The 112,931-nt window shown below is 74.6% G+C and carries 109 protein-coding genes and 2 rRNA genes (1 of these 111 running past the window's edge); 45 read left to right on the top strand and 66 right to left on the bottom strand.

Annotation, left to right across the window (positions count from 1 at the left end):
- The 8 genes from BLT39_RS21000 to BLT39_RS20970 all read right to left on the bottom strand — a co-directional run.
- On the bottom strand, positions 1–891 hold the 5' portion of the coding sequence (locus BLT39_RS21000) for a branched-chain amino acid ABC transporter permease (protein ID WP_207508285.1). 291 nt of this gene lie to the left of the window's left edge; only the first 891 of its 1,182 coding nucleotides appear in the window; it begins with the start codon at positions 889–891; its stop codon lies beyond the left edge, outside the window.
- Complete coding sequence (locus tag BLT39_RS20995; protein WP_091068939.1) at positions 888–1,775, bottom strand: branched-chain amino acid ABC transporter permease; 888 nt, start codon at positions 1,773–1,775, stop codon at positions 888–890. The genes BLT39_RS21000 and BLT39_RS20995 overlap by 4 nt, the downstream gene beginning before the upstream one ends.
- A complete protein-coding gene (locus tag BLT39_RS20990; RefSeq protein WP_091068936.1) occupies positions 1,772–3,643 on the bottom strand; it encodes an AMP-dependent synthetase/ligase in 1,872 nt (623 codons plus the stop codon). Before BLT39_RS20990 ends, BLT39_RS20995 begins: the two co-directional genes overlap by 4 nt.
- Entirely contained in the window at positions 3,640–4,473 is an 834-nt protein-coding gene (locus BLT39_RS21910) for an ABC transporter ATP-binding protein (RefSeq protein WP_207508283.1), read from the bottom strand. Before BLT39_RS21910 ends, BLT39_RS20990 begins: the two co-directional genes overlap by 4 nt.
- Positions 4,470–5,252 (bottom strand): ABC transporter ATP-binding protein, encoded by a 783-nt coding sequence (locus tag BLT39_RS21905; protein WP_109502202.1) that lies wholly within the window; start codon positions 5,250–5,252, stop codon positions 4,470–4,472. Before BLT39_RS21905 ends, BLT39_RS21910 begins: the two co-directional genes overlap by 4 nt.
- Positions 5,253–5,430: 178 nt before the next feature.
- A complete protein-coding gene (locus BLT39_RS20980; protein ID WP_165640353.1) occupies positions 5,431–6,345 on the bottom strand; it encodes an alpha/beta hydrolase fold domain-containing protein in 915 nt (304 codons plus the stop codon).
- Positions 6,346–6,363: 18 nt separating this feature from the next.
- Complete coding sequence (locus tag BLT39_RS20975) at positions 6,364–6,687, bottom strand: STAS domain-containing protein (RefSeq protein WP_091068931.1); 324 nt, start codon at positions 6,685–6,687, stop codon at positions 6,364–6,366.
- A gap of 105 nt (positions 6,688–6,792) precedes the next feature.
- Entirely contained in the window at positions 6,793–7,920 is a 1,128-nt protein-coding gene (locus tag BLT39_RS20970; protein ID WP_091068928.1) for a 5-methyltetrahydropteroyltriglutamate--homocysteine S-methyltransferase, read from the bottom strand.
- 57 nt (positions 7,921–7,977) lie between these two features.
- Between BLT39_RS20970 and BLT39_RS20965 the strand changes: the two genes are divergently transcribed.
- From BLT39_RS20965 to BLT39_RS20950, 4 genes are all read left to right on the top strand, one after another.
- Complete coding sequence (locus BLT39_RS20965; RefSeq protein WP_091068924.1) at positions 7,978–8,274, top strand: hypothetical protein; 297 nt, start codon at positions 7,978–7,980, stop codon at positions 8,272–8,274.
- A gap of 139 nt (positions 8,275–8,413) precedes the next feature.
- Positions 8,414–8,776 (top strand): hypothetical protein, encoded by a 363-nt coding sequence (locus tag BLT39_RS20960; RefSeq protein WP_091068922.1) that lies wholly within the window; start codon positions 8,414–8,416, stop codon positions 8,774–8,776.
- A 145-nt stretch (positions 8,777–8,921) separates the two neighbouring features.
- Positions 8,922–10,427, top strand: coding sequence for an aldehyde dehydrogenase family protein (locus tag BLT39_RS20955; protein ID WP_091068917.1), 1,506 nt, complete (start codon positions 8,922–8,924; stop codon positions 10,425–10,427).
- Positions 10,424–12,022 carry a GMC family oxidoreductase gene (locus BLT39_RS20950; protein WP_091068914.1) on the top strand — a complete coding sequence of 533 codons (1,599 nt, stop codon included), beginning with the start codon at positions 10,424–10,426 and terminating at the stop codon, positions 12,020–12,022. Before BLT39_RS20955 ends, BLT39_RS20950 begins: the two co-directional genes overlap by 4 nt.
- Here BLT39_RS20950 and BLT39_RS20945 read toward each other — a convergent pair.
- Positions 12,019–12,816 carry an enoyl-CoA hydratase/isomerase family protein gene (locus BLT39_RS20945; RefSeq protein ID WP_207508282.1) on the bottom strand — a complete coding sequence of 266 codons (798 nt, stop codon included), beginning with the start codon at positions 12,814–12,816 and terminating at the stop codon, positions 12,019–12,021. The two genes, BLT39_RS20950 and BLT39_RS20945, sit on opposite strands and share 4 nt — an antisense overlap.
- 145 nt (positions 12,817–12,961) lie before the next feature.
- Between BLT39_RS20945 and BLT39_RS20940 the strand changes: the two genes are divergently transcribed.
- From BLT39_RS20940 to BLT39_RS20920, 5 genes are read left to right on the top strand one after another with little or no spacing between them, the layout of a single operon-like run.
- A complete protein-coding gene (locus tag BLT39_RS20940) occupies positions 12,962–13,738 on the top strand; it encodes an enoyl-CoA hydratase/isomerase family protein (protein ID WP_091068907.1) in 777 nt (258 codons plus the stop codon).
- Positions 13,735–14,229, top strand: a complete 495-nt coding sequence (locus tag BLT39_RS20935; RefSeq protein WP_091068904.1) for a nuclear transport factor 2 family protein — start codon at positions 13,735–13,737, stop codon at positions 14,227–14,229. Before BLT39_RS20940 ends, BLT39_RS20935 begins: the two co-directional genes overlap by 4 nt.
- Positions 14,226–15,788 carry a class I adenylate-forming enzyme family protein gene (locus tag BLT39_RS20930; protein WP_091068898.1) on the top strand — a complete coding sequence of 521 codons (1,563 nt, stop codon included), beginning with the start codon at positions 14,226–14,228 and terminating at the stop codon, positions 15,786–15,788. The genes BLT39_RS20935 and BLT39_RS20930 overlap by 4 nt, the downstream gene beginning before the upstream one ends.
- Entirely contained in the window at positions 15,785–16,939 is a 1,155-nt protein-coding gene (locus BLT39_RS20925; protein WP_165640352.1) for a TetR/AcrR family transcriptional regulator, read from the top strand. The genes BLT39_RS20930 and BLT39_RS20925 overlap by 4 nt, the downstream gene beginning before the upstream one ends.
- Positions 16,936–17,799 (top strand): SDR family NAD(P)-dependent oxidoreductase, encoded by an 864-nt coding sequence (locus BLT39_RS20920; RefSeq protein WP_165640351.1) that lies wholly within the window; start codon positions 16,936–16,938, stop codon positions 17,797–17,799. Before BLT39_RS20925 ends, BLT39_RS20920 begins: the two co-directional genes overlap by 4 nt.
- Here BLT39_RS20920 and BLT39_RS20915 read toward each other — a convergent pair whose 3' ends face one another.
- Positions 17,800–18,639: a LysR family transcriptional regulator gene (locus BLT39_RS20915; RefSeq protein ID WP_091068892.1), complete on the bottom strand. Its 840-nt coding sequence runs from the start codon at positions 18,637–18,639 to the stop codon at positions 17,800–17,802.
- Between the two features lie 65 nt (positions 18,640–18,704).
- On the opposite strand from BLT39_RS20915, the gene BLT39_RS20910 reads away from it, so the two are divergent.
- Positions 18,705–19,454, top strand: a complete 750-nt coding sequence (locus BLT39_RS20910) for an SDR family oxidoreductase (RefSeq protein ID WP_242658594.1) — start codon at positions 18,705–18,707, stop codon at positions 19,452–19,454.
- Between the two features lie 66 nt (positions 19,455–19,520).
- A complete protein-coding gene (locus tag BLT39_RS20905; RefSeq protein WP_091068885.1) occupies positions 19,521–19,733 on the top strand; it encodes a hypothetical protein in 213 nt (70 codons plus the stop codon).
- Between the two features lies 1 nt (position 19,734).
- Here BLT39_RS20905 and BLT39_RS20900 read toward each other — a convergent pair whose 3' ends face one another.
- Positions 19,735–21,045, bottom strand: a complete 1,311-nt coding sequence (locus BLT39_RS20900) for an MFS transporter (RefSeq protein WP_242658593.1) — start codon at positions 21,043–21,045, stop codon at positions 19,735–19,737.
- A 71-nt stretch (positions 21,046–21,116) separates the two neighbouring features.
- Here BLT39_RS20900 and BLT39_RS20895 point away from each other — a divergent pair, with 71 nt between their 5' ends.
- Positions 21,117–22,085, top strand: coding sequence for a GlxA family transcriptional regulator (locus BLT39_RS20895; RefSeq protein WP_091068879.1), 969 nt, complete (start codon positions 21,117–21,119; stop codon positions 22,083–22,085).
- Here BLT39_RS20895 and BLT39_RS20890 read toward each other — a convergent pair whose 3' ends face one another.
- Positions 22,086–23,582 carry an MFS transporter gene (locus tag BLT39_RS20890; RefSeq protein ID WP_091068875.1) on the bottom strand — a complete coding sequence of 499 codons (1,497 nt, stop codon included), beginning with the start codon at positions 23,580–23,582 and terminating at the stop codon, positions 22,086–22,088.
- Between the two features lie 276 nt (positions 23,583–23,858).
- Between BLT39_RS20890 and BLT39_RS23440 the strand changes: the two genes are divergently transcribed.
- From BLT39_RS23440 to BLT39_RS20835, 11 genes are all read left to right on the top strand, one after another.
- On the top strand, positions 23,859–25,601 hold the full coding sequence (locus BLT39_RS23440; RefSeq protein WP_278247026.1) for a DEAD/DEAH box helicase: 1,743 nt from the start codon (positions 23,859–23,861) through the stop codon (positions 25,599–25,601).
- 98 nt (positions 25,602–25,699) lie between these two features.
- Entirely contained in the window at positions 25,700–26,137 is a 438-nt protein-coding gene (locus BLT39_RS20880; RefSeq protein WP_091068872.1) for a hypothetical protein, read from the top strand.
- 156 nt (positions 26,138–26,293) lie between these two features.
- Positions 26,294–27,730 (top strand): NAD(P)/FAD-dependent oxidoreductase, encoded by a 1,437-nt coding sequence (locus BLT39_RS20875; RefSeq protein ID WP_242658592.1) that lies wholly within the window; start codon positions 26,294–26,296, stop codon positions 27,728–27,730.
- 4 nt (positions 27,731–27,734) lie between these two features.
- On the top strand, positions 27,735–28,607 hold the full coding sequence (locus BLT39_RS20870) for a beta-keto acid cleavage family enzyme (protein ID WP_091068864.1): 873 nt from the start codon (positions 27,735–27,737) through the stop codon (positions 28,605–28,607).
- Positions 28,604–29,083, top strand: coding sequence for an SRPBCC family protein (locus BLT39_RS20865; RefSeq protein ID WP_091068861.1), 480 nt, complete (start codon positions 28,604–28,606; stop codon positions 29,081–29,083). The genes BLT39_RS20870 and BLT39_RS20865 overlap by 4 nt, the downstream gene beginning before the upstream one ends.
- A 77-nt stretch (positions 29,084–29,160) precedes the next feature.
- Positions 29,161–29,481: a putative quinol monooxygenase gene (locus BLT39_RS20860; RefSeq protein ID WP_091068857.1), complete on the top strand. Its 321-nt coding sequence runs from the start codon at positions 29,161–29,163 to the stop codon at positions 29,479–29,481.
- Positions 29,481–29,894, top strand: a complete 414-nt coding sequence (locus BLT39_RS20855; protein ID WP_091068852.1) for a cupin domain-containing protein — start codon at positions 29,481–29,483, stop codon at positions 29,892–29,894. Before BLT39_RS20860 ends, BLT39_RS20855 begins: the two co-directional genes overlap by 1 nt.
- A gap of 80 nt (positions 29,895–29,974) precedes the next feature.
- Entirely contained in the window at positions 29,975–30,589 is a 615-nt protein-coding gene (locus tag BLT39_RS20850) for a DUF2975 domain-containing protein (RefSeq protein ID WP_091068848.1), read from the top strand.
- Complete coding sequence (locus BLT39_RS20845; RefSeq protein ID WP_091068844.1) at positions 30,586–30,819, top strand: helix-turn-helix domain-containing protein; 234 nt, start codon at positions 30,586–30,588, stop codon at positions 30,817–30,819. Before BLT39_RS20850 ends, BLT39_RS20845 begins: the two co-directional genes overlap by 4 nt.
- 30 nt (positions 30,820–30,849) lie before the next feature.
- Entirely contained in the window at positions 30,850–31,614 is a 765-nt protein-coding gene (locus BLT39_RS20840) for an SDR family NAD(P)-dependent oxidoreductase (RefSeq protein ID WP_207508280.1), read from the top strand.
- Positions 31,615–31,739: 125 nt separating this feature from the next.
- Complete coding sequence (locus BLT39_RS20835; protein WP_091068838.1) at positions 31,740–32,522, top strand: SDR family NAD(P)-dependent oxidoreductase; 783 nt, start codon at positions 31,740–31,742, stop codon at positions 32,520–32,522.
- A gap of 6 nt (positions 32,523–32,528) precedes the next feature.
- Here the strand turns inward: BLT39_RS20835 and BLT39_RS20830 are convergent, their stop codons facing one another.
- Both BLT39_RS20830 and BLT39_RS20825 read right to left on the bottom strand, forming a co-directional pair.
- On the bottom strand, positions 32,529–33,248 hold the full coding sequence (locus tag BLT39_RS20830; RefSeq protein ID WP_091068834.1) for a mycothiol-dependent nitroreductase Rv2466c family protein: 720 nt from the start codon (positions 33,246–33,248) through the stop codon (positions 32,529–32,531).
- A gap of 16 nt (positions 33,249–33,264) precedes the next feature.
- Entirely contained in the window at positions 33,265–33,972 is a 708-nt protein-coding gene (locus BLT39_RS20825; protein ID WP_131801531.1) for a hypothetical protein, read from the bottom strand.
- A gap of 179 nt (positions 33,973–34,151) precedes the next feature.
- On the opposite strand from BLT39_RS20825, the gene BLT39_RS20820 reads away from it, so the two are divergent.
- Positions 34,152–36,818, top strand: a complete 2,667-nt coding sequence (locus BLT39_RS20820; RefSeq protein ID WP_091068826.1) for a putative bifunctional diguanylate cyclase/phosphodiesterase — start codon at positions 34,152–34,154, stop codon at positions 36,816–36,818.
- Here the strand turns inward: BLT39_RS20820 and BLT39_RS20815 are convergent.
- The 7 genes from BLT39_RS20815 to BLT39_RS20785 all read right to left on the bottom strand — a co-directional run bounded on the left by BLT39_RS20815 (position 36,795) and on the right by BLT39_RS20785 (position 43,119).
- Positions 36,795–38,138: an NAD(P)/FAD-dependent oxidoreductase gene (locus BLT39_RS20815; protein ID WP_091068822.1), complete on the bottom strand. Its 1,344-nt coding sequence runs from the start codon at positions 38,136–38,138 to the stop codon at positions 36,795–36,797. The genes BLT39_RS20820 and BLT39_RS20815 overlap by 24 nt on opposite strands.
- A 77-nt stretch (positions 38,139–38,215) precedes the next feature.
- Positions 38,216–39,253, bottom strand: a complete 1,038-nt coding sequence (gene mgrA, locus BLT39_RS20810) for an L-glyceraldehyde 3-phosphate reductase (RefSeq protein WP_091068819.1) — start codon at positions 39,251–39,253, stop codon at positions 38,216–38,218.
- A gap of 25 nt (positions 39,254–39,278) precedes the next feature.
- Positions 39,279–39,809: a hypothetical protein gene (locus tag BLT39_RS20805; RefSeq protein WP_091068815.1), complete on the bottom strand. Its 531-nt coding sequence runs from the start codon at positions 39,807–39,809 to the stop codon at positions 39,279–39,281.
- Positions 39,810–39,827: 18 nt separating this feature from the next.
- Positions 39,828–40,046: a hypothetical protein gene (locus BLT39_RS20800; RefSeq protein WP_091068812.1), complete on the bottom strand. Its 219-nt coding sequence runs from the start codon at positions 40,044–40,046 to the stop codon at positions 39,828–39,830.
- A 152-nt stretch (positions 40,047–40,198) separates the two neighbouring features.
- Complete coding sequence (locus BLT39_RS20795) at positions 40,199–41,404, bottom strand: MFS transporter (protein ID WP_091068808.1); 1,206 nt, start codon at positions 41,402–41,404, stop codon at positions 40,199–40,201.
- A gap of 12 nt (positions 41,405–41,416) precedes the next feature.
- Positions 41,417–41,899 (bottom strand): GNAT family N-acetyltransferase, encoded by a 483-nt coding sequence (locus BLT39_RS20790; protein ID WP_091068805.1) that lies wholly within the window; start codon positions 41,897–41,899, stop codon positions 41,417–41,419.
- Positions 41,896–43,119, bottom strand: a complete 1,224-nt coding sequence (locus BLT39_RS20785) for a saccharopine dehydrogenase family protein (protein ID WP_091068802.1) — start codon at positions 43,117–43,119, stop codon at positions 41,896–41,898. Before BLT39_RS20785 ends, BLT39_RS20790 begins: the two co-directional genes overlap by 4 nt.
- A gap of 33 nt (positions 43,120–43,152) precedes the next feature.
- Here BLT39_RS20785 and BLT39_RS20780 point away from each other — a divergent pair, with 33 nt between their 5' ends.
- The gene (locus BLT39_RS20780; protein ID WP_091068799.1) at positions 43,153–43,716 is read left to right on the top strand and encodes an adenylyltransferase/cytidyltransferase family protein; all 564 of its coding nucleotides are present in this window, start codon (positions 43,153–43,155) and stop codon (positions 43,714–43,716) included.
- Positions 43,713–44,546, top strand: coding sequence for a deoxycytidylate deaminase (locus BLT39_RS20775; protein WP_091068795.1), 834 nt, complete (start codon positions 43,713–43,715; stop codon positions 44,544–44,546). The genes BLT39_RS20780 and BLT39_RS20775 overlap by 4 nt, the downstream gene beginning before the upstream one ends.
- Here the strand turns inward: BLT39_RS20775 and BLT39_RS20770 are convergent.
- From BLT39_RS20770 to BLT39_RS20725, 10 genes are all read right to left on the bottom strand, one after another.
- The gene (locus tag BLT39_RS20770) at positions 44,530–44,961 is read right to left on the bottom strand and encodes an HIT family protein (RefSeq protein WP_207508278.1); all 432 of its coding nucleotides are present in this window, start codon (positions 44,959–44,961) and stop codon (positions 44,530–44,532) included. The two genes, BLT39_RS20775 and BLT39_RS20770, sit on opposite strands and share 17 nt — an antisense overlap.
- Positions 44,954–45,493 (bottom strand): dihydrofolate reductase, encoded by a 540-nt coding sequence (locus BLT39_RS20765; RefSeq protein ID WP_091068792.1) that lies wholly within the window; start codon positions 45,491–45,493, stop codon positions 44,954–44,956. Before BLT39_RS20765 ends, BLT39_RS20770 begins: the two co-directional genes overlap by 8 nt.
- The gene (gene thyA, locus BLT39_RS20760) at positions 45,490–46,398 is read right to left on the bottom strand and encodes a thymidylate synthase (RefSeq protein ID WP_207508276.1); all 909 of its coding nucleotides are present in this window, start codon (positions 46,396–46,398) and stop codon (positions 45,490–45,492) included. Before thyA ends, BLT39_RS20765 begins: the two co-directional genes overlap by 4 nt.
- A gap of 12 nt (positions 46,399–46,410) precedes the next feature.
- On the bottom strand, positions 46,411–48,168 hold the full coding sequence (locus BLT39_RS20755; RefSeq protein ID WP_091068788.1) for a SpoIIE family protein phosphatase: 1,758 nt from the start codon (positions 48,166–48,168) through the stop codon (positions 46,411–46,413).
- Positions 48,169–48,183: 15 nt separating this feature from the next.
- Positions 48,184–49,188: a helix-turn-helix domain-containing protein gene (locus tag BLT39_RS20750; protein ID WP_091068785.1), complete on the bottom strand. Its 1,005-nt coding sequence runs from the start codon at positions 49,186–49,188 to the stop codon at positions 48,184–48,186.
- A gap of 47 nt (positions 49,189–49,235) precedes the next feature.
- Positions 49,236–50,210: an alpha/beta hydrolase gene (locus BLT39_RS20745; protein WP_242658591.1), complete on the bottom strand. Its 975-nt coding sequence runs from the start codon at positions 50,208–50,210 to the stop codon at positions 49,236–49,238.
- Between the two features lie 279 nt (positions 50,211–50,489).
- A complete protein-coding gene (locus BLT39_RS20740; RefSeq protein ID WP_165640350.1) occupies positions 50,490–51,932 on the bottom strand; it encodes a serine/threonine-protein kinase in 1,443 nt (480 codons plus the stop codon).
- Positions 51,933–52,059: 127 nt separating this feature from the next.
- Positions 52,060–54,921 (bottom strand): vitamin B12-dependent ribonucleotide reductase, encoded by a 2,862-nt coding sequence (locus BLT39_RS20735; RefSeq protein WP_091068776.1) that lies wholly within the window; start codon positions 54,919–54,921, stop codon positions 52,060–52,062.
- Between the two features lie 191 nt (positions 54,922–55,112).
- Entirely contained in the window at positions 55,113–55,667 is a 555-nt protein-coding gene (gene nrdR / locus BLT39_RS20730; protein ID WP_091068771.1) for a transcriptional regulator NrdR, read from the bottom strand.
- A 296-nt stretch (positions 55,668–55,963) separates the two neighbouring features.
- Positions 55,964–56,629 (bottom strand): LysM peptidoglycan-binding domain-containing protein, encoded by a 666-nt coding sequence (locus BLT39_RS20725; protein WP_091068766.1) that lies wholly within the window; start codon positions 56,627–56,629, stop codon positions 55,964–55,966.
- Between the two features lie 257 nt (positions 56,630–56,886).
- Here BLT39_RS20725 and lexA point away from each other — a divergent pair, with 257 nt between their 5' ends.
- Entirely contained in the window at positions 56,887–57,702 is an 816-nt protein-coding gene (gene lexA, locus BLT39_RS20720) for a transcriptional repressor LexA (RefSeq protein ID WP_091068762.1), read from the top strand.
- Positions 57,703–57,720: 18 nt separating this feature from the next.
- On the opposite strand, the gene BLT39_RS20715 is transcribed toward lexA, so the two are convergent.
- From BLT39_RS20715 to BLT39_RS20700, 4 genes are all read right to left on the bottom strand, one after another.
- Positions 57,721–58,839 carry an SdiA-regulated/phytase-like domain-containing protein gene (locus tag BLT39_RS20715; protein WP_242658590.1) on the bottom strand — a complete coding sequence of 373 codons (1,119 nt, stop codon included), beginning with the start codon at positions 58,837–58,839 and terminating at the stop codon, positions 57,721–57,723.
- Positions 58,811–59,527: a phosphatase PAP2 family protein gene (locus tag BLT39_RS20710; protein ID WP_091068758.1), complete on the bottom strand. Its 717-nt coding sequence runs from the start codon at positions 59,525–59,527 to the stop codon at positions 58,811–58,813. The genes BLT39_RS20715 and BLT39_RS20710 overlap by 29 nt, the downstream gene beginning before the upstream one ends.
- A 39-nt stretch (positions 59,528–59,566) precedes the next feature.
- Entirely contained in the window at positions 59,567–61,066 is a 1,500-nt protein-coding gene (gene hflX / locus BLT39_RS20705; protein ID WP_091068756.1) for a GTPase HflX, read from the bottom strand.
- A 74-nt stretch (positions 61,067–61,140) separates the two neighbouring features.
- Positions 61,141–61,656: an ArsR/SmtB family transcription factor gene (locus BLT39_RS20700; protein ID WP_091068753.1), complete on the bottom strand. Its 516-nt coding sequence runs from the start codon at positions 61,654–61,656 to the stop codon at positions 61,141–61,143.
- A 57-nt stretch (positions 61,657–61,713) separates the two neighbouring features.
- Here BLT39_RS20700 and BLT39_RS20695 point away from each other — a divergent pair, with 57 nt between their 5' ends.
- A complete protein-coding gene (locus tag BLT39_RS20695) occupies positions 61,714–62,991 on the top strand; it encodes an MFS transporter (protein ID WP_091068750.1) in 1,278 nt (425 codons plus the stop codon).
- Here BLT39_RS20695 and dapF read toward each other — a convergent pair.
- Genes dapF through BLT39_RS20680 form a run of 3 tightly spaced genes read right to left on the bottom strand, consistent with a single transcriptional unit; the run spans position 62,969 to position 65,498 of the window.
- Positions 62,969–63,862 (bottom strand): diaminopimelate epimerase, encoded by an 894-nt coding sequence (dapF, locus tag BLT39_RS20690; protein ID WP_091068746.1) that lies wholly within the window; start codon positions 63,860–63,862, stop codon positions 62,969–62,971. The genes BLT39_RS20695 and dapF overlap by 23 nt on opposite strands.
- Complete coding sequence (gene miaA / locus BLT39_RS20685) at positions 63,859–64,764, bottom strand: tRNA (adenosine(37)-N6)-dimethylallyltransferase MiaA (protein WP_091068743.1); 906 nt, start codon at positions 64,762–64,764, stop codon at positions 63,859–63,861. Before miaA ends, dapF begins: the two co-directional genes overlap by 4 nt.
- A complete protein-coding gene (locus BLT39_RS20680; protein ID WP_091068740.1) occupies positions 64,761–65,498 on the bottom strand; it encodes a class III extradiol ring-cleavage dioxygenase family protein in 738 nt (245 codons plus the stop codon). The genes miaA and BLT39_RS20680 overlap by 4 nt, the downstream gene beginning before the upstream one ends.
- A gap of 41 nt (positions 65,499–65,539) precedes the next feature.
- Between BLT39_RS20680 and BLT39_RS23435 the strand changes: the two genes are divergently transcribed.
- Positions 65,540–67,342, top strand: coding sequence for a DUF349 domain-containing protein (locus BLT39_RS23435; RefSeq protein WP_091068737.1), 1,803 nt, complete (start codon positions 65,540–65,542; stop codon positions 67,340–67,342).
- A 50-nt stretch (positions 67,343–67,392) separates the two neighbouring features.
- On the opposite strand, the gene BLT39_RS20670 is transcribed toward BLT39_RS23435, so the two are convergent.
- Together BLT39_RS20670 and miaB are read right to left on the bottom strand one after the other, a co-directional pair.
- On the bottom strand, positions 67,393–68,559 hold the full coding sequence (locus tag BLT39_RS20670) for a DUF4192 domain-containing protein (RefSeq protein ID WP_091068734.1): 1,167 nt from the start codon (positions 68,557–68,559) through the stop codon (positions 67,393–67,395).
- A gap of 81 nt (positions 68,560–68,640) precedes the next feature.
- The gene (miaB, locus tag BLT39_RS20665) at positions 68,641–70,122 is read right to left on the bottom strand and encodes a tRNA (N6-isopentenyl adenosine(37)-C2)-methylthiotransferase MiaB (RefSeq protein WP_091068731.1); all 1,482 of its coding nucleotides are present in this window, start codon (positions 70,120–70,122) and stop codon (positions 68,641–68,643) included.
- Between the two features lie 139 nt (positions 70,123–70,261).
- Here miaB and BLT39_RS20660 point away from each other — a divergent pair, with 139 nt between their 5' ends.
- The 5 genes from BLT39_RS20660 (at position 70,262) to BLT39_RS20640 (ending at position 74,075) form a co-directional block, all read left to right on the top strand.
- The gene (locus BLT39_RS20660) at positions 70,262–71,017 is read left to right on the top strand and encodes an amino acid ABC transporter ATP-binding protein (protein ID WP_242658589.1); all 756 of its coding nucleotides are present in this window, start codon (positions 70,262–70,264) and stop codon (positions 71,015–71,017) included.
- Between the two features lie 30 nt (positions 71,018–71,047).
- Complete coding sequence (locus tag BLT39_RS20655) at positions 71,048–71,941, top strand: glutamate ABC transporter substrate-binding protein (protein WP_091068726.1); 894 nt, start codon at positions 71,048–71,050, stop codon at positions 71,939–71,941.
- Positions 71,942–72,028: 87 nt separating this feature from the next.
- Positions 72,029–72,679 carry an amino acid ABC transporter permease gene (locus BLT39_RS20650; protein ID WP_091068723.1) on the top strand — a complete coding sequence of 217 codons (651 nt, stop codon included), beginning with the start codon at positions 72,029–72,031 and terminating at the stop codon, positions 72,677–72,679.
- Positions 72,676–73,572 (top strand): amino acid ABC transporter permease, encoded by an 897-nt coding sequence (locus BLT39_RS20645; protein ID WP_091068720.1) that lies wholly within the window; start codon positions 72,676–72,678, stop codon positions 73,570–73,572. The genes BLT39_RS20650 and BLT39_RS20645 overlap by 4 nt, the downstream gene beginning before the upstream one ends.
- A gap of 68 nt (positions 73,573–73,640) precedes the next feature.
- Positions 73,641–74,075 carry a hypothetical protein gene (locus tag BLT39_RS20640; protein ID WP_091068717.1) on the top strand — a complete coding sequence of 145 codons (435 nt, stop codon included), beginning with the start codon at positions 73,641–73,643 and terminating at the stop codon, positions 74,073–74,075.
- 101 nt (positions 74,076–74,176) lie between these two features.
- Here the strand turns inward: BLT39_RS20640 and BLT39_RS20635 are convergent, their stop codons facing one another.
- The 3 genes from BLT39_RS20635 to BLT39_RS20625 all read right to left on the bottom strand — a co-directional run bounded on the left by BLT39_RS20635 (position 74,177) and on the right by BLT39_RS20625 (position 77,255).
- Positions 74,177–75,616: a regulatory protein RecX gene (locus BLT39_RS20635; RefSeq protein ID WP_091068714.1), complete on the bottom strand. Its 1,440-nt coding sequence runs from the start codon at positions 75,614–75,616 to the stop codon at positions 74,177–74,179.
- A gap of 11 nt (positions 75,617–75,627) precedes the next feature.
- Positions 75,628–76,662 carry a recombinase RecA gene (gene recA, locus BLT39_RS20630; RefSeq protein ID WP_091069006.1) on the bottom strand — a complete coding sequence of 345 codons (1,035 nt, stop codon included), beginning with the start codon at positions 76,660–76,662 and terminating at the stop codon, positions 75,628–75,630.
- A gap of 185 nt (positions 76,663–76,847) precedes the next feature.
- A complete protein-coding gene (locus BLT39_RS20625; RefSeq protein WP_242658588.1) occupies positions 76,848–77,255 on the bottom strand; it encodes a winged helix-turn-helix transcriptional regulator in 408 nt (135 codons plus the stop codon).
- 63 nt (positions 77,256–77,318) lie between these two features.
- Here BLT39_RS20625 and BLT39_RS20620 point away from each other — a divergent pair, with 63 nt between their 5' ends.
- The gene (locus tag BLT39_RS20620) at positions 77,319–78,176 is read left to right on the top strand and encodes an NAD(P)H-binding protein (protein WP_091068707.1); all 858 of its coding nucleotides are present in this window, start codon (positions 77,319–77,321) and stop codon (positions 78,174–78,176) included.
- A 19-nt stretch (positions 78,177–78,195) separates the two neighbouring features.
- Here the strand turns inward: BLT39_RS20620 and BLT39_RS20615 are convergent, their stop codons facing one another.
- Entirely contained in the window at positions 78,196–78,390 is a 195-nt protein-coding gene (locus tag BLT39_RS20615) for a DUF3046 domain-containing protein (protein WP_091068703.1), read from the bottom strand.
- Positions 78,391–78,423: 33 nt separating this feature from the next.
- On the opposite strand from BLT39_RS20615, the gene BLT39_RS22135 reads away from it, so the two are divergent.
- Positions 78,424–78,525, top strand: coding sequence for an LPXTG cell wall anchor domain-containing protein (locus BLT39_RS22135; protein ID WP_131801530.1), 102 nt, complete (start codon positions 78,424–78,426; stop codon positions 78,523–78,525).
- On the opposite strand, the gene BLT39_RS20610 is transcribed toward BLT39_RS22135, so the two are convergent.
- Entirely contained in the window at positions 78,506–79,189 is a 684-nt protein-coding gene (locus BLT39_RS20610) for a maleylpyruvate isomerase family mycothiol-dependent enzyme (RefSeq protein ID WP_207508274.1), read from the bottom strand. The genes BLT39_RS22135 and BLT39_RS20610 overlap by 20 nt on opposite strands.
- 28 nt (positions 79,190–79,217) lie before the next feature.
- A complete protein-coding gene (locus tag BLT39_RS20605) occupies positions 79,218–80,363 on the bottom strand; it encodes an acyl-CoA dehydrogenase family protein (protein ID WP_091068999.1) in 1,146 nt (381 codons plus the stop codon).
- Between the two features lie 87 nt (positions 80,364–80,450).
- Between BLT39_RS20605 and BLT39_RS20600 the strand changes: the two genes are divergently transcribed.
- A complete protein-coding gene (locus tag BLT39_RS20600) occupies positions 80,451–85,103 on the top strand; it encodes an ATP-dependent helicase (protein ID WP_207508272.1) in 4,653 nt (1,550 codons plus the stop codon).
- 37 nt (positions 85,104–85,140) lie between these two features.
- Here BLT39_RS20600 and BLT39_RS20595 read toward each other — a convergent pair whose 3' ends face one another.
- Together BLT39_RS20595 and BLT39_RS20590 are read right to left on the bottom strand one after the other, a co-directional pair.
- Positions 85,141–85,701, bottom strand: coding sequence for an antibiotic biosynthesis monooxygenase (locus BLT39_RS20595; RefSeq protein WP_091068694.1), 561 nt, complete (start codon positions 85,699–85,701; stop codon positions 85,141–85,143).
- Positions 85,702–85,740: 39 nt separating this feature from the next.
- Complete coding sequence (locus tag BLT39_RS20590; RefSeq protein ID WP_091068690.1) at positions 85,741–86,310, bottom strand: antibiotic biosynthesis monooxygenase; 570 nt, start codon at positions 86,308–86,310, stop codon at positions 85,741–85,743.
- Between the two features lie 96 nt (positions 86,311–86,406).
- On the opposite strand from BLT39_RS20590, the gene BLT39_RS20585 reads away from it, so the two are divergent.
- A complete protein-coding gene (locus BLT39_RS20585) occupies positions 86,407–87,258 on the top strand; it encodes a DNA-formamidopyrimidine glycosylase family protein (protein WP_091068996.1) in 852 nt (283 codons plus the stop codon).
- A gap of 53 nt (positions 87,259–87,311) precedes the next feature.
- Here BLT39_RS20585 and BLT39_RS20580 read toward each other — a convergent pair whose 3' ends face one another.
- Positions 87,312–88,160 (bottom strand): PspA/IM30 family protein, encoded by an 849-nt coding sequence (locus tag BLT39_RS20580; protein WP_091068687.1) that lies wholly within the window; start codon positions 88,158–88,160, stop codon positions 87,312–87,314.
- Between the two features lie 130 nt (positions 88,161–88,290).
- Here BLT39_RS20580 and BLT39_RS20575 point away from each other — a divergent pair, with 130 nt between their 5' ends.
- A complete protein-coding gene (locus BLT39_RS20575) occupies positions 88,291–89,271 on the top strand; it encodes a carbohydrate kinase family protein (protein ID WP_091068684.1) in 981 nt (326 codons plus the stop codon).
- On the opposite strand, the gene BLT39_RS20570 is transcribed toward BLT39_RS20575, so the two are convergent.
- The 11 genes from BLT39_RS20570 to BLT39_RS20520 form a co-directional block, all read right to left on the bottom strand.
- Entirely contained in the window at positions 89,272–90,858 is a 1,587-nt protein-coding gene (locus tag BLT39_RS20570; RefSeq protein ID WP_091068680.1) for a glycoside hydrolase family 13 protein, read from the bottom strand.
- A 16-nt stretch (positions 90,859–90,874) separates the two neighbouring features.
- Positions 90,875–92,140, bottom strand: a complete 1,266-nt coding sequence (locus BLT39_RS20565; protein WP_091068678.1) for an ABC transporter ATP-binding protein — start codon at positions 92,138–92,140, stop codon at positions 90,875–90,877.
- Between the two features lie 40 nt (positions 92,141–92,180).
- A complete protein-coding gene (locus BLT39_RS20560; RefSeq protein ID WP_091068674.1) occupies positions 92,181–93,014 on the bottom strand; it encodes a carbohydrate ABC transporter permease in 834 nt (277 codons plus the stop codon).
- Positions 93,015–93,977, bottom strand: a complete 963-nt coding sequence (locus tag BLT39_RS20555) for a carbohydrate ABC transporter permease (RefSeq protein WP_091068671.1) — start codon at positions 93,975–93,977, stop codon at positions 93,015–93,017. It lies immediately after the preceding gene.
- Complete coding sequence (locus BLT39_RS20550) at positions 93,974–95,242, bottom strand: extracellular solute-binding protein (protein WP_091068668.1); 1,269 nt, start codon at positions 95,240–95,242, stop codon at positions 93,974–93,976. The genes BLT39_RS20555 and BLT39_RS20550 overlap by 4 nt, the downstream gene beginning before the upstream one ends.
- Before the next feature lie 191 nt (positions 95,243–95,433).
- The gene (locus tag BLT39_RS20545) at positions 95,434–96,675 is read right to left on the bottom strand and encodes a DUF4032 domain-containing protein (RefSeq protein ID WP_091068664.1); all 1,242 of its coding nucleotides are present in this window, start codon (positions 96,673–96,675) and stop codon (positions 95,434–95,436) included.
- Positions 96,676–96,684: 9 nt separating this feature from the next.
- Entirely contained in the window at positions 96,685–97,359 is a 675-nt protein-coding gene (locus BLT39_RS20540) for a TetR/AcrR family transcriptional regulator (RefSeq protein ID WP_242658587.1), read from the bottom strand.
- A 96-nt stretch (positions 97,360–97,455) separates the two neighbouring features.
- Positions 97,456–97,815, bottom strand: a complete 360-nt coding sequence (locus BLT39_RS23430) for a helix-turn-helix domain-containing protein (RefSeq protein ID WP_091068660.1) — start codon at positions 97,813–97,815, stop codon at positions 97,456–97,458.
- Positions 97,816–97,942: 127 nt separating this feature from the next.
- Positions 97,943–98,617: a CDP-diacylglycerol--glycerol-3-phosphate 3-phosphatidyltransferase gene (gene pgsA / locus BLT39_RS20530; protein WP_091068656.1), complete on the bottom strand. Its 675-nt coding sequence runs from the start codon at positions 98,615–98,617 to the stop codon at positions 97,943–97,945.
- On the bottom strand, positions 98,614–100,080 hold the full coding sequence (gene rimO, locus BLT39_RS20525; RefSeq protein ID WP_242658586.1) for a 30S ribosomal protein S12 methylthiotransferase RimO: 1,467 nt from the start codon (positions 100,078–100,080) through the stop codon (positions 98,614–98,616). The genes pgsA and rimO overlap by 4 nt, the downstream gene beginning before the upstream one ends.
- A gap of 22 nt (positions 100,081–100,102) precedes the next feature.
- Complete coding sequence (locus tag BLT39_RS20520) at positions 100,103–102,667, bottom strand: DNA translocase FtsK (RefSeq protein WP_091068653.1); 2,565 nt, start codon at positions 102,665–102,667, stop codon at positions 100,103–100,105.
- 81 nt (positions 102,668–102,748) lie between these two features.
- Between BLT39_RS20520 and BLT39_RS20515 the strand changes: the two genes are divergently transcribed.
- Complete coding sequence (locus tag BLT39_RS20515; RefSeq protein WP_091068649.1) at positions 102,749–104,689, top strand: S9 family peptidase; 1,941 nt, start codon at positions 102,749–102,751, stop codon at positions 104,687–104,689.
- A gap of 118 nt (positions 104,690–104,807) precedes the next feature.
- On the opposite strand, the gene BLT39_RS20510 is transcribed toward BLT39_RS20515, so the two are convergent.
- Genes BLT39_RS20510 through thyX form a run of 3 tightly spaced genes read right to left on the bottom strand, consistent with a single transcriptional unit; the run spans position 104,808 to position 108,195 of the window.
- Positions 104,808–106,487: a ribonuclease J gene (locus BLT39_RS20510; protein ID WP_091068646.1), complete on the bottom strand. Its 1,680-nt coding sequence runs from the start codon at positions 106,485–106,487 to the stop codon at positions 104,808–104,810.
- Entirely contained in the window at positions 106,484–107,392 is a 909-nt protein-coding gene (gene dapA, locus BLT39_RS20505) for a 4-hydroxy-tetrahydrodipicolinate synthase (protein ID WP_091068642.1), read from the bottom strand. The genes BLT39_RS20510 and dapA overlap by 4 nt, the downstream gene beginning before the upstream one ends.
- 50 nt (positions 107,393–107,442) lie before the next feature.
- On the bottom strand, positions 107,443–108,195 hold the full coding sequence (gene thyX / locus BLT39_RS20500; protein WP_207508264.1) for an FAD-dependent thymidylate synthase: 753 nt from the start codon (positions 108,193–108,195) through the stop codon (positions 107,443–107,445).
- Between the two features lie 77 nt (positions 108,196–108,272).
- Here thyX and BLT39_RS23425 point away from each other — a divergent pair, with 77 nt between their 5' ends.
- The 3 genes from BLT39_RS23425 to BLT39_RS20490 are packed head-to-tail and all read left to right on the top strand — an operon-like array spanning position 108,273 to position 109,744.
- Positions 108,273–108,407: a hypothetical protein gene (locus BLT39_RS23425; RefSeq protein ID WP_278247025.1), complete on the top strand. Its 135-nt coding sequence runs from the start codon at positions 108,273–108,275 to the stop codon at positions 108,405–108,407.
- Positions 108,408–108,423: 16 nt separating this feature from the next.
- Positions 108,424–108,906 (top strand): toxin-antitoxin system HicB family antitoxin, encoded by a 483-nt coding sequence (locus tag BLT39_RS20495; RefSeq protein WP_091068635.1) that lies wholly within the window; start codon positions 108,424–108,426, stop codon positions 108,904–108,906.
- 16 nt (positions 108,907–108,922) lie between these two features.
- Complete coding sequence (locus BLT39_RS20490) at positions 108,923–109,744, top strand: DUF4097 family beta strand repeat-containing protein (RefSeq protein WP_091068631.1); 822 nt, start codon at positions 108,923–108,925, stop codon at positions 109,742–109,744.
- On the opposite strand, the gene BLT39_RS20485 is transcribed toward BLT39_RS20490, so the two are convergent.
- Positions 109,745–110,959, bottom strand: a complete 1,215-nt coding sequence (locus BLT39_RS20485; protein ID WP_242658585.1) for a winged helix-turn-helix domain-containing protein — start codon at positions 110,957–110,959, stop codon at positions 109,745–109,747. It lies immediately after the preceding gene.
- Between the two features lie 59 nt (positions 110,960–111,018).
- Here BLT39_RS20485 and BLT39_RS20480 point away from each other — a divergent pair, with 59 nt between their 5' ends.
- Positions 111,019–111,591 (top strand): GNAT family N-acetyltransferase, encoded by a 573-nt coding sequence (locus tag BLT39_RS20480; RefSeq protein ID WP_091068627.1) that lies wholly within the window; start codon positions 111,019–111,021, stop codon positions 111,589–111,591.
- A complete protein-coding gene (locus BLT39_RS20475) occupies positions 111,588–112,253 on the top strand; it encodes a DUF2461 domain-containing protein (RefSeq protein WP_091068625.1) in 666 nt (221 codons plus the stop codon). The genes BLT39_RS20480 and BLT39_RS20475 overlap by 4 nt, the downstream gene beginning before the upstream one ends.
- Positions 112,254–112,349: 96 nt before the next feature.
- Here the strand turns inward: BLT39_RS20475 and rrf are convergent.
- A 5S ribosomal RNA gene (gene rrf / locus BLT39_RS20470) occupies positions 112,350–112,466 on the bottom strand.
- A gap of 128 nt (positions 112,467–112,594) precedes the next feature.
- A 23S ribosomal RNA gene (locus BLT39_RS20465) occupies positions 112,595–112,931 on the bottom strand; the annotation flags it as partial.

The following is a 112,931-nucleotide window of genomic DNA, read 5'->3' as shown; positions in this document are numbered from 1 at the left end:
CAGCCCGAAGCTCGACGGGTCGAGGTAGCCGGTGATGGAGAACAGCAGCGCCCCGGCGCACCCGGCGTAGAACCCGCTGATGACGAACGCCCGGCGCTTGACCTTGCGGACGTCGACGCCGGTCACCTCCGCGGCGATGTCGCGGTCGCGGACGGCGGCGAAGCTGCGGCCCATCGCCGAGCGCGCGATGTTGCGGCCCAGCAGCGCGAACACGCACAGCAGCACGAACATCAGCAGGTACAGCTGCTGGTCGGCGCTGAAGGACTCGGTCCGCCGGGACAGGTCGACCCCGAACAGCACCGGGTCGGCGGCCGGGCGGCCGACGCCGACGCCGCCGGTGACGGCGTCCCACTCGTTCCAGACGTGGGTGCCCAGGAAGACCAGGCCCAGGGTCACGATCGCCAGGTACAGCCCGCGCAGCCGGCTGGCCAGCGGAGCCACCACCAGGCCGACCAGTGCGGCCATCAGGCCCCCGGCCAGCAGCCACACCGGCAGGAACGTGATGCCCAGGCCGTAGAGCCGGTCGTCCTCGGGGTCACCGGAGACCACCGCGGCGGTGTAGGCGCCGATGCCGATGAAGAACGCGTGCCCCAGGCTGACCTGCCCGGCGTAGCCGGTGACCAGGTTCAGCCCGATCGCCCCGATCGCGAGCACGCAGCCGGTGGCCAGCAGCCGCAGCAGGTCGTCCTCGAGCAGGAACGGCAGCAGCAGGGCCACCACGAGCAGGACGCCGACGGCGACCTTCTTGGCGCCGGTGTTGAGCAGCGCCATGTCCTGGCCGTAGGCCGTGTAGAGCAGCGGCCGGCCCAGCGGCCGCCGTCCCTTCGCCTCCGCGGGCGCCGGGGCCGCCGCCGGGGTCTGCGACTTCGACGGTTCTCGGACGGCGGTCACACGCGTTCCACCTCTCGGGTGCCGAACAGCCCGTAGGGCCGCACGAGCAGGACGACCAGCAGCAGCACGTACGGGGAGACCAGCGAGAAGTTCTGGCCGAGGAAGGGCAGGTACTCGCCCTGGTAGGTGGCGAAGAAGCTCTCCACCAGGCCGACCAGCAGGCCGCCCACGACGGCGCCGCCGATGGAGTCCAGGCCGCCGATGATGATGGCGGGCAGGGCCTTGAGCGCGATGACCCAGGTGGACTGGTCCACGCCGCCGCCGGCGCCGACGAAGGCCCCCGCGACCGCGGCGATGCCCGCGGCCATCGCCCAGGCCAGCGCGGTCATCGACCCGACCGGGACGCCCTGCACCAGCGCGGTCTCCTGGTCCAGCGAGGAGGCCCGCATCGCCAGGCCGTACCGGCTGTACCGGAAGAAGGCGAACAGGCCCGCCCCCACCACCAGCAGGACGACGGCCATGGCGATGTAGCGCTCCTGCACCGGTAGGCCCAGCACGTCGACGGTCGACAGACCCCACGGGTCGCCGACGTTGCGCACGTCCGGGCCGATGAAGACGTTGACCACGACCCGGATGGCGATGTCCAGGCCCAGGGTGATGATCGCGACGACGAACACCGGCCGGCCGATCATCGGCCGGATGGTGGTGCGCTCCAGCCCCCAGCCGAGCATCCCGATGGCCACCGCGGCCAGCGGGACGGCGAGGTAGAACCCGACCGGGCCGGCCAGGTAGCTGACCAGCACCGCCCCGGCCAGCATGAGCGCCGGCTGGGCGAAGCTGACGACCTTGGACGACTTGTAGATGATCACGAAGCTGACGGCCAGCAGCGCGTAGACCGAGCCGAAGCCCAGCCCCCGCACCACGGTCAGCAGGACGTCCCTCACGAGCGGGCTCCCTTGCTGTACATGGACTCGACGAGGGGCGTGTAGCGCTCGGCCAGCGCGGACCGGCGGACCTTCTGGGTGGCGGTGAGCTCGCCGTCCTCGTGGTCGAGGAGCTTGGGCAGCAGCCGGAACGTCTTGATCTGCTCGACCGGGTTCAGGCCGGCGTTGACGCCGTCGACGATGCCCTGCACCAGCTCGCGCACCTCGACGCGCTCGGTGAGGTCCCGGTAGGTGGTGAAGGCGATCCGCTGCTTCTGCGCCCAGTCCCCGACCGTGTCGGGCTCGATGCCGATCAGCGCGGTCAGGTACGGACGGCGGTCGCCGATGACCACGCACTCCTTGATCAGCGGCGACACCTTGACGGCGTTCTCGATCTCCGACGGCGCGACGTTCTTGCCGCCGGCGGTGATCATGATGTCCTTCATCCGGTCGGTGATCCGCAGCCGGCCGTCCTCGAGCACCCCGACGTCGCCGGTGTGCAGCCAGCCGTCGGCGTCGATGGCCTCGGCGGTCGCGTCGGGCCGGTTCCAGTAGCCGGCGAAGGTCGCCGCACCGCGGGTCAGGACCTCGCCGGTGGTCTCGTCGATGCGCAGCTCGACCGAGTCGTGCGGCTCCCCCACCGTGCCCAGCCGGATCCGGCCGGGCCGGTTGGCGGTGGCCGAGGCGGTGTTCTCGGTCATCCCGTACACCTCGTGCACCGGGACGCCGAGACCCATGAAGAACCGCAGGACGTCGACCGACACCGGCGCCGCGCCGCAGCCGGCCCAGCGCACCCGGCGCAGGCCGAGCCGGTCGCGCAGCGCGCGGACCACCAGCACCCACGCGATGCCGTGCAGCACCCGGCTGCCGGCCGTGTGCCTGCCACCGTTGGCCTCCATCGCCGCGGCGACCTTCGCCGACAGCCGCAGGCCGAGGTTGCCGACGTTGCGCTTGAGCGTGCTGGCCGCGGACTGCTTGACCTGCACGGTGGCCAGCAGCTTCTCCCAGATCCGCGGGACGGCGAAGAAGAAGGTCGGCTGGATCTCGCGCAGGTTCTCCGGCACCGTGTCGATGGACTCGGCGAAGTTGACCTGGATGCCCGTGGCGGCGTTGTTCCAGGTGGTGAAGATCCGCTCCGCGACGTGGCACAGCGGCAGGTAGGACAGCGACAGGTCCTTCGGGCCGGCGGGCGGGTCGAGCAGCCCGGCCGGGCCGGTGAGCGCGGTGACGGTGGCCTCGACGTTGCCGACGGTGAGCATCGCGCCCTTGGGCGCCCCCGTCGTCCCCGAGGTGTAGATCAGGGTCATCAGGTCGCCGGACGACGTCCGGGCCATCTCCTGCTCGACGGCACCCGGGTGGGCGGCGCGGTGCGCGCGGCCGCGCTCGAGCAGGTCCTCCCAGAACAGCAGCCGGGCGTCGGTGTAGCGGCCGCGGATGCCGCGGGGCTCCAGGTAGAGCAGGTGCTCCAGCGCCGGCAGCTCCGCCGAGACCTCCAGCGCCTTGTCCAGCTGCTCCTGGTCCTCGGCGACGAGCAGCCGGGCGCCGGAGTCGCGCAGCACGTGCACCACCTCGGCCGGCGGGTTGGTCGGGTACAGCCCGACGGTCACCGCCCCGACGGCGACGGCGGCGAGGTCGGCGACCAGCCACTCGCGGCGGTTCTCCGACTGGATGGCCACCCGGTCACCCCGCACGACGCCCAGGTCCAGGTAGGCGTGCGCCACGTCCAGGACGTCGTCCCAGTACTGCGACCAGCTGGTCTCCCGCCACAGGCCGCGCTCCTTGGACCGCATCGCCACCCCGGTGGGGGTCTCGCGGGCGCGGTCGCGGACCCGGGTGACGACCGTGGTGGTCGCGGTGCCCCGGGTGCTCGGCTCGGTCGTGGTGGTCATGCCGGCGTCCCCTCGTCGACGGTCTTCTTCTTGCGCCGGCCGCCGGTGTCGTGGTCCTCGCCCAGGTAGGCCTTGATCACGTTAGGGTCGCGCTGGACCTCGGCCGGGGTGCCGGTGGTGATGGGGACGCCGAAGTCGACGGCCATGATCCGGTCGGCCAGGTCCATGACCAGGCCCATGTCGTGCTCGACCATGAGGATCGACAGGCCCAGCTCGTCGCGGATGTCGACGATGAACCGGGCCATGTCCTCGGTCTCCTCGAGGTTCATCCCGGCCACCGGCTCGTCCAGCAGCAGCAGCTTGGGCTCCATCGCCAGCGCGCGGCCGAGCTCCACCCGCTTCTGCACGCCGTAGGGCAGCAGGCCGACGGGGAAGCGCCGGTAGGACTCCAGCTCCAGGAAGTCGACGATCTCCTCGACCGCGGCGCGGTCGGCCAGCTCGCTCCTCCGGGCCGGACCGAGCCAGGCCATCGCGGCGAACATGCCGTACCGCACCCGGTGGGCGCGGCCGAGCATGAGGTTGTCGACGACGGTCAGGTTCTCGAACAGCTCGATGTTCTGGAACGTGCGGGCCATGCCCTTGGCCGCGATCCGGTTGGGACGCTGGCCGAGGATCTCCTCGCCGAGGAAGCGGACGGAGCCCTCCTGCGGCCGGTACACACCCGACAGCACGTTGAACACCGAGGTCTTGCCGGCGCCGTTGGGGCCGATGATGGCGAACAGCTCGCGCTCGCCGACGGTGAAGGTCGCCCCGTTGATCGCGGTGACGCCCTTGAACCGCAGGGTGACCCCCTCGACCTCGAGCACGGGGGACGGGGACGCGTGGGTCACGACAGCCACCTCTTCCGGCGCTTGTAGTGCTTGACGTCGCGGAAGCTGCGCTCGCCCTCGGCGCCCAGGCCCAGGTAGAACTCCTGGATGTCGGAGTCGTCGAGCAGCTCCTGCGCGGGCTTGTCCATGACGACCCGGCCGGTCTCCAGCACGTAGCCGTGGTCGGAGATGGACAGCGCCATCGAGGCGTTCTGCTCCACCAGCAGGACCGTCGTCCCGCCCTCGTTGATCTGGCTGATCAGGTCGCGGATGCTGCCGACCAGCTGCGGGGCCAGCCCCAGGCTGGGCTCGTCGAGCAGCAGGTAGCGCGGGGAGCTCATCATCGCCCGGCCCATCGCCAGCATCTGCTGCTCGCCGCCGGACAGGTAGCCCGCGGCCTGGGTCCGCCGCTCCAGCAGCCGCGGGAACAGGTCGTAGACCCGCTCCAGGTTCGCGGCCCGCTCCTTCGGGCGGGTGTGCGCCCCGACGCGGAGGTTCTCCTCGACGGAGAACTCGCCGAACACCCGGCGGCCCTCCAGCACCTGGCTGATGCCGCGGGCGACGACCTGCTGGGGGTCCAGGTGGTCGATCCGCTCGCCGTCGAGGGTGATCTGGCCGCGGGTGACCGCGCCGTGGTGGATGTCCAGGAGGCCGGACAGCGCCCGGAGCAGGGTCGTCTTGCCGGCGCCGTTGGCGCCCAGGAGGCCCACGATCTTCCCGTCGGGGACCTCGAGGCTCACCCCCCGGAGCACCAGCACGACGTCGTCGTAGACGACCTCGAGGTTGCTGACTGCGAGCACGTGCCGCCCTTCGACGCTGGAGGTTGCACCGGTCAACGTCCGTGACCCACGTCACGGACATCGCGTGATCGGCGACACTAGGTGCCAGCTGTGAGGCAGGGGAAGAGACGCGGCCCGTTCCGGCATCCGGAGGGGTGTTTCGTTATGCGCCCGTGATCGACGGGCCGCTGCGTCCGGCTCAGCCGAACGCCGGCAGCCTCCGCGCCGCCGCCAGCACCCGGTCGAGGGCGACGGCGCACCCGTCGTGCAGCGCGACCAGGTGGGCGAAGCCGTGCGGCACCCCGGGCAGGTCGAGCGCGGTGACCGGCACCCCGGCGCCGGCGAGCGCCGCGGCGTAGGCCCGGCCGGGGTCGCGCAGGGCGTCGAGCTCGGCGGTGGCCACCAGCGCGGCGGGGAGCCCGGCCAGGTCCGGCGCCTCCAGCGGACTGATCCGGGGGTCGGTGAGCGGCACCCCGCGCGGCACGTAGCTGCGCGTGTAGAAGCCCATGTCCGACAGGGTCAAGAACGGGCTGGCGCCGTACGCCTCGACCGAGGGCCAGTCCGCGCCGGCCGACACCGAGGGGTAGAGCAGCAGCTGGGCGGCCGGCTGCGGGCCCCCGGCGTCCCGCAGCTCCCGGCAGGCGACCGCCGCCAGGTTGCCGCCGCCGCTGTCGCCGGCGACCACCACCCGCGCGGGGTCCCCCGCGTGCGCCAGCGCCCAGCGCACCGCGGCCACGGCGTCCTCGACCGCGGCGGGGAACGGGTGCTCGGGCGCGCGGCGGAACTCGACCGCGAGGACGACGGCCGACAGCCCCGCGGCCAACCGTGCGGCCAGCCCCCCGTAGCCGGCCGCCGTCCCGACGGTCCAGCCGCCCCCGTGCAGGAGGACGACGGTGGCCCCACCGGCGCCGGGCGGGTCGTACCGGTCGGCAGTCAGCCCGTCCCCGAGGTCGACCCGGGAGACGGGGACGTCGGGGGCACCGGCCAGGCCGCGGGCGAGCAGCCGGTCGAACCGCTCGCGGGCGGCGTCCAGCCCCACCTCGCGGGCGGGCGGGGTCAGCAGCGGGCCGAGCTCGTCGGCCAGCGCGGTCAGGTCCGGGGGCAGCGTCGCCACCCTGCCCATCCTGCCGGGTCAGGCGCGCAGGCCCGCCCGGTGCAGCAGCCGGTCCACCCCGCCGTGCGGGCCGGCCAGCACGCTCATCGAGCGGCCGGACCCGGCCGCGGTCGCCTGCGCCTCGAGCAGCGGGTGCAGCCCGGGGACGGCGAGGAAGGGCACCGCGGTGAGGTCGACGACCAGCCCGCGCACCCCGGTGCCGGCCAGCACGGCGGTCAGCGCGACGCGCAGCTCGTCGGCACTGGCGGTGTCGACCTCGCCGACGACGCCGACCGGCACGACGCCGTCGACGGGCTCCCCGACGACGATGCGCAGGGCGGGGCTGGACAGGGCTGCCGACATGGGCACTCGTCTCGGGGGACGGCGGGTGGGCCGGCGCCCGTGGTCTCGATCGCCGAGGTAGAACTTATGGCACGGTCACGTTCCGCGTCCAGCCCCGGCGTCCCGTCAGCCCCAGACGTCCCGGGCCACCGCCACGACCAGCTCCAGCTTGGCGACCTGGTCGTCCAGGGTGAGCGCGTTGCCCTCGACGGTGGAGGAGAACCCGCACTGCGGCGAGAGCGCCAGCTGCTCCAGCGGCACGTACCGGGCGGCCTCGTCGATGCGCCGCTTGAGGTCGTCGGCGTTCTCCAGCTCCGGCCGCTTGGTGGTCACCAGGCCCAGGACGACGCGCTTGCCCGGCGGGACGAACCGCAGCGGCTCGAACCCGCCGGAGCGCTCGTCGTCGAACTCCAGGAAGAACCCATCGACCTCCAGCCCGCCGAACAGCGCCTCGGCCACGAAGTCGTAGCTGCCCTCGGCCGCCCAGGAGGACCGGAAGTTCCCCCGGCACAGGTGGGTGGTCACCGTGAGCCCCTCGGGCCGGCCGGCCAGCGCCGCGTTGATCTGCCGGATGTAGCGCTCGTGCTGGTGCTCGGCGTCCCGGCCCTGCGCCGAGAGCTGGGCCCGCTGGGCGGGGTCGTTGAGGTAGGCCAGCGAGGTGTCGTCGAGCTGCAGGTAGCGGCAGCCCTGCGCGGCGATGCCCTGCACCTGCTGCCGGTAGGCCGCCGACAGCGCGTCCCAGAACGCGTCCTCGTCCGGGTAGACCGCCGGGTCCACGGCCGCCGCGCCGCCGCGGTAGTGGACCATCGACGGCGAGGGGATGGTCAGCTTGGCGGTCTGGCCCGGCTGCACCGCGCCCTGCAGGTAGGCGAAGTCGTCGGCGAAGACCGGCTCGTCGATGGACAGCGGTCCGGTGACCCGCAGCCCGGCCGGGGTGAAGTCGAGCGAGCCGTCGGCGTTGCGGAAGTGGACGGTGATGTTCTCCTCCACCTTCTCGATCCCGCCGATCGAGTGGATGAAGTCCATGTGCCAGGACGCCCGCCGGAACTCCCCGTCGGTGGCGGTGTGCAGCCCGACGTCGGCCTGCAGGCGGACCACCTCGTCCACCGCCGCGTCCTCCACCGCGCGCAGGCCCTCGGCGTCCAGCTCGCCGGCGGCGAACCGGCCGCGGGCCTCCAGCAGGTGCGGCGGGCGGAGCAGGCTGCCGACGTGGTCGGCGCGGAACGGCGGGCCGTCCGGGGTGGGGGTGCTCATCCCCCGATCCTGGCCCAGCCCACCCCCGGCCGCGAGACCGCGCGGATACTCGCAGCCATGAGCAAGCGCGTGCAGGTCGGGGCCCTGGTCTGGGTGCTGGCGACCGTCGGGGCGTTCTTCCTGGACCCGATCCTGGGCAGCGCGGTGCTGCTGTTCGGCGGGGTGCTGGTGGTGGTCGGCCACCTGGCCAGCCACTGGGGCGAGGGCACCACGTTCGAGGAGCGGGAGATGGCCCGCGCCCGGCGCCGACGGACCCGGTACGAGGCCAACGCCGGCAAGCGCGCCAAGGACCGCGAGCGCTGGGAGGCCGGCAAGGCCCGCAAGGCCGCCCGGGAGGCCCGGAAAACCGGGTGACGGACGGCGGCGACCGCCCTAGCGTCGCCGCCATGGGTTCCCTGCTGCTGTTCGGCTGACGTCCGCCGAACCCCTCGCCCGACCGACCGACCGGGCAGCAGCACGCCCCTGCCCGGACCACCCCCGTCCGGAGGTCCCCATGACCCATCCCCCCGCTGCCGACTCCCCCGCCGGCACCGCCCGCGCCACCCTGCCCGAGGACGAGCGCGAGGGCTTCGACCGCCTCGCGCACGCCGTGGCCGCCGCCCGCGGGAAGGCGCTCGGCGCCGTCCTGCGCGGCCAGCTGCCCGGCGTCGAGGGCGTCCGCTGGCTCCGGTCGGAGGGCCTGCCCCCGACCGCCCGCGCGGCCGACCTCACCCCCGGCCAGTGGTTGTCGCTGCACGCCACCTGGCTGCGGCTCGAGGACACCCCGCACGCCGGCGTGCCCCGGCGCGGAGGGGGCAAGGCCGACAGCAAGCACGGCCACGCCCCCGGCGCGCAGGCCGCCCCCCGCTGGTTCTGACCCCGCCGGGGCGAGGGAGCCCACACCCCCCGGATCCGCTCCCTCCGTGGGGGAAGGGATCCCTCGCCCCGGCGGGTCAGGAGGGAGTGGGGTGTGTGTCACCTGCGGTCACACACACCCCCTACCGGCGGGTAGCATCCGCCGCATGTCTCTCGTCGAGGACCGGGGCACCGCCGCCCCTGCGGACACCTTCCGCTCCACCGACCCCGCCAACGGTGCGCTCGTCGCCGAGTTGCCGGTGCACACCCCCGACGACGTGGCCGCCGCCGTGGCCCGCGCCCGGGACGCCGCCGCGACCTGGGCCGCCCTGGGCTTCGCCGGCCGGCGCACCCGGCTGGCCGCCTACCGCGGCTACCTTGCCCGCCGGATGCACGAGCTGGCCGACCTGGTGCACCGGGAGAACGGCAAGCCGCACGCCGACGCGCTGCTGGAGATCACCCTCGCCGTCGACCACCTGGCCTGGGCCGGCGCGCACGCCAAGAAGACCCTCGGCCCGCGCAACGTCAACCCGGGGCTGCTCGCGGCCAACCACCAGGCGGTGCTGGAGTACCAGCCCCTCGGCGTGGTCGGCGTCATCGGCCCGTGGAACTACCCCGTCTTCACGCCGATGGGCTCCATCGCCTACGCGCTGGCCGCCGGCAACGCCGTGGTGTTCAAGCCCAGCGAGTTCACCCCCGCCGTCGGCGTGTGGCTGGCCGAGGCGTGGGCCGCCGCCGTCCCCGACGTGCCCGACGCCCTGCAGGTCGTCACCGGTCTCGGCGAGACCGGGGCCGCGCTGTGCCGCGCCGGCGTCGGCAAGGTCGCCTTCACCGGCTCCGCGGCGACCGGCCGGAAGGTGATGGCCACCTGCGCCGAGACCCTCACCCCGGTGCTCATGGAGTGCGGCGGCAAGGACGCGATGATCGTCGACGACGACGCCGACGTGGCCGCCGCGGCCGACGCCGCCGTGTGGGGGGCGATGAGCAACGCCGGGCAGACCTGCATCGGCATCGAGCGGGTGTACGCCACGGCCGCCGTGCACGACGCGTTCGTCGCCGCCGTCACCGAGCGGGTCGCCGGGCTGCGCCCGGGCTCGGACGAGGCCGCCTCCTACGGCCCGATGACCATGCCGGCCCAGACCGAGGTCGTCCGCCGGCACCTGGACGACGCCACCGCCTCCGGTGGCCGCGCCGCGACCGGCGGCACCATCGCCGACGGCTACGTCGCCCCCACCGTGCTGCTCGACGTCCCGGAGTCCTCGGTGGCCGTGCAGGAGGAGACGTTCGGCCCCACCCTCACGATCACGCAGGTCGCCGATGCCGAGCAGGCCCTCCGGCTCGCCAACGCGACCACGCTCGGCCTGGGCGGTTCGGTGTTCACCGGGTCGGCCAAGCGCGGCATGGACCTGGCCCGCCGGATGCGCAGCGGCATGACCAGCATCAACTCGGTGATCGCCTTCGCCAGCGTTCCCGCGCTCCCGTTCGGCGGCGTGGGCGACAGCGGCTTCGGCCGCATCCACGGCGAGGACGGGCTCCGCGAGTTCACCCGCGCCAAGGCCATCACCCGGCAGCGGTTCGCCCTGCCGGTGCCGCTGATGAGCTTCGCCCGGCCCGAGAAGGCCGCCGACGCCCTCGCCCGCGTCATGGGTGTCGTGCACGGGCGCCACCGGTGAGCGACGCGTTCGACGTCGTCGTCGTCGGTGCGGGGTCGGCCGGGTGCGCGCTGGCCGCCCGGCTGACCGAGGACCCCGCGCTGCGCGTGCTGCTGCTGGAGGCCGGCGGCTCCGACCACGTCCTCGAGGTGCAGATCCCCGCGGCGCTGTACAAGACCTTCCGCACCCGCCGGGACTGGAACTACAGCACCGAGCCGCAGCCGGCCGCCTCGCAGCGGCGGGTGTTCTGGCCGCGCGGCAAGATGCTCGGCGGCTGCAGCTCGAACAACGCGATGATCTACATCCGCGGTGCGGCCGCCGACTACGACGAGTGGGCGCAGCTCACCGGCGACCCGGGCTGGTCCTACGACGCCGTCCTCCCGCTGTTCAAGCGGATGGAGGACAACGCGCGCGGCGCCGACGCCTTCCACGGCACCGGCGGCCCGCTGCGGGTGGAGGACCTGCGGTCCCCGCACCCGTGGAGCCGCGCGGTCGTGGAGTCCGCGGTCGCCGCCGGGTACCCGCGCAACGACGACTTCAACGGCGCGCAGCAGGAGGGCGCCGGGCTGTACCAGGTCACCCAGCGCCGCGGCCGGCGCTGGTCGGCCGCCGACGCCTACCTGCACCCGGCCGAGGGCCGGCCCAACCTCACGGTGCGCACCGGCTCCCACGTCACCCGGGTGCTGCTGGACGGCGACCGCGCCACCGGCATCGAGTACGTGGCCGACGGGCAGCTGGCGCAGGTGCACGCCGACCAGGTGGTGCTCGCCGCCGGCGCGATCGGCAGCCCGCAGATCCTGCAGCTGTCGGGCATCGGCCCGGCCGACCACCTGCGCTCGGTCGGCGTCGACGTGCACCACGACCTGCCCGGGGTCGGCGAGGGCCTGCAGGACCACCCGCTGGTGCCCACCATCTGGCACGTCCGCAGCGGCCGGTCGCTGTTCCGCGGCGAGTCGCCCTCGGGCTACGCCCAGTGGTTCGGCGCCCGCCGGGGCCCGCTGACCTCGAACCTGGCCGAGGCCGGGCTGTTCACCCGCTCCGACGACGCGCTCGCCGAGCCCGACCTGCAGTTCCACTTCCTGCCGGTCAAGTACTGGCAGCAGGCCCGGGTCGACCCCGACGTCGACGCGTTCACCGCCTGCGCCGTGCTGGTCCGGGTGGAGTCGCGCGGGTCGGTGCGGCTGCGCTCGGCCGACCCCACCTGGGCGCCGGCCATCGACGCGGGCTACCTGACCGACGACCGCGACCTCGAGGCGCTGGTGACCGGGGTGGAGAAGGCCCGGGACATCGCCGCGGTCGGCCCGCTGGCGGGGGTGCTGGCCGAGGAGTGGTCGCCGGGCGGCACCGTGTCCACCCGGGAGGGCCTGCGGCAGGCGGTGCGCGACACCCTGGAGTCGCTGTACCACCCGGTGTCCTCGTGCCGGATGGGCACGGACGACCTCGCCGTGGTCGACCCCCAGCTGCGGGTGCACGGCATCGAGGGCCTGCGGGTGGTCGACGCCTCGGTCATGCCGACGCTGGTGCGCGGCAACACCAACGCGCCCACGATGATGATCGCCGAGCGCGCGTCCGACCTCGTCCGGGCCGAGCTGGGCGCCGCCGTCGCGATGGCCTAGGGCCGGCGGGCCAGGCGCTCGGTGGCCCGGCTGGTGCCGGCGCGCAGCCGCTGCAGACCCTCGGCGACCCGGGTGGTGAACAGCCCGCGCTGCACCAGGTCGTGGGTGACCCGCAGCTCGTAGGCGGTGGCCGCCACGTGGTCCATCGGGCCCGCCCGCAGCGCCACCTCCTTGAGCACGGTGGTGAGCTCGGCGCCGTGCTCGGCGATCTGGCCGGCCAGCCGCAGTGCGCTCTCCCGCAGCTGCCCGACCGGCACCACCTCGTCGACCAGGCCCGAGCGCAGGGCCTCCTGCGCGTCGACCGGGTCGCCGGTGAAGAACATCCGGCGCGCCCGCTGCGGTCCGACCCGGCTCTGCAGGGCGTGGTAGAAGCCGTTCATCGCGTACTTGACCTGCGTCGACCCGAACACGGCGCTCTCCGACGCGATGGTGATGTCGCACATCGTGGCCAGGTCCATGCCGTAGCCCGGGGCGACGCCGGCGACCGCGGCCACGGTGGGCTTGCGGTAGTCGTAGAGGGCCACCATCAGCCGCATCGCCAGGTCGGTGAACCGGGTGCGGTCGACACCGGTGGTGCCCTCCAGGACGTCGAGGGCCCAGCCGGCGCAGAAGCACTCCTCGTCGCCGATGAGCAGCACGCAGGCGACGTCGTCGTCCCACGCCCAGTCCTCCAGCGCCGCGACCAGCTCCTCGTGCAGCTCCCAGCCCAGTGCGTTGCGCTTGGCCGGGTGGTCCAGCTGCAGCACGCCCACGCCGCCCTCGACGCTGGTCCGCAGGTACCGGTGCTCGGCCACGGCCGCTCCCTGGTCGTCCGACCGGCGGCCTGCCCGCCGTTCACATGGCGGCATGCAAGCCCGACGAGCGTCCCGGGTCAAGGCCTAGTCACCGTTCACTTGCTGCGCTAGCGTCCGCCGCGACCACCGACCAGGGGAGCCGCTCGTGGACGACCACTCGTCCGCCGTCACCGCCGTCACCGCCTCGGTGTCCGGCGGGGTCGGCACGATCACCTTCGACCGCCCCGAGCGGCGCAACGCGCTCAGCCTGGAGCTCTTCGGCGCCCTCGGTGACCACCTCGACGCCTGGCGCACCGACGACGACGTCGCCGCCGTGGTGCTGACCGGTGGGGAGGAGATGTTCTGCGCCGGGCTGGACCTGGACCTGCAGTCCGGGTTCACCCAGGAGACCCGCGCCGCCTACGCAGCGGCCTGCCTGCGGGTGTACGGCGGGCTGCTGGACTACCCCAAGCCCACCGTCGCGGCCTGCGCCGGCCCCACCCTCGGCGGCGGCTGCGACATCGCGGTGTTCTGCGACATCCGGGTCGGTGCGGAGAACGCCGTCCTCGGCTTCCCGCAGGTCAAGTTCGGCCTCACCCCCTACTTCTCCCCGCTGTGGAAGATCGTCGGGCTGAGCCAGGCCAAGCTGCTCACGCTCACCGGCGACCGAATCGACGCCGCCGAGGCACTGCGCATCGGCCTGCTCGACCGGCTGGTGCCCACCGGCACCGTGGTCGCGGCGGCCACCGCCGTCGCCGCCTCGATCGCGGCGACCAGCACCAAGTCGGCGATGTTCAACAAGGAGATGGTCCTGCGCTCACCGGCGATGGACCCAATCTCGGCGCTGTCCTTCGAGACCATGGCCTACCGGGAGATCATCTGGCACCCCGACGTCGTGGAGCGCATCACCGACGCGTTCGGCGCGATCCGGTCCACGCCGTGACCGGGGTCGACGCGGGCTTCCTGCGCACCTTCGCCGACGCGTGGATCGACGCCTGGAACTCCCGCGACACCGACACCGTGCTGGCGCTGCTGCACCCCGACGTCGCGTGGGAGGAGCGGGTGTTCTGGCCCGAGCCGCTGCACGGGCGGGAGGCCGTGCGGGCCTACGTCGACGCGATCTGGCGGGCGATGCCGGACTACCGCGTCGAGGAGGTGCAGCTGTTCACCGCCGTGGACGACGGCCGCGCGCTGGTGCTCTTCGAGCAATCGGGCCGGGCACCCGCCGCCCTGGGCACGGACGCCACCTTCCGGGTGCAGGGCTGCGACGTGTTCCTCGGCTTCACCGACGGCCTGCTGTCCCGGTACACCGCCGCCTTCGAGATCGTCGACATGCTCCGCCAGCTCGGCGCGCTGCCGCCCCGGGAGGGCCGCCGGGGCGGGGCGTACCTGCTCGGCCTGCTCACCCCGCCCGCAGAGAGGACCTCGGCATGACGACGACGTCGCCGGACCGGTACGACCCCCGCATCGGCCACCTGCTCGCCGGGCAGGCCGCCCGCACCCCCGACCGGGAGCTGTTCGCGTTCGGGGACCGGCGGGTGACCTACGGCGAGTTCGACGCCTGGGTGACCACCGTGGCCGCCGACCTGGTCCGCCGCGGCGTGCAGCGGGGCGACCGGGTCATGGTGCAGCTGCCGAACTGCCTGGAGGCCCTCGCGCTGCAGGTCGCCGCGTTCCGGATCGGCGCGGTGGACATGCCGGTCATCCCGATCTACCGCGAGCACGAGATGCGCCAGATCCTCGACGACGCGCGGCCCGCGGTGGTCGCCGTCGCCGACACGCTGGGCGCCCGCCGGCCGGCCGAGGAGACCGACGCCATCTTGGCCGACCTGGGCCACACCCCCGTCGCCCGGTACCTGGTCGGCGGCACCCGCGCGGGCTGGACGGCGCTGCCGGCGACCGGGGAGGTGCCGACCACCGAGCTGCCCGAGCCGCTGGACCCCGACGAGCCCACGCTGCTGCTCTACACCTCCGGCACCACGTCGGCCCCGAAGGGCGCCCTGCTCTCCAGCGCGGCGCTGCTGGCCCACCTGCGCGCCTTCCAGGTGGCGCTGGACGTCGACGAGGACTGCGTCGTCCTGTGCGCGACCCCGCTGTCGCACCTGGGCGGGTTCGTCGCCGGTGTGGTGTTCCCGGCCTTCCTGGGCGCCCGGTCGGTGATCATGCCGGCCTGGCAACCGGACGAGGCGGTGGCCGTCATCGAGCGGGAGCGGGCCTCGCTGGCGATGGGCGCGACGCTGTTCCTCGCCGACCTCGTGCAGCGCTACGAGGCCGGCGCGGGGGCCGGGCACCGGTTGGACCTCTACGCCTGCGCGGGCGCGGCGATCCCGCCGGTGGTGGTCCAGCGCGCCGAGGCCGTCGGGGTGCGCGCCATGCGCTGCTACGGCATGACCGAGACCGCCGGTGTCTGCGCCGCGGCCCCCGAGGACGCCCCGGTCGAGCGCAGGTCGCTGTGGGACGGCCGGGTGCTCCCGGGGATGGAGATCCAGGCCGTCGGTCCCGACCGTGCGCCGCTGCCCCCGGGCACGGAGGGCGAGCTGCGCATCCGCGGCCCCCAGCTGCTCACCTGCTACACCGACCCGCAGCGCACCGCCGAGCAGATCGACACCGAGGGCTGGTTCTACCCGGGCGACGTCGGCGTCGTCGACGAGGAGGGGTGGGTGCGGATGTCCGGGCGGCTCAAGGACATCGTCGTCCGGGGCGGGGAGAAGTTCTCCACCCTGGACATCGAGTCCGCCATCGCCGCCCACCCGGACGTCGCGGCGGTCGCGGTGACCGCGGTGCCCGACGAACGGATGGGCGAGGCCGTCGGGGCGTGGCTGGTCCTCGCCCCGGGTGCGGAGTGGACCGGGCCGGAGGGCATCATCGGCCACCTCGAGGAGGTGCGCATGGCCCGGGCCAAGTTCCCCACCCACTGGACCGTCGTCCCTGCGCTGCCGGCCACCGCGAGCGGCAAGATCCAGAAGCACCGGCTGCTCGAGCCGGACCGGTGACCCGGCCGCTCCCGCGCACCCGGCTCCCCACCGCGCAGCGGCGGGCCCAGCTGGCCGACACCGCCGGCCGGTTGTTCCGGCTGCACGGCTTCCACCAGGTCTCGATGACCGACGTCGCCGGCTCGGTGGGGATCACCGCGCCGGCGCTGTACCGGCACTTCCGCGACAAGCAGGAGCTGCTGGCCGCCGCCGTCGACCGCGCGCTGGACGTCGTGGAGGAGGCACTGGCCCGGGCGCCGGGCACCCCGCTGCCGGCCTTCCTCGCCGTCGTGGCCGAGGCCGCGGTCGCCGAGCACGACCTGTGGGTGCTGCTGCAGCGCGAGCTCCGACACGTCGACGCCGTCCGCCGGGCGCCGCTGGACCGCCGTTTCGCCGCGCTCGCCCGCCGCTTCGCCGCGGCCGTCTCGGCCGACCGACCGGACCTGTCCCCCGCCGCGGTCCGGTTCGCCACCACCGCGGCGCTGGCCGTGCTGGGCAGCCCGTCAGCGCGGCGCCGGGAGCCCGACCCGGTGCGGCACGGCGTCCTGCTGGCCGCCGCCGCGTTGTCCGCCGCCCGGACCCGGGAGGCGGCCGGGCCGTCCGACCGCCCCGCACCGGTGCGGCCGGAGCCCGTGGGGCGCAGCGCGCAGCTGCTGGACACCGCCGTCCGGCTGTTCGCGCAGCGCGGCTACCCGGCGGTCAGCCTCGACGACATCGGCGCGGAGCTGGGCATGGCCGGGCCGAGCATCTACCACTGGTACGCCACCAAGGCCGACCTGCTGGTGGCCGCGTTCAGCGCGGCCAGCGCCCGGCTCACCGCCCGGCACGCCGGCCGTCCCGGCCTCGCCGAGCTGGTCACCGGCTACGTCGAGCTCGGCATGGCCGAGCGGGCACTGTTCGCGGTGTACGTGCTGGAGGCCAAGAACCTGCCCCCGGAGGCGGCCCGCCGGGTGCGGCACGCCCTGGCCGCCGACGTCGCCGCCTGGGTGGACGCGCTGACCGTCGCCCGGCCGGCCCTGGCCGAGGACCAGGCCACGGTCCTGGTGCATGCCGCCCGCGCGGTGGTCCACGACGTCGTCCGGCTGGGCCGCTGGCACTCCCAGCGCGGCACCGCGGCAGCCCTGCGGGCCACCGTCCACGCCGTGCTGGCCACCCCCGTGGTGGGCGGGTGAACGGGGCCGGACCGGTCGACCTCGCCGGGCTCCCCGTGGTCGTCACCGGGTCGACCCGGGGCCTCGGCCGGGCCTTCGCGCACGCGCTGGCCGCGGCCGGCGCCCGGGTCGTGGTGAACGGCACCGACCCCGACCGCACCGCGGCCGTGGTCGAGGAGATCACCACCGAGGGCGGCACCGCGGTGGGGCACGCCGTCTCCGTCACCGCGGCCGGCGCGGGCGACGCCCTGGTCGGTGCGTGCGCCGCGGCCTTCGGGTCGGTCGGCATGGTGGTGACCAACGCCGGCACCACCCGGGACCGGTCGCTGGCCCGGATGACGGACGCCGAGTTCGACGAGGTGGTCGCGGTCCACCTGCGCGGCACGTGGGACTGCAGCCGGGCCGCCGTCCGGGCGATGCGGGGCACCGGCGGCGCCGTGCTGCACGTGACGTCGGGTTCCGGGCTGTTCGGCACGGCCGGCCAGACCAACTACGCGGCCGCCAAGGCCGGCGTGGTCGGGCTGACCCGGGCGATGGACCTCGAGCTGCACCGGCACGGCATCCGGGTCAACGCCCTGGCCCCCGTCGCCGCCACCGGCATGACGGAGGTGTTCGCGACCGGCGCGGTGGCGCACGCGCTGACCTTCCCGCCGCCGGAGGCCGTGGCGCCGGTGGTGGTCTTCCTGGCGTCGGCGCAGGCGGCCCACCTGCACGGCCAGGTGCTGTCCTTCGACGGGACGCAGCTGTCGGTGTGGACCCACCCGGCGCCGGCGACGACCGAGGAGAGGACCGGCTGGTCGGCCGCCGACTTCGCCGCGGTGCTCACCGACGACGTGCAGCAGCCCCGGCACCCCGACCGCTGGGGCACCGGGATCCGCTGATCAGAGCCGCAGCGCGGTGGCCACCAGGTCGGCGACCGGGCGGGAGCGGCTGTGCGGCGGCCAGGCGATCACCGTCGTCACCCGCGCCGCGTCGCGGACCGGCACGGTCACCACGCCCTCGGGCAGCTGGGAGCGGACCGACTCCGGCAGCACGGTGTACGTGCGGCCGAGCTGCACGAGCTGCAGCAGCTGGGCGTGGTCGCGCACCTCGGGCCCGGGCCCGGCCGGGCGGCCACCGGGGCCGCTCCAGCGCGGGGGCGGCAGGCCGGGCAGGTCGTCGAGGTCGGCCAGGGACACCTCGGTCCGCCCGGTCAGCGCGTGCCCGGCGGGCAGGACGGCGACCTGGCCCTCGGTGCCCAGCTCCTCGGTGTCCAGGCCCGCGGTGGTGTCGAAGGGCAGGTGCAGCAGCGCGACGTCGGCCCGGCCGTCGCGCAGCGCCGGGCCCTGCTCGCCGACCGCGCACAGCAGCACCTCCACCGGCACCGCACCGGGCTCGGCGGCGTAGGCGTCCAGCAGCTTGGCCAGCAGCTCCGCCGACGCGCCGGCCTTGACCGCCAGCACCACGCCCGGCCGGTCGGCCGCGCCGGCCCGGCGGGTGCGGCGCTCGGCGGCCTCGACCGCGGCCAGCGCCGCCCGGCCCTCGGCCAGCAGCACCTCCCCCGCCGGGGTCAGCGCGACCGACCGGCTGGACCGGGTCAGCAGCGGGGCGCCCAGCCGCCGCTCGAGCTGGGCCACGGCCCGGGACAGCGGGGGCTGCGCCATGCCCAGCCGCTGCGCCGCGCGGCCGAAGTGCAGCTCCTCGGCGACCGCCACGAAGTAGCGCAGCTCCCGGGTCTCCACGCCGACCGACGCTACGCCGAGGTCGATACCCGCCGGGTATCGCCGGGTACCCGATCGGTGCTGGCGTGGCACCGCCGACCGGGACGACGCTGACGGGCATGACGACGACGGCGCTGGTGACGGGCGCGAACAAGGGCATCGGGTACGAGATCGCGGCCGGGCTGGGCCGGCTGGGCTGGGCGGTGGGCGTGGGCGCCCGCGACGACGCCCGGCGGGAGGACGCCGTGGCCCGGCTGCGGGCCGACGGGGTGGACGCCTTCGAGGTGCCGCTGGACGTCACCGACGACGCCAGCGTCGCCGCCGCCGCGGCCCTGCTCGAGGAGCGGGGCGGGTTGGACGTGCTGGTCAACAACGCCGGGGTGACCGGGGGCGGCGAGCAGCTGCCGAGCACGGTCGACATGGACGCCGTCCGCGCCGCGGTGGAGGTCAACGTGTGGGGCGTGATCCGGCTGACCAACGCGGTGCTGCCGCTGCTGCGCCGCTCGCCGTCCCCGCGCATCGTGAACGTCTCCAGCGGGGTGGGGTCGTTGACCCGGCAGGCCGCGGACGACGGCAGCACCGGCCCGCTCTCGGCGGCGTACTCGCCCTCCAAGACCTACCTCAACGCGGTCACCCTGCAGTACGCCAAGGAGCTGAAGGACACCCCGATCCTGGTCAACATGATGTGCCCGGGGTTCGTGGCCACCGACCTCAACGGCCACCGCGGCACCCGCACCCCCGCCGAGGGCGCGCAGAGCGCGATCCGGCTGGCGACGCTGCCCGACGACGGGCCCACCGGCACCTACTCCGACGACGACGGCCCCGTGCCCTGGTGACGTCCACCGCGCGGGGCGGGGCGGGGGGCGGGAGCATGGACGGTCCCCGACCCCTGGAGGCTCTCCGTGTGGCTGTTCCTGACCCGTCGCCTGCGCATGTGGCTGCTGCTGAGCGTCGGCGCGCCGCTGCTGGCCAAGCTGCTCCAGCGGGTCGGTGACTCCCTCGAGCGGCGCACCGGCCAGACCACCCTGACCAAGGCCCTGCGGCAGGGCGGGCAGTTCATCGACTCCCGCCGCCGCGGCGCCCGCCGGGAGGCCCGCCGCTCCGGCCGGCGCTGACCTACCCCCGCACGACCGCGTCCGCCGCGGCCGCCCCCTCCTCGGCGGGGGCGGTCGCCGGGCGGGCGCGCCGGATCGAGATCGACAGCCCGGCGGCCACCAGGCACAGCAGCGCGGCGCCGTACCAGGCGCTGTCGTAGCTGCCCGTCACGTCGCGGACCACGCCGGCCGAGTAGGCCGCCGCCGCCGAGCCGAGCTGGTGGCTGGCGAAGACCCAGCCGAACACCACCGGTGCCCGGGCCCCGAAGTGCTGCCGGCACAGCGCCAAGGTGGGGGGCACCGTGGCCACCCAGTCCAGGCCGTAGAACACGATGAACGCGATCATCGACGCCTGCAGGTCGCTGCCGAACAGCGGCGGCAGCAGGAACAGCGACAACCCGCGCAGCGAGTAGTAGGCCAGCAGCAGCAGCCGGGGGTCGACCCGGTCGGTCAGCCACCCCGACGCGATCGTGCCGGCGATGTCGAACAGCCCGACCAGCGCCAGCAGCGAGGCCGCGGTCGTCACGGGCATGCCGTGGTCGTGCGCGGCCGGGATGAAGTGCGGCTGCACCAGCCCGTTGGTGGTCGCCCCGCAGATGGCGAACCCGGCGGCCAGCAGCCAGAACACCCGGGTGCGGGCAGCCAGCGCCAGGCCGGCCAGCGCCGTGCGCGCCGCGTTGCCGGTGGTGCGCGGCGGCTCGTCGGCCGCCGTCCCCCCGTAGGGCACCGCGCCGACGTCGCTGGGCCGGTCGCGCAGCCACCAGGCCACCAGCGGGACGACGGCCAGCGCGGCCGCCGTCGTGCCCAGCGCGGCCGGGCGCCAGCCGTGCGCGGCCGAGATGGTCGCGACCACCGGCAGGAAGACCAGCTGCCCGGCGGCCCCGCCGGCGGTGAGCACCCCGGACACCAGGCCGCGGCGGGCGACGAACCACCGGCCGGTCACCGTGGCCACCAGCGACATCGCCATCGACCCGGTGCCCAGCCCGACCAGCAGGCCCCAGCACAGGATCAACTGCCAGGGCGCGGTCATGAACACCGTGAGCCCCGAGCCGACGGCGACCACCAGCAGCGCAGCCACGACCACCCGGCGGATGCCGAAGCGCTCCATCAGCGCGGCGGCGAAGGGGGCGGTGAGGCCGTAGAGCGCCATGTTCAGCCCGACCGCGGCCGAGATGGTCGAGGTGGACCAGCCGAACTCGGCCTGCAGCGGCTCGATGAGCACCCCGGGCACGGCCCGGAACGCCGCGGCGCCGACGAGGGCCAGGAAGGTCACCCCCGCGACCCACCAGGCGGGGTGGACGCTGCGTCCGGTGGCGGTGGCTGCGGTGGTCACGGCGGAGAGCATTCCTCGCGGGCGCACCCAGCACCAGTGGCCGGGCAGCCACGGTGTGCAAGGATCCGGCCATGCCCGGTCCTGCGCCGCACGAGGTGGCCGTCCTGGCCCTGGACGGCGTCGTGGGGCTGGAGCTGGGCCTGCCCCACCGGCTGCTCGGCATCGCCGAGGACGCCGACGGGCACCCGCTCTACCGGGTCCGCACCGCCACCGTCGACGGCGCCCCGGTGCGCGCGGCCGACGGCTGGTCGGTGCTGGTCGACCACGACCTCTCCCTGCTCGACGAGGCGGCGACGGTGGTCGTCCCCGGCACGGAGCACGCCGAGGTGCTGCGCACCGGTCAGGTCGACCCCCGGCTGGCCGCGGCGCTCCGCACGGCGGCCGGGCACGCCCGGCTGGTGTCGCTGTGCACCGGGGCATCGGTGCTGGCCGCCGCCGGGCTGCTCGACGGCCGGCCCGCGGCCACCCACTGGCGCGACACCGAGCGCTTCCGCGAGCTGTTCCCGCAGGTGCACCTGGACCCCGACGTCCTGTTCGTCGACGACGGCGACGTGCTCAGCTCGGCCGGCGTCGCGGCCGGGGTCGACCTGCTGCTGCACCTGGTGCGGCGCGACCACGGCAGCGACGTCGCCACCGCCGTCGCCCGGCGCAACGTCGTCGCCCCCTGGCGGGAGGGCGGGCAGACCCAGTTCGTCGCGGCCCCGCTGCCCCCGGCGACCGGCTCGGGGACGGCGGCCACCCGGGCGTGGGCGATGGACCGGCTGGCGCAGCCGCTGACCCTGGAGCAGCTGGCCGGGCACGCCGCGACCAGCGTGCGCACCTTCACCCGCCGCTTCCGCGCCGAGACCGGGCTCAGCCCGCAGCGCTGGCTGGTGCAGCAGCGCGTGCAGCGCGCCCGCCACCTGCTGGAGTCCACCGACCTGCCCGTCGACCAGGTGGCCGAGCAGGCCGGGTTCGGCACGGCGACCTCGCTGCGCCAGCACCTGCACGCCGCGATCGGGGTCGCGCCGCTGGCCTACCGCCGCACGTTCCGGGGCTGATCAGTCCAGCGCGGCGTGCCCGTGGTGCTCGGCGGGCTCCCGGTCGGCGCGGTCGGCCTTCCGGTCCCGCAGCCAGTCCGGCACCGCGATGACCAGCGCGCCGAGCGCCCCGAGCACCGCGACGCCCAGCGCGACCCCGGCCGCGGTGGCGTAGTCCTGCCCCGTGGCGCCGAGCACGACGTAGAACAGCCCGGGCAGGACGGCGGAGCCCAGCGCGGCACCGAAGCGCTGCGTGGTCTGCAGCCCACCGCCGGCGGCACCGGCCATCCGCACCGGCACGTCGCGCAGGGTCAGCGTGATGTTGGGGCTGATCACGAACCCGCCGCCCAGGCCCGCGACGAACAGCGCGGGCAGCACGGCCCAGGTCAGGGTGTCCGGGTCCAGCGTGGCCACCAGGAAGGCGGTCACCAGCAGGCCGACCGAGACGACCGACAGGCCGATCACGGTGAGCAGGCGGCCGAACCGGCTGACCAGCCGCCCGGCGACCGCGGCCGACCCCGCGGCGCCGATGGCGAAGGGCACCACCGACAGGCCCGAGTGCAGGGGCGTCCAGCCCAGCCCGGTCTGGAAGTACAGCGCGAAGACCAGCCAGATGCCGCTGAACCCGATGAAGTAGACGGTGCCGACCGCGACGCCGGCGGCGTACCCCCGGGTCTGGGTGAGCAGCCGGACGTCGAAGACCGGTTCCCGGCCGCGGGAGACCACCCGGCGCTCCCACCGCACGAACGCCGCGATCGCGGCCGCGCCGAGCAGGAACAGCCACCACAGCCGGCGCAGCCCGCCGGACTCGGCCTGCACCAGCGGCAGCAGCACCAGCACCGCGCCCAGCCCGAGCAGCAGGGTGCCGACGACGTCGATGTCGGTGTTGGTGCCCGACGGCCGGCCCGTGGGCAGCAGCCGCGCGGCGAGCACCAGGGCGACGACGCCGATGGGCACGTTGACGAAGAAGATGGTCCGCCAGCCCAGGTCCTCCCCGAACAGGCCGATGAGCAGCCCGCCGACCACCGGGCCGGTCGCGGTGGACAGGCCCACCGTGGCGCCGAAGAGGCCGAACGCCTTGCCGCGCTCGGCGCCGCGGAACAGCTGCTGGATCAGCGCGGAGTTCTGCGGGGCGAGGAAGCCGGCCGCGACGCCCTGCAGCAGCCGCGCGGCGATCAGCAGCTCGACGGTCGGTGCCGCGCCGGCCAGGGCGCTGGTGAGCACGAAGGCGGCCAGCGCGACCAGGAAGATCCGCCGCCGGCCGAACGCGTCGCCCAGCCGGCCGGCCGGCACCAGGACCAGGCCGAAGGTGAGCGCGTAGCCCGAGACCACCCACTGCACGCCGGCCGCGGTGGTGCCCAGCGCCTCGCGCATCGACGGCAGCGCGACCGAGACGATGCTGACGTCGAGCAGGGTCATGAACCCGGCGACCAGCGTCACCGACAGGGCCCGCCAGCGGCGCGGGTCGGGCTCGTGGTCGTCCTGGGTCGACGCAGGTCGGCGGTCGGTCGCGGTCACGAGGGACCGTCCTACCCGGGGGCGCCCCCCTCACTCCCCCGGCCACCTGTGTGACCACCGACTCCCCGCGCCGTGGCCGGTGGCCGACCCCGGCGTGGCAGAGTGGGCCCAACCGGCGCCGCCCCCCGCTCGTCCTGGAGCGGGTGGAGCCGACGTCGGCGCAGAGGCAGCGCCACCTTGGCGCGCCGGCGACCCGACGTCCGACCGGACGGTGCGGCTCGAGGACGAGCCCCGCCCTGGCGATCGACGGTGGCCACCTTCCCGGTGAGGACACCCGTGACCCCGAACTCCCCCGACACCACCCCCGACGCGCACGGCGCGCGCCCCCGCCGCCGCGCCACCAGCCCCGCCGGCCCCGGCGGCGAGCGGCAGGCCCCCGCCTTCCGCCCCGCGGGCACCCCGCAGGCCACCGCCCGTCCCGAGACGCGGCACGAGGCCCGGCCCGGGTCCGCCCGCCCGGAGGCCGGCCCCTCCGACGGCGGGACCGGCGAGGGCCGCCGGCGTCGCCGCGGCGGCCGCGGCCGGGGCAACGGCCCCCGCCCGGAGCAGTCCGGCGCCCCCGTCGCCGGGACCGCGCCCGCGCCGGCCCCCGTCGTCCCGCAGCAGGCGCCCGCCACCGTGCTGCCGACCGACACCACCTTCGCCGAGCTCGGCGTCCCCGCCCCGCTGGTCGAGGCCCTGACCGCCTCCGGCATCACCGCGCCGTTCCCGATCCAGGTCGCGACGCTGCCCGACACGCTGGCCGGCACCGACGTCCTCGGCCGCGGCCGCACCGGCTCGGGCAAGACGCTGGCCTTCTCCCTCCCCCTGGTCGCCCGGCTGGCCGGCTCCACCACGAAGCGGCAGCCGCGCAAGCCGCGCAGCCTGGTGCTGGTGCCGACCCGCGAGCTGGCCAACCAGGTCGCCGCCGTCGTCACCCCGCTGGCCACGGCGGTCGGGCTCAAGGTCACCGTCGTGTTCGGCGGGGTGGGCCAGAACCCGCAGGTGCAGGCGCTGGCCGCCGGCGTCGACGTCCTCATCGCCTGCCCCGGCCGGCTGGAGGACCTCATCGGCCAGGGCCACTGCGACCTGTCCGCGGTCGAGATCACCATCCTCGACGAGGCCGACCACATGGCCGACCTGGGCTTCCTGCCCGGGGTGAAGCGGCTGATGGACCGCACCCCGAAGGTCGGCCAGCGCCTGCTGTTCTCCGCCACGCTGGACAACGGGGTCGACGTCCTGGTGCAGCGCTACCTGGACCGGCCCACCACGCACTCGGTCGACCCGGCCGTCGCCCCGGTGGCCACGATGACCCACCACGTCTTCCGGGTCGAGGCCGCCGACAAGCCGCAGGTGGTCAAGGAGCTGGCCTCCGGGCTGGACCGGGTGGTGCTGTTCACCCGCACCAAGCATCAGGCCAAGAAGCTGGCCAAGCAGCTCACCGCCGCCGGCGTCCCCGCCGTCGACCTGCACGGCAACCTCAGCCAGAACGCCCGCGAGCGCAACCTCGAGGCCTTCACCACCGGGTCCACCCGGGTGCTGTGCGCCACCGACATCGCCGCCCGCGGCATCCACGTCGACGACGTCGCCATCGTGGTGCACGTCGACCCGCCGGCCGAGCACAAGGCCTACCTGCACCGCTCGGGCCGCACCGCCCGCGCCGGGGCCGGGGGCACCGTGGTCACCGTCGCCACCCCCGACCAGGCCAGCGAGGTCCGCCTGCTGGCCCGCCAGGCCGGCATCACCCCGGAGGTCACCGCGGTGCGCCCCGGCGCCCCGCAGATCACCGCGCTGACCGGACCGCCGGCCCCCTACGTGGAGCCCGCCCCGGTCGCCCCGCCGCAGCCGCAGGGCACCGGCGGCGGTCGCCGTCGGAGCGGCGGGGGTGCCGGCGGTCGTGGCGGTGGCGCCCCGGCCGGCGGTCGCGGCCAGGCCTCCGGTGGTTCCGGACGGTCCGCCGGGCCGGCCCGCACCCGCGCCGAGCTCGCCGCCCGGGCCGGCCAGCAGCCCGCCCGGCCGCGCCGCAGCACCGGCCGCTGACCGCACCCGCCCGCCCGGGAGCCCGCAGGGGCGCCCGGGCGGGCGGCCGCGGTCTGGGGGAGGATCAGGTCCCCCACCCGCACGACGATCGAGGTCCCATGCGCCTGCCCATCACCCCCGCCGAGATCGCGCCGCGCCTGGCCACCGGGGCGTTCATCCTGAACTCCGGGCTGGGCAAGCGGCACGCCGACGAGGCCACCGCCGCCGGCCTGCACGGGTTCGCCTCCGGCGCGTACCCCTTCCTGCAGAAGACCACCCCGGCGTCGTTCGCCAAGACCCTCTCCACCGCCGAGATCGCCATCGGCGTGGCGCTGCTGACGCCGTTCGTGCCCACCGCGGTGGCCGGCGCCGCGCTCACCGGCTTCGCCGGCGGGCTGCTCGGGCTCTACCTGCGCACCCCGGGTCTGACCAAGCCCGGCAAGTCCGTGGCCCCCACCCAGGACGGCCTGCCGGTGTCCAAGGACGTGTGGATGCTCGGCATCGGGCTGGGCCTGCTCACCCAGGCCGCCGCCGCCCGTCGCGCCCGCCGCGGCTGACCTCCCGCCACCCAGGGCTGGCGCGCCCCGCCGCCCTGGGTGGAGGCTGTGCTCGACGTCGCACCGGCGCACCGGCGGGAGCCGGTGGCCGGCCCGGCTGGAGGACGGCGTCCGTGGGACGATGAAGACATCATGACGACATCCGGAGCTGCTGCTGTGACCACGAACCCGACCGCCGGCCGCCGTCCGCGGGTGGTCATCATCGGCTCCGGCTTCGGTGGCCTGTTCGCCGCCCAGCGGCTGCGCAAGGCCGACGTCGACATCACCCTCATCGCCAAGACCGGGCAGCACCTGTTCCAGCCGCTGCTGTACCAGGTGGCCACCGGGATCATCAGCGAGGGCGAGATCGCCCCGCCGACCCGCGACATCCTGAAGAAGCAGAAGAACGTCACGGTGATCCTGGGCGAGGTCGTCGACATCGACCTGGCCGACCACACCGTCACCTCGTGGTTGCTGGGCCGGGAGTCCACGTTCTCCTACGACCACCTGATCGTGGCCGCGGGCGCCGGGCAGTCCTACTTCGGCAACAGCCAGTTCTCCCAGTTCGCGCCGGGCATGAAGACCGTCGACGACGCCCTGGAGCTGCGCGGGCGCATCCTGGGCGCCTTCGAGATGGCCGAGGCCGCCACCGACCCGGCCGAGATCGACCGGCTGCTGACCTTCGTCGTCGTCGGCGCCGGCCCGACCGGGGTGGAGATGGCCGGCCAGATCGCCGAGCTGGCCCGCCGCACGCTGAAGAACAACTTCCGCAACATCGACCCGAAGTCCGCCCGGGTCATCCTGCTCGACGCCGCCCCCGTGGTGCTGCCGCCCTTCGCCCCCAAGCTGCAGGACAACGCCGCCAAGCAGCTGCGCGACATCGGCGTGGAGATCCAGCTCGGGGCCATGGTCACCGGCCTGGACGCCAACGGCCTGGACGTCAAGGAGGGCGACACCACCCGCCGGATCACCGCGGCCACCAAGATCTGGGCCGCCGGCGTGCAGGCCAGCCCGCTGGGCGCACTGCTGGCCCAGCAGTGCGACGTCACCGTCGACCGCGCCGGCCGGGTCGAGGTGCAGCCCGACCTGACCCTGCCCGGGCACCCCGAGGTCTTCGTGGTCGGGGACATGATGAGCCTGGACAAGCTGCCCGGCGTGGCCCAGGTGGCCATCCAGGGCGGCCGGTTCGCCGCCGACCGCATCGCCGCCACCGTCGAGGGCCGCCGGCACAAGGAGAAGTTCGAATACTTCGACAAGGGCTCGATGGCCACCATCAGCCGCTACAAGGCCGTCGCCGACCTCGGCAAGATCAAGGTCACCGGCTTCCTGGCCTGGGCCATGTGGCTGCTGGTCCACCTGGTCTACATCGTCGGCTTCAAGAGCCGCTTCACCACCACCTTCAGCTGGATCGTCTCCTTCCTCGGCAAGGGCCGCGCCCAGCGGGTGGCCACCCAGCAGCAGGTCTACGGCCGGCTGGCGCTGGAGAAGCTCGGCCCCGACTTCGAGGTCGCGCAGACCGGCGGCCTGCACGGCTCGGCCGCCGACCCGGTCGACACCGGCGACCCGGTGACCGAGCACCCCGCGCAGCGCACCGCCGACCGCACCGTCGCCTGACCCGGTGAGCGCGGCCCCCGTCTGGGTGGAGGTCGCGCTCAACGGCACCTGGGGCACCGCGCGGCAGCCGCTCGCCCCGGTCACCACCGAGCAGCTGGTGGCCGAGGCGGTCGCCTGCATCGACGCCGGCGCCGCCGTGGTGCACCTGCACTCGTTCGACGACGCGGGCCGGCCGCGCGAGGCCTACGAGCTGTACGCCCCGGTGCTGGAGGCGGTCCGGTCCGCCCGCGACGCCGTCTGCTACCCCACCGTGCCGATGGGCCCGGTCCCGGCCGCCGACGCCGCGGCCGGGCGGGAGCGCTACGCGGTGGTCGACCGGCTGGCCGCCGCGGGGTTGGCCGAGTGGGCCGTCGTCGACCCCGGCTCGCTGGTCGTGGCCACCGCCGAGGAGCTCGCGGCCGGCGGCGACGGGTTCCTGTACGCGAACGGGGCCGCCGACGTCCGCGCCGGGCTGGAGGTCTGCGCCCGGCACGGGCTGGTGCCGGCCTTCGCGGTCTACGAGCCCGGCTTCACCCGGCTCGGCGCGCTGCTCCGCCGCCCCGACGCACCGCGGCCGGTGCACCGGTTCATGTTCAGCGACACCTTCGGCTTCGGCTTCCCGCCGGCGGAGTGGGCGCTGGACGCCCACCTGCGGCTGCTGGAGCTGTGCGACCCCGGCGCCCCGTGGATGGTGGCCGGGCTCGGGGTCGAGCTGGGCGAGCTGGCCGACGTCGCGGTCGAGCGCGGCGGGCACGTGCGCGTGGGTCTGGAGGACGCCCCGCTGGGCTGCCGGCGGACCAACGTGGAGCTCGTCACGGCCGCCGTCGCCCGCATCGGGGCAGCCGGGCGGAGGGTGGCCACGCCGGCCGAGGTCCGGGCCGCCACACTCGGGGCATGACCAGCCTGACGCTGTCCGACTCGATCGTCGTCGCCGCCTCGCCCGAGGAGGTCTACGACCTGGTCTCCGACGTCACCCGCACCGGCGAGTGGAGCCCGCAGTGCCGCGCGTGCTGGTGGGAGCCGGGCGCCACCGGTGCGGTCGGGGACCACTTCGGCGGCCGCCAGGAGACCCCCGAGCGCACCTGGGAGACCCGGTCGCGGGTGGAGGAGGCGCAGCGGCCGCAGGCGTTCGCGTGGAGCGTGAACGAGCGCAAGGTGCTGTGGCGCTACGACCTGGAGCCGGTCGAGGGCGGCACCCGGCTGACCGAGTCGTGGGAGTTCCTCGACGCCGGGCAGCAGTTCATGGCCGAGAAGTACGGCCCCGACGCCCAGCGGGAGATCGACACCCGGCAGCAGGCCGCCCGCTCCGGCATCCCCGCCACGCTCGCGGCGATCAAGCAGATCGCCGAGCAGGGCACCGTGTCGCAGAACTGAGACACCCGTCCGGTTGTGCACGTCCGGGCGGGGCGGTGAGGTGGTGCCGACCACACCGCCGAGCACTGGAGCCCGCGATGCCCACCCCCACCGACGACCGCCGTGACCTCCTCACCGTGATCGCCTACATGAAGGCCGCCCCCGGCAAGGCCGACGAGCTCCGGGCCGGCCTGCAGGACCTGATCGAGCCGACGAGCAAGGAGGAGGGGTACGTCAACTACGACCTGCACGAGGCCGTCGAGGAGCCGGGCACCTTCTTCTTCTACGAGAACTGGGAGACCCCGGCGCACCTGGACGCGCACCTGGCCACTCCGCACCTGGTCGAGTTCGCCGGCCGCATCGAGGAGCTGCTGGACGAGAACGGTCTGACCATCACCCGGCTCAAGCGGATCGCCTGATGGCCCTGGACGTCCGGGTCATCGGGCCCGAGGAGCGCGACACCCGCACCGCGCAGACCCCGGGCCTGCAGCGGTTCGCCGCGGTCTGCGCGGACAAGACCGGGTCGTCGGAGCTGTGGATGGGCTACGCCGTGCTGGAGCCGGGCGGCAAGACCGGCGTGCACCACCACGGTGAGTCCGAGACCGCGATCTTCGTGATCAGCGGGGTGACCCGCTGGTGGGTCGGCGAGGAGCTCGACGACGTCCGGGAGGCCCGGGCCGGGGACTTCGTGTTCATCCCGCCGGGCATCGTGCACTGGGAGCAGAACGCCAGCGACACCGAGCCGGTGGAGATGATCGTCGCCCGCAGCACGCAGGAGGCGATCGTCGTGGCCGTCGAGGGCCACCCGCACCGCCCCGCGCACGCCAGCTGAGCCGGTGGGGCCGGGACTCCCCCGGCCCCACCGGCAGCACAACGCTTGTCGTTGGTATCGACTGTCGTTACGGTGCCCGCATGACCCGCCCCCTGCTGGGACCGCGCACCTCCCGCACCCTCTCGCTCGCGCTCGTCGGCGGGGCCGTCCTGGCGGTGGCGGGCACGGTCCACCTGGTGGGGCAGACCGTCGCCACGGGGTCGGTGACCGCATCGGCTGCCCTGTCCGACCGCGTGCGGCTGCAGCTCGACGAGTCCCTGGCGCTCCCCGACGGGCTGGGCCTCGCCGGGTACCGGATCCCGGTGTCGGTGAACACCGACGACCTGCCCCTCGGCGTCCGGCTGCTGGTGGTCCTGGGCACCGTGCTGCCGTGGGTCTGCGCGGCGCTGGCCGCGCTCGCCCTCGCCCGCGTCTCCTGGAGCCTCGGGTCGGCCGACCCGTTCCGTCCGGGGAACGCGAGGGCGCTGGCCTCCGTCGCCGCGCTGTGGGTGGTCGGCAGCTACCTCGCCCCGTGGGTGGTGCACCTCGCGTCGGTCCGGGTGCTCGCCGCGGCGGGTGCCCCGGCCGGCCTGGACCCCGCCGACAGCACGGCGTCGCTGGTGGTCACCTGGTTCGGCCTGCTGCTCGTGCTGGCCGTCGCGGAGGTGTTCCGGCGCGGCGCCCGGCAGGCCCACGACGTCGCCGGGCTCGTGTGAGCGCGGCCGACGACGACCGCCCGCACCGGGTGACCTGCCACCTGGACCGGTTGCTGGGTGCCCGGGGCATGACCCTCGTGGAGCTGTCCGCGCGCACCGGCGTCTCCACCGTCAACCTGTCGGTGCTGAAGAACGACCGCGCCCGGGCGGTGCGGTTCAGCACGCTGACCGCGGTCTGCGACGCCCTGGGCTGCCAGCCCGGCGACCTGTTCACCGTGCACCCCGGCTGACCCCCGCCGGCCCGCGGCTACGGTGCGGTGGTGACGACCCGCACCCGTTCCCTGGTCACCGGTTCCTCCCGCGGCATCGGCGCCGCGATCGCGCACACGCTGGCCGCCCGGGGCGACGCCGTCGCCGTGCACGCCGGGCGCAACGTCGAGGCCGCCCGCGAGGTGCTCGCCGCCCTGCCCGGCGAGGGCCACGTGCTCGTCACCGGGGACCTCGCCGACCCGGCCGCCGTCGCCGCCCTGGTCGCCGATGCCGTCGCCGGCCTGGGCGGGGTGGACGTGCTGGTCAACAACGCCGCCGCGCACGACCCGCTGGTCATCGAGGAGTCGACCTACGAGCAGTGGCAGGCGTCCTGGCAGCGGATCCTGTCGGTCAACGTGGTCGGCACCGCGAACGTCAGCTGGCAGGTCGTGCGGCACCTGCTCGACCGACCCGAGGGACCGGACGGCGGCCGGGTCGTCACCGTCGGGTCGCGCGGGGCCTACCGCGGCGAGCCGCAGGCGATGGCCTACGGCGCGTCCAAGGCCGCGGTGCACTCCCTCACCCAGTCCCTCGCCCTGGCGCTGGGCGGGCACGGGATCGCGGTCAGCGCGGTGGCGCCGGGCTTCGTGGCCACCGACATGGCGACGTCGCTGCTGGCCGGCCCGGTGGGCGACGGCATCCGCGCGCAGAGCCCCTTCGGCCGGGTCGGCGAACCGCCGGAGGTCGCCGCCGCCGTCGCGTTCCTCACCGGCCCCGACGCCCTGTGGTGCAGCGGCGCCGTCCTCGACGTGAACGGCGCCTCCTACCTGCGCTGACCGGGTGGCCGGACATCCCTGACGGTGGCCGCACCGGGCAACGGCCGGCCACCGTGCACGACGTCCGGCCACCCCGCGGGCCAGGCCTGGCCCGGGAGGGCCAACCGGGCGGGTAGGTCGGGGGCATGACGACACCACCGCGCCCCCTCGCCCTGGTCACCGGTGCCTCCAGCGGCATCGGCCGGGAGATCGCCGACCGGCTCGCCCGGGAGGGGTTCGACCTCGTCCTGGCCGCCGAGGACGAGGTGGGGCTGGCCGCGGCTGCCCGGCGCACCGGCGGCCGCGGCGTGGACGTCGTGCAGGTGGTGGGCGACCTGCGCACCGGCTCGGCGGTCGAGGAGCTCGCCGCCGCCGTCGAGGACCGGCCGCTGGACGTGCTGGTGCTCGACGCCGGGGTCGGCGTCGGCGGTCCGTTCGTCGAGCAGGACGTCGCCGACGTGCTGTCGGTGGTCGACCTCGACGTGCGGTCCACCGTGCACCTGGCCCGGCTGCTCCTGCCCGGCATGGTCGAGCGGGCCCGCGGGCGGGTGCTGGTGCTGTCCTCGATCGCGGCGACCATGCCCGGCCCGCACCAGGCGGTCTACAACGCCTCGAAGTCCTTCGTGCAGAGCTGGGCCGAGGCGCTGCAGCGGGAGCTGTCGGGCACCGGCGTCACCGTGACCTCGCTGATGCCCGGCCCGGTGGACACCGCCTTCTTCGCCCGCGCCGGCCTGCTGGGCAGCCTCATGGGCAAGGGGCCCAAGGACGACCCGGCCGACGTCGCCCGCGAGGGCGTCGAGGCGCTGCTGGCCGGCAAGCGGAAGGTCTACGCCGCCTCGCCGCTGGTCAAGGTCGTGGGCGGGGTGAACGCCGTGCTGCCCGACGGGGTCAAGGCCGTGCTGCACGAGCAGGTGGCCAAGCTGCGCTGAGGCCGGTCAGCGCTTCTGCCGGCGGCTGCCGCCGTGCCAGTCCTCGGTCTCCCCCACCTCGCCCGGGGCGACGCCGAAGCTGCGCAGCTGGGGCCGCTCGCGCAGCGACCGCTTCAGCTCGGTGAACCCGGGGAAGGAGGCCAGGCCGATGACGTGGTCCCACAGGGCGACGGCGTCCTCGGGCGCGGGCAGCCGGCTGATGACCGGGCCGAAGAAGGCCAGCCCGTCCGGCGGGGCGAACTGCAGGACGGGGGTGCCGACGTCCTTGCCGGCCAGGGCCAGCGCCTCGTCGGTCTCGGCCTGCACGACGGCGTCCCGGGTGTCGTCGTCCAGGGCGTCGGCGAGGTCGGCCGACCAGCCGAGGTCGGCCAGCACCGGCTCGAGGAACTCCCGGGTGCCGCGGCGGTCGTGGCCGGGGGTGCCGCCGGTGGGCTCGGCGTCGTGGATGCCGTGCCCCACCGCGGTGTAGAACCGGCCGACGCCGTCGTCGCCGTGCTCGTCGCGGACCCGGGCGGCCACCCGCAGCAGCCGCAGGCCCGCGGTGTGCCCGGCCTCGTACTCGGGCGGGAAGTGGCTGGCGTAGTCGACGTGGGCGTTGAGCAGCCGCAGCGAGATGAAGCGCCACTCCACGCCGTACGCACGCTGCCGGGCCACCTCCTCGACCCACCGGCTGGTCAGCCAGGCGAAGGGGCAGACCGGGTCGAACCAGAAGCGGAGGTCGGTCACCGCCCCAGTCTGGCGGTCAGGGCAGGGGCACGCAGACCGCGTCGGCGTCGTCCGGGCACAGCGCGCCGACGGTCGGCGTCCCCGGGGTGTAGGGCACGTCGCCCCCGGAGTGCACCCGCAGGTGGTCGATGCGGATGTCGAGGGTGCCGAACACGTCGGCCCGGCCCTGCGGGGTCGCCGGGGTGACGGCGTCCTGCAGCACGACGTAGGCGGTGACCCGGTTGTCGCTCTGGTGCGACCAGAACGTGTCGACCGGCTGGAACGGCGGGTCGTCCTGGCAGTACGGCTGCGCCGCCCCGTCGAAGAACACCCCGATCGGGCCGACGTCGGCGGGGGTGGCGGCGGTGGTCGACACCGTCAGGTGCCCGGCCAGCTCGTCGCGCCCGTACCCCAGCGTGACCGGGACGTACTGCAGCGCGGCGTAGTCGACGCGGCAGCTCTCGGGCCAGTTCGGCATCGGCGGGACCAGACCGGTCTGCACCGGCCCGACGGTCACGGTGAGCTGGTCGGACCCGGCGCGTCCGCCGAGCGGGAGGGCGGCGACCTGCACCGGTCCGCGTGCCGCGGTCGGGGGCGCGGGCGAGGTCGCCGCGGCCACCGTGCCGGGGTCGGCCGCGGCCGACGTGGTGGCCGGTGCCTGGCCGAGCGCCGCACCCAGGCCGCAGCCCGCCGTCGTCGCCAGCACGGCCACCGCCACGACCGCCGTCCGCACCGCTCGTGCCACCGCTCCCCCGTCCGTCCCGGCGCAGGGTGCCACGCCGCCGGGCCCACCGGAAGCCGCCCGGCAGCTCACCCACAGGGGTGGCACAGCGGCTCCTGGGCTGCAGCGGGAGCAGGGGTGGTCGATGGACCAGCAGACCTCGAGCCAACGGGTCCCGTCCCCCCCGTTGCCTCGGAGGTCCGGTGCCCGGTCGCCGCACGTCCCCGTCCCGCCGTCGTCCCTCCCGGGGCGCACCCCTGTGGTCCTACCTGACCGCCCTGGTCGGCGTCCCGCTGATCGGGGTGGTGGTGCTGAGCTCGGTCATCGTCGACACCCGGCGCACCGAGGCGGCCAGCGCCGCCCGCGCCGAGCACGCCGTCCAGGTGACCGCCCTGCTCGACGAGGCCCGCCGCACCACCGAGAACGAGGCGGTGTGGGCGCTGTTGCTGTGGGCGGTGGACGACCCGGTCACGCTCACCACCACCGGGTTGCCGGTCGACCAGGTCGCCGCGCAGCGCCCGGTGCTCCTCGGCATCCAGGCCACCTACCGGGCGGCCACCGACGAGGCGCTCACCGGGCTCGCCTCCCGCCGGCCCGGCCTCGCCGGGTCCGTGCGGGAGGACCTGGCCGAGCTGCGCCGGGCCGGCGAGCAGCGCACGACCGGCCTGCACGGCCTCTACCTGCAGTACGTGTCGCTGTCGGACCGGCTGATGGCCGTCGAGCGCCGCACCGCCACCGACGCCGGTGCCGGCGGCACCCCGGCGGCCACCCGGGCGGCGATCGCCGACGCGCAGCTGCTGGCGGGCTACGCGCAGGCGGCCAGCCGGCAGATGCCGCTGTACCTGGGCTCGATGATCGACCAGGAGGCCGGCTCGCTGATCGGGACACGGCTGGGCTGGGAGACCGGCTGGCTGACCTACACCGACGCCCGCGCCCAGCTCGACGACCTCTCCGACCCCGCCACCGCGGCCCGGTGGCGGGCGTTCGCGGCCACGCCCGCCGTGGTCGGCCTGGACGCCGCCCTGGACCCGGCGGCCACCCCGCCGGGCGCGGTGCCGTCCGTCTCACAGATCGTGTCGCTGGCGCTGCAGCGCAGCGCCCGGGACACCGGCACCGCGGAGCTGACCGGCGCGGCGTTCCGGCGTGCCCAGCTGCTCGCCGAGGAGGACGCCGACGCCGCGACCGACCGGTCGACGTCCACCCTGGTGCTGGCCGGTGTGCTCGTCGCCGTGGCCGGGCTCGGCGCCGTGCTGCTGGCCCGCACCGTCGGGCGCTCGCTGGGCCGGCTGGCCGCGCAGGCCTCCGAGGTGAGCGAGGGCTCCCTGGTCGAGGTCGGCACCCGCGGGCCCCGCGAGGTGCGCACCGTCGGTGCGGCCCTCGGGACGGCGGTCGGCAGCCTGCGGCGGATCCAGGACCAGGCGCAGGCGGTGGCCGAGGGCGACCTGACCAACGTGCTGCTCGAGGAGCCGCTGCCCGGGCCGCTGGGCGCGGTGGTGCACGCCTCGGTGCAGCAGATCGTGGCCTCGGTGCGCCAGCGCGAGGAGCTGCAGTCGGCGCTGGCCCACCAGGCCGCGCACGACCCGCTCACCGACCTGCCCAACCGCGCGCAGGCGCTGGCGCTGACCGCGGCCGCGCTGAACCGGGCGCGCCGGTCCGGGGAGATGGTCGGCCTGCTGTTCGTGGACCTGGACGGGTTCAAGGCGGTCAACGACGGCTACGGCCACGCCTGCGGCGACGAGGTGCTCCGCGAGGTCGCCCGCCGGCTGCGCGGTCAGCTGCGCGGCGGGGACGTCGTCTGCCGGCTCGGCGGGGACGAGTTCGTCGTCCTGGTGGAGCCGGTCGACGCCGAGGCCGACCTGGTCGAGCTCGCCGAGCGGCTCATCGCCACCGTCGCGCGGCCGATCACCGCGCAGGGCCACCGGCTGACGGTCGGGGCGAGCGTCGGGGTGGCGGTCAGCCGCGACGCGGGCACCGACGCCGACGCGCTGTTCGCCGAGGCCGACACCGCCGCCTACCGGGCCAAGGCCCACGGCCGCGGCCGCGCGGAGGTGTTCGACGACGCGCTGCGCGCTCAGCTGACCGAGCGGTCGGAGCTGGAGCGGGCGATCGCCGACGGGCTGCGGGCCGGTGAGTTCGAGGTGCACTACCAGCCCGTGGTGGACGTCGGCACGTCCACGGTGGCCGGCTACGAGGCGCTGGTGCGGTGGAACCGCCCCGGCCACGGCGTCGTCCCGCCCGACGAGTTCATCCCGGTCGCCGAGTCCAGCCGGCTGGTCTGCGACCTGGACCGCTGGGTGCTCGGGCAGGCCACCGCGCAGCTGGCCGCCTGGCGGGCCGCGGCCGCCGGCGCGGCCGACCACGTCCGGATCGCGGTCAACCTGTCCGGCCGCAACCTCACCGACCGGCGGGTGGTCGACGACGTCGCCGCGGCCCTGGAGCGCTCCGGGCTGCCCGCCGACCGGCTGGTCCTGGAGGTCACCGAGACCGTCCTGGTCGACGACCCGGTCGCCACCGAGCACCTCGCCGCGCTGCGCCGGCTGGGGGCCTCGATCGCCATCGACGACTTCGGCACCGGCTACACCTCGATCGGCCAGCTGCGCGACCTGCCGGTGGACACCCTGAAGATCGACCGCAGCTTCGTCGGCTCGGCCGAGCCCGGGCACGACCAGCTGGTGGCGCTGATGATCCGGGCCGCGCACACCTTCGGCCTGGTCGTCGTCGCCGAGGGCGTGGAGGACGTCGACCAGCTGGGCCGGCTGCAGGTCGAGCGGTGCGACCTCGCCCAGGGCTGGTGGTTCGGCCGCGCCCTCCCGGCCGACCAGGCCGGGGAGCTGCTGCAGGGGACCTCAGCCGCGCAGGTGCGCCTGTGACTGCTGGGCGGTGCTGACCAGCGCCTGGTCGGGCCTGATGCGGGTCACCTCCACCGACTGCGCGGGCAGCAGCGCGGCCAGCAACCAGTCGGTGCCCACCCGGACCCGGTTGGCCATGGAGGGCAGCGCGTAGAGGTGGTAGCCGCGCGCGACCAGCTTGGCCAGCGGCCCGTGCAGCTTGATGCCCAGCGGCTTGGCGATCGCGTCGGTCCCGCCGAGGTCGGCGACCAGGCCGAGGTCGTGGTGCCGGTAGTCCTTCGCGGTGCCGAGGCCCAGGCTCGCGGCCACGTTGCGGCCCAGCGCGGCGCCCTGCCGCTGCGCGTGCTGCGCGGTCGGCGGGGTGAGCGGGGTGCCCTCCTGGGTGAGGTCGGGGACGGCGGCGGCGTCGCCACCGGCGAAGACGCCCTCGGCGCCGGGGACCGTGAGGTCGGGCCGGACGACGAGGCGCCCCTTCTCCAGCGGCAGGTCGAGGGTCTGCACGAGCGGGCTGGCCGCCACCCCCGCGCCCCAGACGAGCGTGCGGCTGGGGATGACCGAGCCGTCGGTCAGCTCCGTCTCGCCGTCGCGGGCCTCCTTCACCGTCACGCCGAGCCGCACGTCGATGCCGCGGCGGCGCAGTGCACCCAGCGCCTTCTCCCCCAGCTCGGGGCCGAGCTCGGGCAACACGCTCTTGGCCAGGTCGACGAGCACCCAGCGGATGTCCTCGGGCCGCACGGTCGACCAGCGGGCGGCGATGGTGCCCAGCCAGTACTGCAGCTGGGCGACGATCTCGGTACCGGTGTACCCGGCGCCGACCGCGACGACGGTCATCCGGGCCCGGCGCTCGGCGTCGTGCTCGGGGCCGGCCGGCAGCGCGTCGGCGCGGTCGAGCTGGCGGAGCAGGTGGTCGCGCAGGAACTGGGCCTCGACCAGGGTCTTCACCCCGTGCGCCCGCTCGGCGACCCCGGGGATGTCGAACTGGCGGGTGATCGACCCGGGCACCAGCACCAGCCGGTCGTAGGACAGCGTGACGACGTCCTCGGTGGCGCCGCCGTCGTCCGTCGTCCGGACCGTCACGGTCTGCGCCCCGTGGTCGACCGCGGTGGCGCTGCCCAGCACGACCCGGGTGCGGCGCAGTCGCTGGCGCAGGCTGATCGCGATGTGCCGGGGCTCGACGACGCCGGCGCTGACGTCGGGCAGCAGCGGGCTGTAGAGCAGGTAGTCGCTGGGGTTGACCAGGACCAGCTCGGCGGCGTCGGCCGGCAGGGTCTTCTCCAGGGTGCGCAGCGCGTGGAAACCGGCGAACCCGCCTCCGACGACGACGATCCGGGGGCGGTCCATGGCGGTCTCCTCGAGCAGCGGGTGCGGGGCTGGTCTGCACCTGCCCCGCACCCACCGGGTCGAACCCGTCTCGTGTGTCACCCCGCGGCGGTGCGGGGGGCCTCCCAGAGGTCGATGCCGGAGTCGACGGCGTGCCGGTCGATGGTGGCGAGCTCGTCGTCGGTGAAGGCCAGGTTCGTCAGGGCGCCCACGTTGTCCTCGAGCTGGCGGACACTGCTGGCCCCGACCAGCACCGTGGTGACCCGCTCGTCGCGCAGCGCCCACGCGAGCGCGAGCTGGGCCAGGGTCTGCCCCCGGCCCTCGGCGATCCCGTTCAGCGCGCGGACGTGGTCCAGCGCCTCGTCGGTGAGCAGGTCGCGCGACAGCGACTTGTCCTGGCTGGCCCGCGAGCCCTCCGGGATGCCGTCCAGGTACTTGGAGGTGAGCATGCCCTGGGCCAGCGGGGAGAACGCGATGCAGCCGGCGCCCACCTCGGCGAGGACGTCGAGCAGGCCCTCGGTCTCGATCCAGCGGTTGAGCATCGAGTAGCTGGGCTGGTGGATGAACAGCGGCGTGCCCAGGTCGGCCAGGATCGCCGCGGCCCGCCGGGTGTCCTCGGGGCCGTAGGAGGAGATGCCCGCGTAGAGGGCCTTGCCGCTGGTGACGGCGGTGTGCAGCGCACCCATCGTCTCCTCCAGCGGCGTGGTCGGGTCGGGACGGTGGCTGTAGAAGACGTCCACGTACTCCAGGCCCATCCGCTGCAGCGACTGGTCCAGGCTGGCCAGCACGTACTTGCGCCCGCCGCCGCCCTGGCCGTAGGGGCCGGGCCACATGTCGTAGCCGGCCTTGCTGGAGATGACCAGCTCGTCGCGGTGGGGGCGGAAGTCGTCGCGCAGGTGCCGGCCGAAGTTGGTCTCGGCCGAGCCGTAGGGCGGGCCGTAGTTGTTCGCCAGGTCGAAGTGGGTGATGCCCAGGTCGAAGGCGCGGCGCAGCACGTCGCGCTGCCGGTCGAAGGGCACGTCGTCGCCGAAGTTGTGCCACAGCCCCAGGCTGATCGCGGGCAGGTCGGTGCCGCTGCGTCCGGTGCGGCGGTAGGTCATGTCGTCGTAGCGGTTCTGCGCCGCCTCGTAGGCCATGCCCCCGATCCTGCCCGGCGCGGGTTCAGCCGGCTGCGGCGCCGTCCGCCGCAGCCCACGCCGCCCAGCGCTCGTCCGTCCCCGCCCGCCACCGCAGCGCCTCGCGCGCGGATGTCGTCGTCGCCCAGCCCCAGGCGAGTGCGTTGACGCTCAGCACGACCCCCACGGCGTACTTGTCCGCCGTGACCCCCCGGATGGACCAGATGGCTGTGCCGACGACGACGAACACGACCGCCGCGGGCAGGGCGAAGCGCGCCAACCGGGTGCGCAGCAGGTCCGCGGCCGCCGTGTCGACGACGGCCAGGGACATCCCCTCGGGCACGCTGCCGGTGCGCAGGGCCCGGGCGGCGCACGCCTCGGTGACGGACGGGCCCCTGGTGGTCACGAGGGCCAGGAGGATGACCAGCCCGATGGCGTAGGCCACCACGGTCGCGAGCACCGGGCCGTCCACCATGTTCACCAGCCCGACGGACACCCAGGTCAGCGGCGCGACCGAGCAGGCGATGCGCCCCCGGGCACGCCAGACCCACGACCTGGGGACGGCGGGCGGGGCCACGGGGTGAGGGTAGGGCGATCAGCCGCCGCAGGCGGGGCAGGCATCAGCGGCGGACGGGTCCCACGGTGCGCTGCCGACCGCCACGACCGCGCCGCACACCGCCAGCTCCGGCCCGCCGTCCAGCTCGTCGGCGCCGCGGTGGGTCTCCACGGCGTGCACGTGGGTGCAGCCGGCCTGCCAGCGGGCCGGGGCGGTGGCGGGGCAGATGCCGGCGAGGAGGGAGGTCGTCGTGGTCACGGACCGATCCTGCGGCCGGGCGCGCGCGGGCGGGGACGCCCTTGACGCCGTCCTGACGGTCGGCACCCCGATCCTGACGGCCCGGCGCCGCGGACCGCGGAGTCCCCGCCCTCTCCGACGTCCGCGAGGGGGCGGGAACCCCGCGACCGGCGTCAGGACGGGGTGTCGACGGCGAGCCGGGCCGGGAGGAGCTCGCGGGCGGTGGCGAGACCGGCGACCGCGAGGACGGCAGCGGCGCCCCAGAACACCGCGGGCAGGCCGGCACCGGCGGCCACGACGCCACCCAGCGCAGCACCGACCGGGGCGATCCCCCACGTCGCGAACCGGTAGGCGCTGCTCACCCGGCCCTGCAGCAGGTCGGGGACGACGGACTGCCGGTAGCTCGACGACACCACGTTGAACGCGAAGGCCGCGACCCCGACGACACCCAGCAGCAGACCGGCCACCACCGCGCTGCGGGTGAGCGCCAGGCCGACGTCGGCCAGCACGGTCAGCGCGACGGTGACCACGATCAGCGGGCCGGTCCCCATCCAGCGCTCCGCCCGGGGCGCGGCCGCCGCGCCGAGCACGCCGCCGACGGCGACGCCGGTGAGCAGCAGGCCGTACGCCGACGGCGGCACCTGCAGCCGCTCCAGCGCGTAGAGCACCAGGACGCCGAGGACCGCCGTCTCGGTCAGGTTCCAGACGGTCAGCAGCACCACCAGCGACCGCAGCCGCCGGTGCCGCCACAGCCAGCGGACACCGTCGCCGATCTCCCGGGTGAGGCCGGTACCGCTGCTCTCCGGTGCCCGGAACCGGCTGCGGATCGCGAACACCAGCGCCGCCGAGCCCACGAAGGACACCGCGTCCACCGCGAACGGGACGGCGGGGTGCGCGACGAACAACCAGCTGCCCACGGGAGGGCCGACGAACAGCCCGGCCAGGACCGTGCCCGTGTAGAGCCGGCTGTTGGCGGCCGGTAGCTGGTCCCGGGCGACCAGCGAGGGCAGCGCGGCCTGGCCGGCGCTGTCGAACAGGGTGCTGATCGAGGCCGCCGCGAAGGCCGCCGCGCACAGCACCCACAGCGACGCCGCGCCCACCAGCACGCCCAGGGCCAGCCCGGCCATGACCAGCGCGCTGGCCAGGTCGCACAGCCACATCGTGCGGCGGCGGTCCCACCGGTCGGCCAGCGCGCCGGTGTGCAGGGCCAGCAGCAACCAGGGCAGCCCGGCGAAGACGCTGACCAGGGCCACCTGGCGGGGGTCGCGGGTGAGGGAGGCGGCCAGCAGCGGCAGACCGGCGCTGGCCACGCCGCCGCCCAGCCGCGACACCACGGCGGCCGACCACAGCCGCCAGAAGTCCGCGCCGAGCCGCCCCATGACCTGCGGACCCTAGCCGGGCAGGCGGCGGACCAGCACCGCCCGGCGGCCGTGCCGGTCCAGGCCCAGCTGCTGCTCGTGCGCCCGCAGCGCGGCCAGTGCAGGCGGCGGGTCCGGGTCCTCCACGAACCCGTGCCGGGCGTAGAACGGCCCGTTCCACGGCACGTCGGCGTAGGTGCACAGCGTCACCCGGTCCGCCCCGGCGGCCCGGGCCTCCTCGACGGCGGCCTCGACCAGCGCGCCGCCCAGCCCGCGGCGGCCGTGCGCGGGGTGCACCGACAGCTGCTCCAGGTGGACGGCGCCGTCCAGCTGCTCGAGGACGGCGAACCCCACCACCGGCCGGCCGGTCGCCAGCACCCGCCACGACCGGGCCCGGTCGGCGGCGGTGGCCGGCGGCGGCAGGTCGGTGATGCCGAGCGGGGCGAACAGCTGGTCGGCCGCCGCCTCCACCTCCGGCAGCTGCGCCAGGTCCTCGGCGGTGGCGCGGCGGATCACGTCAGCTCGGTGACCTCGTAGGTGTGCCCGGCCGCGCGCAACCGGTCGGCCAGGACCGTGCCGAACGCCGTCGCCGGGGTCAGCGAGCCGGCCCGGTCGGGCAGGTCGTCCAGGGCCAGCGAGAGCCCCGCCTCCCCCAGCATGACCGCGGTGGCCGCGTAGCCCGGGTCACCCGCACCGGCGGCCACCGACCGGTAGCGCCGGCCCGACTCCGTCGTCCCCGTGGTGACCATGCGGAAGAAGCCGCGGGCCCGGGCGGCGGCGTCGGGGCCCTCGCCCGGCTTGGGCAGCACCCGGTCCAGCAGCGCCGCCGTCGGGCGGAAGGCCATCGCCGACACCCCGGCCAGCAGACCCCCGGTGACCGCCCCGGCGGCCACCGCGCCGCCGATGCCCTTCCCGGTGGCCATGACCTCCCCGTAGGAGAACCCGCGGCCGTAGGCCCAGTCCTGCAGCGCGTTGCTGCGCCGCACGACGCGGGTGTTGAACGACGCCATCACGAACGGCGCGGACCACCGGCCGTCGGCCGTGCGGGTGGGCAGCGAGCCGTCGCGGGGCTGGCGGGTGGCGGGCTCGGCGGACCGGTCGGGGCTGAGCGTGAACGGGTGCCCGACCACCCGGCGCAGCTCGGGCCGCTCCTGCAGCGCGCCGACCTGGGCCCGCATGGAGTCGATCGTGCCGCCGGAGAAGCCGCCCCTGGCGGTGGCCACGGTCTGCACGTCGGTCAGCCCGCCGGCGCCGTCGGCGGCGGCCCGCCGGGCCAGCTCGGCCACGGCGAGGTCGGAGGGGATGGAGTCGTAGCCGCAGGCGTGCACGATCCGCGCGCCGGTCGAGCGGGCCAGCTCGTCGGTGGCGTCGATGGCGTCGCGGACGAAGAGCACCTCACCGGTCAGGTCGGCGTAGTGCGTGCCGGCCCGGGCGCAGGCCTCGACCAACGGCAGGCCGTAGCGGGCGTAGGGGCCGACGGTGGTGACCACGACGCGGGCGCTGCCGGCGAGCTCGTCCAGCGCGGCGCGGTCGGCGGAGTCGGCCACCAGCACCGGCCAGCTGCGGCCCCGCTGCGGCAGGTCGGCGCGGACCATCTCGACCTTGGCGCGGGTGCGGCCGGCGAGGGCGATCCGGGCGCCGTCGGGGGCGTGCTCGGCGAGGTGGGCGGCGACCAGGCGGCCGACGAACCCGCTGGCACCGAACAGGACGACGTCGAACGGGCGCTCGCTGCTCATCGGCCCATCCTCGCTGACCGGTAACCTCCCCGCGTGACCGGGAACCCGGAGCCGGGCCGGCTCTACAGCGACCTGTTCCAGGACGCGTCGCACTTCGAGGAACGCTTCGTCGACGACCTCGACCGGCTGGCCGCGATGAGCTCGGCGCTGAAGACCCTGGGGCTGCGGGTGGTGCTCACCAGCGGGTCCTTCGACATGATCCACGAGGGGCACAGCCGCTACCTGGAGAAGGCCCGCTCGATGGGCGGCTTCCTCATCGTCGGCGTGGACAGCGACGAGAAGGTCCGCCGCCGCAAGGGCCCCTCCCGCCCCGCAGTGCCGGAGATGGAGCGGCTGCGGATGGTCACCCACCAGCGCGGGGTGGGCATCGTGACCCTCAAGCACGTCGAGCACGAGCAGTGGGCGCTGATCAAGGCGGTGCGCCCCAGCGTGCTGGTGGCCACCGCGGAGACCTACACCGCCGACGAGGTGGCCCGGCTCGAGGCCGAGTACTGCGACCGGGTGGTGGTGCTGGACCGCATGTCGACGGTGAGCACGTCGGCGCGGCTGCGGCTCATCCACCTCGCCGACGCCGCCGGGCGCGACCCCGAGTCGTGACCCAGCTGCTGCTGCACGCGCCGGTCTACCACGCCGGGCACCGCCGGCTGCTCGCCGCGCACCCGGAGATCGACCGGGTGCTGCTGCTCGGCGACGGGTTCGCCGAGCGGTTCCCGGCGATGCGCAAGGAGATCCGCGGCCTGGACGCCGCCGTCGTCGGGCGCGTGCTGGCGGCCGAGCACGGGGTCGACGTCCGGGTCGTGCAGCCGGCGGACCTCCCGGCCGCGCTGGACGACGTGGTGCTCGCCGCCGACGAGTCGGTCACCCGCGAGCTGGCCGCCGACTGCCCCGGCACCCGGTTCGAGTTCGTCCCGGTGTTCCTGCGCTGGGACCGGCAGTGGGCGCTGGAGGAGCGGCCCGCCGGGGCCAGCGCGGGGACGACGACCGACCCGGTGCACGTGGCGCTCATGCAGCAGGCGGTCGCGGCGGGCGAGAGGTCCTCGGACTGGTGGCGCCAGGTCGGTGCGCTCGCCGCCCGCGACGGGCAGGTGCTGGCCACCAGCCACAACCGGCACCAGCCCACCGAGCACGCGCCCTACGTCGACGGCGACCCCCGCAACGAGTTCTCGCGCGGACTGCGTGCCGACCTGTCCACCGCGATCCACGCGGAGGCCTCGCTGGTCGGGCAGGCCGCGGCGGGCGCCTTCGACACCGCGGGCGCGGACCTCTACGTCTCGGCGTTCCCGTGCCCGGCGTGCGCCTACCTGGTCGCCGAGGCCCGGTTCGCCCGCTGCTTCTTCCGCGGGTCGTACTCCCTGCTCGACGCCGAGGCGATCCTGGCCGGTGCCGGGGTGGAGCTGGTCTGGGTGGACCTCAGCGCGCCGAGCTGAACCGCATCCGCAGCGGCTGCTCGCCGTCGGGCACCAGCACGTGCAGGTGCACGTGGGCGATGGTGCCGCCGGTGCCCTCGCAGGGACCGTTGCGCATGCCCAGCCCGTACGGGCCGCGGTCCTCCCCGCGGACGGCGCGCAGCACGGTCCACAGGTCGGCGCGGGCGGCGTCGTCGAGGTCCAGCACGTCGGTGACGTGCGCGCGCGGCACCAGCAGCAGGTGCCGGGCCGCACCCCGGTAGGGGAAGTCGTTGTGCAGCGCCCGCCAGTGCGCGGTCTCGGTGACGACGTCGCCGCCGCCGACCTCGGTGCCGGCGTCGGCGCAGAACAGGCAGACACCGCGCGCCTCCAGGTCGGCCATCCGGGCCACCTGCTCGGGGGTGCGGGCGTTGGCCGGGCAGTAGAGGTCAGCCACGGGTGAGCGTCTCGAACGTGACGCCGGTGCCCGACGCCGTCGTCAGGTCGCGGCTGTCGGCGACGGTGAACCCGTCCAGCCAGCCCTCGGGCATCCGGGTGTCGCCGCCGGGGGTCAGGTGCACCCGGGTGAGGTGCACCGTGGCGACCTGCGGCAGCGCCTGCCGGTAGATCTGGGCGCCGCCCATGACGACGACGTCCGGGTGCGGCGCGTCGGCGGCCAGCCGGCCGGCCAGCCCCAGCGCGGCGTCCAGGTCGGGCACGACGGTGGCCGCGCCCGGCGTCCACACCTGCGGCCCGTCCGGCGGGGTGCTGCCGCTGACCACGACGGTGTGCCGGCCGGGCAGCGGCCGGCCCAGCCGCGCGGTCACCGACTCGTGGGTGAGCCGGCCGGCGACGACGACGTGGCCGGTGGTCAGCTCGCGGAAGCGGCGCAGGTCCTCGCTGATGTGCCAGGGCAGCCCGTTGCGGTCACCGATCACGCCGTCGTCGGCGACCGCGACCACCAGCGACAGCGTCACGGGGCCGGTCACGAGGCGACCGGGATGCCGCGGATGGCCGGGTGCGGCTCGTAGTCCGACAGCTGGAAGTGGGTGGCCCGGAAGTCGTGGATGTCGGTGACCGCCCGGCCCTCCTCGGTGAGGGTCAGCGTGGGCAACCGCCGCGGCTCGCGGGTGATCATCTCGTGCACGGCGTCGAGCTGGTCGACGTAGACGTGGGCGTCGCTGATGGTGTGGTGGAAGGTGCCCGGCCGGGTGCCGGTCAGCTGGGCCAGCATGAGCAGCAGCGCGGCGTACTGCGCCATGTTCGACGGCACGCCGACGGGCACGTCGCCGGAGCGCTGGAACATGTGCAGGTGCAGCGTGCCGCCCAGCACGCGCACGTGCACCCAGCCGTGGCAGGGCGCGATCGTCGTCCCGGGGGTCTTGCCCTCGCCCCGCACCTGGTACTGCGGGATCCACGGCGAGACGAAGTGGGTGCGCAGCTCGGGCAGCTCGGTGATCTGCTCGACGAGGTGGGCGAACTGGTCCATCGGCTCGCGCCCGGGCGGGGCCGGGAAGTCGTGGAAGGCGCCGCCGTAGGAGCCCGGGCCCAGCGAGCCGTCGGGCAGGCCGCGCTTGCGGGTCTTCTCCGGGGTCGCCCAGGCGTCCCACCAGTCGCAGCCGAACGCGGCGAACTCCTCGACGGTGGTGGCGCCGTTGATGAAGGCGCACAGCTCGCCGACCGCCTTGGGCCAGAAGCCCTTGATGGACCGCTCGGTGATCAGCGGGAACCCGTTGCGCAGCGGGTAGCGGGTGGTCTGCTGCATGAGGGTCAGCGCCTCGACGCCCTGCCGGGTCGGCGTCCGCTCCCCCTCGGTGACGATCGCCCGCAGGACCGCGGCGTACTGGCCGTCGGGGGTGCGCTCGGCGAACGGCAGGTACAGGTCGTCGGTCACCGGGACAGGTTCTCAGCCCAGCTGGACGACCAGGACGGCGGTGTCGTCCAGCCGGCCGGTCACCAGCTCGACCGCGGCGTCCACCACCTCGGCCGGCGGCGCACCGACCGGCAGGCCCTGCACCGTGGCCACCAGCCGGGCGATGCCGAGGTCCAGGTCGCGGGCCCGGTCGCCCGGGTGGTGGGGCTGCTCGACCAGCCCGTCGGTGTAGAGGACCAGCTGAGACCCGGCGGGCAGCGCACGCTCCTGCGTGCGGCGGCGGGCACCGGGGGCCGCACCCAGCAGCAGGTCGTGCGCGCCGCCGAGCGGTTCGACGTCCCCGCCCGGCAGCCGGAGGAGCACCGGCGGGTGGCCGGCGTTGGTGTGCCGCACGGTCCAGGGGCCGCTGTCCGTGGTCGGGCGGCTGGCCTGCACGACGGCGGCGGTGGCCAGGCCGGGCACGTGCAGCACGTCCATCAGCCGGTCCACGGCGGTGAGGACGGCGGCCGGGTCCGGCGGCGGGTCGTCCCAGCTGCGGGAGCGGATGAGGTCGCGCAGGGTGCCCATGGTGGCCGCGGCGTCGATGTCGTGGCCGGCGACGTCGGCGACCACCGCACCGACCGACCCGCCGGGCAGGTCGAGCAGGTCGTAGAGGTCACCGCCCACCGCCGCGCCCAGGACCGCGCTGCGGTAGGCCGCCGCGGCCGTCACGCCGGGCAGGTCGGGCAGGCCGGGCAGCAGGGCGCGCTGCAGGCTCTCGGCGACGGTGGCCTCGCGGACGTAGCGGCGGGCGTTGGCCAGCGCCTGCCCGGCTCGCCGGCCGAGGTCCTCGGCCACCTCGAGGTCACCCTGCGGGAAGGGCTGCGGGGTGGCGCGCACGAGCACCATCGCGCCCCACGTGCTGTCGGGGGCGGCGAGGGGGACGGCGGCCAGCGCGCCGGTGCCGAGCTCGCCGAAGACGGCGGCGGACAGCCCGCGGCCGTAGGGGGCCAACCCGTCGGGGGTGAGGTGGGCGACGGTGACGGGGGACCCGGTGGCGACCGCCTGCGCGGCGGGGGCGGCGGGCGGGAGGGGGCGCCCCTCGTAGGCACGGCGCACCTGGTCCAGCGCGGCCTCGTGGCCCTCGGGGGCGTGGTGGCGGGTGGTCACCCGCACGACCGTGCCGGTCTCGTCGGTCTCGGCGACGAACAGCCAGTCCGCCAGCGGCGGGACGCAGAGGTCGGCCAGCTGGGCGACGATCGCGTCGGGGTCCAGGGACGCCGACAGCGTGGTGGTGGCCGCCGACATCAGCTGCAGCCGGCGGTGCGCGGACTGCAGCGAGATGCGGGCGGCGGTCTCCCGGGCGAGGGCTGCCTCGGTGGCGGCGCGGGCGGCGTCGCGCTCGGCACCGGCCACCACCTCGGCGGTGACGTCGGACTGCACGCCCACGTAGGCCACGACGCGCTCGCCCTCGAGCACCGGGTCGATGCTCAGCCGGTTCCAGAACTCCTGGCCGTCGGCGCGGTGGTTGAGGAGGGTGACGGTGACCGAGCGCTGCTCGCGGATGGCCCGCCGGATCGCGGCGACGGCGTCGGGGTCGGTGTCCTCGCCCTGCAGGAAGCTGCAGTTGCGGCCGACGGCGTCCTCGGCCGCGTAGCCGGTGGTCGCGGTGAAGGCGGGGTTGACCCAGACCAGCGGGTTCCCGGGCAGTTCGGGGTCGGAGATGGTGACGCTGACCTCGGTGGCCTGCAGGGCGAGCAGGGTCAGGGCGTCGAGGCCGAGCGGTACCTCCTGCCCTCCCGACAGCTCCACGTCGGGGAACTGTAGTCAGCCGACCGTGTTGCGCCCCACTGACTGGCCTGCGCGGGAGCGGGCGGCGCGGCGCAGGTGCAGGGCCAGCTGCAGGCGCAGCCGACCGGCCGGGTCCCGCAGGTCCCACCCCAGCAGCTGCTCGGCGTGCTGCAGCCGGTCCTGCAGCGTCGAGTGGTGCAGGTGCAGCGCCCGGGCGGCGTCGCGCTGGCTGCCGGTGGTGGCGACGGCGTCGAGGGTCGTCAGCACCCACGGACCGGCGGCGGCGGCCGCGTCCAGCGCCTGCACGTCGGGCAGCGGCGGGGCGTCGTCTGCGGCCTCGACCAGCAGCAGCACGGTGCCGACCTCGTCGGCGTGCACCACCCGGGGGCCGGGGTCCTCGGGCGTGCCCTCGGCGGTGAGCCGGAGGGCCAGGGCGGCCAGCGCGGCCGAGCGCGGCAGCTCGTCGACCAGGACGGCGGGGCCGGTGCCGCAGCGCACCCCGACCGGCGAGGACTCCCCCGCCCCGGTGACCGCCCAGCGTCCGTCGGCCAGGGCGACCGCCCGCGCGGGGCCGGCCAGCCCCAGCCGGCGGGCCGCGGCCGACCGGTCCGCCGGCGCAGCGGCGGGGTCGAGCACCACCTCGACGGAGGCCGGGTCGGCGCCGGGCCGGCCGCGCCGGGTGCGGTCCAGCACCGTGCCCACCGCGGCCGCGGCCCGCTCGAGGACCACGGCGTCGCGGGTGCCGGCCGGGCCGGGTCGCTCCAGCAGCAGGGTCCCGCCCGTGCCCTCCACGGCCACGGACGGCCACGCCGGGTCCGGGTCGGGCCCGGCCTCCAGCACGCCGTCCGGGCGGGACCGGACGACGAGGCCGCGGTCGGGGTCGGCCCAGCGGACCGGGCAGCCGGCGAGGCCTGCCGCCCCCCGGACCACGTCCTGCAGACCGGCACGGGCGGCGAGCAGCGCGTCGAAGTGGCCCACCGCCCGCAGTGCCGCGGCCATCTCGGGGTCCAGCGCGGCCAACCGCATCGCCAGGTCGTTCACCGCGTCATCGTGGCCCCGCGCAGGTGCGGGGCACCAGACCCCACGGGTCAGGCGCCCAGCAGGCGGCGCAGCCAGGCGATCCGGGCCGCTCGCGCCGCCTGCGAGATGGCGGCGTCGGGGACGAACATGTCGAACCCGTGGCAGCCACCGGGCCACACGTGCAGCTCGGCGACGCCCCCGGCGGCCCAGATCCGGGAGGCGTAGGCGATGTCCTCGTCGCGGAAGGTCTCGGCCGACGCCACGTCGATGAACGCCGGCGGCAGGCCGGAGAGGTCGGTGGCACGGGCGGGCGCGGCGTAGGCCGGGACGTCGGGCCCGCCGACCGCGTCGCCGAGCAGCGCCGTCCAGCCGGTCGCGTTGGAGGTCCGGTCCCAGACCCCGACGCCGGCCATCTGCTGCGCCGAGCCGGAGTCGTTGCGGTCGTCGAGCATCGGGTAGATCAGCACCTGGCCGGCGAGGGCGATCTCCCCGCGGTCCCGGGCCATGAGGGCCAGTGCGGCGGCGAGGCCTCCCCCGGCGCTGGCCCCGGCGACCAGCACGCGCTCGGGGTCGACTCCGAGCTCGGCGGCCTCCCGGACGGTCCACAGCAGGGCGGCGTAGCAGTCCTCCACCGGTCCGGGGTGCGGGGTCTCCGGGGCGAGCCGGTACTCCACGGAGACCACGACCAGGCCGAGCTCGGCAGCCCACCCGGCGACCTCGAGCAGCCCGGTGCGGGCGTCGCCGATGATCATGCCGCCGCCGTGGGTGTGCAGGACGGCCGGCACCGGGCCGGCCGCCGCCGTCGGCTGCAGCACGATGACCTCGACCTCGCCGTCGGGACCGGGCACCGTGCGGGTGCTGACCCGCAGGGCGCCGCCGAGGGACAGCTCCTCGTCGGTGGGCGGCGGCACCAGCGGGTTGGGCTGGCGCAGCAGCGGGATCATCTCCGGCGTCAGCGAGGACGGCAGCGCCTCGCCCACCGCGTCCAGCGCGGCGGCGACCTCGGGGTCGAAGGGCGGGCGCGGCAGCGACGTCGTCGTCACGGGGTCTCCTCGGACCGGGGCGGTCCGGGTGACCGCCGTCACCATCCTGGCCCCGGGCGGCCGTGCACCCCAGCGCCACCCGGCGGAGCCTGCCCGCCAGATGGCGGGGGCGACCCGCCAGGTGGAGGACACACCTGACATTGCTCGCTTCCGGTCTACCCAGTCAACGGACAAATGCGTCCGCCCCATCAAGCCTCATACACATTCCAACGTAAGCCGTGTCCAACCACTCGTAGAGGCGGTCACGCCTTTGCCCTGAACAACACTGGGGACATAGCCCTACTGGCGCCATGTTCCTTGCGGTTGACCTTCGGGCATGGAGGCTGGCCGGGAAAGACGTCCCTGCACCCCGGCGCCGAACCATCCAACCCACCGGTCGACGAATTCATCCAAGTCGCCTGGAAGGAGTTCGGTGAAGGGCCAAGCAACCTGAGCGTCGGCCATGCCCCTCGATAAGGCTGCACCGGAGATCTCGTTCGGCGGCAGCGAATAAGGATCCTGCCCGCCCTCCATGCGCATTCGCATCAGTGGCGTGTCCATGAACGCGGTCTCGTACCACGCATACCTACCCTCGTCTACGGCGTCACAGAAGAAGAGGGAATGGCTCCGACCTTCATAGCTTCGAGACGATCCCGGAATCCTAATCGTGATTATTGCATACGAGATTACGTCTATCGCGGGCTTTCTGTCGCGCCAATCGGATTGCTCATAGGATCTCGCGCCCGAGAAACCAATTTGCACGTTACCCAACTCGCCAATCCAACCGTCCGGCCGACGTGCGACCGCTGTCGTTGGAGCTAGGTCGATGACCGTATCTAAAAGTGTCTCGGAAATTCTATTGAGCGACCGAGACGCGTCCGCAGCCAACAGCTCACGACGCTCCTTCTCGGAACGAGCACGCGACGCTGCAATCTCTTCGCTTCGCCGCTGCTCAGTTATTTGCTGATAGGCGCCCGCAAGCATCGCGGCACCTGGTGTTGATTTGGCGTCGACTACTCGTTGGAGTCGCACCAGCAGGTTAGCCGGTGCCGGACGCGCTTGAGGGGACTTGAACAAGCATTCTTCAATGAGGGACGCCAGACGCGGTGCCACGTCAGGAAGAGCAGGCGGATCTTGGTGAAGGTGCTGGTCACGAAAGTCCGGCCCCTCGAACGGTAACCTCCCAGCGAGGAGCTCGTACGCAATGACACCCAGTGCATAAACATCAACGGCGGCCGTCGCGGACTCCATGCGCCACCGTTCGGGGGCCAAGTACTGTGGCGTTCCGGACCATTTATGTGTTTGGGTAGCCGTCGCAGCTTCAACGTATCGAGAAATGCCAAAATCTGCCAGATTCCAGTGCCCGGCAATCGACAGAACATTCTCCGGCTTGATATCGCGGTGAACGACTCGACCATCCAAGTCAGCCAGGGCGGCGGCGATATCAGTAAGGACATGCAGCACGTCCCGCAACGACAATGCCGGACCGTCCGACTGCATACGATCGCGTAACGAACTCACCGCGAGCGGCATCACGATCCAGTAGGAGGTTTCGGTCTCACCTGAATCAATTACGGGAGCGACGTTGCGAACTTGACCATCGGGACCCGTCAGATCAGCAAACAGAAGTTCTCTCGATGCGCCTGGATTCTTCGGAATCACCTTCGCAGCGGCCTCGGTGCCATCTTCACTGACTGCTAGAAAGACCGCACCATAACCACCGCGACCGAGCGACCGGCCCAACTGCCAACGCTGACCGAGTTGGATATAGGTCGGCGGCATCAGATCCCCAGTCGACGAGGTATGGGTAGAGGCGGGGGTGCTGCTGGGACGCTGACCAAGGTTCTTCAACGTCCCAGCAGCTAGCCAATCAGCTGCAGCCGCTGGTGGAGCCGCAGCCCTCGCAGACGTAGCAGCTGCCGGCGGGGCGCATCTTCGTGCCGCAGGTCATGCACAGCGGCGCGTCGGTGGCGGTGCCGGTCACCAGCTCCAGCAGCTCGGCCGAGGAGTGGGCCTCCTTGACCGACTTCGGGCCGGCGGGGGTCACCTCCTCCTTGGCGGGCGCCTCGGTGGGGGCCGAGCCGCGCAGCGCCTCGAGGTCCACGTCCTCCTCGACGACCGCGGTGGAGGCCGAGCCGTAGGACCCGGCGACCTGCGCGGCGCGCTCCTCGGCGGTGAAGATGCCGAGGTTGGCCCGCTTCTCCACCGGCAGGTGGTCCAGCGCCAGGCGACGGAAGATGTAGTCCATCACCGACTGGGCGATCCGGATGTCCGGGTCGTCGGTCATGCCGGCCGGCTCGAAGCGCATGTTGGTGAACTTGGAGATGTAAGTCTCCAGCGGCACACCGTGCTGCAGCGCCAGCGAGATCCCGATCGAGAAGGCGTCCATGACACCGGCCAGGGTCGAGCCCTGCTTGCCCAGCTTGAGGAAGACCTCGCCGAGGCTGCCGTCCTCGTACATGCCGGCGGTCATGTAGCCCTCGGCACCGGCCACCGAGAAGGAGGTGGTCATGCTGGTGCGCTTCTTGGGCAGCCGCTTGCGGACCGGGTGGGCCAGGGTGGCGGCGACGGGGGCCGGCGCGGCCTCCTCGACCTTGTCCTTCTTCTTGCCGCCGTCGGACAGCGGCTGGCCGACCTTGCAGTTGTCGCGGTAGATCGCCAGGGCCTTGATGCCCATCTTCCAGCCCTGGAAGTAGATGTTCTCGACCTCCTCGACGGTCGCCGTCTCCGGCATGTTGACCGTCTTGGAGATGGCGCCGGAGATGAAGGGCTGCACCGCGGCCATCATCCGGACGTGGCCCATCGGGGAGATGGCCCGCTCGCCCATGGCGCAGTCGAAGACCTCGTAGTGCTCCGGGCGCAGGCTCGGGGCGTCGACCACGTGGCCGTGCTCGGCGATGAACTCGACGATGGCCTCGACCTGCTCGTCCTGGTAGCCCAGGCTCTTCAGCGCCCGCGGGACCGTCTGGTTGACGATCTGCATGGAGCCGCCGCCGACCAGCTTCTTGAACTTGACCAGCGAGAAGTCCGGCTCGATGCCGGTCGTGTCGCAGTCCATCATGAAGCCGATGGTGCCGGTGGGGGCCAGCACCGAGGCCTGCGCGTTGCGCCAGCCGTTGGTCGCGCCGACGGCCAGGCACTCCTGCCACTGGGCGGTGGCGGCCTTGAGCACGTCGGCGTCGTCGGCGCCGACGGGGCGGATGGCGTCGTTGGCGGCGGCGTGCTTGCGCATGACCCGGGCGTGGGCCGAGGCGTTGCGGGCGTAGCCGTCGTAGGCGCCGACGACGCCGGCCAGCTCGGCCGAGCGGCGGTAGGCGGTGCCGGTCATCAGCGAGGTGATGGCCGCAGCCAGGGTCTGCCCGCCCCGGGAGTCGTAGGCGTGGCCGGTGGCCATGAGCAGCGCACCGAGGTTGGCGTAGCCGATGCCCAGCTGACGGTAGGCGCGAGTGGTGTCGCCGATCGGCTCGGTCGGGAAGTCGGCGAAGCAGATGGAGATGTCCATCGCGGTGATGATCAGCTCGACGGCGCGGGTGAACAAGGTCGCGTCGAAGGTGCCGTCGGCCCGCAGGAACTTCATGAGGTTCAGCGAGGCCAGGTTGCACGAGCTGTTGTCCAGGCTCATGTACTCCGAGCAGGGGTTGGACGCGTTGATCCGGCCCGTCTCGGGGTTGGTGTGCCAGTCGTTGATCGTGTCGTCGTACTGGATGCCGGGGTCGGCGCACTCCCACGCGGCCTGGGTGACCTTGCGGAACAGGTCCTTGGCGTCGACGGTCTCGATGACCGAGCCGTCGGTGCGCGAGCGCAGGCCGAAGCCGGTGCCCTCCTCGACGGCGCGCATGAACTCGTCGTTGACGCGGACGGAGTTGTTGGCGTTCTGGTACTGGACGCTGGTGATGTCCTTGCCACCGAGGTCCATGTCGTAGCCGGCGTCGCGCAGCGCGCGGATCTTGTCCTCCTCGCGCGCCTTGGTCTCGACGAACTCCTCGATGTCGGGGTGGTCGATGTCCAGCACGACCATCTTCGCGGCCCGGCGGGTCGCGCCGCCGGACTTGATGGTCCCGGCCGAGGCGTCGGCGCCGCGCATGAAGGAGACCGGGCCCGAGGCGGTGCCGCCGGAGGACAGCAGCTCCTTGGAGGAGCGGATGCGGGAGAGGTTCAGGCCGGCACCGGAGCCGCCCTTGAAGATCAGGCCCTCCTCGCGGTACCAGTTCAGGATCGAGTCCATCGTGTCGTCGACGGCGAGGATGAAGCAGGCGCTGACCTGCTGCGGCGACGCGGTGCCGACGTTGAACCAGACCGGGGAGTTGAAGCTGAAGTACTGGTGCAGCAGCATCCAGGTCAGCTCGTGCTCGAACAGCTCGGCGTCGCCCTCGGTGGCGAAGTAGCCGTGGTCGCGGCCGGCCTGGGTGTAGGTGAGCACCACGCGGTCGATGAGCTGGCGCAGGCTGGTCTCGCGGGCGGGGGTGCCCACCGCGCCGCGGAAGTACTTGGTCGTGACGATGTTGGTGGCGTTGATCGACCACTCCGACGGGAACTCCACGCCCCGCTGCTCGAAGTTGATCGACCCGTCGCGCCAGTTTACCATGACGACGTCCCGGCGCTCCCAGGTCACCTCGTCGTAGGGGTGCACGCCGGCGGTGGTGAACACGCGCTGGACGGTGATGCCCTTGCGCTCGGCGGACTTGCCGGCGCGCTTGCGCCCGTTCGAGATGCGGTCGGTGGTCTCGGTCAAGACTCCCCCTGGGATTCGGTGTGGCTGCGCCGGCCGGTGGGTCGGAGCGGGTGGCGTCGACGTGACGCCGGTGCTGCTGGGTGTGCCGTGGTGCAGGGCGTGGTGCGTGGGTGGTGCGGGCGGCCGCGGCGACGGTGCCGGGCGGGCCCCGGCGGCGGGGAAGTCCGCGGAGGGCGTGCGATCGGCTGCGGTCAGCCGATCGGGTCGGTGGCGCCCGGGGGCGCGTCGGCGGAGACGCTGCCGCCCGCGCGCGGGATCACCGGCGGCGGCAGGTCGGCGGAGGCGATCTCGGCCACGGACGCGCGCTTGGCGCGCATCTCGGCGATCTCCTTCTCGAAGTCCGCCGCGGAGCTGAAGGAGCGGTAGACGCTGGCGAACCGGAGGTAGGCCACCTCGTCGAGGTCGCGCAGCGGTCGCAGGATGGCCAGCCCGACCTCGTGGCTGGGCACCTCGGCCGACCCGGTGCAGCGCACGGCGTCCTCGACCTGGGCCGCGAGCACGGCGAGTTGGTCCTCGTCGACGGGACGTCCCTGGCAGGCGCGGCGCACACCGGCGATGACCTTGGACCGGTTGAACGGCTCGGTCACCCCGCTGCGCTTGACGACGGCCAGCACCGCCTCCTCGACGGTGGTGAACCGCCGGCCGCAGCCGGGGCAGGACCGACGGCGGCGGGTGGTCGCCCCCTCGTCGGTCTCCCGCGAGTCGACGACGCGGCTGTCGGGGTTGTGGCAGAACGGGCAGCGCACCGGATCGTCTCCTCCCGGGAACGGGACGGTTCCCTGTGGACCCCGCGGGGGACATCCGGTGGACGACCTCGGGGAAAGCTGGGGAACAGCCTGTGGATGGAACAACATCTCTGTAACTACTAGATGTTGTGGTGACCCTAGCTCTGCACCCCTACTGGTACGCAACCCGAAACCGGCGTGTCGTCTTCCAGATGTCGACGACGGCGGCGGCAGCCGCTGGGCACGTCTGCACCCCAGCCGTCCCACCCGTCGCTGACGCGCCCTGGACCAGCACGGGCACCGCCCGAGAGGCCGGCTCAGGGCAGCAGCAGCACCTGGCCGGGCACCAGGTCGGCGCCCTGGATGCCGTTGACGTCCTGCAGGGCGTCGACCACCTCGCGCGGGTCGGACCCGGGTGCGACGGCGCGCGCGATGGACCACAGGGTGTCGCCGCTGTGCACGGTCACCGTCGCGCGGCCCGCGAGCTCCAGCTCCGGGCCCGCCGAGGACCCGGAGAGCGCCGGACCCACGAGAGCGGCCACGGCGACGGCGGTGACCACGCCCAGCCCGCCCAGCACCAGGCGGCCGCGCCGGGTCAGCCGCACGGGGACCGGCGGGCGCTGATCGACGCGCAGTCGTACCGGCCCACCCACCCCCGCCGGCGAGACGTCCCCGGACGCGACCCCGACGGGGACCACCGGGGCGGGGGCCGCCGCGCGCAGGCCGCGGACGGGGGCCGGCACCGGCGGCCGGTCCTGGGGACGCAGCGGCACGACGACCGCACCCACGCCGGCGGACCGCGCCGGACGCTTCGGCAGCGGCAGCACCGCCGCCGCCTCCCGCGTCACCGGCTCCACGGCGGCCAGCCGGCGGCCGGCGGGGTGGTGCGCGCGCGACGCGGCCCGGCCGGCGTCCCGGCTGGTGGCGACGGGCTGGAGGGTGCGGATGGAGGTGGTGGGCAGGGGGGTCGCGGTGCCGGCCATGGTGGTCGCTCCTCATCCTTCGGCGGACCCTCGGCGGGCCCTCTCGGCTCGAACGGTTGTTCGATCGAACGTCTGTGCGATGTCTACCGCACGGGTCCGACAAAATCGAGGGGACGCGGCGCGGTCTTCGAACACGTGTTTGAACAATCGGCTCCGGGGCGTTACTGTCCGTGTCGATCACCCGGACGGCAGGCGACCCCGCCCGCCGTCCCACCCGGACCGGACGGCCGCCGCACGGCGGCCGGCGAGGAGGACACGTGGCCAGCGCGGGAGACACCCCCGGCGGGACGACCGGGAGCGGCGGGCGGCGCAGCCGGGCCAAGGCGGCCACGGGCACCACCACGTCCACCCCGTCCACCACCGGTGCGTCGGTGCGGGAGTTCCCCGAGCGCGGCGAGGCCGGCGACGGGCTCACCCAGCGGCAGCGCCGGGTCCTGGAGGTCATCCGCGACTCCGTCGAGCGGCGCGGCTACCCGCCGAGCGTCCGGGAGATCGGCGAGGCGGTCGGGCTGTCCTCGGCGTCGTCGGTGGCCCACCAGCTGTCGGTGCTGCAGAAGAAGGGCTGGCTGCGCCGCGACCCCAACCGGCCGCGGGCCCTCGACGTCCGGATGCCCGGCGAGCTCCCCGAGGCCGACACCTCGGCCGCCGGCCTGGCCGCGGCCGGTGCCGCCAGCGGCACCGACGACCCCCGGGTGCCGGCACCCACCTACGTGCCGCTGGTCGGCCGGATCGCCGCCGGTGGTCCGGTGCTGGCCGAGCAGGCCGTCGAGGAGGTGTTCCCGCTGCCCCGCGAGCTGGTCGGCGAGGGCACACTGTTCATGCTCAAGGTCACCGGTGAGTCGATGGTCGACGCCGCCATCTGCGACGGCGACTGGGTGGTGGTCCGCCAGCAGGCCACGGCCGAGAACGGCGAGATCGTCGCCGCGATGATCGACGGCGAGGCCACCGTGAAGACCTACAAGCGGCGGGACGGGCACGTCTGGCTGCTGCCGCACAACCCGGCCTTCGAGCCCATACCCGGCGACGACGCCACCGTGCTCGGCCGGGTGGTCACGGTCCTGCGGCGGGTCTGAGCCCCGCCCGGCCCGGGGTCAGCGACGGCGGATGCGGCTGACCCCGGCCACCAGGACGGCCGCGGCGATGGCAGCGATGGCACCGGCGCTCCACGGCGACAGGGGCGACCCGTCCGCCGCGGCCGGGGCGCCCGCACCGTCGGCGGGTTCGGTGGCCGCGGCCGGTGCGAGGGCGCCGACGGCGGGGAGCACGGTGACCGCGGCCGGCAGGCCCTCACCGGTCACCACCAGGCTGCGGGCGTCGGCGGCGAAGGCGATCGCCTCCCCCTGCGGGGAGGCCGGCAGCGGCACGACCGTCGGCGGACCGGCCAGGGCGGCCGGGACGTCGGAGCCGGCCAGCGGCCACACGTAGGCGTCGGTGTAGGTGCGCAGCACCAGCGCCGCGCCGTCGGGGCTGACGGCACCGCCGGTCACCATGAGCTGACCGGCTCGGCCGACCGGACCGCCCTCGGTGCCGGTGAGGGTGAAGGCCAGGTCCGCGACCCGGGTCAGGGGCACGGTGGACGCCGCGTCGAGGGCCTGCGCGGGCCGGTAGACCTCGCTGTGCCCGAGCACGTCCTTGGTGACGACGTAGGGCGTGCCGTCCGGGGCCAGCAGCAGCGCCTCGGCGTCGCGGGGCCCGTCCGGGTAGCTGAGCCGGTACACCGGGGCGCTGCCGTCGGGTGCCAGCGCGATGAGCGCCACGGTGGACCGGCTCAGCCGGTTGTCGCCGGTGTCGGCCAGCCACACGGTCCCGTCGGCGGCCAGGGCCATGTCCTCGGGGTCGTAGGGGTCCACGGGCGCCGTCCGGACGCCGGTGACCGCGCAGCCGGCGTCCAGCTCGTAGACGGTCACGGCGTCCCCGCCGTCGTTCATGACCAGCGTCGTGCTGCCAGCGACGGCCAGGCCGGAGATCTCGGGCAGCCGGGTGTCGGTCACCGAGCAGGGCTGCTGCGGGTCGCCGTACAGCGCGGCCGCGCCCTCCTGCGCGGCGGCGGTGTCCACGCCGCGCTGCGGCACGCCGCCGGAGAGGAAGGCGCCCGGCAGGAACGGCCCGGCCAGCACCGCGGTGCACAGCACGGCGGCGACGGGCAGCCGGCTGAGGGCCCGGGACCGTGGGGTCCGGGCCTCAGGCAGCCGTTCGCCGTCCTCGAGCACGCACCGAGCGTGACAGGACAGTTGCGTCGAGTGCGTGCACCACGCCCAGCAGGACCACCCCCACGGCCCCTCCCACGAGTGCATCCGTGACCCAGTGGAAGTCCAGCGCCACCATGGCCACACCCGTCACGACCGGACCGACCACCGAGAGCGCCCAGAACACCCGCTGGGCCCGTGCCGGGAGGCCGTACTGCACGGCCTGCCACCGGGCGACGCCCCACATCAGGACGGCGTTGGCCACGTGCCCGGAGGGGTAGGACGCACCGTCGCGGTGGAAGAACGACCCGGGGTAGGCCGGCGCGGTGCGTCCGGTGCCGTACTTGAAGGCGTAGACGACCGCGGTGAGCAGCGCGAGGGCGACGACCACCCGCACCAGGGGCAGCAGCGTGCGGCGCCGCCAGGCGATCGCCCCCACCAGCCCGGCGAGGACCACGAGGATGGTCACGCGGCCACCGGCCTGGGTCAGCACCCAGACCGGCCAGTACGCCGCGGAGTCCCGCAGGCCCCAGTCGCTGACGACCTCGGAGACGCTGAGGTCCATCCGCTCGAGCGCACCGCGGGAGAGCAGGTTGACCGTCACCAGGACGGTCAGCACCACCCCGAGCGCCACCGCCCACCACGGCGGCCGGCCGGTCCCGATCACTGCGGGCCCGCGCGGGGCGGGCGCCGCGGCGCTCGGGGTGCTCATCCGGTCACGGTACCGGTCCGGCCGTGACCTCCCCGTGACTCAGGACCCGGGTGCGGTGAACGGGTCCAGCGCCGCGGCCAGCGCGCCGTCGACCCGGGCGTGCAGCCGGGTGCCGTCGGCGCAGAACTCCTCGCTGAGCACCTCGCCGTCGGCGTGCACCCGCGACACCAGGTCACCCCGGTCGAAGGGCACGAGCACGTCCACGTCGACGTCCGGGTGCGGCAGCCGGGCGGCGATGACCGCCCGGAGCTCCTCGATCCCCTCCCCCGTCGCCGCCGACACCCACTGGGCGCCGGGCAGCGCCTGGCGCAGCGCCAGCACGTCGTCGTGGGCCATGGCGTCGACCTTGTTCACCACGACCAGCTCGGGGACGGCGGCCGCGTCGATGTCCCGGAGGACGACGTGGACGGCGTCGATCTGGCCCAGCGGGTCGGGATCGGAGCCGTCGACGACGTGCACGAGCAGGTCGGCCGCGGCCACCTCCTCCAGCGTGGAGCGGAAGGCGTCGACGAGCTGGTGCGGCAGGTGCCGGACGAAGCCGACGGTGTCGGTGAGGGTGTAGTCGGCCCCGTCGGGGGTCTGCGCACGCCGCACGGTCGGGTCCAGGGTGGCGAACAGGGCGTCCTGGACCAGCACACCGGCGTCGGTGAGCCGGTTGAGCAGGCTGGACTTGCCGGCGTTGGTGTAGCCGGCGATCGCCACCGAGGGCACCTTGTTGCGGTCGCGGCCCGAGCGCTGCGTGGCCCGTGCGGTCGCCATGCCGGCGATCTCGCGGCGCAGCTTGCTCACCCGCGCCCGGATGCGCCGCCGGTCGGTCTCGATCTTCGTCTCACCCGGACCACGGGTACCGATGCCGCCACCGCCGGCGACGCGGCCACCGGCCTGCCGGGACAGCGACTCACCCCACCCGCGCAGGCGCGGCAGCATGTACTGCATCTGGGCCAGCTCGACCTGCGCCTTGCCCTCCCGGGAGGAGGCGTGCTGGGCGAAGATGTCCAGGATCAGCGCGGTCCGGTCGACCACCTTGACCTTGAGGATCTTCTCCAGCTGGTTGAGCTGGCCGGGGGTCAGCTCACCGTCGCAGATCACGGTGTCGGCGCCGGTCCCGGCGACGATCTCCCGGATCTCGGCGGCCTTGCCCGACCCCACGTAGGTGCCGGCGTCGGGCTTGTCGCGGCGCTGGCTGACGGCCTCGAGCACCTGCGACCCCGCCGTCTCGGCGAGGGCGGCCAGCTCGGCCAGCGAACGGTCGGCGTCGGCCGCCGTCCCCTCGGTCCAGACCCCGACCAGCACGACGCGCTCCAGGCGCAGCTGGCGGTACTCGACCTCGGTGACGTCGGCGAGCTCGGTCGACAGCCCCGCGACCCGGCGTAGCGCACCGCGCTCCTCGAGGACGAAGCTGCCGGTGGTGTCGTCCGGGGTGTCCCACTGCCCGCGCGGGGCGGGGCGGGGATCGGTCGGGACGGCGGTGGGCACGGCGGCCTTGGCGGCGCGTGCTGCGGCGTCCTCGAGAACGGCCCGGTTCTGTGCTGTGGTCATCGTCTCCCAGCGTGACACGCTCCCCCGTGGGGGAGCACCTGATTACCTCTGTGCAACGGCCGGGGGCCCGCCGGTCATTCCTCCGGGTGCAGTCCGAGGAACAGCGACCAGCGCTCGCCGTCGGCGTCGGGGGTCCGCTGCGCCCACCGGTCGAGCAGCTGGTGCAGCTCCTCCTCGAACTGCTCGCGGTGCGCCGGGGTCAGGCGCAGCGCGAGCCGGGTGCTCTGCAGCCGCTGCTCCCCCGCCGCGGCCACCTCGGCGAGGAACGCCGCCAGGACCGGGTTGCGGGCCGGCTGCGGGTGGCCGGAGAAGTCCAACTCCCACGACCGCCCGGTGGACCGGTAGGGCACCTCGCGGGCACCACGGGTGCCGCGCCGCGCGGGCTCGGGGACCAGGAAGCCGGTGTCGACCAGCGTGCGCACGTGGTGCAGCACGGACGCCGGGTTGCGGTCCAGCCGGGTGGCGATCTCCCGGTTGGTCAGCGGCCGGTCCAGGCACAGCCGCAGGATCTGCAGCCGGACGGCGGAGGCCAGCGCCCGCGCCTCGGCATCGGTGGCCGGCCGGCGCCCCTCCCACCCCTCACGCGACACGCCTGCAGCCTAGCGACTGATTGACATCTCCCAATCAGTGCGTCCAGGCTGCCCCGCATGACCAGCCTGCTGCGCCACCACGACTTCCGGCAGCTGTGGATCGCCGAGACCGCCAGCCACGTCGGCACCCAGGTCGTCGGGGTCGCGCTGCCGGTGGTCGCCGTGGCGGTGCTGGCGGCGACCCCGCTGGAGATGGGCGTGCTGACCGCCCTGGAGACCGCCGCCTTCCTGCTCATCGCGCTGCCGGCCGGGGCGTGGGTGGACCGCTGGCGCCGGCAGCGGGTGCTGGTGCGCGCGGACACCGTGCGGGCGCTGGCACTGGCCACGATCCCGGTCGCCTACCTGCTGGACGCACTGACGCTGGGTCAGCTCTACGTCGTCGCGGCGGTCGTGGGCACCGCGACGGTGTTCTTCGACGTGGCCTACCAGAGCTACCTGCCCACCATCGTGGACCGCGGTCAGCTCACCGACGGCAACGGCAAGCTGGAGATCAGCCGGGCCGTGGCCCAGGTGGCGGGGCCGGGGCTGACCGGTGTGCTGCTCCGCGTGCTGGCCGCGCCGGTCCTGCTGGTGGTCACCGCCCTGGGCTACCTGCTGTCGGCGTTGTTCGTCAGCCGGATCCGGCACGTGGACGTGGTCCCCGACCGGTCCACCCGCCGGCGGCTGCGCGAGGAGATCGCCGAGGGGCTGGGGTTCGTCGTCCGGCACCGGCTGCTGCGGCGCATCGTGGCCTGCACCGGCACCGCCAACCTGTTCGGCGCGATCACCGGCACCCTGCTGGCCCTCTACGTGCTGCGCACCCTCGGCCTGTCGGAGTCCACCCTGGGCCTGGTGCTGTCGGCAGGCGCCGCCGGCGGGCTGGCCGGGGCGTTCACCGCGGCACCGCTGGGCCGGCTCATCGGCGACGGCCGGGCCATCCCGCTCTCGGCCGTGGCGTTCGGAGCCTTCGCCGCGCTGACCCCGCTGGCGGTCCTGGTCGACGGCCCGGCCCGCATCGTGGCGCTGGTGGCCGGCGGGATCGGGGCCAGCTGGGCGGTCGTGGTCTACAACGTGCTGCAGGTCAGCTTCCGGCAGCGGCTGTGCCCGCCGCACCTGCTGGGCCGGATGAACGCCTCGGTGCGGTTCATCGTGTTCGGCACCATGCCGCTGGGCGGTCTGCTGGGCGGCGTCCTCGGGACGGCGATCGGGGTGGTGCCCGCGCTGTGGGTGGCGGTGGCCGGTCAGCTGCTCGCCGCGGTGCCGGTGGTCATCAGCCCGCTGGTCGGGATGCGCGACCTGCCCCTCGAGCTCGACGAGACCGCGCGGCCCGAGGTCAGCCCAGCCACTCCGGGGTGAACGAGCCGGCGCTGACCACGACGGCCGGCCCGGTGAGCACGGTGGTCTGCTCGCCGACCTCGACCGACAACCGCCCGCCGGGGACGTCGACGGTCACCGTGCCGGCGTGCCGGCCCCCCGCGTCCAGCGCCGCCCAGGCCGCGGCGCAGGCGCCGGTGCCGCAGGAGCGGGTCTCGCCCACCCCGCGCTCGGACACCCGCAGCCGCACGTGCGCGGTGGTGCCGGCCGGGCCCTCCTCGGCGGACAGCACGTTGACCAGCTCGACGTTGACGCCCTCGGGGAACAGCGCCGGGTCGACGGCCGGGGCGCGGGTGAGGTCGAAGGACTCCACCGCTTCGTCGGTCAGGCAGACCAGGTGCGGGTTCCCCATCGACACCCCGGTGCCGGGGTAGCTGCGGCCCTCCACCTGCGCCTCGCCACGACCCAGGGGCCGGGCCGGGCCCATGTCCACCCAGTAGCCGTCGGCGGCGGCACCGACCCGGCGGGGTCCGCCGCGGGTGCCGACCAGCACGCCCGCACGGGCCTCCTCCGCGCTCAGCAGGCCCTCGGCGAGCAGCACGTGCAGGTAGAGCCGGATGCCGTTGCCGCACATCTCGGCGTAGGAGCCGTCGGCGTTGCGGTGGTCCATGAACCAGGTGCAGGCGTCCAGGTGCTCGCCCAGCACGCCCGGGGCGTCGGGGACCAGCGCACTGGGCACGACGCGGAGCACGCCGTCGGCGCCCAGGCCCTCCCGCCGGTCGCACAGCCGGCGGACCAGCGCCGCGTCGAGGCGTCCCTCGGGCCACACGCTCCCGTCGGGGTCGGGCAGCACCACGAAGTCGTTCTCGGTGCCGTGCCCCTTGAGGACCCGTGGCCCGCTCGCGTCGATCACGTCCCGATCGTAGAGAGCGCCCGCTCCAGCAGGCCGGGGTCGGCGGCGTCCAGCCAGGTCACCGCGGCGTCTCGGCGGAACCAGGAGCGCTGGCGGCGGACGAACCGGCGGGTGGTGCGCACCGTCTCCTCCCGCGCCTGCGCGTCGGTCAGCGCGCCGTCGAGCCGCTGCAGCACCTGGGCGTAGCCCAGCGCCCGGGACGCCGTGGGCCCCTCGCGCAGCCCGTCGGCGGCCAGCGCGACGACCTCGTCGACGAAGCCGTCGTCCCACATCCGGTCCACCCGCAGCGCCACGCGCTCGTCGAGCTCGGCGGGGTCGCGGTCCAGGCCGAGCACGACCGCGGGGTAGTGCGGGCGGGGCTCGGGCAGCGAGGCGGCGAAGGGCCGGCCGGTCAGCTGCACGACCTCCAGCGCCCGGACCACCCGCCGGCCGTTGCTCGGCAGGATCGCCGCCGCGGCGGCCGGGTCGACCGAGGCCAGGCGTGCGTGCAGCGCGGCCGGACCGAGGTCGGCGAGCTCGGCGGACAGCTGCGCGCGCAGATCCGGGTCGGTCCCGGGGAACTCCAGCTCGTCGAGCACGGCACGCACGTACAGGCCGGACCCGCCCACCAGCAGGGGGACGACGCCCGCCGCGCGCAACCGGTCGACCTCCGCCCGGGCGCGCTGGCGGTACTCCGCGACGCTGGCCGGCTCGCGGACGTGCCACAGGTCCATGAGGTGGTGCGGCACTCCCCCGCGCTCGGCAGCGGTCGGCTTGGCGGTGCCGATGTCCATGCCGCGGTAGAGCTGCATGGAGTCGGCGTTGACCACCTCGCCGCCCAACCGGTGCGCCAGCTCGACCGCGAGGCCGGTCTTGCCGGTCGCGGTCGGGCCGACCACCGCCACGACGGGCGGAGCGCTCACCGCTGCAGCCACCCGGGCACGCCGTCGGGGACCTCGGCGAGCACCCAGTCCGCGACCAGGTAGCCGACGCCGTGGGGTGCGCTGTCGAGCAGGAGCCGGGCGGTGACGGCCCGCCCGGCGAGGGCGGCGCCCACCGCTGCCCAGGTCGTGGTCCCGGCCGCCAGGAGCCGTTCCCCCTCGGCGAGGTCGGTGCCGGCCAGCGCCACCGGGTCGCCGTCGCGCAGGGCAGCGGCGACGGCGGCGTCGAAGCCGGCCGCCGCGGGGTCGAGGGCACCGGGGGCCTTGGGCGTCCGGCGGGCCGACCCGTCGCCCATCGCGAGGATCCCCACCGGCCCGGGCAGACCGGTGAGCGCCTGAGCCAGGTCACCGGGCGCCACGCCCAGCCGGAGGCCGTCGTACCCGGCCTGGTCCAGCAGCCACGCGCCCACGGCGTGCGGCAGGGGCAGCGGGTGACCGCCGGGCCGCACCCGCCCGGCGAAGGGCACCCGCCCGGTGGCGCCGTACGCCGCGAGGTCCAGGGCGTCACCCGCTCCGTAGCGCACCCCGGCCGGCCCCTCGCCCACCACCAGGACGACGTCGGGACGCAGGCCGAGCACGGTCTGCACCGCCTCCCCGCACGCCACCCGCAGCTGGTCGGTCTCCACGCCCGGCGCCCCCTCCACCGGCGGCAGCAGGAGGGGCGGGTGCGGGCAGAACGCGACGGCGACCAGGGTCGAGGTGGGGTCCGGGCTCACGGGGGGAGTGTCGCCGATCGCACCGTGGAAGACTCTGCTGCGTGTCGAGCACGGAGAACACCGCAGACGTGACCCCGCAGCCGGAGCAGACCGACCAGGTCGCCGGTTCGGACGCCGTCACCCCCGAGGCCGGTACGCCCGCCTCCCCCCAGCCCGAGGACGCCGCCCTGGCCGACCCCACCGCGGAGGCCGCCCCGGCGGACCCCACCGGTGAGGCCCCGCCGGCGCAGGACGGCGCACCGCCCGCCGCGCCCACCGACGGCGAGGGCGGCACCGAGGAGGTGCCCGGCACCGCGGAGGTGGTCGCCGCCGCCGACGTGCCGGCCGCCGGGGACGTGCTCGACGTGTCGGAGACCCCGGCCACCACCGACGCCGTGGGTGCCTCCGACGAGGACGGCGCCGGCGCCGCCGCGGGTGGACCGGGTCCCGTGACCGTGCCCGACGAGGCCGCCGTGGCCGAGGCCGCCGACACCCCGGTCCGGGCCGACGACACCGTCGCCGGCGCCGACCCGGCCGAGACCACCGTGACCACCGGGACCACCCCTGCCGACGGCGCCCCGGCCGCCGAGGCCACCCCGGCGGCCCCGGCCGCCACCCCCGCGGCCCCGGCCGCTCCTGCGGCGCCCGCGTCCGACCCCACCCAGTGGGGGCGGGTCGACGAGGAGGGCACCGTCTACGTGCGCACCGCCGACGGCGGGGAGCGCAAGGTCGGTTCGTGGCAGGCCGGTGAGCCCGCCGAGGGCCTGGCGCACTACGGGCGTCGCTACGACGACCTGGCCACCGAGGTCGGCCTGCTGGAGGCCCGGCTGCGGGCGCACACCGGCAACCCCGCCGAGATCCGCGCCAAGGCGCAGGCGCTGGCCGAGCAGGTGCCCACCGCCGACGTGGTCGGCGACCTGCCTGCGCTGGCCTCGCGGCTGGGCACGATCATCGACGCCTCCGAGGCCGCCGCCGCCGTCTCCCGGGCGGAGAAGGCCAAGGCCCGCGCTGAGCAGGTCGCGCGCAAGGAGGCCCTCATCGCCGAGGCCGAGACCATCGGCGCGGAGTCCACGCAGTGGAAGGCCGCGGGCGACCGGCTCAAGGCGATCGTCGAGGAGTGGAAGACGATCAAGGGCATCGACCGGAAGACCGACGAGGCGCTGTGGACCCGGTTCGCCGCGGCCCGCGACGCGTTCGGTCGCCGCCGGGGCTCGCACTTCGCCGCCCTCGACGTGCAGCGCGGGGAGTCCCGCGCCGCCAAGCAGGAGCTCATCGCCGAGGCCGAGAAGCTGTCCACCTCCACCGAGTGGGGCCCGACCTCGGCGGCCATGCGCAGCCTGATGGACCGTTGGAAGGCCGTCCCCCGCACCGGCCGGGACACCGACGACGACCTGTGGAAGAAGTTCCGCGCCGCGCAGGACGTGTTCTTCAACGCCCGCTCGGAGTCGGACAAGGCCCGCAACTCCGAGCAGAAGGCGAACCAGGAGAAGAAGGAGGCCCTGCTCGCCGAGGCGGAGAAGATCGACCCGACCCGCGACCTGCGGGGCGCGCAGAACGCGCTGCGCAGGATCCAGGAGCGCTACGACGCGATCGGCCATGTGCCGCGCGAGGTGATGCGCTCCCTGGAGGACCGGATGCAGGCCGTGGAGGAGAAGGTCCGCGGTGCGGCCGACTCCTCCCGCCCCCGCGCGGTGGCCGAGAACCCGATGCTGACCTCGCTGCGCGCCGCGGCGGAGAAGGCCGCCGACCAGCTCGCCAAGGCGAAGGCGGCCGGCGACCCCAAGCGGATCAGCGAGGCGGAGGCCAACCTGGCCAGCCGGCAGGAGTTCCTGGCCGCCGCCGAGAAGGCCGGCTCCCGCCGCTGACGGTGCCCTGACCCGGTGCCCTCCCGACGCCGCGTGCCCCCTGCCCGGGGTCACGCGGCGTCGGCGTCCGCGGGCCCGAGCATCGCGGCCCGGAGGACGGCGGGCTCGGCGCCGCCCCGGACGGCCTGCAGCAGCAGCTCGCCCATCGTGGTGGGCTCGCACGCCATCGAGCGCTCGAGCGCCGCCACCGCGAGGACCCCGGCACCCCGGACCCACGCCGTGAACCCCAGCAGCAGCGCCGGGACCGCGGCCAGCTCGTCGGGCAGGCGGGCGTTGAGGTCGGCGCCCAGTGCCTCGACGGCGGCGGTCAGGTCGTCGTCCTCCCCGGAGGCCAGCGTCAGCACGCGGTCGCGCACGGGCACCAGGGTGAGCGAGACGGCGACGCGGGCGACCTCGTCGTCGGGCAGCGCGGACCGGCTGCCCGGGAGGTGGGCGTCGACGGCCGCCCGCACGGCCGCCCACTCCTCGTCGACCACGTCGGGCAGCGACGCCCCCCGGAGCAGCCGGACCTCCAGCTGCGCGTCGGCCCGGGTGCAGGCGTGCACCAGCTCGGCCGAGGGCGGTCGGCTGGGCCAGGCCCGGGCGACCACGGCGTCGCGGTCGGCGTCGACCACCTCGCCGCGGAGCGCGGCGAGGCCGGCCAGCCGGGAGCCCCCCGGGTCCAGCGGGGTGCCGGGCCCGGCCCCGGTCGCCGGGTCGACGTCGGCGTAGCTCCACCACCGGCCGTCCCGGACCAGGACGGCGTCCACCGTCGGGACCCCCAGCGCGGTCAGCTCGTCGACCACGGCGCGCACGAGCGCGCGGCGGGGCAGGTCGGGCACCGTGGGCCGGGCCCCGGCGTCGGAGCGGGGCGCCCCCGGGCCCAGCGGGTCGGGCGGGCCCGCCGCGACCTGGTCGTCGGGGTCGGCGGTCACCACGAACAGCAGCACGCCCGCCGGCCGCACCCTGCCCAGCGGGGCCACCACCTGCGGGGCGACCTCGGCGTCGACCTCGGCGGGCAGCAGGTCCACCCGCAGGTTCAGCCCCAGCCGGCGGTCGGGACGGTCCCCGCCGCCGAGGCACAGGAGGACGAGGGACTCGGTGGGCGGGAAGCCGAGCAGGTCAGGCAGCGCGGCGGCGAACTCACCGGGCCCGGCGCGCAGGGTCGAGGTCGGACCGCGCCGGAGGGGCTGCGGTCGCCGGGGCTGCGGACGCCGGGGACGGCGGGATCGGGGCATGCCGGCAGCCTGCGGCCGGCCCGCGCCCGCCGACAGGCCCCTGCGGGATCTGTGGACAGCCGCCCCGGGTGTGGACGGCGGTCAGCCGCAGGCGGGCGCCAGTGGTAGGGGCGCGGGCACCCCGATCGACGGCATGCCGAGCCCCACACCGCGGGTGGTCGGGCGGACCCCGGCCTCGCTGGCGTCCCCCGCCCGGGTGCGGCGGTGCGACAGCAGCGGCCCGTCGGCGACCAGGAAGTGCGGCTTGGCGTCGGTGATGACGGTCTCGACGACGTCCCCGGGCCGCAAGCCCGGGACCGCGGCGACGTGCACGAGCCGGCCGTCGCGGGCCCGCCCGGACATCCGGCCGCGGTCGGCGTCCTTGCTGCCCTCCCCCGCGGCCATCAGCAGCTCGACGGTGCGGCCGACCAGCGCGCGGTTCACCGCCCAGCTGATCTCCTCCTGCAGCGCGGTCAGCCGCAGGTAGCGCTCCTGGACGACCTCCTTGGGCAGCTGGCCGTCCATCTCGGCGGCCGGGGTGCCGGGGCGCTTCGAGTACTGGAAGGTGAAGGCGCTGGAGAAGCGGGCCTGCGCGACCACGTCGAGGGTGTCGGCGAAGTCCTGCTCGGTCTCCCCCGGGAACCCCACGATGATGTCGGTGGTGATCGCGGCGTCGGGCATGGCGGCCCGGACGCGGTCGATGATGCCGAGGTAGCGGTCCCGTCGGTAGGAGCGGCGCATCCGGCGCAGGACGTCGTCCGACCCGCTCTGCAGCGGCATGTGCAGCTGGTGGCAGACCGCCGGGGTCTCGGCCATCGCGGCGATGACGTCGTCGGTGAAGTCGCGGGGGTGCGGGCTGGTGAACCGCACGCGCTCCAGGCCCTCGACCGCGCCGGTGGCGCGCAGCAGGTCCGCGAACGCGCCGCGCTCCCCCAGGTCGGCGCCGTAGGCGTTGACGTTCTGGCCGAGCAGGGTCACCTCGAGCACGCCCTGGTCGACCAGGGCCTGCACCTCGGCGAGCACGTCACCGGGACGGCGGTCGGCCTCCTTGCCGCGCAGCGACGGCACGATGCAGAACGTGCAGGTGTTGTTGCACCCGACGCTGATGGACACCCAGCCGGAGTAGGCGCTGTCGCGGCGGGCGGGCAGCGAGCTCGGGAAGACCTCGAGGGCCTCCTTGATCTCGACCTGGGCCTCGGCGTTGTGCCGGGCGCGCTCGAGCAGGGCCGGCAGCGAGCCGACGTTGTGGGTGCCGAAGACCACGTCGACCCAGGGCGCGCGGGCCACGATCGAGGCGCGGTCCTTCTGGGCCAGGCAGCCGCCGACGGCGATCTGCATGCCCGGGTGGGCGTCCTTGACCGGGCGCAGGTGGCCGAGGTTGCCGTAGAGCTTGTTGTCCGCGTTCTCGCGCACCGCGCAGGTGTTGAGCACCACGACGTCGGCGTCGGAGCCCTCGGGGGCGGCGGAGTACCCGGCGTCCTCCAGCAGGCCGGCCAGCCGCTCGGAGTCGTGCACGTTCATCTGGCACCCGTAGGTCCGGACCCGGTAGGTGCGGTTCGCGGTGCTCGTCGTTGCGCTCGTCATGACGTCAGCGAGGGTACGGCGCCCGCCGCGGGCCGATCGTGACCAAGTCGTGGCCTGGTGCGGGAACTCATGGTCGTCACACAGGTTCGTTACAGCTTCGTGATCGCCGGCGCCCAGGCGGACCCTAGGGTCGATGTCCGTGACCAGCGCTGCGACCGGAGAACCACTCGTCGAGCTGTCGGGTGTCAACAAGTGGTTCGGCGAACTGCACGTCCTGCAGGACGTCGACCTGACCATCGCCCGCGGCGAGGTCGTCGTGGTGATCGGGCCCTCCGGGTCGGGCAAGTCGACGCTGTGCCGGACGATCAACCGGCTGGAGTCGATCGACCAGGGCCGGATCACCATCGACGGCACACCGCTGCCCGAGGAGGGCAAGGCGCTCGCCGCGCTGCGCAGCGACGTCGGCATGGTGTTCCAGAGCTTCAACCTCTTCGCGCACAAGACGATCCTCGAGAACGTCACCCTGGGGCCGGTCAAGGTCCGCGGGAAGAGCAAGGCCGAGGCCGAGGCGCGCGCCCGGGAACTGCTGGACCGGGTCGGCGTCGGCCACCAGGCCGACAAGGTGCCCGCCCAGCTGTCCGGCGGTCAGCAGCAGCGCGTGGCCATCGCCCGGGCCCTGGCCATGGACCCCAAGGTCATGCTCTTCGACGAGCCGACCTCCGCGCTGGACCCGGAGATGATCAACGAGGTCCTCGAGGTGATGACCTCGCTGGCCCGGGACGGCATGACGATGGTCGTGGTCACCCACGAGATGGGCTTCGCCCGCCGCGCCGCCAACCGCGTCGTGTTCATGGACGCCGGCCGCGTCGTGGAGTCCAGCGACCCCGAGACGTTCTTCACCGCCCCGTCCAGCGACCGGGCCAAGGACTTCCTCTCCAAGATCCTCAACCACTGACCGACCGCACCACCGACAGGAAGAGGACCCATGCGTCTGACCAAGTACGCGGCCGCCGCAGCGGCGTTCGGCGTCGTGCTCACCGGCTGCTCCAGCGAGGCCGGCCAGCAGGCCGCCGAGCAGGAGGCCGACAGCAGCGCGTCGGTGAACACCGAGGCCAGCTTCGAGGCGGGCACGACGATGGCCGAGCTCAACGAGGCCGGCACGATCACCATCGGCACCAAGTACGACCAGCCCGGGTTCGGTCTGCTCAACCCGGACGGCGTCCCCGAGGGCTTCGACGTCGAGATCGCCAAGATCGTCGCCGGCGAGCTGGGCATCGCCGCCGAGGACATCACCTGGACCGAGACCGTCTCGGCCAACCGGGAGCCGTTCATCCAGAACGGGCAGGTCGACCTGGTCGTGGCCACGTACACGATCAACGACACCCGCAAGCAGTCGGTCGACTTCGCCGGGCCGTACTACGTGGCGGGCCAGGACATCATGGTGGCCGCCGGCAACCCCGAGGGCATCGAGGGCCCCGACGACCTGGCCGGGAAGACGGTCTGCTCGGTCGAGGGCTCGACCCCGGCGCAGAACATCCGGGACAACTACCCGCAGGCCAACCTGATCACCTACGACGTGTACTCCAAGTGCGCCGACGACCTGACCAACGGCAACGTGCAGGCCGTCACCACCGACAACGTCATCCTGACCGGGCTCGTCGCCGGCAACCCCGAGGGCTTCGAGCTCGTCGGCAACCCGTTCACCGAGGAGCCCTACGGCATCGGGCTGGCGCTGGGTGACCAGGAGTTCCGCGACTTCGTGAACGACGTCCTCGAGGAGAGCTTCGAGGACGGCCGCTGGGCCGAGGCGTGGGACCGCACCGCGGGCGCCATCACCGGCGAGTCGGCCCCCGAGCCGCCGACGATCGACCGGTACTGACCGGCTGCGGGGCGGTGGTGCCCACCGGCACCACCGCCCCGCTCCCCCTCCCACGACACAGACACAGACGAGGACGGCGCGGGCCCGGTGCAGTTCATCTCCGACAACTCCGACCTGCTGTGGAGCGCGTTCCTCACGACGCTCTCCCTGGCGGTCCTGAGCGGCCTGGTGGCCCTGGTGCTCGGCACCGTGCTGGCCGCCATGCGGGTCAGCCCCATGCTGCCGCTGCGCGGCCTGGCGACGTTCTTCGTCGAGACCTTCCGCAACACCCCGCTGACGGTGGTCTTCTTCTTCCTCGTCTTCGGGATCGTGCAGCTGGACCTGCAGTTCCCGTCCCGCTTCACCGCCGCCGTGGCCGCGCTCGGGCTCTACACCTCGGCGTTCGTCTGCGAGGCCGTCCGGTCGGGCATCAACGCCGTGCCCCCGGGCCAGGCCGAGGCAGCGCGCGCGCTGGGTCTGGGCTTCGGGCAGACGCTGACCACCGTGGTGCTCCCGCAGGCCTTCCGCACCGTGGTGCCGCCGCTGGGCAATGTGTGGATCGCGCTGGCCAAGAACACCTCGATCGCCGCCGGCTTCGCGACGACCGAGCTGACCGCCGCGCTGCAGCGGCTGACCAACGTCAACGGCAACCAGATCCTGCTGGTCTTCGCCGTGATCATCGCGGCCTACCTGGTGATCACGCTGCCGTCCGCCTGGGCCATCCGGGTCATCGAGCGGAAGGTGGCGATCGTCCGATGAGTGCCCAGGCCGTGCTGTTCGACCTGCCGGGCCCGCAGGCCCGCCGCCGTCAGCGCATCGGCACCGTGGTCGGTGCCGTACTCGTCCTCGGCCTGGTCGGCCTGGGGCTGTGGCGGCTGGCCAGCAACGGCCAGCTGGACCCGGCGCGCTGGGCGGTGCTGTTCGACCCGGCCGCCGGCGTGCCGCAGGCACTGGGCGAGGCCCTGCTGAACACGCTGGCCGCCGCAGCCGTGGGCATGGTGGCCGCAACCGTGCTCGGTGCGCTGCTGGCCGTGGGCCGGCTGTCCGACCACGTGTGGGTGCGCGTCCCCGTCGGCGTCGTCGTCGAGTTCTTCCGCGCCGTCCCGCTGCTGATCCTCATCCTGTTCTGCCTGCTGTACCTACCGACCGTCGGCATCCCGATGAACCCGTTCCGAGCACTGGTGCTGGGCCTGACGCTCTACAACATGGCCGTGCTCGCGGAGATCTTCCGGGCCGGGATCCTGTCGGTGGACAAGGGGCAGCGCGAGGCCGCGATGGCCCTGGGCATGCGCAAGACGCAGGTGATGACGCTGGTGCTGCTGCCCCAGGCCGTCCGCCGCATGCTGCCGGTGCTCGTCGCGCAGCTCGTCGTCCTGCTCAAGGACTCGTCGCTGGGCTTCATCGTCGGGTACGTGGAACTGCTGCGGCAGGCGCGCAGCCTGGTCGAGTTCTTCAACTTCCAGTTCGGCAACCTGTACACGTTCCAGCTCTACGTCGCGGCCGCCGTGATCTACATCGTGGTGAACGTGACCCTGTCCCAGGTCGCGAAGGTCGTGGAGCGGCGCACCCGATCGAACGCGAAGACCGCAGCGGTGACCGCACCCACCGACCCCACGTCCACCATCACCCCCGGAGCCGGCGCGCCGGTGTGATCACGCGTAAATAACACGGCGTGCCGCTGCACGCACGGTGGGTTGTGACAGATGAGACTGACGGGACCATGGACACCGCCGCCGCCTTCGCCGCCCAGCCCGACGACGCCTCGGGCACCCCTGCGCTGCACCTCGTGGGCACCGACCCCGAGCAGCTGTTCGTGACCCGTCTGCGGTCCTCGGCGAACCACTTCGCCGCCGCCGCGGGCGCCACGTCCGCGGTGGTCCGGGAGGCCGTGCCGCCGGCCCGCCACCGGCGCTCCCGCTGCCGGGTGGTGCTGCGCTGGGAGGACGGCGCGGAGTCCGACGTGACCTTCCTGGGCCCGGCGCGCCGCGGGGGCCTCGCCGGCCCGGCCGCCCTGGCGACGAGCACCTCGGGCTTCGACGTGGCCATCCAGCAGTGGCTGACCGAGGGCCGGCCGGAGTCGCCGCTGTGGCTGGTGCCCGACGAGGACTCCCCCGCCGGCACCGCCGTCGACGTCGCGGCGTGGCTGTCGACCTGACCGCCCGTCGATCATGCAGTTCCGCCACGGCGGCGCGCCCACCACGGGCGCGCCGCCGTTGCCGTTCTGCATGGCCGACGCCGGGCCGGGGCCCGGGCGCCTCAGCGCGGGCGGGACCCCGGCCGGCGGGTGCGGGCCCAGCCCTCGGCGGTGAGGCCCTCGCCCACCTCCGCGGTCGGCGCCTCCTCGGGCTCGTCGAGCGGGCGGCCGGACCACAGCCCCCGTCGCACGGCCGGCTCGGCGTCGGGCAGCTCGGGCGGGGCGTCGTCGGCCTCGGCCGCGGCGTCCTCGGCCTTGCCGTCGGCCTCCAGTGCCTCGCGCACCACCCAGGCCGCGAGCCCGGCGCCGTAGCCCTTGCGGCCGAGCATGGCGGTCAGCCGACGGGTCGCGGTCGCGGTGTCGAGCCGGCGCATCCCCGGTACCTTCCGGGCGACCAGGGCGCGGGCGGTGTCCCACTCGTCCTGCGGGTCGACGGCCTCCAGGGCCACCGACGCCACCTCGGCGTCGACGCCCTTGGCCCGCAGCTCGTGCGCCAGGGCGCGGCGGCTCAGCCCGCGGCCGGACTGCCGGCTGCGCACCCAGACGGCTGCGAACGCCGCGTCGTCGACCAGGCCGACCTCCTCGAACCGGTCGAGGACCGAGACCGCCACGTCCTCGGGGATGTCCCGGGCGGCGAGCAGGTCGGCCAACTGCTTGCGGCTGCGGGCAGTACCGGTGAGGGCGGTCAGGCAGATGTCCTTCGCGGCGCGCTCCGGGTCCTCGTACTGCCGCACCTGCTCACCGTCGGCGCCACGTGACCGGCGACCCGGCCCGGGACCCCCGCGCCGTCCGGCCCGCCGACCGGAGGCCCCGGGTGCGGAGCCGTCGTCGCCCGAGGGCACACCGGCCGGCGGGGCCGTCGTCGGCTCGTCGACCTCCGCGTCCAGCTGGATGCCCCACTCGCGGCGGGCCTTCTTCTTGCGAGCCCCACCCTGCGGACGCCCGCCGAAGGACCGGGACCCGTCGTCGCCGAAGGACGACCGTCGACGGCGCGCCCGGTCGTCGGCCGCCTCGCCGACGTCGCCACCGCCCGCGCCGTCGGCCGCTCGCCGCCGGCCGCCGGAGCGGGTCCGGGCCGATCCGGGCGCACCCCGGCCGGCCAGGGACCTCGGGTCCACCACCTCGGTGACCGTGGCCACGGGGGCATCCCGGTCGTCCAGCGCGGCGACGTCGACCTCCGACGGCGCGAGCGTCTCGGAGGCGAGGTCGCGCGCCGACCCGGTGCGGCGACCCTCGACGTCCTGGTCGGACAGCGGGCCGACGCCGTCCGGGTGGGCCGGACCGGTCGCCGTGGCGCGGTCGGCCGCTGGGGACGGATCGAGGAAGTCGACGACCTCGGAACCGGCCGGGGCGGTCAGCTCGCCGAGGCGGTCGAAGTCGAGGACCTCCGGCGCCGTGGACGGCGGCACCGATGCGACCGACAGCGGGTCGACGCCCGGGTCACCGGCGGGACCGGGACCCGGGACGTCGTCCGGGAGGTGCGGGTGACCGTCGTCGGTCATCGGCACCGGGCTCAGAAGTCAGCCGGCACGGCGTCGACCGGGGCGTCCAGCCGCGGGCCAATGCCCAGCTTCTCCTTGATCTTCTTCTCGATCTCGTCGGCGAGGTCGGGGTTGTCGCGGAGGAAGCCGCGGGCGTTCTCCTTGCCCTGGCCGAGCTGGTCGCCGTCGTAGGTGTACCAGGCGCCGGACTTGCGGACGAAGCCCTGCTCGACGCCGATGTCGATGAGCCCGCCCTCACGGCTGAACCCGGTGCCCCAGATGAGGTCGAGCTCGGCCTGCTTGAACGGCGCGGCCACCTTGTTCTTGACGATCTTCACGCGGACCCGGCTGCCGACCGCGTCGGTGCCCTGCTTGAGGGTCTCGATGCGGCGCACGTCGAGGCGGACCGAGGAGTAGAACTTCAGCGCCCGACCACCGGTGGTGACCTCGGGCGAGCCGTAGACCACGCCGACCTTCTCGCGCAGCTGGTTGATGAAGATCGCGGTGGTGTTGGAGTTGCTCAGCGCACCGGTGATCTTGCGCAGCGCCTGGCTCATCAGCCGGGCCTGCAGACCGACGTGGCTGTCGCCCATCTCGCCCTCGATCTCGGCGCGCGGCACCAGGGCGGCCACCGAGTCGATGACGATGAGGTCGAGCGCGCCGGAGCGGATGAGCATGTCGGCGATCTCGAGCGCCTGCTCACCGGTGTCGGGCTGGCTGATGAGCAGCGCGTCCGTGTCGACGCCGATGGCCCGGGCGTACTCCGGGTCCAGGGCGTGCTCGGCGTCGATGAAGGCCACGATGCCGCCGGCGGCCTGGGCGTTGGCCACCGCGTGCAGGGCGACCGTCGTCTTGCCCGAGGCCTCCGGGCCGTAGACCTCGACGATGCGGCCGCGGGGCAGCCCGCCCACGCCGAGGGCGATGTCGAGGGCGATCGAGCCGGTCGGGATGACCTTCATGGCCACCTCCGGCGAGTCGCCCAGGCGCATGACCGAGCCCTTGCCGAACTGCTTGTCGATCTGGGCCAGGGCCATGTCGAGGGCCTTGTCGCGGTCCAGGGTTGCCATGGTGTCCACCTTCTGTGGTCGTCGCTGTGCGTCGCTGTCTGCGTCGGGGCCGACGGTAGGACGGGGGTCCGACAGAAATGGGTGGCCGACCGGATCTGTGGATGCCGACCGGGCCTGTGGACAGCAACACTAGGACGAACACGTGTTCGAAGCCAGCAACACGCCGGGGGAATCCGGCGGGACGGTCAGTGCGCGGCGTCGTGCCGGTCGCGGGCGGCGTGCACCTGGGGCAGCCGGTCCTCCACGAAACCGATGAGGGCGAGCAGCTTGGGGGCGAGCTCGGCGCCGGCCGGGGTGAGCCGGTACTCTACGTGCGGCGGGATGGTGGACCGCACCTCGCGGTGCACCCACCCGTCCCGCTCGAGGGTCTGCAGGCTCTGGGACAGCATCTTCTCGCTGACCCCGTCCACCCGGCGGCGCAGCTCGCCGAACCGGTGCGGCGCCTCCTGCAGCGCAGACAGCGCCAGCAGGGACCACTTGCCGGTGACGTGCTCGAGCGCCTCGCGCGACGTGCAGGCCCGGCTGAAGACATCGGCGGCGAGGGACTCCACCTCGTCCCGCTCCCCGGCGGGGGCACCGTCGCGTTCTGCCACAGGACGAGTGTACGTTCTCCGCGAAAGCACTAACCAGGAGTTAGTGCCATCGGAGGAGGAAGCATGATCACCGTCACCGGAGCCACCGGCCAGCTGGGCCGGCTCGTCGTCACCGGCCTGCTGGACGCCGGCGTCCCCGCCGCCGAGGTCACCGCACTGGTCCGCGACGCGGCCCGCGCGGGGGACCTGGCCGACCGCGGCGTCCGCGTCGCCGTCGCCGACTACACCGACCGGGCGTCCCTGGAGCAGGCCCTGGCCGGCACCGACCGGCTGCTGCTGGTCTCGGGCAGCGAGGTGGGCCAGCGGGTCGCGCAGCACACCAACGTCGTCGAGGCGGCCCGGGCCGCCGGCGTCGCCCTGCTCGTCTACACCTCCGCGCCCAAGGCCGACGCCACCGACCTGGTGCTGGCCCCCGAGCACGCCGCCACCGAGCAGGCGATCGCGGCCAGCGGGCTGCCCGCCGTCGTGCTGCGCAACAACTGGTACTGGGAGAACTACGACGCCCAGATCGGCCAGGCCGCGGCCGCCGGCGAGGTCGTCGGCAGCGCCGGGCAGGGCCGCGCATTCCCCGCCTCCCGCGCCGACTTCGCCGCCGCGGCGGTCGCCGTCCTCACCGCAGACGACCCGCAGCCGGGCGTCGTCGAGCTGGGTGGGGACGCCCCCTTCACGTTGGCCGACCTGGCCGCCGAGGTCGGCCGGCAGGCCGGCCGCGAGGTGACCTACCGCGACCTGTCCGCCGAGGAGCACGTCGCGGCGCTGCGCGGCGCCGGCCTGGACGAGGGCACCGCGGGCTTCGTGGCCGTGCTGGACGGCAACATCTCCACGGGTGCGCTCGACGCCGGCCAGGGCGGCATCTCCGCCCTCACCGGCCGGCCGACCCGCACCCTCGCCGAGCACGTCGCACTGGTCCTCGGGAAGTGATCGACCGTCCCGGCGCGGGTCAGCGGACCTGCGCCGGGACGTCGAACTCCTCGCAGATCGCCAGCCACACCGTGCGGACGGGGACCCCGGCGTCCAGTGCCCCCACCGCGGTGCGGCCCTCGAAGGCGGAGAAGACGTGGTCGCGCGCGATCGCCTCGCCGCGGACGTCGCCGAACTCCCCGCGCACCCGGGCCCAGAACTCCTGCAGTCGCACCCCGGCGACGGTACCCGCGGCTACCGTGGCCGGATGATCCCCAGCACCGGCTCGGCGACCTGGGACACCATCGGCCAGATCGCGCTCGCCTGCCTGCTCGCGGTCTCGCTGCTGCTCATGTGGCGCCGTCGGTGAGCGCCCGCTCCGGCAGCGGCCCCAGGGTGGCGAAGCAGTCCAGGTAGGGCCCGACGTCCCCGCGGACCGTCCAGGACCGCAGCTGGTCGGCCGACCGGCGGGCCTGCACGGACCGGGCCAGGTCGAAGTCCGACGCCGCGACGACGACGGCGGCGTCGGCCGGTCCGTGGCTCCACGACCCGCCCTCCATCCGCAGTGGCGGCAACCCCGCGCGGGCGGCGGCGTCGGCGACCCGCCCGGCGAACCGGTCGCGCACCACCGCCAGGGCCGCCGTGTCGTGGGCGCCGGGGACGCCGAGGGCACCCCGCAGGTCCTGTTCGTGGATGACCACGTCGTTCAGCGGTCGCACCCCGTGCTCGGCCATCCAGGCCCGCAGCGGCTCGGTGTTGCCCCGCCACTCGGCGACCAGCGGCGCGATGCCCCGCCCGGCGCGCGCGTCGACCTGCGCCTGCGTCCACGCGGCGCCGTGGTCGTCGTCCTCGCGGTCGGCCAGGGCATCGGTCGAGTAGCCCACCACGTGCGCGAGCAGGTCGTGCACCGACCAGTCCGGGCACGCGGGCACCCGCCGGGCCGCGTCGGCGGCCGGGATGCCCTCGACCAGCTCCACCACCCTGGCCTGCGCCCGCGTCCACTCCTCGATCGCCTCGGCGTCGGTCAGCTGCATGCCCGGGTGCTTCCCCCGGACAGGTCGCTCACAACCCCATCGACCGTCCGATGATCTCCTTCATGATCTCGTTCGTACCGCCGTAGATGCTCTGCACCCGCGCGTCGCGCCAGGCCTTCGAGACCGGGTACTCGTCCATGTAGCCGTAGCCGCCGTGCAGCTGCAGGCACCTGTCGGCGACCCGGTTCTGCAGGTCCGAGCACCACCACTTGGCCTGGGCGGCGTCCACGGCGGTCAGCGTGCCGGCGTCCAGCTGCCGGATGCACTCGTCGACGAACACCCGCGCGATGGTCGCCTCGGTCTGCAGCTCGGCGAGGACGAACCGGCTGTTCTGGAAGCTGCCGACGGGCCGCCCGAACGCCGTCCGGCTGGTCACGTACTCCACGGTCTGCGCCAGCACCGTCTCCACGGCGGCCACCGCGCCGATCGCGATGCTCAGCCGCTCCTGCGGCAGGTTCTCCATCAGGTGCAGGAAGCCCCGGTCGACCGTGCCGAGCACGTTCTCGGCCGGCACCCGGACGTCGGTGAAGAACAGCTCGGCGGTGTCCTGCGCCTTGAGCCCCACCTTCTCCAGGTTGCGGCCGCGCTCGAAGCCGGACATGCCGCGCTCGACGACCAGCAGGCTGGTGCCCTTCGACGCCGGGGCCTCGGGGTCGGTCCGGGCGACCACGATGACCAGGTCGGCGTTGATGCCGTTGGTGATGAAGGTCTTGGAGCCGTTGAGCACCCACCCGTCGCCGTCGCGGCGGGCCGTGGTGGTGATGCCCTGCAGGTCGCTGCCGGTGCCCGGCTCGGTCATCGCGATGGCGGTGATGGTCTCCCCGCTGCAGAAACCCGGCACCCAGCGCTGCTTCTGCTCCTCGGTGGCCAGGTCGCGCAGGTAGGGGCTGACGACGTCGTTGTGCAGGCCGAAGCCCACGCCGGAGGCACCGACCCGGGCCATCTCCTCGCTCAGCACGGCCTGGTAGCGGAAGTCGCGCACTCCCCCGCCGCCGTACCGCTCGTCCTGGTCGATGCCGAGGAAGCCCTGCGCGCCGCCGGCGGTCCACAGCTCGCGCGGCACGATCGAGTCCTTCTCCCACTGGGCGTGGAAGGGGGCGATCTCCTTCTCCACGAACGTGCGCACGCTGGCGCGGAAGTCCTCGTGGTCGGCCTCGTACAGGTGGGAGCGCATGGCCCGACTGTGGCAGACAGCGCTGACTGTTCCCAGTCCCCGAACCCGTTCTGCGTAAATGTCGTACCCCCTGGGGACACTCGTCCCGTGCCCGCTGCCCCGTCCGCGATCGACCGGTTCACCGAGCCCACCCGGGCCTGGTTCACCGGGGCGTTCGACGCGCCCACCCCGGCCCAGGAGGGCGCCTGGACGGCGATCAGCAGCGGCGAGCACGCCCTGGTCGTCGCCCCGACGGGGTCGGGCAAGACGCTGGCCGCGTTCCTCTGGTCGCTGGACCGGCTGGCCAGCACCCAGCCCGAGGACGAGCAGAAGCGCTGCCGGGTGCTCTACGTGTCCCCGCTCAAGGCGCTGGCCGTCGACGTCGAGCGCAACCTGCGGGCCCCGCTGGCCGGCATCGGCCAGGCCGCCGCCCGGCTGGGTCTGCCCCGCCCGGAGATCAGCGTGTCGACCCGCTCCGGCGACACCCCGGCCGACGAGCGCCGGGCCTTCGCCCGCCGGCCCACCGACATCCTCATCACCACGCCCGAGTCGCTTTTCCTGCTGCTGACCAGCCAGGCCCGGGAGGCGCTGCGCGGCGTCGAGACGGTGATCATCGACGAGGTGCACGCCGTCTGCGGCAGCAAGCGCGGGGCCCACCTCGCGGTCTCCCTCGACCGGCTCGACACCCTGCTCGACCGGCCGGCGCAGCGGGTCGGGCTCTCGGCGACGGTCCGCCCCATCGACGAGGTGTCCACCTTCTTGGCCGGTGGCCGGCCGGTGCAGGTCGTCGCGCCGCCGTCGCAGAAGAAGTGGGATCTGTCGGTCGTGGTCCCGGTCGAGGACATGTCCACCCTCGGCCAGCCCACCGGCGAGCTCGAGGGGTCGGCATCGGGGTCCCAGCCCCGGTCCTCCATCTGGCCGGCCGTCGAGGAGCGCGTGCTCGACCTCATCGAGGCGCACCGCTCCACCATCGTGTTCGCCAACTCCCGCCGGCTGGCCGAGCGGTTGACCAGCCGGCTCAACGAGCTCGCCTACGAGCGGGCCACCGGCGAGACCGTCCCGGCCGGCGCCGACGCGGCGCAGCTGATGGCCCAGGCCGGCGGCGGCGGGGGCCTGCCGGCTGACGCCAAGCCCGTGGCCAGTGCGCACCACGGCTCGGTGTCCCGCGAGCAGCGCGCGGTGGTCGAGGAGGCGTTGAAGTCCGGGCAGCTCCCGGCCGTCGTCGCCACGTCGTCGTTGGAGCTGGGCATCGACATGGGCGCGGTCGACCTGGTGGTGCAGGTGGAGTCCCCGCCCAACGTCGCGGCCGGCCTGCAGCGGGTGGGCCGGGCCGGGCACCAGGTGGGCGCGGTCAGCCGCGGCGTGCTGTTCCCGAAGTTCCGCGGCGACCTCGTGCAGTCGGCGGTGGTGGCCGAGCGGATGAAGGCCGGCCAGATCGAGTCCATCCGCTACCTGCGCAACCCCCTCGACGTGCTGGCCCAGCAGATCGTGGCCATCGTCGCCGAGGAGCCCAAGACCGTCGACGAGGTGGCCGGCGTGCTGCGCCGCTCGGCCGCGTTCGCCTCGCTGCCGGACTCCGCGCTGCACGCCGTGCTGGACATGCTCGCCGGCCGCTACCCCTCCGACGCCTTCGCGGAGCTGCGGCCCCGGCTGACCTGGGACCGGGTCACCGACACCCTCACCGCCCGGCAGGGCGCGCAGCGGCTGGCGGTCACCAGCGGCGGCACCATCCCCGACCGGGGGCTGTTCGGCGTCTTCATCGTCTCCGGCGGCGGCGAGACCGGCGGCCGGCGGGTCGGTGAGCTCGACGAGGAGATGGTCTACGAGTCCCGCGTGGGCGACGTCTTCCTGCTCGGCTCCTCCTCGTGGCGGATCGAGGAGATCACCCACGACCGGGTGCTGGTCACCCCGGCCCCCGGCCAGCCCGGGAAGATGCCGTTCTGGCACGGCGACACCCTCGGCCGTCCGCTGGAGCTCGGCCGGGCGCTGGGCGCGTTCCTGCGCGAGGTCGGCGGCGCCACCCCCGAGGACGGCCTGGAGCGGGCGCGTGCGGCCGGCCTCGACGAGTGGGGCGCGGCGAACCTGCAGGCCTACCTGGCCGAGCAGAAGGCCGCGACCGGGCACCTGCCCGACGACCGGACCTTGCTGGTCGAGCGCTTCCGCGACGAGCTGGGCGACTGGCGGCTGGTCGTGCACTCCCCCTTCGGCGCCCAGGTCAACGCCCCCTGGGCGCTGGTGCTGGCGGCCCGGCTGCGCGAGCGGTACGGCGTCGACGTCGCCTCCATGCACGCCGACGACGGCATCGTGCTGCGGCTGCCCGACACCACCGGCGAGCCGCCGGAGGCCGACCTCGCGATCCTCGACCCCGACGACGTGGAGCGGGAGGTGACCGCGGAGGTCGGCAACTCCGCGCTGTTCGCCAGCCGGTTCCGCGAGTGCGCCGCGCGGGCCCTGCTGCTCCCCCGCCGCGACCCGCGCCGGCGCACCCCGCTGTGGCAGCAGCGCCAGCGGGCCGCGCAGCTGCTCAGCGTGGCCAGCGAGTTCTCCGGCTTCCCCATCACCCTCGAGGCGGTCCGGGAGGTGCTGCAGGACGTCTACGACGTGCCCGGCCTGGTCGAGCTGATGAGCGACGTCCGGTCGCGGCGGGTGCGGGTGGCCGACGTGCAGACCCCGACCGCCTCCCCGTTCGCGCAGTCGCTGCTGTTCGGCTACGTCGGCCAGTTCATCTACGAGGGCGACGCCCCGCTCGCCGAGCGGCGGGCCCAGGCCCTCGCCCTGGACACCGGGCTGCTGGCCGAGCTGCTGGGCCGGTCCGAGCTGCGCGAGCTGCTCGACGGCGACGCACTCGGCGAGATCGAGGCCGAGCTGCAGCGGCTGCCCGCCGACCGGCACCCCCGGGACGTCGACGGCGCCGCCGACCTGCTGCGGGTGGTCGGTGACCTGAGCGCGGCCGAGGCGGCCGCCCGCGGCGTGCCGCAGGACTGGCTCGACGAGCTCGTCGCCTCCCGGCGGGCCCTGCAGGTGCGCATCGCGGGCCAGGACCGCTACGTGGCCATCGAGGACGCCGGCCGCCTGCGGGACGCGCTGGGCACCGCGCTGCCGGTGGGTGTGCCCGAGGTGTTCACCGAGCCCGTGGCCGACCCCCTGGGCGACCTGGTCAGCCGCTACGCCCGCACGCACGGGCCCTTCGTGCCCAGCGAGGCCGCCGACCGGCTGGGCCTGGGCGTCGCGGTGGTGACCACGACCATCGCCCGGCTGGTGGCCGCCGGCCGGGTGGTGACCGGCGAGTTCCGGCCCGGTGGCGTCGGCCAGGAGTGGTGCGACGCCGACGTGCTGCGCTCCATCCGCCGCCGGTCGCTGGCCAAGCTGCGCCAGGAGGTCGAGCCGGTCCCCACGACCACGCTGGCCCGCTACACGCCGTCCTGGCAGTCGGTGGGCAGCCGGATGCGCGGCGTGGACGGCGTGCTGGCCGTCGTCGAGCAGCTGGCCGGTGCGCTGGTGCCCGCGTCGGCGCTGGAGACGCTGGTGCTGCCGTCGCGGGTGCAGGGCTACCAGCCGGGCATGCTCGACGAGCTGACCAGCGCCGGCGAGGTGCTGTGGGCCGGCGCCGGCGGCCTGGCCGGCGGCGACGGCTGGATCACCCTGGTCCCGGCCGACCTGGCGCCGCTGCTGCTGCCCGACCCGCCGCTGGGCGCCCAGGACGAGGGCGGGGTGGCCCAGCAGGTGCTCGAGGAGCTGGCCGGGGGCCGCGCCCTGTTCTTCCGCGGGCTGTCCGACCTCGTCGGGGCCACCGACGACCAGGCCTTCGCCGAGACGGTCTGGGACCTGGTCTGGTCCGGCCGCCTGACCAACGACACGCTGGCCCCGCTGCGCGCCCGGCTGGCCGGCGGTGGCGCGCACAAGAAGACCGCGCCCGCCCCCCGCGCCCGCCTGGACCGCACCCGGTACGGCCGCACCCGGGTGGGGCGACCGGCCATGCCCACCCGCACCGGGCCGCCGATGGTGGCCGGCCGCTGGTCGGCGCTGCCGGAGCTGGAGACCAACGCGACCAAGCGGAACAACGCCCGCACTGAGTCCCTGCTGGAGCGGCACGGCGTGCTGACCCGCGGCGCCGTGATGGCCGAGCAGGTGCTGGGCGGGTTCTCCGCGGTCTACCCGATCCTGCGGGCCTACGAGGAGAACGGCCGGGCCCGCCGGGGCTACTTCGTCGAGACGCTGGGCGCCGCCCAGTTCGGCACACCCGGCTCCATCGACCGGCTGCGCAGCTTCGCCAGCCCCGACCGCACGCCCACCCCCGCGGTGGTGCTCGCCGCCACCGACCCGGCCAACGTCTACGGCGCCGCACTGCCCTGGCCCGAGCGTCCCGGCGCCGAGCCCGCCGAGGACGCCGTCGACCTGGGCGAGGGCGACGGCCCCGGCGGCGGACCCGGCGGCGGACCCGGCGGCGGCACGGCGAAGAAGCGCGGCGCCACCGGGCACCGGGCCGGGCGCAAGGCCGGTGCGCTGGTCGTGCTCGTGGACGGCGAGCTGGTGCTCTACGTCGAGCGGGGCGGGAAGACGCTGCTGTCCTGGACCGAGGACGAGGTGGCGCTGAAGGAGGCCGCCACCGCGTTGTCCAACGCCGCCGCCGCGGGGGCGCTGGGCCGAATGACGGTGCAGAAGGCCGACGGCGCCTCGGTGCACGAGTCCACCCCGCTGTCGGCGGCCCTGCAGGCAGCCGGGTTCAGCGCGACCCCGCGGGGCCTGCGGCTGCGCGGCTGATCGACATGTCGACGGGTCGACACGTCGACACGTGTGGTCAGCGGCGCGGACGGAGCCAGCGCCACAGCCGGCGCGTCAGGAACGGCATGCAGACGTACCCCAGCGCCAGCACGAGGACCACGGCGTAGAACAGCGCCCGCAGCACCAGCGGCCAGTGCGACACCGACGGCGCGACGAGGGCCTGGACGCCCAGCTGCAGCACGAACACCACCGCGATGGTCAGCACCGTGAGCCGGGTGCGGGACGGCCCGTCCGCGCGGTCCGGCGCGGTGAAGAAGCTCTCCAGCCCGGACACCCGGCTGTAGCGCGCGCTGTCGACCATCCCACCGGCCCGGCCGAGCGCCCCGTGCCGGTCCGCCGAGCGCTCCCAGGCCGCCAGCGCCTCGCGGTCGTGGAAGCGGTAGATCAGGTGGTACTCGGTGCTGCCCGGCCCGGGGCGCAGCAGGGTCGAGCCCAGGTGACCCGGGAAGGTCGCGGCCAGCGCCATGATCTCGGCGGCCCACGCCTCGAAGGCGGCCACCTGGTCCGGTCGCACGGACCGGGCCGCGGTGACGGTGACCGGCTCGGTGTCCGGCGACGGCGGGCGGCGGGTCGGCACCCGGACAGGATGCGCCCGGCCGCGGGGGCCGACCAGAGGTCAGCGGTGTGGTGCCGGACGCAGCCAGCGCGCGAACACCCGGGTCAGCGCGGGCATCACGGCGAACCGCAGCCCGCTGACGACCAGGACCGCCGACAGCAGCAGCTGCACCGGCCACGGCCACGCCGCGACCAGCGGCTGCACCAGCACGTGGAAGCTGCTGGTCAGCGAGAAGACCCCGAGCACGGTCAGCAGCACCACCCGCCAGGTGGGCACCGGCGGCGCGGAGGCCGGTCGGCCGAAGAACCCCTCCAGGCCCTCCACCACGGCGAACCGCTCGTCCTCGACCAGGTCACCCAGCCGGGCCACCAGCTCCGCACGCTGCGGTGAGCGCTCCCACCCGGCCAGGGAGTCGGCGTCGGCGAACCGGTAGACCAGGTGGTACTCGTCGCTGCCGGCACCGGGCCGCAGCGTCGAGGAACCGAGGTGACCGGGGAACGTGGCCGCCAGGGCCTGCACGTCGCGGGCCCACTCCTCGAACGCCTCGCGACGGTCGGGGCGCACCACCCGGGCAGCGGTCACCGTGACCGGCTGGGGCGCGACCCTGTTGTCCTGGAACCTCGTGCTCACGGGGATGTCTCAGCGCTGAGGCATCTCGCGGTCTTCCCGGTGTCGGCGGGCTCACACCGCGCGCACCGACCCCGACCAGCAGGGACGATGGAGGGCATGCCCGAGGGCGACACCGTCTGGCTGGCGGCGAAACGGATGGACACCGCCCTGCACGGCGCGACCCTGCGCCGCGGCGAGCTGCGGGTGCCCCAGCTGGCCGCGGTCGACCTGACCGGCGCCGTCGTCACCGAGGTCGTCCCCCGCGGCAAGCACATGCTCATCCGGCTGGCCGACGGCCGCACGCTGCGCACGCACTACCGCATGGACGGCAGCTGGCACATCTACCGCCCCGGCAGCCGGTGGCGCGGCGGCCCGGGGCACAGCATCCGCGCCGTGCTGACCACCGACGAGTGGGAGTGCGTCGGCTACCGGCTGCACGACATGGCGATGGTGCCCACCGCCCAGGAGGACCAGCTCGTCGGTCACCTCGGGCCCGACGTGCTGGGCCCGGACTGGGACCTCGACGAGGCGGTCCGCCGGCTGCGTGCCCGACCCGAGGAGCAGATCGGCGTGGCCATCCTCGACCAGCGCAACCTGGCCGGCCCCGGCAACCTCTACAAGGTCGAGTCGCTGTTCCTCTGCGGGGTCAACCCGTGGGCCCGGGTGGCCGACGTCCCCGACCTGCCCGCGCTGGTGGAGCGGGCCCGCACGCTCATGCTGGCCAACCGCGACCGGCCCGAGCAGAGCACCACCGGCGACACCCGGCGCGGCCAGGACCACTGGGTGGCCGGGCGCAAGGGCCGGCCCTGCCGGCGCTGCCGCACCCCGATCCAGCTCGGCGACCAGGGACCGGACCTGCAGGAGCGGGTGACCTGGTGGTGCCCGTCCTGCCAGGCCACCCCGGTGCCGGTCGACCCGCACGCCCGCACCGGCCTGCCCGGCACCCCCGCCCGGCGGGCCCGGTACTGACACGACGACGCCCTCCCCGCTGCTGCGGGGAGGGCGTCGTCGGTGAGGTCCTGCTACTGCTGCTGCGGCCGCTCGGCCGGCTGCTCGGTGTGCTGCTGCAGCGGCTGCACCTGCGGCGCACCCTGCTCGATCGCCCCGGCCGGCTGCGACCCACCGGTCACCGCCTGCTGCCCGCCGGCCGCCCCACCGGACATGCCGGCGCGGATCTGGGCGAGCCGGGAGGCACCGGCCACGTCCAGGGTCGCCTTCTGCACCTCGAGCATCCGGCCCTCGACCGAGTTCTGCGCCAGCTCGGCCTGGCCCAGGGCGTTGGCGTAGCGCCGCTCGATCTTGTCGCGCACCTCGCCCAGGCTCGGGGTGTTGCCCGGCGCGGACAGCTCGTTGACCTGCTTCAGCGACGCCGACACCTGCTCCTGCATCTTGGCCTGCTCCAGCTGCGAGAGCAGCTTGGTGCGCTCGGCCAGGATCGTCTGCAGCCGCATCCGGCTCTGCTCGACCGCGCCCTTGGCCTGCTCGGCGGCCTGCAGCGCCTCGTCGTGGCTGCGCTTGAGGTCCTCCATGGACTGCTCGGCGCTGACCAGCTGGGTGGCGAAGGCCTGCGCGGCCTGCTCGTACTCGCCGGCCTTGACCGGGTCGGTGGCCCGGGTCTGGTCGGCCAGCGCGAGGGCCTGCTGCGCGGAGGACTGCAGCTGCTCCACCTCGCCGAGCTGCCGGTTGAGCCGCATCTCCAGCTGACGCTGGTTGCCCAGCACCGCCGCGGCCTGGTTGGCCAGCGACTGGTGCCGCTGCTGCTCGCCCTCGATCGCCTGCTGGATCTGGATCTTGGGGTCGGCACGCTCGTCGATCTGCGCGTTCGCCGACGCCGTCAGGTACTTCCAGAGCTTCACGAACGGGTTGGGCATGCTTCCTCCTGGTCGGGTGCACGTCTCCGGGGGGCGGTGCGCACGTCGTCGCCGTCCATCGTCCCAGGCTCCGTGATCAGCGGGCCACCTCGGCGCCTGGGTGAGACCTGCACCACCTAGTCTCCCACGCATGCTGACCGTCCTCGGCGAGCTCGTCGTCGACCTCATCCCGGTCCCCGGGGCCGACGCGGGGGCCGAGGGCACCGCCCCGCAGTTCGTCGCCCGGCCCGGCGGCAACGCCCTCAACGTCGCGGTCGCCGCCGGCCGGCTGGGCCACCCGGTGCACCTGCTCGCCCGGTTCGGCACCGGCCCGCTGGCCGGCAACCTGCGCCGCCATGCCGAGCTCTCCGGGGTGGACGCCTCCCGCTCGGTGGACTCCGGCGACCCGGTCAGCCTGGCCGTGGTGGGCCTGGCCCCCGACGGTTCGGCCGACTACGGGTTCCACGTGCTGGGTGCCGCCGACTGGCAGTGGACCGACGACGAGGTCGCCGCCGCCTGGCCACCGGGCGCGACCGCGCTGCACGTCGGCTCGATCTCCTCCTGGACCGCCCCCGGCAGCGAGGCCATCGCCGGCCTCGCCGAGCGGCTGCACACCGACGGCTCGGCACTGGTGAGCGTCGACCCCAACATCCGGGTGTCCCTGGCCGAGGGGTTCGGCAACACCGGCCCCGACGTCCGGCGCCGACTGAACCGACTGCTGGCCGTCGCCGACGTGGTGAAGGTCAGCGCCGAGGACCTCGCCTGGCTCGAGCCGGACACCACCGACCTCGACGAGGCCGTGCAGCGGTGGGCCGACCGGGGTCCCGGCGTGGTGCTGCTGACCGACGGCGGTGAGCCGCTGCGCGTGGCCCGCCCGGGCCGGCCGCTGCTGCGGCACACCCCGCCGACGGTCACCGTCGCCGACACGGTCGGCGCCGGGGACTCCCTGGCCGCCGGGTTCCTCACCGGCCTGCTGGACGCCGGGGTCACCACCCGCGCCGCGCTGGACGCCGTCGACGACGACCTGCTGCGCCGGGTGGTCGCCGACGCCGCCCTGGTGGCCGCGCTGTGCTGCACCCGGGTGGGCGCCGACCCGCCCACCCGCGCCGAGCTGGACGCCGCCCGCGGCTGATCAGGGCACGGACAGCCAGGCCGCGGTGTCCGGGGGCAGCTCGCCGCCGGGCACCGGCCCGCTGGCCAGCAGGACCTCGCCCACCAGCGGCAGCGCGTCGGTGCCCAGGTTGACCACGCAGCGCAGGCCCCGGCCGCGGGTGAACGACAGCACCTCCGGCGGCGCGTCGTCCCAGCCGAACTCCTCACCGGCCAGCAGCTCGCGGCGCAGCCGCAGCGCGGTGCGGTACAGGGTCAGCGTCGACCCGGGGTCGCCGTCCTGGGCCTGCGCGGTGAGCTCCGCCCAGGCCGCCGGCTGCGGCAGCCAGGGGTGCTCGGCGCCGAAGCCGAACGGCGGCGCCGACCCCGACCAGGGCAGCGGCACCCGGCAGCCGTCGCGGCCGCGGGAGGTGTGCCCGGAGCGCTCCCAGGTGGGGTCCTGCAGCAGCTCCTCGGGCAGGTCGGTGACCTCGGGCAGGCCGAGCTCCTCGCCCTGGAAGAGGTAGGCGCTGCCGGGCAGGGCGAGCATGAGCAGCGCCGCCGCCCGCGCCCGGCGCAGCCCCAGCACCGGGTCGCTGGGCTCCCCCGCATCGAAGCCCATGACGCCGACCCCGGTGGACCGGCGGCCGAAGCGGGTCACGTGCCGGGTCTCGTCGTGGTTGGACAGCACCCAGGTGGCCGGTGCGCCGGTGGGGGCCAGCGCGGCCAGGGTCGCGTCGACCACCGCGCGCAGCTCGGCCGGGTCCCACGGGGCGTGCAGGTGGTCGAAGTTGAAGGTGGTGTGCATCCGCCCCGGCGCCACGTAGCGCGCGGCCCGCTCGGGCCCGGCCACCACCGACTCGCTGACCAGCACCCGGTCACCGGGGTACTCGTCGACGACCGTGCGCCAGCGGGCCACCACGTCGTGCACCCAGTCGCCGTCCCACTGCGGGCTGCCCACCCAGGACGACGACGCGAACAGCGCACCGGGTTCGTGGCCGGCGTCGGGCAGGGTCAGGTCCTTGCCGATCGCCGGCACCGCGTCGACCCGCAGACCGTCCACGCCCAGGTCCAGCCAGAACCGGAGCACGTCGTCGAACCGGCGGCGCACCTCCGGGTTCGACCAGTCCAGGTCGGGCTGCTCGGGGGCGAAGGTGTGCAGGTACCACAGGTCCGACCCGGGCAGCCGGGTCCACGCCGGCCCGCCGAACGCCGAGATCCAGTCGTTGGGCGGCCCGTCGCCCCGGCCGGGGCGCAGCACGTACAGCGACGGGTCCTCGGTGAACCAGGGGTGCTGGATCGACGTGTGGTTGGGCACCAGGTCGACCAGCACCCGCAGGCCGCGGTCGTGCGCGTCGGCCAGCAGTGCCCGGACGTCGTCCAGCGTGCCGAACCGCGGGTCGACGTCGCAGTGGTCGGCCACGTCGTACCCGCCGTCGGCCATCGGCGAGGGGTACCACGGGGTGATCCACAGCGCGTCGACACCGAGGTCGGTCAGGTGGGGCAACCGGGACCGGATGCCCGCGACGTCGCCGAGGCCGTGCGCCCGCCCCGCCCCCGCGGAGGCGAAGCTGCGCACGTACACCTCGTAGACGACCGCCCGCCGCCACCAGGGCGCCGGGCCGCTCACGCGCGGCGCGGGCAGGTCACGCGGCGCCGCTGCTGCGGTCCCCGGTCAGCCCGCCGCTGGCCTCGGCCACCTGCTCCTCCCGGTCCTCGACGGCCATCCGGGTCAGCTCGGCCCCGGCCTCGGCGTCGCGGGTCAGGTTCTCGCCGGTCTCCGGGTCGAAGACGTGCACCTTGCGGGTGTCCAGCCAGAACTCGGCCTCGCGGCCCTCGCGGATCCGGCTGGTCGAGTCGATGGACACGATCGCCTGGGTGCGCAGCTCCTCGCTGTCGAGCTCCTTGGACAGGTCGCGCAGCCGGGTGCGGATCTGGTCGGGGGCCTCGTAGGGGATGTAGGCGTACTGCTGGTCCCCCAGCCACTCGGTGACGTCGACCTTCGCGGTGAACGTCGTCCCGACGTGCTTCTTGGCCTCGTCGACCAGCGACGCGTCCTCGAAGTACTCCGGCCGGATGCCGACCAGCAGCAGGTCGCGGCCGGCGACGGCGGCCGCGCGCCGCTCGTCCAGCTCGACGGGCCCGAAGGGGGTCTGCAGCGTCGACCCCTGGACCGTCGCGGGCAGGAAGTTCATCGGCGGGGAGCCGATGAACCCGGCGACGAACAGGTTGACCGGCTGCTCGTAGAGCTCGCGCGGGGAGGCCACCTGCTGGATGGAGCCCTTGCGCAGCACGCAGACCCGGTCGCCCAGGGTCATCGCCTCGGTCTGGTCGTGGGTGACGTAGACGGTGGTGATGCCCAGCCGGCGCTGCAGCCGCGCGATCTCGGTGCGCATCTGGCCGCGCAGCTTGGCGTCGAGGTTGGACAGCGGCTCGTCGAACAGGAACGCCTCGGCCTGCCGGACGATCGCCCGCCCCATCGCCACCCGCTGGCGCTGGCCGCCGGAGAGGTTGGCCGGCTTGCGCTCCAGGTGCTCGTGCAGCTCGAGCACGTCGGCGGCCTCCTTGACCAGCCGGTCGACCTGGTCGTCGGGGGTCTTGGCCAGCCGCAGCGGGAAGGCGATGTTCTCGTAGACGCTCATGTGCGGGTAGAGCGCGTAGTTCTGGAAGACCATCGACAGGTTGCGGTCGCGCGGGGCCTTGTCGTTGACCCGCGTGCCGCCGATGACCATGTCGCCGGAGGTGATGTCCTCCAGGCCCACGATCATCCGCAGCAGCGTGGACTTCCCGCAGCCGGACGGGCCGACCAGGATCATGAACTCCCCGTCGGCGATGTCCAGGCTGACGCCGTTCACGGCGGGAAACCCGTCCCCGTACTGCTTGACGATGTCCTTCATCTCGATGGAAGCCATCGGTACCTCCTCGTTCCGGGTGGAGTGGGCTGGGGGCGGGTCAGCCCTTGACGGCCCCGTTGGTGAGACCGGCGACGATGCGGCGCTGGAACAGCAGCACCAGGACGACGACCGGGATGGTGACGACGACCGCGGCCGCGGCGATGGCCCCGGTCGGGTCCTCGAACTGCGAGGCGCCGGAGAACAGGCCGAGCGCCGCGGGGACCGGGCGGGACGCCGACGTCGAGGTCAGCGAGATGCCGTAGACGAAGTCGTTCCAGGCGATGAAGAACGCGATGATCGCGGTGGTGAACACCCCCGGCGCCGCCAGCGGCACGATCACCTTGCGGAAGGCCTGCCAGGTGGTGGCGCCGTCGACCTGCGCGGCCTGCTCCATCTCCCACGGGATCTCCCGGAAGAACGCCGACATGGTCCAGATCGACAGCGGCAGGGTCAGCGACAGGTACGGGATGATCAACCCGGGCCAGGTGTCGTAGAGGCCGATGGTGCGCCACAGGTTGAACAGCGGCGTGACGATCGAGATGACCGGGAAGATCGCCACCGCCAGCGCGGTGCCGAGGATGAACTTCTTGCCCGGGAAGTCCAGCCGGGCGATGGCGTAGGCGGCGAACATCGACAGCACGCAGCTGATGAAGGTCGCGATGAGGCAGATGCCGAACGAGTTGCGCAGCGCCGGCAGGAACAGGTCCGAGCCCGAACCGGTGAAGATCGTCGCGTAGTTCTCGCTCGAGGCCGTCGTCGGCAGGAACTGCGCGTTCGACAGGTCCGAGGGTGCCTTGAAGGACAGCGAGATGATCCAGGCGATGGGTGCCAGGCAGTACAGCGCGATCAGGACCCCACCGATGATCCAGAGGGTCTTCTCCTTGGTGGACATCTACTTCTCCCCCCGGGCCTGGGCCAGGTCGACCTTGAAGCCCTTGATGAAGACGAAGGCGATGAGCACGACGGTGAGGAACAGCAGCACCGACACCGCCGACCCCAGCCCGATCTCCAGCCGGGAGATGGTCTGCCGGTAGGCCAGGAAGGACACCGTCTCGGTGCCGTTGGCCCCCGCCGTCATGACGAAGATGGAGTCGAACACCCGGAACGCGTCCAGCGTGCGGAACAGCAGCGCGACCATGATCGCGGCCTTCATGTTCGGCAGGGTGACCCGCCGCATCCGCTGCCACCAGGTGGCGCCGTCGACCTTGGCCGCCTCCTGCAGCACCTCGGGCACCTGCGCCAGACCCGCCAGCAGCAGCAGCGAGATGAACGGCGTGGTCTTCCAGATCTCGGCCAGGCAGATCACCAGCAGCGAGCTGCCGAAGCTGCCGAACCAGTCGGTGGTCGGGTCGACCCCCGGCAGCCAGGAGAACCAGCTGTTGACGAAGCCGGTGTTGATGTCGAAGGCGAACTGCCAGGCGAAGGCCGACACCACCGTGATGACCGCGTAGGGGATGAGGATCGCCGCCCGCAGGACCGGCCGGATCGACCGCAGCGCCTTGTTCATCACCATCGCCAGGGCGAAGCCGAGCACCAGCTCCACGGCCACGGTGATGACGGTGATCAGCGCGGTGACGCCGACCGCCTGCCACCACAGCTGGTCGGTGAGCACCACCAGGTAGTTGTTCAGGCCCGTGAACGACCGGTTCTCCGGGTCGGTGAGCCGGTAGTCGAACAACGAGTCGTAGAACGCCTGGGCGATCGGGTAGGCGGTGACCAGCAGCATCACCGCCAGTGCCGGGCCGGCCAGCAGCCAGCCGAGCTTGCGCTCGGCCTTCGCGCGGTCGCTGGCACCTCCCTTCGCCGCCCGGGCCGGCACCGATGCGCCGGTGGGCCGCGCCTCCGTGGTGGTCACAGCAGCTGCTCCTTCCGCAGGACGGCCTCGATGAGCTCGGTCGCGTCCTGCGGCGTCTGCTCGGGGTCGATCTCGGCAGTGGGGTGGTAGTCGCGCTGGATCCCGCCGGAGACCTCGCTGTAGTACGGGGTCTGCGGCCGCGGCTTGGCCAGCTCGAGGGACTGCAGGATGGTCGGGGCCATCGGGAAGGTGTCCAGGACCTCCGGGTCGTCGTACACCGTGGTGTCCGAGGCCGGGTTGCCGTTGCTGGTGAAGTAGTAGGTCTGGTTCTCCGTCGAGGTGATGCACTCGGTGGCCTCGTAGGCGAGGTCCGGGTGCTCGGAGAAGGCCCCGACGCCGAGGTTGATCCCGCCGTAGGGCGGTGCGGTCTCGGTGTCGGCGTCGACCCGCGGGTACAGCGCCCAGCCGTAGTCGTCGAGCACGGACTGGTCCAGCGTCCCGCCCTCGACCGCGGCCTGGGCCCGCGGCCAGACGAACGGGTAGTTGACCTGGAAGCCGGCCGAGTCACCCTCGAAGTCGGTCGCGGTGGTGTCCTCGTTCGCCGTGGACAGCGCCGGGCCGCCGGTGCCGCTGGCCGACACGTCGCGCATCACCTGCGCGGCGCGCACACCGGCCTCGGAGTCCAGCCCGAGCTGGATCTGCTCGGGGTCGGTGGAGTTCTCCGCGATGATCGACCCGCCGGCGCTCTCGATGAGCGCGTTGAGCCACACGGTCAGCGACTCCGACCGGATGCCCTGCACGCCCAGGCGCACCTGCTGGTCCTGCGCGGCCTGGGTGAGCTGGTCCCAGGTGACCGGCTGGCTCATGTCCAGGCCCGCGGCCTCGGCGACGCTGGTGCGGTACCAGAGCAGCTGCGTGTTGGCCCAGAACGGGACGGTGACCAGCTCGCCGTCCCAGGTCGAGCCGTCGATGGCCGACTGCACGACGTCGGTGCTGACCCGCTGCGCGACGTCCTCGGGCATCGGGGCGAAGAACCCCGCCTGCGCGAACTCGGGGATGTAGGGCGGGTCCAGGCTCATGATGTCGATCGAGGAGTCGTTGGCCGCCAGTCGGCGGACCAGCTGCTCGCGCTGGGAGGGCGAGTCACGAGGCAGGGTGGACACCGCGATCGTGTAGCGCCCCTCCGCGGCGTCGGTGCAGCGCGACGCGATCTCGGCCTGCCCGCCGGAGTCGGGGTTGATGTACCAGTTGAGCACCGGAGGACCGCCGTCCCCGCTGCTGCAGGCGGCCAGGCCGGAGGCCGCGACGACGGCGCTGGCCGCCATCCCGACCAGCCGCGCCCTGGACCGTCCCGTGTGCTTCGTCGCGCTCGGCACGCCGCCTCCGAAGGTCGGGCGACCTCGCGGTCGCGGAGGTAGGTGATCCATGATCACCAGCTGTGTGGCCACTGTGGTGCAGGCCACGCACTCCGTCAAACCGGGTTACGGACCCGTTGCGGACCCGTGACCTGCCACCGTCAGCCGGTGGTGTCGTCGCCCCCCGCGAGCACCGCCGGGGTGGTCAGGTCGGCGGGCAGCCGCGGCAGCTCCGAGCGCAGGTAGGACTCCAGCGCAGCCGTCGTCCCGACGTCCCGGCCAGCCTGCTCGGACAGGAACCAGCGGTGCTCGAGCACCTCGTGGAACAGCTGCGCGGGGGCCAGCCGGCCGGCCAGGTGGCGGGGCACGGCCTGCACGACCGGCAGGTACACCTCGGCCATCCAGCGGTGCCCGGCCACGGTCTCGGGCACCGGGCGGCCGCCGTCCTGCTCCAGCCACGCCCGGTAGCTGCGCAGGTCGTTGAGCAGCCGGCGGGCCTGGTTCTCCTGCACCTCGAGCCCCGTCAGCCGGAACAGCTCGCGGCGGTGCTGGCCGGGCTCGGCGACCCGGGTCTGCACCCGCAGCCGGGCACCCTCGGGGGTGTGCACCAGCTCGACCTCGCCGGCGTCGAACCCCAGCTCGTTGATCCAGGCCAGCCGCTCGGCGACCCGGTAGCGCTGCTCGTCGCGGCGGAAGACCTCCTCCCGGGTGACGGCGTCCCACAGCGCCTCGTACCGGCCGGGCAGCGCCTCCGCCACCGTGATCGGATCGATCTCGGGGCTGAGCAGCTCGCCGAACTGCAGGTCCAGCAGCTCGGCACCCACCCGCTCCCGCGCGAGGTCGACGTCGTAGCGGCGCATGCCGGCCGACAGCTCGGGGCGCCGCTCCACGGTCTCGGCGTCGACCAGGTAGGCGGTCAGGCCGTCGGCGTCGGGCCGGAAGAGGGTGTTGGACAGCGAGCAGTCGCCCCAGAAGACACCCGCCAGGTGCAGCCGGACCAGCAGCACCACCATCGTGTCCAGCAGCTGGCTGGTCGAGTGCTGGCTGCGCGGGCTGGAGAACAGGTGCCGGTAGGACATCGAGTACTCGAGGTACCGGGTGACCAGCAGCGCCTCCTGGTCGTCCGGCCGGTCGACGCAGATGCCCAGCACCGACACCGCGGGCAGCCCCTCCTCGGCGAACTCGCCGAGCAGGGCGTACTCCTTGCGGGCCAGGGGCTCGGCGATCTCCTTGAGCGCGAACACGCTGCCCTCGGCCGCCACGAAGCGCACCACGTGCCGGGAGATGCCCCGCTGGGGCACGTCCAGCAGCAGCTGCGGGTCCCACTCCGCCAGCGGCTGCTCCCACGGCAGCGTGAGCAGCGCGGTGGCCTCCTCGGCCGGGGGGCGGAACAGGTAGCGCACAGGTCGACGCTAGCGGGTCGGGCCCCCCGCCACCCGCGCCATCGTGGCCGCCTGCCGGGCCCGCTGCTGGGCGGTGCCGGGCGCCAGCACGAGGCCGACGAGCCAGGACAGGACGACGGCGGCGGTGTCGTCGTCCAGGAACAGGGCCGAGCCCAGCCGGCCGGCCAGCGCCCCGCCGTCGGCGGCCTGCAGCAGCCGGGCCAGCGCCTCGGGCTCGGTGACGGCGAGCCGGCGCAGCACCGGGTGCCCGCCGACCTCCTCGGCCAGCGCCAGCAGCGCGCGCTCGCGCGGGAGACCCGCGGCCAGCGTGGTCAGCCGCTGCAGCTCGGCCTCGAGCAGGGCGGCGACGACGTCGTCCTTGGTGCGGAAGTGGTTGTAGAGCGTGGCCTTGGCGACGCCGGCCGCGGCGGCGACGTGCTGCATGGTCGCCCGGCGCAGGCCGTGCTCGGCGAAGGCGACGGCCGCCCCCGCCAGCAGGCCGCGGCGGGTCTTGGCCAGCGTCGCGCCGGCCCGCGTGTGCGGGGCCGGCCCGGTGCCCGCGCGCGGCCGCAGCAGCGGCAGCTCACCGAGGACGACGGTGGCGTGGGTGCCGGTCTCCTCGGTCGACGGCGCCGCGGTGAGCACGGTGCCGGTGTCCTCGATCGTGCGGGGCGAGTACCGGTCGGGCAGCGGGAGCGGGTTCACCCACACTGTGTCCCATTGCGATCACCCAGGGTCAAGGACATCGGGCCGGAGGCGGAGGTCGTGTCGCCCCACTGGCCCCAGGGCCCGGCAGACGGCTCAGGCGGCCAGCGCGACCGGACCGCGACGGCGGGTGCCGCCCACCAGGGCCAGGGCCGGCTCGGCGCCGGGCTGCTCGGTGGCCGGCTCGACCGGGGCCGCGGGCACGAGCGGGGTGACCGCGGGGCGACCGCCGCGCAGCTCGGTGCTCACCTCGGCCAGCAGGTCGGCCAGCTCGACGTCGAGGGCGTCGCAGATGGAGGCCAGCAGCTCGGAGGAGGCCTCCTTCTGGCCGCGCTCGACCTCCGACAGGTAGCCCAGGCTCACCCGGGCCGCGCCCGAGACGTCGCGCAGCGTCCGTCGCTGCTGCAGCCGGTGGCCGCGCAGGGTGGTGCCGAGCTGGGTGCGCAGCAGCGTCATCGCCGTCTCCTGTCCCGATCGGTGGTCGTGTGGCCACGGTACGCGCGCCGCCCGGTCCGCACCGGGCGGACGAGCCGCGTCCGCTCTGGGCAGAACAACGACCGGGACGCCCCGTTCACTCCCGGGTTCAGGCGGCGGTGTCGGTGCGCCGGTCGGCGGTCCCGGTGGGCCGGCCGGCGGCGCGGCGGGCGGCCGCGGCGCGCATCGCCCGGGCGCTGGTGCGGCGCAGCCGCAGCGCCCGCACCACGTAGTCCACGCCGGTGACCACCGTGAGCACCAGCGCCGCGCCCATCACCCACCAGCGGACCGAGGCCAGCAGCCCGGTCAGCGGCATGAGGTACAGCCCGATGGCCATCGCCTGCACCACGGTCTTGGCCTTGCCGCCCCGGCTGGCCGCGATCACGCCGTGCCGGATCACCCAGAACCGCAGCAGCGTGACCCCGAGCTCGCGGACCAGGATGGCCAGGGTCACCCACCACGGCAGCAGGTCCAGGGCCGACAGCCCGATCAGCGCCGAGCCGGTGAGGGCCTTGTCCGCGATGGGGTCGGCCAGCTTGCCGAACTCCGTCACCTGGTTCATCCGCCGGGCGATCATCCCGTCGTAGCGGTCGGTGATGATGGCGAGGGCGAAGAACAGCGTCGCCCACCACCGCCGCTCGTCGTCCATGCCGCCGTTGGCCAGCAGCAGCCAGGCGAACAGCGGGACCACGGCCAGCCGCAGCACCGTCAGGGCGTTGGGCAGGTTCACCACGCGCGCCGTCTGGGGCGGGGTGGCGGCCGGGTCGGGCAGGACGTCGCTCATGCGGGGTCGGCACCGGCCCCCACGGGTACCCGGCAGCTGGCGACCAGGTCGATGCCCTCGGTGCCGGTCACCAGCGCCGGGACGACCTGCCCGGGCACCGCACCCTCGGGGACGGCGGAGACCGTGGTGGTGCCGTCGGCGTCGGGGTCCTGGTGCTCGGCGTGCCCGGTCCAGGTGCCGCCCCCGAGGTCGTCGGTCAGCAGCACCCGCACGGTCGAGCCGACCCGCTCCTCGGCCCGCTGGGCGGTGAGCTCCTCGACCAGGTCGGTGATCCGCGCGACCCGGTCGTCGACCTCGTGCTGGGGCAGGTGGCCCTCCAGCCGGGCGGCCTCGGTGCCCTCCTCGTCGGAGTAGCCGAACACGCCGACGGCGTCCAGGCGGGCCGCGGTGAGGAACCGCTCCAGCTCGGCGACGTCGTCCTCGGTCTCCCCGGGGAACCCGAGGATGACGTTGGTGCGGAACCCGGCCTCGGGGGCCAGCGCACGGGCCCGCTCCACCAGGGCGAGGAAGTCCTCGGTGCCGCCGAAGCGGCGCATGCGGCGCAGCAGGGTCGGCGAGCTGTGCTGGAAGGACAGGTCGAAGTAGGGCGCGACGCCGGGCGTGGCGGCGATGGTCTCCAGCAGCCCGGGGCGCAGCTCGGCCGGCTGCAGGTAGGCCACCCGGATGCGGGCCAGGCCCTCGATCGCGGCCAGCTGCGGCAGCAGCTTCTCCAGCGTGCGCAGGTCGCCGAGGTCCTTGCCGTAGGAGGTGGAGTTCTCGCTGACGAGCACGATCTCCGTGACGCCCTGGCCGGCCAGCCAGTGCGCCTCGCCGAGCACCTCGTCCACCGGCCGGGAGACGAAGGCGCCGCGGAAGGCGGGGATGGCGCAGAACGCGCAGCGCCGGTCGCAGCCCGACGCGAGCTTGAGGGAGGCCACGGGCCCCGTGGTCAGCCGGGTGCGCTTGAGCCAGTCGTGGCCCGGGATGGCCGGCGAGGACGGCGCGACCGCCGCCCGGGTGCGGTCGGCGGGGCTGATCGGCAGCAAGGTGCGCCGGTCGCGCGGGGTGTGCGGCACCAGCGGGCGCCCGGCGAGGACGTCGTCGAGCCGGTCACCGATGTCGGCGTAGTCGTCGAAGCCCAGCACGGTGGCCTCCGGGAGCGCGCCGGCCAGCTCGCTGCCGTAGCGCTCGGCCATGCAGCCCACCGCGATGACCTTCGCCCCGCCGTCCCCGGCCTCCAGGATGGCGTCGACGGAGTCCTTCTTGGCTGTCTCGATGAAGCCGCAGGTGTTCACCAGCACCGCGTCGGCGTCGGCGGCGTCGGCCACCAGCCGGTACCCGTCGGCGGCCAGCCGGCCGGCCAGCTCCTCGCTGTCGACCTCGTTGCGGGCGCAGCCCAGCGTCACCATCGCCACGGTCGTGACGTCGGCCGGGAGGTCGGCGAGGGGCTGGTCGAGGTGGGGCACAGCGGGCACAGCAGGCACCCGGCCATGGTAGGCGCCCCGCTCAGCCCTCGACGCCGCCACGGAGGAGGTACAGCGCACCCTCGAGCTCGTCGGGCTTGAGCAGCACGTCGCGGGCCTTGGAGCCCTCCGACGGCCCGACGATGCCGCGGCTCTCCATGAGGTCCATCAGCCGGCCGGCCTTGGCGAACCCGACGCGCAGCTTGCGCTGCAGCATCGAGGTCGACCCGAACTGGCTGGTGACCACCAGCTCGACGGCCTGCACGAGCAGCTCGAGGTCGCCGCCGATGTCCTCGTCGATCTCCTTCTGCTCGCCGGCCGCGGCGGTGAAGACCTCTTCCCGGTAGTCGGGCTCGGCCTGCCGCTTGGTGAACTCGACGACGGCCTCGATCTCGGCGTCGGAGACGAACGCGCCCTGCACGCGCAGCGGCTTGCCGGCGCCGATCGGCAGGAACAGGGCGTCGCCCATGCCGATCAGCTTCTCCGCGCCGGGCTGGTCGAGGATGACCCGGCTGTCGGTGAGGCTGGAGGTGGAGAAGGCCAGCCGGGAGGGCACGTTGGCCTTGATCAGGCCGGTGACGACGTCGACCGAGGGCCGCTGGGTGGCCAGCACCAGGTGGATGCCGGCGGCGCGCGCCTTCTGGGTGATCCGGACGATCGACTCCTCGACGTCGCGCGCGGCGACCATCATGAGGTCGGCCAGCTCGTCGACGATGGCCAGGATGTAGGGGTAGGGCCGGTAGACCCGCTCGCTGCCGGGGGGCGCGGTCACCTCGCCGCGCTCGACCTTGCGGTTGAAGTCGTCGACGTGCCGGACGCCGGTGGCCCGCATGTCCTGGTAGCGCTGCTCCATCTCCTCGACCAGCCAGGCCAGCGCGGTGGCCGCCTTCTTGGGGTCGGTGATGATCGGCGTGATCAGGTGCGGGATGCCGTCGTAGGGCGTGAGCTCGACCATCTTGGGGTCGATGAGGATCATCCGGAGCTGGTCCGGGGTGGCCCGCAGCAGCAGCGAGGTGAGCAGCGAGTTCACGCAGGAGGACTTGCCGGCGCCGGTGGCACCGGCGACCAGCAGGTGCGGCATCTTCGCCAGGTTGGCGCAGACGAAGCCGCCCTCGATGTCCTTGCCGAGGCCGACCAGCATCGGGTGCGGGTCCTGCTTGGCCGCCCCCGAGCGCAGCACGTCCCCGAGGCTGACCTTCTCGCGGTCGACGTTGGGCACCTCGATGCCGACCGCGGACTTGCCGGGGATCGGCGCCAGGATGCGGATGTTGTCGTTGGCCACGGCGTAGGCCAGGTTGCGGGTCAGCGCGGTGATCTTCTCGACCTTGACCGCGGGGCCGAGCTCGACCTCGTAGCGGGTGACCGTCGGACCCCGGGTGAACCCGGTGACGGCCGCGTCGATGTTGAACTGCTCGAGGACGCCGGTGATCGCCTCGATGGCGATGTCGTTGGACTTCGACCGGGCCTTGGGCGGGTCGCCCGGGCGCAGCGAGTTCAGCGAGGGCAGCACGTAGTCGCCCTCGACCGGCTCGATGACCATCTGCTCGGGCTCGGTGATCGGCGGCAGCTCGGGCTCGACCCGGCGGGTGCGGTCCTCCACCACGGCCGGACGGCGCAGGGCGGTGCCCGCGGTGGGCTCGAGCGCGACGGCGTCGCCGGCTCCCTCGACCGGGCCCTGGTCGATGACCCCGGTCTCGGTGGAGTCCGCGGCGGAGGTCAGCGCGTCCATGGCCGCCTGCGCGCGACCGCGGCGGACCGCGCGCGGCTTGGGCGGGTCGGCGTCCTCGCCCAGGTCGGGGACGAACTCGTCGTCCTCGTACTCGTCCTCGTCGTACTCGTCCTCGCCGCGGCCGGTGACCCGGTCGACGAACCCGCGCAGCCGCTCGGGCACCTGGTGCACGGGGGTGGCGGTGACGACGAGGACGCCGAAGAACACCACGAGCAGGAACAGCGCCACGCCCACGGCGGTGCCGACGCCGGCGCCGACGGGGTTGCCGACCGCCCAGCCCACCAGCCCGCCGCCGGCGTGCCGCTCGTCGCCGGTGGGCGACCCGGTGACCAGGTGCGCGATGCCCAGCACCGGCAGCACGATGCAGACCCAGCCGATGACCAGCCGGCCGCGGGCCTCGGGCCGGGGTCCGTGCCGGAGCAGGCGCAGCGCGGCGAGCAGCAGCACGACGGGCAGCAGGTAGGTCAGCGCCCCGAACGCCCAGCGGAAGGCGTCGACGATCGCGGACCCGACCGGGCCGACGTCGCCGACGTAGGCGGTCACGCCCAGCACGATGGCCAGCCCGAGGACGGCCAGGCCCACGCCGTCCCGGCGGTGCTCGGGGGCCAGCGGCTGCGCCTCCTCGGGCCGGGCGACCGAGCGGGCCAGCCCGCCGGCGCCGCGGGCCAGCAGCGACCAGGTGCCGCTGGCCGCCGACCACAGCCCGGCGCCGACCGAGCGGCGCCGGGGAGCCGGGCGGCGGGCCGCGGTGGTGCTCCCCCGCTTGGCCGGGGCCCGCTTGGCGGGCGCCTTCTTCTTCGCAGCGGTGGTCGCCGGACGGCTGCGCGACGAACCGCCGGAGGCCGACCGGCGGGTCGACGTGGTCGAGCGCGCAGGCATGTCCCCGACGGTAATCGCGCGCGTGGTGCCCGCGTGGCAAGCGGGACAGCGTGTCCGGCGTCCGGACTAGCGTCACGGCACATGCAGACCCTGCCCTTCGGATCCTGGCCGACCCCGATCACCTCCGAGCTCGTGGTGCGCGCCGCCGCCCGGCTGGGCGAGGTCGCGGTGGACTCCGGCGACGTCTGGTGGGCCGAGTCGCGGGCGGCCGAGGGCGGCCGGACCGTGCTGGTGCGCCGGTCCCCCGACGGCACGACGACCGACCTGCTGCCCGCGCCGTGGAACGCCCGCACGCGCGCCCACGAGTACGGCGGCGGGGCGTGGACGGTCGCCGACGGCACGGTCTGGTTCACCGACTTCGCCGACCAGCGGCTGTACCGGGTGGTGCCGGGCGGTGACCCCGAGCCCCTGACGCCGGAGCCGGCGATCCCCTCGGGCATCCGGTTCGCCGACCTGTCGGTGACCCCGGGCGGGCAGGTGCTGTGCGTGCGGGAGACCCACGCCGCCTCGGGTGCGGCGGCCGACGTGGTGCACGAGGTGGTCACCGTGGCGCCCGACGGCACGACCGAGGTGCTGGTGACCGGCCCCGACTTCGTCTCCGGCCCCCGGCTGGGCCCCGACGGCGCGCTCAGCTGGTTGCAGTGGCAGCACCCGGACATGCCCTGGGACGCAGCCCAGCTGGTGGTGCGCGCCGCCGACGGCACCGAGACGGTGGTCGCCGGCGGCGCCGGGGAGTCCGTCGTGCAGCCGACCTGGGGCACCGACGGGTCGCTGCGGTTCTTCGCCGACCGCACCGGGTTCTGGTCGCTGTACCGCCGGCGCCCGGGCGGGGAGCCCGAGCTGCTCTGCGACCCGGGCAGCGACATGGCCGGCCCGCAGTGGGTCTTCGGCGCCAGCCGGACCGCCGAGCTCGCCGATGGCCGGGTCGTGGTGGCCTTCGGCCGGGACGGGGCCGACCGGCTCGCCGTCCTGGACGCCGACGGCCCGCGGGAGCTCCCCACCCGGTACGCCTCCTTCGCCCAGCTGCGCGCCCAGGGCACCGCGGTGGTGTGCGTCGCCGGCGGGCCGACCTCGGGGGCGGAGGTGGTCCGGGTCGACGTCGACGGCGGCGGGGTCGAGGTGCTCCGCCCGGCACCGCAGGACGTCGACGAGGCGTTCTTCTCCCGCCCCGAGCACGTCACGTTCCCCAGCACGGACGCCGGCGGCGTCACCGAGGCCCACGCGCTGGTGTACCCGCCGACCAACCCGGGGTTCCGGGGCCCGGACGGCGAGCGGCCGCCGCTGGTGGTCGTCGTCCACGGCGGGCCGACCGCGGCGGCCTCGCCGGTGCTCACGACGGCGGTGCAGTACTGGACCTCGCGCGGGTTCGCGGTCGCCGACGTCGACTACCGCGGGTCCACCGGGTACGGGCGGGCCTACCGCGACGCCCTGCAGGGCCGCTGGGGCGTCGTCGACCTGGACGACGTGGTGTCCTGCGTGCGGTGGCTGTCCTCGGACGACGCCCCGGCGCACCTGCGGGTCGACCCGGCCCGCGCGGTGATCCGCGGCGGGTCGGCCGGCGGCTACACCACGCTGGCCGCGCTGACGTTCCGGCCGGGGGTGTTCGCCGCGGGTGCCAGCCACTACGGCGTGGCCGACCTCGCCGCGCTCGCCCGGGACACGCACTCCTTCGAGTCGCGCTACCTCGACGGGCTGATCGCGCCGTGGCCCGCGGGCGAGGCCGTCTACGCCGAGCGCTCCCCCATCCACCACGTCGAGGCGCTGGACACCCCGCTGGCGGTGTTCCAGGGCGCCGAGGACCGGGTGGTGCCGCCGGAGCAGGCCGAGATGATGGTGGCGGCGCTGCGCGACAAGGGCGTGCCGCACGCCTACCTGCTGTTCCCCGGGGAGCAGCACGGGTTCCGCCGGTCGGAGAACATCCGGGCGTCGCTGGATGGCGAGCTGTCCTTCTACGCCCAGGTGCTCGGCTTCGGGTTGCCGCCGGAGGAGGGCATCACGCCCATCGAGGTGGTCACGCAGTAGGCACGCGTGCGACGCCGGTGCGGGGGACGGAGTCCTCCCGCCGGCGCCGCACCTGCGGGCTCACCGCCCCGGGACCGGGCACGCGGCCGCGGTGGGAGCGCGGAGCGCGACGGTGTGCTCAGACCTCGAGGACGGTGGGGATGATCATGGGACGGCGCCGGTGGGTGTCCGACACCCACTTCCCCACCGTCCGGCGCACCACCTGGGCCAGCCGGTGGGAGTCGACGGGGCCCTGCTCCAGCGTGCTGCGCAGCGCCTCCTCGACCAGGGCCACGACGGGCGCGAACACCTCGGGGTCGTCGGAGAACCCGCGCGAGGACAGGTGCACCGGCGCGACGACGGTGCCGGTGGCCGGCTCGACGACCACCGTCAGCGCCACGAAGCCCTCGTCGCCGAGGATGCGCCGGGCCTGCAGCGACTCCTCCCCCACGTCGCCGACGACGAGGCCGTCGACGTAGACGTTGCCGATCGGCACCGCCCCCACCACCGATGCGACGCCGTCCACCAGGTCGACCACGACGCCGTCCTCGGCCAGCAGCACCTGCTCGGGCGCGAGCCCGACCTCGGCGGCGATGGCGGCGTGCGCGCGCAGGTGCCGCCACTCGCCGTGCACCGGCAGCAGGTGCCTGGGCCGGGTGACCTGCAGCAGCAGCCGCAGCTCACCGGCGGGGGCGTGCCCGGAGACGTGCACCCGGGCGGTCTCCTTGTGCACCACCGTGGCACCGAGGCGGGCCAGGCCGTTGATGACCTTGTAGACCGCGGTCTCGTTGCCCGGTACCAGCGAGCTGGCCAGCACGACGGTGTCGCCGGGGGTGACCGTCACGTGCGCGTGGGTGCCCGCCGCCATCCGGCCCAGCGCGCTCAGCGGCTCGCCCTGCGACCCGGTGCTGACCAGCACGACCTGCTCGGGCGGCATCGCCGTCGCCTCGTCCAGGGTCACCATCAGCCCGGGCGGGACGTGCAGCAGGCCCAGCTCCTGCGCGACGCCCATGTTCCGGACCATCGACCGGCCCACGAGCGCCACCCGGCGGCCGTGCGCGGCCGCGCAGTCCAGGACCTGCTGGATGCGGTGCACGTGGCTGGCGAAGCTGGACACGATCAGCCGCTGCCGGGCGCCGGCGAACACGGAGTCCAGCACCGGGCCGATGGACCGCTCGCTGGTGACGAACCCGGGCACCTCGGCGTTGGTGGAGTCGGCGAGCAGCAGGTCGATGCCGGCCGCGCCGAGCCGGGCGAAGGCACCGAGGTCGGTGAGCTTCCCGTCCAGGGGCAGCTGGTCCATCTTGAAGTCGCCGGTGTGCACCAGGGTGCCGGCGGGGGTGTGCACCGCGACGGCGAGCGCGTCGGGGATGGAGTGGTTGACGCAGACGAACTCGAGCTCGAAGGGCCCGGCGCGGTGGGTGTCGCCTGCGGCCACCTCGGCGAGCTCGGGCACGATCCGGTGCTCGCGCAGCTTGGCCGCGACCAGCGCGAGGGTGAACCGGGACCCGACCAGCGGGATGCCCGGGCGCAGCCGCAGCAGGTAGGGCACCGCGCCGATGTGGTCCTCGTGCCCGTGGGTCAGGACGACGGCCTCGACGTCGTCCAGCCGGTCCTCGATCACCGAGAAGTCGGGCAGGATCAGGTCCACCCCGGGCTGCTCGGCCTCGGGGAAGAGCACCCCGCAGTCGATGACCAGCAGCCGGCCGTCGAACTCCAGCACGGCCATGTTGCGGCCGATCTCGCCCAGCCCGCCGAGCGCGACCACCCGCAGCCCGCCCGCGGGCAGCGGCGGGGGTGCGGCCAGCTGGCCGATCACAGCGCGACGCCCCCGGCCTCGAGGTCGCGGCGCAACTGGGCGACCTCCTCGGCGGTGGCGTCGACCAGCGGCGGGCGGGTCGGCCCGGCCGGCAGGCCCAGCGCCCGCAGTGCCGCCTTGACCATCATGGCGCCCTGGCCGCCGCCCATGATCCCGGCGTACACCGGCAGCAGTGCGTCGTTGACCGCTCGCGCGCGGGGCAGGTCGCCGGCCTCGACCGCGGCGACCAGGTCGGCCAGCTGCGGGCCCACCACGTGGCCGACGACGCTGACCACCCCGACCGCGCCGATCGCCAGCAGCGCGAGGTTGAGGACGTCGTCGCCGCTGTAGTAGGCCAGGTCGGTGCGGGCCAGGGTCCACGAGACGTCGTTGAGGTTCCCCTTGGCGTCCTTGACCGCGACGATCCGCGGGTGCTCGGCCAGCTGGACCAGGGTGTCCACGGCGATCGGCACCTGCGAGCGCGGGGGGATGTCGTAGAGCATCACCGGCAGCTCGGTCGCGTCGGCGACGGCACCGAAGTGGGCGAGCAGGCCGCGCTGGGTGGGCCGGTTGTAGTACGGCGTGACGACCAGCAGGCCGTGCGCGCCGGCCCGCTCCGCCGCCTGCGCCTTCTCGATGGAGTGCGCGGTGTCGTTGGTGCCGGCCCCGGCCACCACCACGGCGCGGTCGCCCACGGCGTCGAGCACCGCGCGCAGCACCTCGACCTGCTCGGTGTCGGAGACGGTGGGCGACTCCCCCGTCGTCCCGTTGACCACCAGGCCGTCGTGCCGGCCGCGGTCGACCAGGTGGGCAGCCAGCTCCTGCGCGCCGGCCAGGTCGACCGACCCGTCCTCGGTGAGCGGGGTGACCATCGCGGTGAGCACCCGGCCGAAGGGACGGGCGGGGTCGGTGGCGCGCGTGCTCATGACCGCCAACCTACCCAGCGCCACCGGGCCCCGCGGTGGCCCCGCCGGGCTCAGCCCTCGCCGACGAGCGGGCTGGCCGCGACCCTCGACCCGTCGGGCAGCGTGCTGATCCGGAAGTCGCCGAAGACGTTGCCGGCGACCCGCTGCAGCTCCTCCAGGCACCGCACGGCGAGGTCGCGGATCTCCACGTCGGCGTGCTCGCTGGCCCGCATGGCCACGAAGTGCCGCCAGGCGCGGTAGTTGCCGGTGACCACGATGCGGGTCTCGGTGGCGTTGGGCAGCACCGCGCGGGCGGCCTGCCGGGCCTGCTTGCGGCGCAGGGTGGCGTTGGGGACGTCGGCGAAGCGCGCCTCCAGCCCGGCCAGCAGCGCGGAGTAGGCCAGCCGCGAGCTCTCCACGGCGTCGGTGAACAGCTGGTGCAGCTCGGGGTCGTCGGCGATGACCTCGGGCTCGACGAAGGCGGCGTCGCCCTCGGGCACGTACCGCTGCGACAGCTGGCTGAAGGAGAAGTGCCGGTGCCGGACCAGCTCGTGGGTCAGCGAGCGGGAGACCCCGGTCAGGTACACCGACACCGACCCGTGCTCCAGGACCGACAGGTGGCCCACCTCGAGGATGTGCCGGAGGTAGCCGGCGTTGGTGGCGGTGGCCGGGTTCGGCTTGTCCCAGGACTGGTAGCAGGCCCGGCCGGCGAACTCGGCCAGCGCCTGGCCGCCCTCGGCGTCGGTGGCCCAGGGGACGTCGGGCGGCGGCGTGAACTGCGTCTGGGCGACGACCTGGACCGTCAGCGGCGCGATGTCGGGCACGGTCCCCGAGCCTACGGCCGACGCGGCGACACCGTCGTGGTGTTGCCATGACGTCATGATGGTGTCACAGTGGTGCCATGACCTTCGACCCCTACGTCGAGGAGCTGCGCAGCCAGCTCGGCCGGCGGCCCACCCGCACCCACGACCGCGACGTCGCCCGCCTGCTCTCGCCCTGGCGACGCCGCCCCACCACCCGCCACCGGTCGGGCTGACCCGCAGGATCTCCGCATGGACCTCAGCCAGTACGTCGACGCGCTCCGCGCGCACCTGCGCGCCACCGCGGCGGCCGGCACCGAGCAGACCCAGGCCACCGCCGGCCTGCTCGCCGACACCCTCGAGCCCGCCGTCCGGCTCGCCCTCACCGACGCCCTGGCCGCGATGGCGGCCGAGGTCACCACCGCGCTCGAGGACACCGCGGTCGACGTCGTCGTCCGCGGCCGCGACCCCGAGGTCGTGGTCACCCGCTCCGCCGCGCCCGCCGCGGCACCGACCGGCCCCGCCGCCCCCGCCGACGACGACGAGGCGGTGGCCCGGATCAGCCTACGGCTGCCGGAGTCGCTCAAGACCCGCGCCGACGCCGCGGCCGCCGCCGCCGGCGTCTCCCTCAACACCTGGCTGGTGCGCGCCGTCGCCACCGGCCTGCAGGCAGCACCACCCACCGCCCCGCGCTCGGGGCCCGGCCGCCGGATGAGCGGCTGGGCCCGCAGCTGACCCGAGGAGCACACCCGTGACCGTCCGCCGCGAGACCTTCGCCGTCACCGGCCCCGCACCCGCCGTGGAGGTGCGCAACCCGACCGGCTCGGTCCTGGTGACCGCCGTCGAGGGCACCACCGAGATCACCGTCGACGTCGAGGCGCTCAACGGGGCCGCCGAGAAGGCCCTCGCCGACGTGGTCGTGCAGCACCTGCCCGGCAGCGCGGACGGCGCCCCCGCGCGACTGCTGGTCACCGTGCCGGCCTCGCGCCTGCTCTCCAGCCCCCGGTTCGCCGTCACCGCGGTGCTGCCGGCCGGCTGCCCGCTGGGGGTCTCGGTGGCCTCGGCGGGCGCCACCGTCCGGGGCCCGTGGGGCGACGTGGAGGTGGCCGGCGCCAGCGGCGACGTGCGCGTCGAGGCGTGCGCCGGGCTCGCCGTCCGCACCGCCAGCGGGGACGTGCACGTGGGTTCCGTGGGCGGGGACGCGGTCGTCCGGTCGGCGTCCGGCGACGTCCGGCTGGACGCGGTGACCGGCTCGGTCACGGTCACCACCGCCTCCGGCGACGTCCGGCTCGGCCCGGTCGGCGGCGACGTCGAGGTCACCAGCGCCTCCGCCGACGTCGTGGTGGGCCGGGTGGACTCCGGCGAGGTGGCGCTGCGGACCGTGTCCGGCGACGCCACCGTCGCCGTCGCCCCGGGGCTGCGGCTCTGGCTGGACCTGCAGACGGTCAGCGGACGGCTGGACTCCCAGCTCTCGCACGACGACGCCGACACGGAGGCCGGGGACGGCGCCGCGGCGCTGACCGTGCGGATGCGTTCGGTGTCCGGCGACCTGCGGCTGCGCCGGGCGGGGTGATCAGCCGACCGCCGCGGTCAGCAGGGGTGCCAGGTCGCCGCGGTCGGCCACCTGCACCCCGGACAGGCCCAGCCAGCCGGCGAGCAGCTCGAGCTCGGCCGCGAGCTCGCCGGCCACCTCCGGGTCGGGTTGCGGTGCCTCGCCGTGCGCGGCCTGCACCCGCAGGACGCCGGCCTGCCGGTCGGCCTTGAGGTCGACCCGGGCGACCAGCCGGTCACCGAGCAGGAAGGGCAGCACGTAGTAGCCGTGCACCCGCTGCGCGGCCGGGGTGTAGATCTCCAGCCGGTAGCGGAAGCCGAACAGCCGCTCCACCCGCGGGCGTTCCCAGACCAGCGAGTCGAAGGGCGACAGCAGCGCCCGGGCCCGCGCCCACCGCGGCCGCCGCGCGGCGGGGTCGAGCCAGGCCAGGCGGTCCCACCCCTGCACCTCCACGGGCAGCAGCTCCCCGGCCTCGGCCAGCTCCGCGACGGCGGTGCGGGCGTCGGCGACCGGCAGCCGGAAGTAGTCGCGCAGGTCGGTCTCGGTGGCCACCCCGAGCGCCCGGGACGCCGTGCGCACGAGCTCGCGGACGGCGTCCGGCCGGGACGGCGTCGCTGCGGTGACCACCGCGGCCGGCAGCACCCGTTCGGTGAGGTCGTACACCCGCTCGAAGCCGGCGGTGCGGGACCGGGCGGTGAGCGCGCCGACGTAGAACAGGTACTCCAGCGCCGCCTTGCCGGGGTGCCAGTTCCACATCTGGCCGGGCGTGCTGGGTCGCTGCTCCCCCAGCTCGCCGGCCCGCAGCGGACCACCGTCGCGGACCCGGTCCAGCAGGGCGGCGACGTACTCGGGGCGCTCGCGCTGCACCCGGAGCATCGAGCCCCAGGCGTGCTGCTGCGCCGCGGCCATCCGCCAGCGCAGGCACGGCTGCAGCCGCACCGGCAGGTAGGACGCCTCGTGCGCCCAGTACTCGAACACGTCGTGCCGCGGGTGGTGCAGCCGGTCCAGGTCGGCGTGGCGGTAGGGACCGAGCCGGCTGAAGGCGGGCAGGTAGTGCGAGCGGGACAGCACGTTCACCGAGTCGATCTGCACCACGCCCAGCCGGTCGACCAGGCCGCGCAGCTGCCGGGTCCCGACGACCCCCGACGGACGGCCGTCGGCCAGCCCCTGGGCGGCCAGCGCGATCCGCCGGGCCAGCGGGGCCGGGATCCGGTCGACGGGGGGCAGGGAGTGCACGGGGCGATCCTGCACCGGCCCTCCGACAGCGCGCCTAGGGTGCAGCCCGTGGAGGCACGGTGCAGCTGACGGGTCGCGCGGAGTCCTCGGTCCGGCCGGCGGTGCCCGCCGACGCGGGCGACATCGCCCGGGTGCAGCGCATCGCCTGGCGCACCGCCTACCTCGCACTGCTGCCGGCGGCGGTGCTCGACGACTGGGACGACGACGCCGTCACCGCCGGGTGGGCGTCGTCGCTGACCGGCCCCCCGACCCCCGCGCACGGGGTGCTGGTCGCCCAGGAGGCCGGCACGACCGTCGGCTTCCTGGCCTACGGGCCGCCCGAGGTCACCGCGGAGGACCCGGCCTCGCCCGAGGGTCCCTCGGCCGAGGTGACGGCGCTGCTGGTGGAGCCCCGGTGGGGCCGGCGTGGGCACGGCAGCCGGCTGGTCGCCGCAGCCGTCGACCTGCTCGGCCCGACCGGCGTGCGCCGGCTGCAGATGTGGGTGCCCCGCGAGGACCCGGTCACCTCGGGTTTCCTCGAGTCGGCGGGCTGGGCACCCGACGGCTGGTCCCGGACGCTGGACGCCGGCACCACCACCATCCACGAGCACCGGTGGCACGTGCTGCTGGGCGACGACGAAGGGCCGGGATGAGCTTCACGGGCTTCCCCGACGAGGGGCTGGTCTTCTACGAGGGCCTCGAGGCGGACAACAGCAAGTCCTACTGGACCGAGCACAAGAGCGCCTACGAGGACCACGTGCGGGCACCGATGCAGGCCCTGGTGGCGGAGCTGACGCCGGAGTTCGGTCCGGCCAAGCTGTTCCGGCCCCACCGGGACGTGCGGTTCGCCAAGGACAAGACGCCCTACAAGGCCCACCAGGGCGCCGTGCTGAGGCACGACGGCGCCGGTGTCGGGGCCTGGTACGTGGAGGTCTCCGCTGACGGCCTGCGGGTGGCCGGGGGGAGCTGGCGGATGCAGCCCGACCAGGTCGAGCGCTACCGCCGCGCCGTGGACGACGACGTGCAGGGCCCGCGCCTGCAGACGGTCGCCGACGACCTGGTCGCCGCGGGCATCGACCTCGACGGCCACCGGCTGACGCGGACCCCGCGCGGCTACGACGCCGACCACCCGCGGGCTCAGCTGTTGCGTCACCGCTCCATCCACGGCGGCCGGCACTGGACGCCCGAGGACTGGCTGGACAGCCGCGAGGTCGTCGAGCGCGTCCGGACAACGTGGCGGGCGCTGGTGCCGCTCAACCAGTGGCTCGCGGACAACGTGGGGGCGACGACCGCCCCGCCCGACCGCCGGCGCTGAGAGGTGCCCGGGCAATTGTCAGAGGTGCCCGGGCGATTATCCCGGGAACGCCAGAACGGGGTCACAGCTGTGCTGTGACCCCGTTCTGGGAATGGTGTCCGGCGGTGTCCTACTCTCCCACCCGGTCCCCCGGGCAGTACCATCGGCGCTGAGAGGCTTAGCTTCCGGGTTCGGAATGAGACCGGGCGTTTCCCTCTCGCCATGACCGCCGTAACGCTGTGAAAGTTGACCGGACCCCACCACCACGCAGCCCTGGAGGCTGGGGTGTTGGGGGGTGTTCGGTTCTTTCAGAACCGCACAGTGGACGCGAGACACGCTTGTGTTTCAGGACGTGTTTTTGTTGAGTCAAGTCCTCGGCCTATTAGTACCGGTCAGCTCCACACATTGCTGTGCTTCCACTTCCGGCCTATCAACCCGCTGGTCTGGGCGGGGGCCTTACCCCACGAGGGGTGAGAGACCTCATCTTGAAGCGAGCTTCCCGCTTAGATGCTTTCAGCGGTTATCCCTGCCGAACGTAGCCAACCAGCAGTGCTCCTGGCGGAACAACTGGCACACCAGAGGTTCGTCCGTCCCGGTCCTCTCGTACTAGGGACAGCTCTTCTCAAGTCTCTTACGCGCACGGCGGATAGGGACCGAACTGTCTCACGACGTTCTAAACCCAGCTCGCGTACCGCTTTA

The sequence above is a fragment of the Klenkia brasiliensis genome, from assembly GCF_900100695.1.
GTDB lineage: Bacteria > Actinomycetota > Actinomycetes > Mycobacteriales > Geodermatophilaceae > Klenkia > Klenkia brasiliensis.
This window is presented reverse-complemented; position numbering and strand designations above follow the sequence as displayed.

Excerpts from the sequence above, each read along its gene's own strand:
- BLT39_RS20990 (WP_091068936.1), bottom strand. The coding sequence starts at position 3,643 with ATGACCACCACGACCGAGCCGAGCACCCGGGGCACCGCGACCACCACG.
- BLT39_RS20975 (WP_091068931.1), bottom strand. The coding sequence starts at position 6,687 with ATGTCGGCAGCCCTGTCCAGCCCCGCCCTGCGCATCGTCGTCGGGGAG.
- BLT39_RS20970 (WP_091068928.1), bottom strand. The coding sequence starts at position 7,920 with ATGAGCACCCCCACCCCGGACGGCCCGCCGTTCCGCGCCGACCACGTC.
- BLT39_RS20965 (WP_091068924.1), top strand. The coding sequence starts at position 7,978 with ATGAGCAAGCGCGTGCAGGTCGGGGCCCTGGTCTGGGTGCTGGCGACC.
- BLT39_RS20960 (WP_091068922.1), top strand. The coding sequence starts at position 8,414 with ATGACCCATCCCCCCGCTGCCGACTCCCCCGCCGGCACCGCCCGCGCC.
- BLT39_RS20955 (WP_091068917.1), top strand. The coding sequence starts at position 8,922 with ATGTCTCTCGTCGAGGACCGGGGCACCGCCGCCCCTGCGGACACCTTC.
- BLT39_RS20930 (WP_091068898.1), top strand. The coding sequence starts at position 14,226 with ATGACGACGACGTCGCCGGACCGGTACGACCCCCGCATCGGCCACCTG.
- BLT39_RS20895 (WP_091068879.1), top strand. The coding sequence starts at position 21,117 with ATGCCCGGTCCTGCGCCGCACGAGGTGGCCGTCCTGGCCCTGGACGGC.
- BLT39_RS20880 (WP_091068872.1), top strand. The coding sequence starts at position 25,700 with ATGCGCCTGCCCATCACCCCCGCCGAGATCGCGCCGCGCCTGGCCACC.
- BLT39_RS20865 (WP_091068861.1), top strand. The coding sequence starts at position 28,604 with ATGACCAGCCTGACGCTGTCCGACTCGATCGTCGTCGCCGCCTCGCCC.
- BLT39_RS20860 (WP_091068857.1), top strand. The coding sequence starts at position 29,161 with ATGCCCACCCCCACCGACGACCGCCGTGACCTCCTCACCGTGATCGCC.
- BLT39_RS20855 (WP_091068852.1), top strand. The coding sequence starts at position 29,481 with ATGGCCCTGGACGTCCGGGTCATCGGGCCCGAGGAGCGCGACACCCGC.
- BLT39_RS20850 (WP_091068848.1), top strand. The coding sequence starts at position 29,975 with ATGACCCGCCCCCTGCTGGGACCGCGCACCTCCCGCACCCTCTCGCTC.
- BLT39_RS20835 (WP_091068838.1), top strand. The coding sequence starts at position 31,740 with ATGACGACACCACCGCGCCCCCTCGCCCTGGTCACCGGTGCCTCCAGC.
- BLT39_RS20815 (WP_091068822.1), bottom strand. The coding sequence starts at position 38,138 with ATGGACCGCCCCCGGATCGTCGTCGTCGGAGGCGGGTTCGCCGGTTTC.
- mgrA (WP_091068819.1), bottom strand. The coding sequence starts at position 39,253 with ATGGCCTACGAGGCGGCGCAGAACCGCTACGACGACATGACCTACCGC.
- BLT39_RS20795 (WP_091068808.1), bottom strand. The coding sequence starts at position 41,404 with ATGGGGCGGCTCGGCGCGGACTTCTGGCGGCTGTGGTCGGCCGCCGTG.
- BLT39_RS20785 (WP_091068802.1), bottom strand. The coding sequence starts at position 43,119 with ATGAGCAGCGAGCGCCCGTTCGACGTCGTCCTGTTCGGTGCCAGCGGG.
- BLT39_RS20725 (WP_091068766.1), bottom strand. The coding sequence starts at position 56,629 with ATGGCCGGCACCGCGACCCCCCTGCCCACCACCTCCATCCGCACCCTC.
- BLT39_RS20710 (WP_091068758.1), bottom strand. The coding sequence starts at position 59,527 with ATGAGCACCCCGAGCGCCGCGGCGCCCGCCCCGCGCGGGCCCGCAGTG.
- hflX (WP_091068756.1), bottom strand. The coding sequence starts at position 61,066 with ATGACCACAGCACAGAACCGGGCCGTTCTCGAGGACGCCGCAGCACGC.
- BLT39_RS20695 (WP_091068750.1), top strand. The coding sequence starts at position 61,714 with ATGACCAGCCTGCTGCGCCACCACGACTTCCGGCAGCTGTGGATCGCC.
- BLT39_RS20670 (WP_091068734.1), bottom strand. The coding sequence starts at position 68,559 with ATGCCCCGATCCCGCCGTCCCCGGCGTCCGCAGCCCCGGCGACCGCAG.
- miaB (WP_091068731.1), bottom strand. The coding sequence starts at position 70,122 with ATGACGAGCGCAACGACGAGCACCGCGAACCGCACCTACCGGGTCCGG.
- BLT39_RS20655 (WP_091068726.1), top strand. The coding sequence starts at position 71,048 with ATGCGTCTGACCAAGTACGCGGCCGCCGCAGCGGCGTTCGGCGTCGTG.
- BLT39_RS20645 (WP_091068720.1), top strand. The coding sequence starts at position 72,676 with ATGAGTGCCCAGGCCGTGCTGTTCGACCTGCCGGGCCCGCAGGCCCGC.
- BLT39_RS20640 (WP_091068717.1), top strand. The coding sequence starts at position 73,641 with ATGGACACCGCCGCCGCCTTCGCCGCCCAGCCCGACGACGCCTCGGGC.
- BLT39_RS20635 (WP_091068714.1), bottom strand. The coding sequence starts at position 75,616 with ATGACCGACGACGGTCACCCGCACCTCCCGGACGACGTCCCGGGTCCC.
- recA (WP_091069006.1), bottom strand. The coding sequence starts at position 76,662 with ATGGCAACCCTGGACCGCGACAAGGCCCTCGACATGGCCCTGGCCCAG.
- BLT39_RS20620 (WP_091068707.1), top strand. The coding sequence starts at position 77,319 with ATGATCACCGTCACCGGAGCCACCGGCCAGCTGGGCCGGCTCGTCGTC.
- BLT39_RS22135 (WP_131801530.1), top strand. The coding sequence starts at position 78,424 with ATGATCCCCAGCACCGGCTCGGCGACCTGGGACACCATCGGCCAGATC.
- BLT39_RS20610 (WP_207508274.1), bottom strand. The coding sequence starts at position 79,189 with ATGCAGCTGACCGACGCCGAGGCGATCGAGGAGTGGACGCGGGCGCAG.
- BLT39_RS20605 (WP_091068999.1), bottom strand. The coding sequence starts at position 80,363 with ATGCGCTCCCACCTGTACGAGGCCGACCACGAGGACTTCCGCGCCAGC.
- BLT39_RS20585 (WP_091068996.1), top strand. The coding sequence starts at position 86,407 with ATGCCCGAGGGCGACACCGTCTGGCTGGCGGCGAAACGGATGGACACC.
- BLT39_RS20580 (WP_091068687.1), bottom strand. The coding sequence starts at position 88,160 with ATGCCCAACCCGTTCGTGAAGCTCTGGAAGTACCTGACGGCGTCGGCG.
- BLT39_RS20575 (WP_091068684.1), top strand. The coding sequence starts at position 88,291 with ATGCTGACCGTCCTCGGCGAGCTCGTCGTCGACCTCATCCCGGTCCCC.
- BLT39_RS20565 (WP_091068678.1), bottom strand. The coding sequence starts at position 92,140 with ATGGCTTCCATCGAGATGAAGGACATCGTCAAGCAGTACGGGGACGGG.
- BLT39_RS20560 (WP_091068674.1), bottom strand. The coding sequence starts at position 93,014 with ATGTCCACCAAGGAGAAGACCCTCTGGATCATCGGTGGGGTCCTGATC.
- BLT39_RS20550 (WP_091068668.1), bottom strand. The coding sequence starts at position 95,242 with ATGGCGGCCAGCGCCGTCGTCGCGGCCTCCGGCCTGGCCGCCTGCAGC.
- BLT39_RS23430 (WP_091068660.1), bottom strand. The coding sequence starts at position 97,815 with ATGACGCTGCTGCGCACCCAGCTCGGCACCACCCTGCGCGGCCACCGG.
- pgsA (WP_091068656.1), bottom strand. The coding sequence starts at position 98,617 with ATGAGCGACGTCCTGCCCGACCCGGCCGCCACCCCGCCCCAGACGGCG.
- BLT39_RS20520 (WP_091068653.1), bottom strand. The coding sequence starts at position 102,667 with ATGCCTGCGCGCTCGACCACGTCGACCCGCCGGTCGGCCTCCGGCGGT.
- BLT39_RS20515 (WP_091068649.1), top strand. The coding sequence starts at position 102,749 with ATGCAGACCCTGCCCTTCGGATCCTGGCCGACCCCGATCACCTCCGAG.
- dapA (WP_091068642.1), bottom strand. The coding sequence starts at position 107,392 with ATGAGCACGCGCGCCACCGACCCCGCCCGTCCCTTCGGCCGGGTGCTC.
- BLT39_RS23425 (WP_278247025.1), top strand. The coding sequence starts at position 108,273 with ATGACCTTCGACCCCTACGTCGAGGAGCTGCGCAGCCAGCTCGGCCGG.
- BLT39_RS20495 (WP_091068635.1), top strand. The coding sequence starts at position 108,424 with ATGGACCTCAGCCAGTACGTCGACGCGCTCCGCGCGCACCTGCGCGCC.
- BLT39_RS20475 (WP_091068625.1), top strand. The coding sequence starts at position 111,588 with ATGAGCTTCACGGGCTTCCCCGACGAGGGGCTGGTCTTCTACGAGGGC.